Source organism: Pseudomonas sp. N-1-13, from assembly GCF_057787095.1.
In genome coordinates this window covers 5,679,328-5,794,670 of record NZ_JBYNRI010000001.1, presented here as the reverse complement: position 1 = coordinate 5,794,670, position 115,343 = coordinate 5,679,328, and the positions used below count along the sequence as shown (strand labels likewise).

Sequence of the window (115,343 nt, the reverse complement as noted above, 5' to 3'; positions counted from 1 at the left end):
CTCAACGATGACCCAGGGTGAGGGCAGCGGGCCCGAGAAAATGTATCGGCTGTAATTGCTGCGCACCTCATCGGGCAGCCAGGCCAGGACCGATTGGCGCAATTCAGGGATTTGCCTGATCGCATACAACAGGTTGCTGGAGGAGGGGTACTGGCACAACTGCGGCTCAAGCAGCGGTCGATAAAGCAGGCAGGGACCGGCGTCTGGATTCTTCGGACCGATCACGAACATATTGGTCACGATGTCTTCCGAGGGGATCAGTTTCTGTTGGGATATGAAGGCCAGCCTGCGCAAGACGATGGGTTGTCCGTCGACCTTGCGATCGGCTTCCTCCGGCTCCATCAGTGCGGCGACATAACGGTAACCTCGTTCGTCGATGTTCCCACGCCCTCGGATCTTTCCCTCCAGCGCCAGCATGGGCAGTTGAATGCGCAACTGGGAGGTGTACAACTCTTCGCGGCGGGCCGATTCGGTCGGATCGTCGAGCAGTTTGCTCTTCACCAGATCGGGATAGACGCGACCGATATCGATTTTGGTGATCAGGGTTTCGATGTAGTCGGTCGTCATCCAGGTGGGCAACACCTTGCCGGTGAGGGACCTGACGGTTTTGTTGCCCAGGGGCAGTGCAATCAGGTTTTGCAAGGCCAGCTCAACGAGATTGAACCGGGTGGTCTCGAATTTGCCCGGAACGATAAAAGACCCCCAGGCCACGAGGCTGCGAATCTGGATCTCGATTTTTTCCGGATCGAGTGTCGCAGCGTCGGCATGGTCCGCTTGCATCTGCTTCTTGAGGGCGTTCAAGGCAAACTCCTTGATAGGAGCAATATCGTCCAGGTAGGTCTTGCCGGCATGGGAACTGCTCAACGCCGAAAGGTTTTTCATGTGCTGGGCGAACAGAATCTGATCGGATATCGACGCTGCCAGCAGCCAGTCGGGGATCTTTTTATCGAACCACGTCGCGCCAAGACCTTTTTCTGCGTCCAGCCCGCTGGTCACTGGCTGTTCGTCTTCGATGGATGCAATTTTTTTCAGAAAGCTGGGGGAACCGAGGATCTTGACCTGCATGGCGATCAGGCCGCAGGCCTTTTGATCGAAGATGTTGCCGGTGGGCTCATACAGCCGCCACTGGATTTTCTTGCGGAACGTGGTGTCCAGTTGCGTCGGGAGAAATTGCCCCAGCGCTTGCTGTGAATCGAATTTTTTATAGCTGTCGCGCAGCGAGTACGTAAGGATGACCTCTTTGCTGGCGATGGTTCCGATCAGTACCACCAACGAGTTTTCATTCAGGCGGCTCACTTTGGTCCCGTCAACTTCATCGATGTCGATCAGGTACGCGTGAGTGTCGTAGCGATCATGTTGCTTGCGGTCCTCCGGGTTGGGGTAAAGGAACAATTGCCTGGCCATGTCGCACTCAGTCGCGGTCCAGCCATTGACCTCTTTGACGTCCCAGATCTTGCGCAGCGTTCTGGAGAGCTCATGCCAGCGTGGTCCGGATGTGCCCACTGGCGCGTTCCAGTACGCCAGTTGTTGTTCCTGGCAGGCGGACAACATGACGGGCTCCAGTTCGTTGATCAGGGCTCCGATCTGTTCGATACGTACCGGCAGATGCACCTCCGGGGTGCTGATCGGTAGCTGAGTCAAAAAGTGCACGCCTTCGATCAGCATGGTCGAATCGCTCGCGCCTACTCGTTCGGCCACCATATCGCTGAGGGTTTCGTAACGGGTGGGCAGTTCCAGGATTTCGCCGTCGACAATGTCCCAGCGAGGCTCGCCAACGACTGTGTTGAGCGGATCGAGGTCCAGTGTCGGATACATTTTCTTGAGGGCCCTGCGCAGAAGCACGGCGGCAACTTCCGGGGAGGTAGGCCCTGCGAGTAGCTGGTTGAGCACAGCATTCTTGAGGCTGGCTTCAGGTGTAGTGTTCGTGGTTGTAGAGGTTCTGGTCATCTGACGCTCCCTGTCTTGCGATAGGTGGAATCCCCGCCGCTGAATGCTTCGGGGATTCCATGCTAGGGAGGTACAAGACAGGGAAGGTGGTAACTATGTATAGGCCGCCTGACAATGCCCGGTTGGGAATAAACCCCTTGCCGCAGAGCCTTTACTGGCCGGATTTAATCCGGGTCCAGGCCCGCGTCCGCGCGCGCTCGGCGTCCCTGGGCAACGGTTGCAAGGTGTAGAGCGTAGCCATCGCCGCCTCGGTCGGATACAGGTTGGGGTTGCTGCGGATCGCCGGGTCGACCATTTCGGTGGCGTCCTTGTTGGGGTTCGGATAGCCAACGAAATCGCTGACCGGTGCGATTACCTCCGGTTGCAGCAAATAATTGATGAAGGTGTAGGCGTCGTCCGGATTTTTCGCCCCTTTAGGGATGGCGAGCATGTCGAACCAGATCGGCGCGCCTTCCTTGGGCAGGCGCATGTCCACGGTCACGCCGTTCTTGGCATCCTTGGCGCGGTTGGCCGCCTGGGAGAAGCTACCGGAGTAACCGACCGCCACGCAGATATCGCCGTTGGCGATGTCGGCCATGTACTTGGACGAGTGGAAATAGGTGATGTGCGGGCGGATCTTCATCAGCAGCGCTTCGGCCTTGGCATAGTCCGCCGGTTGCTTGCTGTTGGGGTCCAGGCCCAGGTGCTGCAAGGCCAGGGGCAGGATCTCCGACGGTGAGTCGAGCAGCGCCACGCCGCACTGCTTGAGCTTGCTGATGTTCTCTTCCTTGAAGATCAGGTCCCAGCTGTCCACCGGCGCGTTGTCACCCAGGGCAGCTTTGATTTTGTCCGGATTGAAACCGATCAGGATGGTGCCGTACATGTAGGGCACGGCGAATTTGTTGCCGGGGTCGTTGGCTTCGATCAGCTTCATCAGCTTGGGATCGAGGTGGTTCCAGTTTGGCAGTTTGCTGCGGTCCAGGGGCTGGAACACCCCGGCCTCGATCTGCTTGGCCAGGAACACGTTGGACGGCACCACCACGTCGTAGCCGGAATTGCCGGTCAGCAGCTTGGCCTCCAGCGCTTCGTTGGTGTCGAAGATGTCGTAGACCAGTTTGACCTGGCTGTTCTGCGCCTTGAAATCGTCCAGGGCCTTGGGCGTGATGTAGTCGAACCAGTTGTAGACACGCAGGGTGCGCTCTTCGGCCTGGACAGCGCCGCAAAGCAGCGCGGCGCACACGGTCGGAGCCATTAAACGCTTGAGTCTGTTCATGCTTGTATTCCTCATTCGGCGCTTTGGAAACCTTCGAGAACGTTGACGGCATTGATGCCGATTTCTGCCACCGCGTAACCGCCTTCCATCACGAACAGGGTCGGTTTGCCCAATGCAGCGATGCGCTTGCCCATCGCCAGGTAATCCGGGCTGTCGAGCTTGAACTGCGAGATCGGGTCGTCCTTGAAGGTGTCCACGCCCAGGGACACCACGATCACATCGGCGTCGTAGCCTTGGATCTGCCCGCATGCCTGTTCCAGCGCCGCGCTCCATGTATCCCAGCCTGAACCGGCCGGCAGAGGATAGTTGAAGTTGAAGCCCTCACCGGCGCCTTCACCGTACTCGTCGGCGTAACCGAGGAAGAACGGAAACTCGGCTTCCGGGTGGCCGTGGATCGAAGCGAACAGCACGTCGCTGCGCTCGTAGAAAATCGACTGGGTGCCGTTGCCGTGGTGGTAATCGACATCGAGGATCGCGACCTTCTTATGGCCCTGGTCGAGAAACGCCTGGGCGGCGATGGCGGCGTTGTTGAGGTAGCAATAGCCGCCCATCAAGTCGCCGGCGGCGTGGTGCCCCGGCGGGCGACACAGCGCAAAGGCACTGCGGGCGCCGCGCTGGATCTCGGCCTGGGCGGTGAGGGCGACTTGCGCGGCGCTGTAGGCTGCCTGCCAAGTGCCGGCGGTGATCGGCGCGCCGGCGTCGAAACTGTAATAACCCAACTGGCCGTGCAGGCTCGTGGGTATGACCGTGCGAAAGGTCCGCGCCGGCCAGGTGAAGGGCAACAAATCGCCCTCGCGGTTGTACTTGGCCCAGCGGTCCCAAGCACCTTTGAAAAATTCCAGATACGCCGCGCTGTGGATGCGCTGGATCGGCTCCAGGCCAAAATCTTCGGGCGCCTCGACCGGGCCCAATGCGCGAGCCTTGACCCGCTCCAGCACATGATCGGCCCGGGACGGCATCTCGAAGCAGGGCATCAATTGCCCGTCCATCAACTCGCAACGCCCGTGGTGCAGGTGGTGATCGTCTGAATAGATCGTCAGCATTTTTTTGTTCTCCGCAAGGCTGGTCGGTTTGAACAGTCTTGCGGCGTGCGGCGTTTCAGAGAACGGCAGGAGAGGCCAAAAGGGGATCGAAATGGCCAAAAGGTTTGACCGTAAATCGCCCCTTGTTGGCGCGGGGGTGCGCGTGGGTGGGGCATGGAAGCCCCTGTGGGAGCGAGCCTGCTCGCGAAGGCGGCGGCACATTGCAGCCTGGTCTAACGGATGTAAGAGGTCCGTGGCGAGGGAGCTTGCTCCCGCTCGGCGGCGCAGCCGTCGTAGACCGGCTGATGCGGTTTGTCTGGAGAATGCGTCAGCCTGTTTTGGGGCGGCTTCGCCACCCAGCGGGAGCAAGCTCCCTCGCCACGGGGTTGATGGTGTAACGGCTAGCGTGGCTCGACGTTATCCAGCGCTCGGTTCGCCAGCAATGAACTCAGCTCAATCAGTTGCTGGATGCCGAGGAGGAAGTGGCGGTGCGAGCCTTCCAGATCGAAAGCCAACTCGTTGACCATCGCGTCGGCAGAAGCCAGAGTTTCGCTGAGGTTGGCCAGCAGGCATTCGTTGTCGAGGCCTTTTACGACGGAGAATAGCTGGCCGGGTTGGATGGTTTCCGCGGGTTTTGCTGGTTTGGGCGCCAGGTAATAGTCCAATGCGCGTTTGGAGGCTTCGTCGAGCTTTTTTGCGTTGAGATCGTCCAAGTAGGGGGAGTTGGGATCTGCTTCTGCTGGGTTTGGTTTAATCTTGAACATAGTGAAGCTCCTTTCACGTGAGGAACTTTCGTCAATCGGGCCGCCAAACCCGTTCGCTGGATGTCAGCGACAGGGAGACGATAGGTGGTGAGGGCAAGGCGCACAAGCAGGCGGATTCTGGCGTAGTTGTAGGCAACTGCGCAGGGTTGCGTGGGGTGGTGGAAGTGTGACGGCGGGTGGGTAAACAGAGCTTCGTGTCGCTCTGCGATTCGTGGCGAGGGAGCTTGCTCCCGCTCGGCGGCGCAGCCGTCGTAGACCGGTTGTTGCGGTCTACCTGGCGTCAGTTTTTAGGGCGCTGGATGTGTCTGAGCGACGCCATTGCGGGCAAGCCTTGCTCCCACAGGGGTTAGGTGTTGTGCGTGAAAGCGGCGATTCCCGAAGGTTCAGGACCTGAACTGACTCGGCGCCACCCCACTCCAGCGCACAAAGGCATGTCGAAAACTGGCGGTTTCGCTGAAACCGAGCATTTCGGCAATCTGATAGATCGGCAATTTATCCTCGCACAGCATCTGCTTGGCCCGTTCGAAGCGCAGTTCGTCGAGCAGTTCCTGATAGCTGCAGCCCATATTTTTGAGGTGACGACGCAAGGTGCGCGACGAGCAGTTCATCTGTTCTGCCAAGCCTTCCAGGCCGGGAGCGGCGTTCAATTGTGCACTGAGCAGTTGGCGAATCCGCCCCAGCCAGGCCTGGCGACCGGTGAACTCGGTGTTCTGCCGACGGCAGCGTTCGGCCATGGCGTGGTGGGTGATGGGGTCGGCCAGGGGCAGCGGTTGTTCCAGCCAGTGACGGTCGAAGGCGAACGCGTTGTCGATGCTGTCGAAACGCACTGGGCAGTCGAAAAGCGCTGCGTAGCGCGCCTGGTAATCGGGCGCCGAATGTTCGAAGCGCGCCGCGCGCAGGGGCAGCGTCTGGCCGAGGAGGTCGTTGCAGATGACTTTGAGCGAAACCATGCAGAACTCTGCGTTGAACACCGCCAGGGCCGGGTTCTCCCGATAATCGCTGGCGCTGAGCCAGACCGTTTCATGGCCTTCTTCCAGGTGCAGGTCGAAGAGTGTTCCCAATAGCGCCGGATAGCGCAGCGCCAAACGCAAAGCGTCACCCAAAGTGGCACTGCTGAGCAGGGCATACCCCAGCATCCCGTAGGACGACACGTGCATGCGCAAGCCCAGTTCCAGGCCGATGTCGCGCTTGAGGGCCACGGCATTGGCGCAGACCTGCATCTCCTGATTGGTGGTGATGCGCGTGTCGACCCGGCTCAGATCCGCCGCGCTGATGCCGCTGCCGGTCAGCAATGCATCACTGGGCAGGCCTTCGTGCTTGAAGGTATTGAGTACCAGGGAGACGGCGTTGAGTGTGGTGAGGTGGGAGTGCAGCATGTTCGTTTCCGGCCGGGGGAGGCTGGAAATGGAGCAAGTTGTGTGCCGGCCGGTTTTTCAGCATGAACCACAGCGGCAAAGGAATTTATCTGTGGCGAGGGGATTTATCCCCGTTGGGCCGCGCAGCGGCCCCCCTGAGTTCTATCTGATAAAGCGCGGCGTTGAGGCAGTGGGGGCGCTCCGCACCCCAGCGGGGATAAATCCCCTCGCCACAAGTTGATGCCCGGCTTGAATTAGGTGAGTTCGCCACACAGATCCAGCTCAACCAGCCGGCGAACCTCATCTACCGGCAGCCCGGCGCCGATCAACGCCTGCAACTTGCCGAGCGCGGCTTCGCGGGTCATGCCGCCGCCGGACAGCACGCCAGCGCCCCGCAAACGGCTGCCGGCCTCGTATATATCCAGCTCGACGCCACCTTCATGGCATTGAGTCACGGCCACGACCACCACGCCGCTGTCCCGCGCCCGCTCGAGGCTGGCGAGGAAGGCCGGGTTGTCGCTCGGGCCGGTGCCGCTGCCGTAGCATTCCAGCACCAGGCCCTGGATGCCGCTGCCCAGCAGGCCATCGAGAATTTCGGCGCTGATGCCGGGAAACAGCGGCAGCGCCGCAACGTTCGCCAGTTGCTTGGGCTGGTCGTAATTGAGCTGTGCCGGTAGCGAGGTTGCCTTGATGCCACCGCCCTGACGCTCCAGGCGTTTGAACGGATGGCGACCGAAGCTGCGCACCTTGGCGCAACGGGTCGGGGCCAATAGCTCGCCGTGGAAATACAGATGCACACCCGGCGCCAGCCCCTGGCCGAGGGCGACCAGCGCGCCACTGAGGTTTTCCCAGGCATCGCTGTCGGTCACGCCGGCGGGCAACATGGAGCCGGTGAAACACACCCGCGCATGCAGGCCGAGTAACTGGAAGCTCATGGCGGCCGCGCTGTAGGCCAGCGTATCGGTGCCGTGCAGGATCAATACGCTGTCGCAGCCCTGCACATCCACGGCGTCGACCACTGCTTCGCGCAGTTGCTGCCAGTAGGCCGGGGTCATGTTGGCGCTGTCGATCAGCGGCGACATTTCCCGGAAACGCCATTGCGGGATGACGAGTTCGGGTTGGCTGTGCAGGTAATCGCGCATCCGTGCTTCGAAACCGGATGCCGGGGCCAGACCATGGGCGCTGGCCTGCATGCCGATGGTGCCACCGGTGTAGAGCACCATGACGTGCTGGGCGGCAGGGTAGGTCGAGAAATTCATGGGTGTTCTCCGAGGACGAAAGCGACAGCTCATCGGGCTGTCACAACATAAGGTCGAGCATGACGCCGACCTTACGCTGTGTCACGCCGGGCGCAGAGGGTGCGCCCGGTTTTTCCAACAGCCTACCGATCAGCGTTGCGCGGCGGCCACGCCTGCCGAAGCCTTTCCAGGCGCGGCTACCGGTGCCGAAGGGTTGGCTGGCCAGGCCTTGCGGTCCAGATCCAGGTCCGGGAATTTGCTGGAATCGAAAACCGGAACCTTGATGCCGGCCGAACGCTGGTCATCGTAGTCACGCAGGATGCGCATGCCGACCTTGAACAGCAGGAACAGCGCGATCAGGTTCACGAACGCCAGCAGGGTCATGGTGATGTCGGCGAAGGCGAACACGGTGCCGAGGTTCTCGATGGCACCCCAGAAGATCAACACCAGTACCAGGGTGCGGTAGCCGATCAGCACCTTGCGGTTTTCGCCGACCATGAAGCGCAGGTTGTTCTCGCCCAGGTAGTAGTTGTAGAGGATCGAGGTAAACACGAACAGCGACAGGGCCACGGAGATGAATACCCGCCCCCAGTCACCCACCACGGCGGCGAGGGAGTTCTGGGTCAGGGCAATACCGTCACCTTCGAAGCCCGGGGTGTAGAAGCCCGACAGCAGGATCAGCAGCGCGGTGCAGGTGCAGATCAGAAAGGTGTCGAGGAACACGCTGAACGCCTGAATCACACCCTGAGCCACCGGGTGCTCGACCGAGGCCACGGCGGCGACGTTTGGCGCACTGCCCAGGCCCGCTTCGTTGGCGAACACGCCACGCTTGACGCCCATGACAATGGCGCTGCCGATCAGGCCGCCAAAGGCCTGGTCAAGGCCGAAGGCGCTTTTGACGATGGTGGTCAGCATGGCCGGCACCTGATCGAACTGCAGCACGATCACGTAGAGGGTGACGCCGATATACGCCAGGGTTTTGACCGGCACCAGCAGATCAGCAACCTTGGCGATGCGCTTGATCCCACCGATGAACACCAGGCCCAACAGCACCGCCAGGCCAATGCCTGTGTAGGTGGTGTCGAAACCGAAAGCGTTGTTCAGCGAGTGAGTCACGGCATGGGCCTGCAGGCCGTTGAAGGCGAAGCCGAAGGTGATCAGCAGCAGGAACGCCATGATCATGCCCAGCCAGCGCTTCTGCAGGCCGTGCTGGATGTAATAGGACGGGCCACCACGGAATTGGCCTTCGGCGTCGCAGCGCTTGTAGAGCTGGCCGAGGGAACATTCGAAGAAGCTGCTGGACATGCCGACCAGCGCGGTCACCCACATCCAGAACACCGCGCCGGGCCCTCCGAGGGTGACGGCGATGCCGACACCGGCGATGTTGCCCGCGCCGACACGACCGGCCAGGCTGAGCATCAGGGCCTGAAAGGAACTGAGCTGACCGGCGCTGCTTTTGAGGCTGTCACGGAACACCGCGAACATGTGAAAGAAATGACGGAACTGGACGAAACGCGAGCGGATCGTGAAGTAGCTACCGAGCCCGACAATGAGCACGATCAGCACTTTCCCTGAGAGGAAGTCGTTGATGACTTCGAGCATGAGTATTCCTCGCTGTTTTTTGTTTAAGCAAATGCTGGCCATTTGGAAACATCGTGTTACATCGGTCGGTGCGCGGCACGACAGGTGAGGCGATGTTCCGTCCCGGTCCAGATTGCGGGTTTGTTATTAGTTCGGTTTTCGCATGTGTTGGGGGTCTCGTTTCTGACGACCGCTCACGCGAAGAGGGGCGGCACTATACCTACCAGTGCGGCGCCCGTCTGCACGATTGTGGTGCGTGCGACGAAACGGACCTTTGAATCACCTGGCCTCGCGGTCAGGTTCTTGCGGGGGCGAGCCTGCTCGCGATGGCTGGCGACGCGGTTTTTCAAACGGCAGCGCGTCATCGTTTATCGCGAGCAGGCTCGCTCCTACAGGTTCTCTAATCGTTTGTAGCTATCAGTTAAAAAAAAGGGCTTGGGGAATAAATCCCCAAGCCCTCAAAAGGTGAGAGGTGTCTAGTCCCTCGACCTGGTGAGCAGTCATTGCGTCGATCACGCCTTCAGCGGGACGAGACGCGGAGCAATCATGTTTTCGGGGCGCAGGATGTCGTCGAGCATGGCATCGTCGAGCAAGCCTTCTTCGCGCACCAGTTCCAGTACGCCGCGGCCGCTTTCCAGCGCAACACGGGCGATACGGGTGGCATTTTCATAGCCGATGTACGGGTTCAGGGCGGTGACCAGGCCGATCGAGTGCTCGACCAGTTCGCGGCAGCGCGCTTCGTTGGCGGTGATGCCGACGATGCAGTGTTCGCGCAGCATGTCCATGGCCCGTTGCAGCAGGCGGATCGAGTCGAAGATCTTGAAGGCGATCAACGGCTCCATCACGTTCAATTGCAGTTGCCCGCCTTCGGCCGCGATGGTCAGGGCCAGGTCGTTGCCGATGATCTGGAACGCTACCTGGTTGACCGCTTCGGGGATCACCGGGTTGACCTTGCCCGGCATGATCGAGCTGCCTGGCTGGCGAGCCGGCAGGTTGATCTCGTTGATGCCGGTGCGAGGACCGCTGGACAGCAGGCGCAGGTCGTTGCAAATCTTCGACAGCTTGACCGCGGTGCGCTTGAGCATGCCGGAGAACAGTACGAAGGCACCCATGTCGGACGTGGCTTCGATCAGGTCGGCGGCCGGTACCAGCGGCTGGCCGCTGATGGTTGCCAGACGCTGCACGGCCAGGGCCTGATAGCGCGGATCGGCGTTGATGCCGGTGCCGATGGCGGTGCCGCCCAGGTTTACTTCGGTGAGCAGTTCAGGCGCCAGGGTTTTGAGGCGTGCCAGGTCTTCGCTCAGGGTGGTGGCGAAGGCGCGGAATTCCTGGCCGAGGGTCATCGGCACAGCGTCCTGCAGTTGGGTGCGGCCCATTTTCAGGACGTGGCTGAACTCTTCACCCTTGGCGGCAAAGGCTTGGATCAGGCTGTCGAGGCTGGCCAGCAACGCGTCGTGACCCAACAGCAGACCCAGGCGAATCGCGGTCGGGTAGGCGTCGTTGGTGGACTGCGCCATGTTCACGTCGTTGTTGGGGTGCAGGTACTGGTATTCGCCTTTGTTGTGGCCCATGGCCTCCAACGCAATGTTGGCGATGACTTCGTTGGCATTCATGTTGGTTGAAGTGCCAGCGCCGCCCTGGATCATGTCCACCACGAACTCTTCGTGGAAATCGCCGCGGATCAGTCGTGCACAGGCTTCGCTGATAGCGGCGTGCTTGGCTTCGCTGAGTTGGCCCAGCTCGCGGTTGGCATCAGCGGCGGCCTGTTTGACCATTGCCAGACCGACCACCAGCTTGGGGTAATGCGAGATCGGGACGCCGGAGAGACGGAAGTTGTTCACCGCTCGCAGGGTCTGGATGCCGTAATACGCTTGCGCCGGTACTTCAAGTACGCCAAGCAGGTCTTTTTCTGTGCGGAATGATGCAGCGGAAGACATGATAGAAATCATCTCGATAAGGACCCGGTCTGAGCCGGAACGCTGTGAATCCTAGGCTTTCAGAAAAATTAGGGCCAATGCTGTTAAACACTGGCCTATGCACATTCGGCATAATGCGGGTGTGACGCCGACGGTACGGCGAGCGTGTGACCTGTTTTGGTGCGTGCCTTGGGAGGACGTGATGAATCTAGAAAGCAAATGGCTCGAGGACTTCAGTGCCCTGGCCGCGACTCGCAGTTTTTCCCAGGCGGCCGAACGGCGCTTCGTGACGCAACCGGCCTTCAGCCGACGCATCCGCAGCCTCGAAGCGGCGCTGGGGCTGACCCTGGTCAACCGCTCTCGCACACCGATCGAACTGACAGCAGCGGGGCAGTTGTTCCTGGTGACGGCGCGCACCGTGGTCGAGCAACTGGGTGAAGTGCTGCGTCATCTGCACCATCTGGAAGGCGGGCAGGGCGAAGTGATGCAAGTGGCGGCCGCGCACTCCCTGGCGCTGGGCTTCTTCCCGCGCTGGATTGCACAACTGCGCAACGAAGGCTTGAACATCGCCACGCGGCTGGTGGCGACCAACGTCGGCGACGCCGTGCATGCGTTGCGTGAAGGGGGTTGCGATCTGATGCTGGCCTTCTATGACCCGGATTCGGCCATGCAAATGGACCCGGAGATTTTCCCCTCGCTGCACTTGGGCCAGACCGAAATGCTGCCGGTGTGTGCCGCCGATGCTGAGGGCAAACCGCTGTTCGACCTTGAAGGCGAGGCCAGCGTGCCCTTGCTGGCCTACAGCGCCGGTGCATTTCTCGGACGCTCGGTGAACCAGTTGCTGCGCCAGCGGGCCCTGCGTTTCACCACGGTTTACGAAACGGCCATGGCCGACAGCCTCAAAAGCATGGCGCTGGAGGGCCTGGGTATCGCCTGGGTGCCACAACTGAGCGTGCGCGCCGAACTGGCCCGGGGCGAACTGGTGGTCTGCGGCGGCGCGCAATGGCACGTGCCCCTGGAAATCCGCCTGTACCGCTGCGCGCTGGTGCGCAAGGCCAACGTGCGCTTGTTGTGGCGCAAGCTCGAGGGCGGCGCGGCGCAAGGCGTGACTGGCACCTGATACCACGAAGATCTTCTGTCGGAGCGAGCTTGCTCGCGATAGCGGTGTGTCAGGCAACGATGATGTTAAATGTCAGTCCGCTATCGCGAGCAGGCTCGTTCCCACAGGGGCATTGTGGTGCTTTTTCGCTGACCTGAGAGTCAATAAAACCGCCGTTTAACCACAAATGACAGATGGTCGCGACAGGGGCTGTTTATCTATTTCATTGAGGTATACTGCGCGGCCTTCGGCCGGTCCAGATCGGCCATAATTCGTACAACAAGCCACGCCGGTTTCCTGCGTGGCTTGTTGTTTTTTGACGCGCCTGCGGGCGCCCAGAGAGAAGAGGCACGACGATGAGTGCACTGGTTGGCGTGATCATGGGCTCCAAGTCCGATTGGTCCACCCTTAGCCACACCGCCGATATGCTGGAAAAGCTCGGCATCCCTTACGAGGTGAAAGTGGTCTCCGCCCACCGCACCCCGGACCTGCTGTTCCAGTACGCCGAAGAGGCTGAGGCGCGTGGCATCGAGGTGATCATCGCCGGTGCCGGTGGCGCGGCCCACCTGCCAGGCATGTGTGCGGCCAAGACTCACCTGCCGGTGCTGGGCGTGCCGGTGCAGTCGTCGATGCTCTCGGGCGTCGATTCGCTGCTGTCGATCGTGCAGATGCCGGCCGGCATTCCGGTCGCGACCCTGGCCATCGGCAAGGCCGGTGCGATCAACGCGGCCCTGCTGTCGGCGAGCATCCTGGGCGCCAAGCACCCACAATTTCATACCGTGCTGAAAAAATTCCGTGCTGAGCAGACAGACAGCGTCCTGGACAATCCAGACCCACGCATTGCCTGAGGTGGTTGACGAATGAAGATCGGTGTAATCGGTGGCGGCCAGTTGGGTCGCATGTTGGCCCTGGCGGGAACGCCGCTGGGAATGAACTTCGCTTTCCTCGATCCGGCGCCGGACGCCTGCGCCAGCGCGCTGGGTGAACACCTGCGGGCCGACTACGGTGATCAGGACCATTTGCGCCAACTGGCCGATGAAGTCGATCTGGTGACCTTCGAGTTCGAGAGCGTCCCGGCCGAAACCGTTGCCTTCCTGTCCCAGTTCGTCCCGGTCTACCCGAGTGCCGAAGCCTTGCGCATCGCCCGCGACCGCTGGTTCGAAAAGAACATGTTCAAGGACCTGGGCATCCCTACACCCGCGTTCGCCGACATCCAGTCCCAGGCCGACCTGGAAGCCGCCGTTGCTTCCATCGGCCTGCCGGCCGTCCTCAAGACTCGCACCCTGGGCTACGACGGCAAGGGCCAGAAAGTCCTGCGCAATCCTGAGGATGTGGCCGGCACGTTCGCCGAGCTGGGCAGCGTGGCCTGCCTGCTGGAAGGTTTTGTACCGTTCACCGGGGAAGTCTCGTTGATCGCCGTGCGGGCTCGCGACGGGGAAATCCGTTTCTATCCGCTGGTGCACAACACCCACAAGGACGGCATTCTCAAGCTGTCCGTTGCCAGCACCGATCATCCGCTGCAGGCCCTGGCCGAGGACTACTCCAGCCGTGTGCTCAAGCAACTGGACTATGTCGGCGTGATGGCGTTCGAGTTCTTTGAAGTGGACGGCGGCCTCAAGGCCAATGAAATCGCCCCGCGCGTGCACAACTCCGGGCACTGGACCACCGAAGGCGCCGAGTGCAGCCAGTTTGAAAACCACCTGCGGGCGGTGGCCGGGCTGCCGCTGGGCTCGACCGCCAAAGTCGGCGAAAGCGCGATGCTCAATTTCATCGGCAAGGTGCCGGACAGCGAGAAAGTCCTGGCGATTGCCGATTGCCACCTGCATCACTATGGCAAGGCGTTCAAGGCCGGGCGCAAGGTCGGTCACGCCAACCTGCGCTGCGCTGACCGGGCCACGCTGGCCCAGCAGATCATCAAGGTCGAGACACTGATCGCCGAACAATAGTCTTCAGTGTCGGTGGAACCATTGGTCGGCTAACTTCTCTGATGGCTAGGTGCCAAAGCCCGAACGGGCTTTGGTCTAGCGACTTACCTCAGAGGGAAATGCCATGGGAATCATTGGAACCATCTTTATCGGCTTGATCGTGGGCCTGCTGGCGCGCTTCCTGAAGCCGGGCGATGACAGCATGGGCTGGATCATGACCATCCTGCTCGGTATCGGCGGTTCGTTGGCAGCCACTTACGGCGGCCAGGCCCTGGGCATCTACCAGGCTGGCGAAGGCGCCGGTTTCATCGGTGCCCTGGTGGGCGCGGTGGTGTTGCTGGTGATCTACGGTCTGATCAAAAGAAACTGATTCTGTGACAAAGCCCCCTCTGCGTTGGCGCGCAGGGAGGGCTAGAATGCCCGGCGTCGTACTTCCTACTTATTGCCGAGCTCATTCATGCGCCGTTTAGTCTTGACCCTCCTTCTGCTGGGCAGCGGCCTGGCCCACGCCGCCGAACTGCCGGAAACCGACTGGCTCGAACTGATGCCCAAGTCGGATCAGAAAGCCCTCGAGGCCATGCCCGAGATTGACCACAACACCCCCGAAGCCAGCGGCACCTTCACCGAAAAAGGTGGCTTGAAACAAAGCAAGGGCTTACCGGCGGTCATGTATTCGAGCAAGACCGTGGCGTCGATGAACGACCGGCATATCCGCCTGGGCGGCTACCCGGTGCCGCTGGAGTCCGACGCCAAGGGCCGCAGCACGCTGTTCTTCCTGGTGCCTTACCCTGGCGCCTGCATCCACGTCCCGCCACCTCCGCCCAATCAACTGGTGCTGGTGCGCTATCCCAAGGGTTTGAAGCTGGACGACATCTACACACCGCTCTGGGTGACCGGCACGCTGAAGATCGAAAAGGTCGACAACGACCTGGCCAGCGCGGCGTACGCGCTGGAAGCGGAAAAGGTGAGGGTGGTGCAGGAGGCGGATCTGTAACGGCCGGCTGGCCTGATACAAATCCCAATGTGGGAGCGAGCCTGCTCGCGAAGCGGTGGGTCAGCCATCAACGATATTGACGGTCAGTCCGCTATCGCGAGCAGGCTCGCTCCCACAAAGTTTTGTGGTGTGGCTTAGAGCGGCTTGCTACCGATGCTCACCCCGAGGGTATGACTGGCCTGCGGCAACAGCGTTACCACATCGTCCATCACATTCGCCGTCTCGATACACAGCATGCGCTGCCAGCCATCGTCGGCCATGTCGCTGAAGGCCTTGGCGCGTTCGGTCCAGGGGTTCCAGATCACCGCCGAGCGTGAACCGCTGCTGGTCAGTTCGATGCGTCGTTCCCAGTGCGGGTCAACGATGCTCAGCTTCGCTGGGGTATCGAGATAGATGCGATCAGTCTCGCCGGCAAAGTGCAGGTCGCCGGCCTGGGTCACGGTATTCCAGTCGTCCAGTGTTTCGATATAACGCAAGCCATCCACGCCTTCGACATGCACGTTGCGCACGTCACTGACAGCGAAGTAACTGTGCAGCGCCTGGCTCAGGCTGACGGTTTCGCTGCCGCGGTTATGGCTGGTGAGGTGGATGTGCAACTGCTCGTCCATCACGATAGTCAGCGTCAGGTCCACCTGATGGGGCCAGCCCGAGAGGCCGTTTTCGGGGTAGGGCAGCACGAATTCCACTTTCAGGCTCTCGCCCTGGGCTTCGATGCCCTTGAGCTCCCAATCCATGGCCCGCACCAGGCCGTGAGCGGTGGCCGGATCGTTGCTCACGCGCATGGCCTGCACGCTGTCGGGGTTGCGCGTCAGGTTGCCGAACCACGGCCAGCACACCGGCACCCCGGCACGGATGCTCTTGCCCGCCTTGAACGTTGCCTGGTCGTTGAGCCAGATCAGCGGCGGCTGGCCGTCGACCTGATAGCTTAGGATGTGCGCGCCTTGCTGGGCCACCAGCAACTCGGCCTGACCGTGGCGGATGCGCCAGCCGTTCAGTTCATCCAGTTTGACGGCTTCGACATGGGGCGTAGGCATACTGCAAGTCTCGCTCAGGAACATGAACTGCAATGGACCGCAAAACGGCCCCCGTGTTTAACGGGCGCGCGGCGGAACCGAGCGGGTACGGCCACTGCCATCGATGGCGACGAACACAAACACCGCCTCGGTGACCTTGCGCCATTCGCTGGACAGCGGATCGTCACTCCAGACCTCGACCATCATCTGGATCGAACTGCGGCCGATCTCCAGCGCTTGGGTATAAAAAGACAGCTGGGCACCCACGGCCACCGGCACCAGAAATGCCATGCGGTCGATCGCCACGGTGGCCACGCGTCCACCGGCCACTTTGCTGGCCATGGCCGTGCCGGCCAAGTCCATCTGGGAAACCAGCCAGCCGCCGAAAATATCGCCAAAGCCGTTGGTTTCGCGGGGAAGCGCGGTGATTTGCAGGGCCAGGTCGCCTTGCGGGATTGGATCTTCCTGTTCGAGCTCTATCATGCCGGGGGTGCCTCTGACCCGTAACTCTGTCTTATGTATCAGGTGAATAGCCGTCTTTGAAAAAAACGATTCAGCCCGAACATGCGTTCGTCACGTTTTTCGTAAAGGCGTGCCAAAGGGAAACTCTGCGAAACCGGCTGGCAGGTTACTACGCCACCAACGACGTTTTCGCACAGCAACCCCTTACAGAGTGTTGCAAGGTTGCGAGTATATCGAGCGATAGACGTCGAGACGACCACCCGGTTCCGATTTTGACTGTCAATTACGCACCTCTATGTGCTTTTTTGAACAATTTGCTATCGTGCCGAGCCTGCCCACCGTTGTCCGGGGTTGCAGAACTGACTATAAGAGAAGCCCTTGCCATGACCACTGCGCCTTCGAGCACGGCGACACCCGTTCAATCGGCTCGTCCGTTGACCCGTAACGATTACAAGACCCTGTCGCTTTCTGCCTTGGGCGGTGCGCTGGAGTTCTACGATTTCATCATTTTCGTGTTCTTCGCCACCGTGGTTGGCAAATTGTTCTTCCCCGCCGAAATGCCTGAGTGGCTGCGCTTGATGCAGACGTTCGGCATTTTTGCCGCCGGTTATCTGGCCCGGCCGCTGGGCGGGATCATCATGGCTCACTTCGGTGACCTGCTGGGACGCAAGAAAATGTTCACCTTGAGCATTTTCATGATGGCCGTGCCGACCCTCATCATGGGGTTGCTGCCGACCTATGCCCAGATAGGCATGTGGGCGCCGATTCTGCTGTTGCTGATGCGCGTGATCCAGGGCGCGGCCATTGGTGGTGAGGTGCCGGGAGCCTGGGTGTTCGTTTCCGAGCACGTTCCGGCGCGCCACATCGGCTACGCCTGCGGCACGCTGACGTGTGGCCTGACCGTGGGGATTTTGCTGGGTTCGCTGGTGGCCACGGCCATCAACAGCATCTATACGCCGGTGGAGGTCGCGGATTACGCCTGGCGGATTCCGTTCCTAATGGGGGGTGTGTTCGGCCTGTTCTCGGTGTACCTGCGCCGTTGGCTGCACGAAACCCCGATATTCGCCGAGCTGCAACTGCGCAAGGCCCTGGCTGCGGAAGTACCGCTGCGAGCGGTGCTGCGTGATCATCGTGGCGCCATTGCCCTTTCGATGTTGCTGACCTGGCTGCTGTCGGCCGGCATCATCGTGATCATCCTGATGACCCCGACCGTGCTGCAAACGGTGTATCACTTCAGCCCGACCACCGCGTTGCAGGCCAACAGCCTGGCGATCGTATTCCTGAGCTTTGGCTGCATCGGCTCGGGCGTGCTGGCCGACCGCTTCGGTGCCGGACGAGTGTTCGTGTTCGGCAGCGCGTTGCTGTTGATCACCTCCTGGACCTTCTATCACAGCCTGTTCAACCACCCCGACTGGCTCTTTCCGCTCTATGCCCTGAGCGGGCTGCTGGTGGGCACCATCGGCGCGGTGCCCTATGTCATGGTCAAGGCGTTCCCGGCCGTGGTGCGCTTCAGCGGCCTGTCGTTCTCCTACAACCTGGCCTATGCAATCTTCGGCGGCCTGACCCCGATGATCGTCACCCTGCTGCTCAAGGAAAGCCCGATGGGGCCGGCCTATTACGTGGCGGTTATCTGCGGTATCGGGATTGCGGTGGGGGCGTATCTCTGGAAGGAAGGTCGTTAAGCCTTCATCGACTGTATTGGCCTCATCGCGAGCAGGCTCGCTCCCACACCGGATCTGTGTTCACCGCACATCCCCTGTGGAAGCGAGCCTGCTCGCGATTGGGCCTGCGCGATCGTATTTAAATCTCGATAATGGCCTTTCATCCAATTGTCATATTTCAGCCATAGAGTGTTCACACGGCTTACCGATACTTGGCCGACTTAACACACCTATCTGCTAGGAGTAAGGCATGAAACTGAAGCGTTTGATGACGGCAATGACCTTTGTCGCCGCTGGCGTTGCGACCGCCCACGCGGTTGCCGCTGTCGACCCAGCCATCCCGAGCTACACCAAGACCACCGGTGTGTCGGGCAACCTGTCCAGCGTCGGCTCCGATACTCTGGCCAACCTGATGACCCTGTGGGCCGAGAACTACAAGAAAGAATACCCGAACGTAAATATCCAGATTCAGGCCGCCGGTTCTTCCACTGCGCCACCTGCTCTGACTGAAGGCACCTCCAACCTGGGCCCGATGAGCCGCAAGATGAAGGACAACGAGCTGCAGGCCTTCGAAACCAAATACGGTTACAAGCCTACTGCTGTTCCAGTGGCCGTGGACGCCCTGGCGGTGTTCGTACACAAGGACAACCCGATCAAAGGCCTGACCATGGCTCAGGTCGATGCAATTTTCTCGTCGACTCGCCTGTGCGGCGCCAAGGCTGACGTCAAGACCTGGGGTGACCTGGGCGTGACCGGTGACCTGGCCAACAAGCCAATCCAGCTGTTCGGTCGTAACTCGGTATCCGGCACCTACGGCTACTTCAAAGAAGAAGCCCTGTGCAAAGGCGACTACAAGTCCAACGTCAATGAACAGCCTGGTTCGGCGTCGGTTGTACAGTCCATCAGCAGCTCGCTCAACGGCGTTGGCTACTCGGGCATCGGCTACAAAACCGCCAGCGTGAAAACCGTTGCTCTTGCCAAGAAAGAAGGCGGCGAGTTCATCGAAGACACCGAAGAAAACACCCTGAACGGCAAGTACCCGCTGTCGCGTTTCCTCTACGTTTACATCAACAAGGCTCCGAACAAGCCTCTGGCCCCGCTGGAAGCTGAGTTCCTGAAGCTGGTTCTGTCCAAGCAAGGTCAGGAAGTTGTGGTCAAGGACGGCTACATCCCGCTGCCAGCCAAGGTTGCCGCCAAGGCCCTGGCTGACCTGGGTCTGTCCGAAGGCGGCAACGTCGCCAAGAAGTAACACCTGAGCCCGGGCCACACCCGGGCTTTTGTGGGGGCGAGCTAGCTCGCGATAGCGGTAGGTCAGTCAACATTGAGGTTTGAATGTGATGACCCCATCCCGAGCAAGCCCCCCACACCCCAATTTCTGTCCGCTGCCGGTATTCACGGGCGGCGGATTTGTTGCGTCACTGCATTGTCATCTTTCTGTCATACAGGATCGCTAGGGTGTGCGCATGAATGATCTGGCCAATTCCACAATGACTACGACTTCCCCTCCCAAGCGCATTGACTTCAATACGCCTGAACTGCAACGCAAGCGCCGTATCCGCGCGCTCAAGGATCGCCTGACCCGCTGGTACGTTCTGGTCGGCGGGCTCGCCGTGCTGGCGGCCATTACCTTGATTTTCTTCTTCCTGGCGTATGTGGTCCTCCCGCTGTTCCAGGGCGCGGACCTGACCTCCAAGGACTCGATTACTCCTGCCTGGATGCAGGACGCCGGCAAACCGCTGATGATCGCCATCGAAGAGCAGAACCAGGTGGCGATGCGGATCTCCGACAAGGGTCAGGCGCTGTTCTTCGACATCGATACCGGAGCAGAGCTGCGTCGTGTCGACCTGCCGGTGCCGGCGGGTGCCAGCGTGACCTCCATCGGCGAAGACCAACCCGGCAGCCCGTTGGTGGTGATCGGTCTGTCCAACGGCCAGGCACTGGTGGTGCGTCATACCTATAAAGTCAGCTATCCGGACGGCAAGAAAACCATTTCGCCGGCCATCGAGTACCCGTACGGCGAAACGCCGATTGTGCTCAACGAGCAGGGCGCGCCGCTGGAGCACGTATCGCTCAACGCCACTGATTCGACCCTGTTGCTCGCCGGTTCCACGGGCGCGCAACTGCAGGTGCTGTCGATCACCAGCGAAGAAAACATGATGACCGGTGAAGTCACCAGCGAGCAGACGCGTATCGATCTGCCGCAGATGACCGAGCCGGTCAAAAACATCTTCGTCGACCCGCGTCAGCAATGGCTGTATGTGGTCAACGGGCGTGCCCAGGCCGATGTGTTCAGCCTGCGGGAAAAGAGCCTCAACGGTCGCTACAAGCTGCTTGAGAACGGCGACGCCCAGGTCACCGCCAGCACCCAGTTGGTAGGCGGGATTTCCCTGATCATTGGTGACTCCACAGGTGGCCTGGCTCAGTGGTTCATGGCCCGCGATGCGGACGGTGAGCAACGCCTGAAACAGATTCGTACGTTCCAGATGGGCACTGCGCCGATCGTTGAGATCACCGCCGAGGAACGGCGTAAAGGTTTCGTGGCCTTGGACGCTTCCGGCAAACTCGGCGTGTTCCACAGTACCGCTCACCGCACCTTGCTGGTGGACCAGGTGGTCGACGGCCAGGGCCTGTTCGGCATGTCACCTCGGGCCAACCGTCTGATCGTGGAGCAAGGCGGCAAGTTGCAACCGTTGCTGCTGGATAACCCGCACCCGGAAGTCTCGTGGAGCGCGTTGTGGGGCAAGGTCTGGTACGAAAACTACGACGAGCCTAAATACGTCTGGCAATCGACTGCGGCCAACACCGATTTCGAACCCAAGATGAGCCTTTCGCCGCTGACCTTCGGCACCCTGAAAGCGGCGTTCTACGCGATGCTGCTGGCTGCGCCGCTGGCGATTGCTGCCGCGATCTACACCGCGTACTTCATGGCCCCGGGCATGCGCCGCAAGGTCAAGCCGGTGATCGAACTGATGGAAGCGATGCCGACGGTGATCCTCGGTTTCTTCGCCGGCCTGTTCCTGGCGCCCTACGTCGAAGGGCACCTGCCAGGTATCTTCAGCCTGCTGATGTTGTTGCCCGTTGGCATCCTGGTGGCCGGTTTCGTCTTCAGCCGCTTGCCTGAGTCCGTGCGCCTGAAGGTGCCAGAGGGCTGGGAAAGCGCGATGCTGATCCCGGTGATCCTGTTCGTGGGCTGGCTCTCGCTGTACATGAGCCCGTACATGGAAGCCTGGTTCTTCGGTGGCGACATGCGCATGTGGATCTCCCATGATCTGGGCATCACCTACGACCAGCGCAACGCCCTGGTAGTCGGCCTGGCGATGGGTTTTGCGGTCATCCCGAACATCTACTCCATCGCTGAAGACGCCGTGTTCAGTGTGCCGCGTGGCCTGACCCTGGGCTCGCTGGCCCTCGGTGCCACGCCGTGGCAGACCATGACCCGCGTGGTGATTCTCACCGCCAGCCCCGGCATCTTCTCGGCGCTGATGATCGGCATGGGCCGTGCGGTCGGTGAAACCATGATCGTGCTGATGGCCACCGGTAACACGCCGGTCATGGAAATGAACCTGTTCGAAGGTCTGCGCACCCTGGCGGCCAACGTGGCGGTGGAAATGCCTGAGTCGGAAGTCGGCGGCAGCCATTACCGCGTGCTGTTCCTGTCGGCACTGGTGCTGCTGCTGTTCACCTTCATCATGAACACCCTCGCCGAGCTGATCCGTCAGCGTCTGCGCAAGAAATATTCGTCGCTTTAAGAAAGGTAGAAGTCTGTGAAACAGAACTCCCTGAAAGGATGGTTCAAGAGCGGCGCCCCCGGCGTCTGGATCAGCGGTGGTGCGGTGTCCATCGCGGTCATCATGACCATTGGCCTGCTGGCAGTGATTGCCGTGCGCGGTCTGGGCCATTTCTGGCCGGCGGACCTGATCCACGCCAGCTACAACGTGCCGGGCATGCCCGCGCATCTGGTTGTAGGCGAAGTGGTGCAGAAGGAATCAGTGCCCCGCGAGCGTCTGAAAAGCGCTGGCCTGCCGGTGCCGGACGAAGGCCCCGAGTTCATGACCCGCGAGTTGATCAAGGTCGGCAACCGGGACCTCAACGGCACGGATTTCACCTGGATCGTCGGTGACTGGCTGACCAACCAGACCACGCCGCCGGAGCTGATGGCCATCGAGCGTCGTGAGTGGGGTAATTTCTACGGCTACCTGGTCAACGTCAAAGAGAACGGCAAGGTCATCGCCGAAGGCGAAGCGGCCTGGCCGGAACTGCAAGCTCGCGTGGCCCGGGTCAACAAACTCGCGGCTGAGCTCAAGACCCTGGAAAAATCCGACATCGGCGCAATCAACGCAGGGCTTGAGCGCATTCGTCTCAAAGGCCGCAAGCTGGAGCTGGAAGGCAAGCTGGACGCTGCTGCACAAGCGGACCTGGACGCTGACCGCGCCGAGCTCGATGCCCGCTACAAAGACATCGAAGCGCGTCTGGGCGACCTGCATTCGCAGTTCAACCGCGACAGCCTGACCGCCCGCGATGCCAATGGCAAAGAACTGGAAATCGAGATCGGCAAAGTGGTGCATGCCTACCAGCCGAACGGCATGGGGACGTTCACCAAGATCGGTTTCTATTTCAGCAAGGTCTGGGAATTCCTCAGCGACGATCCTCGTGAAGCCAACACCGAAGGCGGGATCTTCCCGGCTATTTTCGGCACCGTCATGATGACCCTGATCATGGCGATGGTGGTGACGCCATTCGGTGTGCTGGCAGCGGTGTACCTGCGCGAATACGCTCGCCAGGGACCGATGACCCGCCTGATCCGCATCGCGGTGAACAACCTGGCGGGCGTACCGGCCATCGTCTACGGTGTGTTCGGCCTGGGCTTCTTCGTTTATGTGTTAGGTGGTTCGGTTGACCGGTTGTTCTTCCCCGAAGCCCTGCCGGCACCGACATTCGGTACCCCGGGCCTGCTCTGGGCGTCCCTGACCCTGGCGCTGCTGGCGGTGCCGGTGGTGATCGTCGCCACTGAAGAAGGCCTGGCGCGTATCCCGCGTACCGTGCGCGAAGGCTCCCTGGCCCTGGGCGCGACCAAGGCTGAGACATTGTGGAAAATCGTGCTGCCCATGGCGAGCCCGGCGATGATGACCGGGATGATCCTCGCGGTGGCTCGCGCCGCGGGTGAAGTGGCGCCATTGATGCTGGTAGGTGTGGTGAAACTGGCCCCGTCGCTGCCGCTGGACGGCAACTACCCGTACCTGCACCTGGACCAGAAGATCATGCACTTGGGCTTTCACATCTATGACGTAGGCTTCCAGAGCCCGAACGTCGAAGCGGCGCGACCGCTGGTATACGCCACGGCGCTGTTGCTGGTGCTGGTGATTGCCACGCTCAACCTGTCGGCGGTGTGGATCCGTAACCACCTGCGCGAGAAGTACAAAGCACTCGATAGCTGATTTCACACTGATCTTTTGTGGGAGCGAGCCTGCTCGCGATGGCATCACCTCGGTTTTAAAGCCAAACCGAGTTGCCTGAATCGCGAGCAGGCTCGCTCCCAGACAACCGAACCGAATTTGTTAGCACAGGGAGCCTCCCATGCAACACGAGACACAAGCACGCGGCATCAACATGTCGGCCCTGGGCCGCGACAAGCAGAGCCTGGACCTGGCTCAGGAAACCGTCGCCATCGAAGTGCCCGGCCTGAACCTGTTCTACGGTCAGAAGCAGGCGCTGTACGACGTCAGCCTGAACATCCCGAAGCAGCGCGTCACCGCGTTCATCGGTCCGTCGGGCTGCGGCAAGTCAACCTTGCTGCGCACCTTCAACCGCATGAACGACCTGGTGGACGGCTGCCGCGTCGAGGGCGAAATCAACCTCTACGGCAACGACATCTACCGCAAGGGCGAAGATGTGGCCGAGCTGCGTCGTCGTGTGGGCATGGTGTTCCAGAAGCCTAACCCGTTCCCCAAAACCATCTACGAGAACGTGGTCTACGGCCTGCGCATCCAGGGTATCAACAAAAAGCGCATTCTTGACGAAGCCGTGGAATGGGCGCTCAAGGGCGCGGCGCTGTGGGACGAGGTCAAGGATCGTCTGCACGAATCGGCACTGGGCCTGTCCGGTGGTCAACAGCAACGTCTGGTGATTGCCCGTACCATCGCCGTTGAGCCGGAAGTCTTGTTGCTCGACGAACCTTGCTCGGCCCTGGACCCGATCTCGACCCTGAAAGTCGAAGAGCTGATCTACGAGCTCAAATCCAAATTCACCATCGTCATCGTGACCCACAACATGCAACAGGCGGCGCGGGTTTCCGACTACACCGCCTTCATGTACATGGGCAAACTGGTGGAATTCGGCGACACCGACACCCTGTTTACCAACCCGGCCAAGAAGCAGACCGAAGACTACATCACCGGTCGTTATGGCTAGTCGAGGCCGCTGCAAGCCGCACGTTTGACGCGGCGATACAGAAGCGGTGCGGTATCAGGATCAACATTCAACTGCTTGAAGCTTGCAGCTTGAAGCTTGCAACTTTCGCGGAGCGCACAAGATGATTTCGAAGGAAGGCCTTACTCACCACATTTCCGCACAGTTCAATGCCGAGCTCGAGGAGGTGCGCAGTCACCTGCTGGCCATGGGCGGGCTGGTGGAAAAGCAGGTCAACGACGCGGTGACCGCGCTGATCGAGGCCGACTCCGGCCTGGCCCAGCAAGTGCGCGAGATCGACGACCAGATCAACCAGATGGAGCGCAACATCGACGAAGAGTGCCTGCGCATCCTGGCCCGTCGTCAACCGGCCGCTTCCGACCTTCGCCTGATCATCAGCATCTCCAAGTCGGTGATCGATCTGGAACGAATCGGCGACGAAAGCACCAAGATCGCCCGTCGCGCCATTCAGCTGTGCGAAGAAGGCGAGGCGCCGCGCGGTTACGTCGAAGTTCGTCACATTGGCGACCAGGTGCGCAACATGGTGCGCGACGCACTGGATGCCTTCGCCCGTTTCGACGCCGACCTGGCACTGTCGGTGGCCCAGTACGACAAGATCATCGACCGCGAATACAAGACCGCGCTGCGTGAGCTGGCGACCTACATGATGGAAGACCCGCGCTCCATCTCCCGGGTGCTGAGCATCATCTGGGTGCTGCGTTCTTTGGAGCGTATCGGCGATCATGCGCGCAACATCTCGGAACTTGTGATCTACCTGGTGCGCGGCACCGACGTGCGGCACTTGGGGCTCAAGCGCATGAAGGCCGAAGTGGAGGGCACCTCGTCCGAAACCGCTAATGTTCCGGGCGAAACTGACGATAAGTAAGATTGCCCAAGAAAAGCGCCCGGCCTTCTGGTCGGGCTTTTTTTTGCGGCTTTTTTAATCGAAAGCAGCACCCCGCGAACGAAGAGTCCCGGCGTGACTGAAGGTTTTTTGGCAATATGCCATCAGTAAAAGCGGTATGCTTGCCGGGATTTTTTAGAGGTGTATCTGGATGAGTAAGGTCAGTGTGTTGGTCGTGGACGACGCTTCGTTCATTCGTGACCTGGTGAAGAAGTGCCTGCGCAACTACTTCCCGGGCATCCGCATCGAAGATGCGGTGAACGGTAAGAAAGCCCAATCCCTGCTGGCCCGTGAGGCGTTCGACCTGGTGCTGTGCGATTGGGAAATGCCGGAAATGTCGGGCCTGGAACTGCTGACCTGGTGCCGCCAGCAGGACAATCTCAAGGGCATGCCGTTTGTGATGGTCACCAGCCGCGGCGACAAGGAAAACGTGGTCCAGGCGATCCAGGCCGGCGTTTCCGGCTACGTCAGCAAGCCGTTCACCAACGAGCAACTGCTGACCAAGGTCAAGCAGGCCCTGCACAAGGTTGGCAAGCTCGATACCCTGATGAACAGCGCTCCGACCAAGATGAACTCGGCGTTCGGCAATGATTCGCTCAGCGCGCTTACCGGCGGCAAGGCGGCTCCGGTTGCGGCGGCGGCTCCGGCGGTCAATCCATTTGCCAAGCCTGCTGTCGTTGCAGCTGCCGCGCCCGCCGCTGTTGCTGCTCCAGCCCGCGGCATGCTCAACAGCCCGCCGGTCAAAGCGCCTTCAGCCTCCACCGCCCCGGCTGGCGCCAACCGTGGTCAGGGCCAGTTGCGCCTCTCCAGCGGCACCCAGCAATGCGTGATCAAGGCCCTGAGCCTCAAGGAAGCGCTGCTGCTGGTCAAACGCACCGACACCCTGCCACAGGTGCTGGAAAGCGCCGTGCTGGACATGGAGCAGGGTGACAACGCCGAAACCGCTCGCCTCAACGGTTACTTGCACGCCATCGTTGCTCACGAGCAGACCCCCGACAGCGAATGGCTGCAACTGACCTTCCGTTTTGTCGATAAAGACCCACAGAAGCTCGACTACATCTCCCGCCTGATTGCCCGCGGTACAGCGCAGAAGCATTTCGTACCTGGCGCCTGATTCGGCGGCGTCCTTCAGTCAGTCATCGCGAGCAGGCTCGCTCCCACAGTGATCTCTGTTGTTCACAAAATTTGTGTCCACAGCAGATCCAGTGTGGGAGCGAGCCTGCTCGCGATGGGGTCACCAGCGGCAATAGCGCCCTATAGGCCAACCCATTTTGAAACATCCGTCGACTACGCTGGTCCATCCAGCTGCTAGGCTGCTGTACAGGCCTTCATTTCGACAGAATTTTTGCCCATGTTTTTGCCCCTGCTGTTTGCCTGTGGTCTTGTCCTGGCCTCCACCTCGGCCGTGGCCATGACGATCTACAAATCCACCGATGCCAATGGCGTGGTGTCCTACAGCGATCGCCCCAGCAAGGGCGCGCAGGTGTTCGTGTTCCGTGATCGCATGGTCGAACGTCTCGAGCGCCAGGTGTTTCTCGATATCAAGAAACAGAAGGGCGCGGACGCGGTGTTCGTGCGCAACGACTTGTACGCGCCGGTGGAGATCGAATTGAGTTTTGCCGGGCTACGCAACGTCAGCGGGGCACCGAGCCGGCCGATCCGGCGGGTGCTGCCGGCGCGCAGTAACCTGCGTCTGGCGCTGCTCACGGCCACGCGCCCCGGAAAGCCTTTGGTGTATACCCCGCGGTTCGAATACTCCCTGGGCGACCCTGCAGGCACGGCGCAGGCTTATCGCTACCCGCTGCCGTGGCGTGGTGGTCCGTTTCGGCTGAGCCAGGGGGCCAACGGTCAATACAGCCACTATGGCCCCAAAAACCGTTATGCCATGGACATCGCCATGCCCGAGGGCACGCCGATCATCGCGGCGCGCGGCGGCGTGGTGGTCAAGACGGAAAATCACCAGACCGGCCGTGGCACCGACCCGTCGGGCAACTTCGTGCGGGTGCTGCACGATGACGGGACCATGGGCGTGTACCTGCACCTGCAAAAAGGCTCGGTGAGCGTGCGGGAAGGGCAACGGGTGATGGTGGGAACGCCGCTGGCGCTGTCGGGCAATACCGGCAACAGTTCAGGTCCGCACCTGCATTTCGTGGTGCAGCGCAATACCGGGTTGGGGCTGGTGTCGATTCCCTACCAGTTCAATCAACCGGTGGGCGACTTGCCCAACTTTGCGTTGGGCAAGCAGTAAGTCCTGAATAGGCAGGGGGCTCTTGTGGCGAGGGGATTTATCCCCGCTGGGGCGCGAAGCGAGCCTCAGCACTGCTAACTCAATTGACCCGTCACCCTGGAATGTCAGCTTTTGGGGCTGCTTCGCAGCCCAGCGGGGATAAATCCCCTCGCCACTGGGGTGTTCAATATCAGGTTGACGCTCAACCGAGCATCAACACCTTCGCCAGAATAATCTTCGGTCCTTTCATCTTCTTGATGATGATCCGCAGGCCTTCGACTTCCAGCACTTCTTCCTCTTCCGGCACGCGCTTGAGGGTTTCATAGACCAGCCCGGCGAGGGTCTCGGCCTCGATGTGGTCCAGGTCGATGCCCAGCAGGCGCTCGACCTTGAACAACGGCGTGTCACCGCGCACCAGCAGCTTGCCCGGCTGATAGGCCAGGATGCCGCGCTCGGCCTTGCGGTGTTCGTCCTGGATGTCGCCCACCAGCACTTCGAGCACGTCTTCCATGGTCAGGTAACCGATGATGTTGCCGTCGGCTTCTTCAACCAGGGCGAAGTGCGAGCCGCCCTTGCGGAACTGCTCCAGCAGCTGCGAGAGCGGCATGTGTCGCGACACGCGCTCCAGTGGGCGGGTGAGTTCGGCCAGGTTGAACGACTCGGGAATGTGATCCAGGGCCGCCAGTTCCAGCAGCAGGTCCTTGATGTGCAGCAGGCCGACGAACTCCTGGCGATCGCTGTCGTACACCGGATAGCGGCTGAACTTGTGGCGACGGAACATCGCCAGGATCTCCTTGAGCGGCGCATTGAACTCCAGCGTCACCAGGTCTTCCCGGGAGTTGGCCCAGTCCACCACTTCCAGCTCGCCCATTTCCACAGCCGAGGCCAGCACACGCATGCCCTGGTCGCTTGGGTCCTGGCCACGGCTGGAGTGCAGGATCAGTTTCAGTTCTTCACGGCTGTAATGGTGCTCGTGATGCGGGCCGGGTTCGCCTTGGCCGGCGATACGCAGGATGGCGTTGGCGCTGGCATTGAGCAGGTAGATCGCCGGGTACATGGCCCAGTAGAACAGGTACAGCGGCACGGCGGTCCACAGAGACAGCAGCTCGGGCTTGCGGATCGCCCAGGATTTGGGTGCCAGCTCACCGACCACGATGTGCAGGTACGAAATGATGAAGAACGCGGTGAAGAACGACACGCCCTTGATCACTTCCGGCGACTCAACGCCGACCGCGCCCAGCAGCGGCTCCAGAACGTGGGCGAACGCCGGCTCACCGACCCAGCCCAGGCCCAGGGAGGCCAGGGTGATACCCAGTTGACAGGCCGACAGGTAAGCATCGAGCTGGCTGTGAACGGTACGCAGGATATGCCCGCGCCAGCCGTTTTTCTCAGCGATGGCCTCGACCCGGGTCGAGCGCAGTTTGACCATGGCAAATTCGGCCGCAACGAAAAAGCCGTTGAGCAGAACCAGGATCAGAGCAAAAAGAATCATGCCGAATTCGGCGAAGAGTGTTGCCAGGGACAAGCCAGGGGAAGGGTCCATGATGGAGTTTTGCGGGTTCCGTATATTCGAAAGGATTGGAAATGAGTGCCTGAAAAGGCAGGCACAAGTCAGCCAATGTAGCGGCTGACTGGGCCGTTGCCTAGTGGCGAGTGCTGGCCGGTCTCAATCGGCGGCGCGGGTGAGGCGCGCGCGAACCGTCTGTGCCGGGGCAAAATGGCAGGTAAACGTACTGCCGTGGCCGGGCACGCTGCTGATTTCCATGCGCCCGCGATGCCGCAGTAACACGTGCTTGACGATCGCCAGGCCCAGCCCGGTGCCGCCGGTATTGGAGTTGCGGCTGGAATCGACGCGGTAGAAGCGTTCGGTCAGGCGCGGCAGGTGTTTGCTGTCGATGCCGATGCCCGAATCCTGCACGCTCAGGTGTGCGCCTTGGCCGTCGCCCCACCAGCGAACGTGAATCCGGCCTTGTTCCGGCGTGTACTTGACGGCATTGAACACCAGATTGGAGAAGGCACTGCGCAATTCGGCCTCGCTGCCCTTGAGCTGCACGTTCGGGTCGGCTTCAAGGGTGATGGTCTGCTGCTTGGGCCCGGAGAGTTCCTGGGCATCCTCAACAATGATTTGCAGCAGGTCGTCGACAGGCACCGGCTGGTTGTCCGAGGGGTAATCGGTGGCTTCAAGTTTGGCCAGCAGCAGCAGGTCATTGAGCAGGGTCTGCATACGCCCGCTTTGCTGGTGCATCTGCTGCAAGGCCCGGCTCCAGCGTGGGTTCACTTCCTCGACATTGTCCAGCAGGGTTTCCAGATACCCGCAGATCACGGTCAACGGCGTGCGCAACTCATGGGAGACATTGGCGACGAAGTCTTTGCGCATCTGTTCCAACTGATGGATGCGCGTCACGTCACGCACCAGCATCAAGTGCTCGTTGTTGCCGTAGCGCGTGAGGTACAGCTGAATGCGCACCCGGTCATTGGTGGGTGAAGGAATCTCCAGCGGCTCGGCGTAGTTTTCCTGTTCGAAGTATTCCTTGAAGCGAGGGTGGCGCACCAGGTTGGTCACCGGCTGGCCGCTGTCCTGGGGGGTCTTGAGGCCCAGCAGGGTTTCGGCGGCGCGGTTCCACCATTCCAGGTTGCCATCGCTGTCGAGCATGATCACCGCGTCCTTGAGCGCCGCAGTGGACTCCTGGACCCGGTCGATCACCGCTTGCAGGCGGCCACGCACGCGCTGGTCGCGCCGTTGCAGGTGATAGATGCTGTCGAATACCTCACCCCACAGGCCATAGCCGTCAGGCGGGGCCTCGTCGGGTTTATGCAGGCGCAACCACTCATGCATGCGCAGCAATTGCTTGAGCGTCCAGGCCAGGTACAGCGCCAGGCCCGCCGCCAGACTCCAGCCGTAGAAGCCGGTGATCAGGCCCACGACCAGACAGCCGGTCACTAGCAACAACATGTGGCGAATCAGGGTGCCATGCCAGTTTTGATTCAATTGAACGCGCGTCCTTGTCAGCTTGTCGGGCGGTAAGGGCTCGGGTCAGGCCTTGGTCGAAAAACGGTAACCGGTGCCGCGCACAGTTTGTACCAGATTCTCATAGGCATCGCCGAGGGCTTTGCGCAGGCGACGAATGTGCACGTCCACGGTGCGCTCCTCGACATAAACATTACCGCCCCAGACCTGGTCCAGCAGTTGCCCACGGGTATAGGCGCGCTCCTGGTGAGTCATGAAAAATTGCAGCAGACGGTATTCGGTCGGGCCCATCTCGGCGGGTTTGCCGTCGATGGTCACGCGGTGGCTGATGGGGTCCAGCAGCAGGCCGCCGACTTCAATCGGTGCCTCGCCGTCGGTCGGGCCGGCGCGCCGCAACACGGCCTTCAGGCGTGCCACCAGCTCCCGAGGGGAAAACGGCTTGGTGATGTAGTCGTCGGCGCCGACTTCCAGGCCCTGGATCTTGTTGTCTTCTTCGCCCTTGGCGGTGAGCATGATGATCGGGATATCACCGGTCAGCTCATCGCGCTTGAGGCGTCGCGCCAGTTCAATGCCAGACGTACCGGGAAGCATCCAGTCCAGCAGAATCAAGTCGGGCTTGCGGTCGACGATGATGGCGTGGGCCTGTTGGGAGTTTTCTGCTTCCATGCAGTCATAGCCGGCCATCTCCAACGCAACGGCGATCATCTCGCGGATGGGCGCTTCGTCGTCGACGATCAGAATGCTCCTGCCAACCATGGGGTAATCCTCTTGTCATTTAACTGTCTTGCGCCGCATTAGATAACGGAATTATTGCAGTCGTGTGACACTTGTTTCGGCACCCGGCAGTGTAGAGGATCCTGGACTAAGCTTTTGAGTCCGATTCCTGACAACTGCAAAAGAAGGTTTCCATGACTTACCTTACCCAATCCATCAAGGCTCTGGGCCTGGCGGTTGCCTTGGTGCTGCCGGCGCTGGCGTACGCGGCTGACGAACCGGCGATGATCAAAGATGGCATGCTGACCGACCACAAGGGCATGACGTTGTATACCTTTGAAAAAGACCAAGGCGGCAAGTCAGCGTGCGTTGCCAAATGTGCCGAGAACTGGCCACCGCTCAAGGCTGAAAGCGCTGCCATGCCCATGGGTAAATGGACCGTGATTACGCGCGACGACGGGTCGTCGCAGTGGGCCTACGACGGCAAGCCGCTGTACACCTTCGTGAAGGACAAGAAAGCCGGAGACAAGACCGGTGACGGCGTGATGGGCGGTGCCTGGAAGGTTGCCAAGCCCAAATAGCTGATCGGTGCTAAAACGCTTTTGTGGCCGGGGAGCAAGCTCCCCCGCCACAAAGATTTCATGACCGTGGGTTCAGCGTTGGGTCAGCGGTCTCACCGCAACGCGTAATCCAGCACAATCCCCACGAAAATCGCCAACCCGGCCCAGTGGTTGTGCAAAAACGCCTTGAAGCAGCGCATCCGGTCCCTGCTGCGGGTGTACCAGAATTCCCAGGCAAAACACCCGGCAGCGGCCACAAGCCCCAAGTGGAACCAGCCGCCCAACTGGAATTTCGACCCGGCCAGCAGCAGGCAACCCAAGGCCAGGCCCTGCAGCGTCAGGATGATCACCCGGTCGGCATCGCCAAACAGAATGGCCGTGGACTTGACGCCGATCCGCAAGTCATCGTCCCGGTCAGTCATCGCGTAATAGGTGTCGTAACCCACCGTCCACAGCAGGTTGGCGATGTACAGCAGCCAGGCCGCCGCCGGCAAATTCCCGGTTTCGGCAGTGAACGCCATCGGCATGCCCCAGGAGAACGCCGCCCCCAGCACTACTTGCGGATAGTAGGTGTAGCGCTTCATGAACGGGTAACTGAACGCCAGCGCCAGCCCGCCGAGGGACAGCAAGATGGTCGGTGCATTGGTACACAGCACCAGCAGGAAGCTCACGCCCATCAGCACCGCGAAGAACACCAGCGCCTCTTTCGAACTGATCTTGCCGCTTACCAGCGGGCGCTGTTCGGTGCGTTTGACGTGGCCGTCCACCTTGCGGTCGGCCCAGTCGTTGATCACACAACCACCGGCGCGAGTCAGGACCACGCCAAGCACGAAAATCACGATGTTGGCCAGGGACGGCGAACCTTCCCCGGCAATCCACAAGGCCCACAACGTCGGCCATAACAGCAGATAGATGCCGATGGGCTTGTCCAGGCGCGTCAGTTGCACGAAGTCCCACGCCCGCGGGTTCAGGCGGTTCAAGGATTTGAGCAGTTGCACGTACATCAGCAGTTCTCCGAATAGGCGCGGGCGACGGTCCACAGGCGCGGCAGGAAAATTTCCGCCACCAGCACACTCAACGTTCCGCGATCAAAACGCGAACGGCGGCCCCACAGTTCACGGGCGCGCACCTCAGCCGGCAACCATTGTTCGGGGTAATGGCAAACCTCGATGGCCCGACGCTGGAACGCCTGGTCGCAAAACAGCAACTCGCCCAGAGAACGACTGCCCAGCTCGTCCATCTGCAAACCGTCGCCCTGCAACGCGCTACGCGCCGCCACACTGCGGGCAAACACCCAGGCCTCGCCATGGCCGCGCAGATACACCTCGCGTACCCAGCCTTCGCTGCCCTCGGCCAGATCCAGCGCGGCACATTCATCGGCACGCAAGGGTTGCCAACCTTCGAACAGCGGCGTCACGCTGAAACGCTCATCCGACAGCCGCGTCAGGCGCCGGGTCAGGGACCCTTCGTCGAATAGCCAGTCGAGCACACAGGCGTCAGGGCGAGGCGACAGCAGGGGCTGGGGCAACCATTGGAGTGTAGGAAATATCGAATTTGTATGCGGCACAGAGGTCTTGAATGGCAGCAAATGAGGCCGCGAGCTTACCATGTCGGTTGGCGAATTTGATTCAGCGGGGCGGTCTTAGCGTCGATCATGCTTGCATCTCTCGCGACCGATCAGTACAAAACGCCCTGAGCCGGAAGGGGCAGCTTTACATCGACCCAACCATACCGGCAAATGCCGACACCTGAGGAAGTACCTGAATGAAAAAGTGGCAATGTATTGTCTGCGGCCTGATCTACGATGAAGCCCTTGGCTGGCCGGATGACGGCATCGCGCCCGGCACTGCCTGGCAAGACGTACCCGAAGACTGGCTCTGCCCGGACTGCGGCGTGGGTAAATCGGATTTCGAAATGATCGCTATCTGATCGTTTCCTGCATGGAGAGCTACATGGAGAGCAACATGAGTGCACCTGTCGTCATCGTCGGTACGGGCCTTGCCGGTTACAACCTGGCCCGGGAGTTTCGCAAACTCGACAGCGAAACTCCGCTGCTGCTGATCAGCGCCGATGACGGTCGCTCCTACTCCAAGCCCATGCTCTCCACAGGCTTTGGCAAAAACAAAGACGCCGACGGCCTGAGCATGGCCGAGCCGGGCGCCATGGCCGAGCAACTGAACGCCGAAGTGCGCACCCACACCCGCATCAGCGGCATCGATCCGGGCCACAAACGCTTGTGGATCGGCGAAGAAACGGTGAACTACCGCGACCTGATCCTGGCCTGGGGCGCAGAAACCGTGCGCGTGCCGGTACAGGGTGATGCCTCGGACCTGATCTTCCCCATCAACGATCTGGAAGATTACGCACGCTTTCGCGCAGCGGCCGCCGGCAAGCGCCGGGTGCTCTTGCTCGGTGCCGGGCTGATTGGCTGCGAATTCGCCAACGACCTGATCCTGGGCGGTTACGAAGTGCAACTGGTCGCGCCGTGCGAGCAAGTCATGCCGACCCTGCTGCACCCTGCGGCCGCCGCTGCGGTACAGGCCGGGCTGGAAAGCCTCGGTGCGCGTTTCCACCTGGGGCCGGTGCTCAATCGCCTGCAACGAGTGGCCGACGGGCTGGAGGCGCACCTGTCCGACGGCCAGGTGATCGCCTGCGACCTGGTGGTCTCGGCCATCGGCCTGCGCCCCCGCATCGACCTGGCCGCCGCTGCCGGCCTGGTGGTCAATCGCGGCGTGGTGGTCGACCGCCACCTGAAAACCTCCCACGCCAACATCTACGCCCTGGGCGACTGCGCCGAGGTCGACGGCCTGAACCTGCTGTACGTCATGCCGCTGATGAGCTGCGCCCGCGCCCTGGCCCAAACCCTGGCCGGCAACCCGACCGCCGTGCGCTACGGTGCCATGCCAATTACCGTGAAAACCCCGGTGTGCCCACTCGTGGTTTCGCCACCACCACGGGGCAGCGAAGGCGTGTGGAGCGTTGAAGGGCAGGGCAGCGACATCAAGGCCCTGTGCCGCGACGCCAACGGCAACCTGCTGGGCTACGCCCTGACCGGCGCGGCGGTGATGGAAAAACTGGCACTGAACAAAGAGCTTCCAGCGCTGCTGGCGTAAATGCCAGTCCTTCTGTCGTAAATACCCTGCTTTCGGCGCGACAAAGGCCACCCTGACACTGGCGCCGCCTGCGGCCCCGTGCCATCCTCACTCCCGTCTGCCGCAGAGTAGAGCCTGCGGCGCCTTAGGGGCTGTTTCCATGAGTACAGCCCAGACATAACAACAAAAAAACCGTCAAAAGGGGCTTCATTCATGCGTAAACCAGAACTCGCCGCCGCCATCGCGGAAAAGGCTGACCTCACTAAAGAGCAAGCCAACCGCGTCCTCAACGCCGTTCTCGAAGAAATCACCGGCGCCCTGCACCGCAAGGACAGCGTCACCCTGGTAGGCTTCGGCACCTTCCTGCAGCGCCACCGCGGCGCGCGTACCGGCAAAAACCCACAGACCGGTGAGCCGGTGAAGATCAAGGCCAGCAACACCGTCGCCTTCAAGCCGGGCAAAATGTTGAAGGACAGCGTCAATCCATAATCGCCGCGGGTTCCCCGGTTAGGGGGCAAACGGTAGAAAAAAAGGGCATGCCGATTGAGTCGGATGCCCTTTTTTTATGGCTTTGTCCCGAACGTCGAAGGCCCCAAACCGCCAATGTGGGAGCGAGCCTGCTCGCGATGGCCGCCTGTTGGTTGGGCGAGGGGATTTATCCCCGCTCGACGGCGCAGCCCAGATTAACGCCCGTACACCTTCTGCAACTGCGCCTCTGTCAGCGCATCCTCGAACGGCACCGGCACTGATTTCACCGCGCCATAGAGGTTGCGATACCGCCAGTAACTGCCGTTGTGGGCCAATTGATAACCGCGTTCGACCACGCGCTGACCATCGAGCACATAACGCAAGGTTTCCTGGGCGGCTGGCGGTGGGGTCGGCAGCATCAGGTCGGTGGTCAGCACGCGCATCGATTCGTCGATGCACTCGTCCAGCACCGCCGTGACTTGCGTCAGATCCAGGCTGCCATCATCAATGCAGCGGCTGCCGCAACGCCGAATCGGCTGGCTGGTGACTTCGATGCGCATGCGGTACAGCGCCGAACCGGCAATATCCTGGACCTGCACCTGATTGATCAGCACGAAACTGCCGCGATCGGGGGTGAGCATCAGTTTAGGTTCTACCAGTAGGCGCGCGGTCACGGGCCCTGCTCCCTGCTTGAGGCCGGCTGCCAGCGAAGCCTGCTGGAAACGCTGTTGCAGACGTTCCTGCAACGGCACGCCCGCCAACAGGTCGGCCAGCGGGCGCGACTCCTTGGCGGCAGCGTTTTCCGCATCCCGCTGCAAGCTGCCGCTGCCCATCTGGGTATTGATCAGGCTGGCGACCAGCAAACCGGCAAGACCGGCGGTGTTGCCGGAACTGGCGATCAGATTATGGCTCGACGACGCGGCCTGCTGCGCGGCCTTGGCGTCGACCACAGTGCTGGCCCCCACGAACGCCGGCGGCAGTTGTACATCCACCTTGACCCCATGGGCCTGGACGTAAGTCACCGCCTCTTGCGACTTGAAACCGGCCGGCGGCGCAGGCTTCTGCGCGCAACCGGCCAGCACCAGCAGGGCCAGCGTGCCGGCCGCGAACAGCGCCCGTTTCATTGTTGCTCGAACGGGGTGATCATTTGCTGGCGACTGGTATCCATCGCCTGGTAGAAGGCGTTGGTCAGATTGGCGTAGTTGGGCTCGTCCCACTCACCCTGAGCGGCCTGCACGACGGCAAAAGGTTTGAACCAGAGCAGCTTGTTGTCGGCCAGATCAACCACCATGCCTTGCCCGCCCACCTGCGCCATCGGCACGCTGGTCGGCACGACGCTGTAATAGCTGCGAGTGGCGCCGGTAGCCAGAATGTTGACCAACAACAGGCGATCCACCCCGTAAGTCGCCTTGAGCGGCGTCAGGTCGCGGACCGTGTAGCCTTCGCGGAAACTGACTTCCTTATAGACCTTCAGATCCACCGGCTCGTCGATTCGTTTGGCCTTGTAACCCTTGGCCTGCAACTTGGCGACAATGGCGTCCGGCAGCGTGTTGAGGTCCTTGACTTGCCATTTCTCGACATTGTCGCTGAGCGTGCTGTTAACGCCCTTGTTGATAGCTAAATCCAGAAGGCCCTGGTTACCGGTCAGCGCGAGCACAGGCTCCGGCACCACAGTAATCGCCACGCCGATAGTCGGCTCCTTGGCGTCCCAGAATTGATGATCCAGCGGTACTGGTGGTTGAACGTGGGCGCAGCCGGTGAGCGTGAGGCAGGCGAGTAACGTCAGTGCAGCGAGGGTGCGGAAGGTGTGAAAAGACATGCATCAAGTCCTTATGATTTAAAAACGATGCTGCCTGTGTCGGCAGCATCGGGGAAAACAATAGTGGCAGATTGATATTTTTCTGCGGAGGTACAGAACGCTCGGGAGGGTACTGGAAAATTTTGAAGCCGCGTGGAGGTTATCCGCGAGGATCTATGGGGCACATACGGGCTTGTGCGGTTCATTCCGACGGGCAGCTACCAGCCCAGGCTGTGTAAACGCAGGCGCCGTTTTGAAGTCTGCGTTGCTACGTAAAACTTGCCTGCACTTGGTTAGTCAGCTGACCTAAAATTTGCATAGGATCGCAATTTTCGTTCTGGTTTTGACCGTTGAATCTGCCATAAAACATTTTCACACAGCCTCGGCCGAAAGCGGCCATACATAGACTGCTCGTAAAGGAAATAAACCATTAATTGAGGCTCATCTTTGGTGAGTAGGTCGGTTTCCAATGTGATTAGAGACTGTAAGAAAAGAGTTTTCCTCCCCATTGAGTAAGTTTATAAAATCAAAATAATTGACATTTATACTTGAAAGCAGCCATTGCGCCTTTAGGTAGTCTCTAAAGGCAACAGTTTTCGTATATCTATCATTTATGGCAAAGGAAGAAGCAAGGCTACAAACTATTTCTCTTGCGGCCTCATCGAAAATTGGTGTGTCAGTTGACATTGCATCTAAAAATGCAAATGAGCCTGCCCAATGACGGACATGATAAATTCCAACTGATGTCGCTCGATAATGCAGCTGATCACTGCGTTCATGCTCTGCAACCTGTATTTCGCGATAATGGGCGTATGGCGTTTCAATCAGCCGTTTCATAGCCAAAAATTTTAACGACCTATTAATTTGATCATCTACGTAACCATGACCAGTGAGTTCTGCAATTATGTTTCTACCAGCTAAAAAGCCATCATTGTCGACCACCCCTGTATTGGAACTGAGATAGGCAACAATTAGAGAAGACAGGAAATGCTCTCGCGGATCGGCCGCGCCAACAACATCAAATATATTGCACGCGACTAAGGATGATTGAGAGTTAAAGTAGGCATATTCGCCTAGCAAGCTATGCTTCGTAAATTCGTGCAATGGTATTCTGTATCCACCCCTTTCCTCTTCAATTTTAACTATCTTCTTAGAGTCAACATTAGGGCTTCCAAAAAAACCAGTGATCAACTCGATGACCGAGCGGGTATTACCTCCAGTCACATTGCTCAGAAACTGCTTAATAGCGTCGCTTGTTCTTATCGAGCGCAAAGTCGCGTTCAAGAAAAGCACTACATTTTTCAAGTTTAGTCTAATGTCTTGCAATGCGGCAGGAGCCACCTTGCCTTCTGCCACTCTGACAGCAAAAACTAGCCGTTTCTGGATAACCTCATCCGCGGGCGGAGGAGATATAGTAAGAACTTTGTTTTGGTATGCAGAAAGTGCGCCAGTAGTTTTTGAGAGGTAGAAAGTACTTGGTCTCAATGCTACGAAAACTGATAAGTTTCGAGATGCTGCAAACTCTTGCGCAATAAGAAATGTTTCTTGCTGCACTTCAAATGAACGCTGATCTGCATTATCCAGCACCATGATGATTTGTTTGTTTCGGCCGCGACTAAGGTGACCCAGTGCTGCCTGTAAATGCATATCCTTTTGATCAATTTTAGTTGTTAGAAATCTCGCTCGTTCCAGACTGTACTGCTCGGGATTTGAATTTTTTAGATTTCCATTGACCGTTGTGTCGAAATCCACTAGATCCTTGTGATAGATCGCGTTAGCAAAAACAGCGGTGTTTATATCAATGCTATATTTGCTTTTTAGTATTCTTGGAATCTCTTCCAATATATAGGTTTTGATATCACGACTTAAAGTTGCTTTTATGCCGAGATTAATATTTAAAAAATAAGTGTTGGCCTGGTCTGTGCTAGTGAGGCTTTCAAATAAGTTCTCAAAAAAAGACGTCTTCCCAACACCCACGTCTCCAATTACCACTATGGGGCGAGAGCCCATTTTTCCAAGCAGAGAGGGGTCGCTAATTTGTAAGTTTCCATTATGATCTACCCCCGTGATTTCATCTAAAGCCGAGGGCGCAACACCGAGTTCTCCTGCTCGCCGGTAGCGAGCTGTAATTATACTTTTGCTTAAAAGAAGATGCCTATTATTAGCTTCGATCCCAATGTAGCATTCTTTGTAGAAGTCCGATTTTAGTTCGGGGTTGTCTTCGATTTCCTCAAGAAGCAGGGATGATAGTGACCTTAGATTTTCTTGGAACTCATTCCTGTACCGATATTTGAAAGGTTCAGCGATAACGGTAGAACCTTTGGGGGGAATTCTGGGGTTACGATGAAGAGCCAAGTCTCGGTTCGCATGGTTTTCCTCTATCCCCTCTGGCGACAACAATTTCCATAGGAGCGGAAAGTGGTCAATATACGATTGAAACCCATTAAAAAAATAACACTCGCCCTCTAGCGGAGGAAATCCCGGTGTGATTGCTTGAAAAATTGCAATCTGTGGGCCATTACAGATAATCGCGATTTGTGCACCTTTTATTGCGCAATAAGGAATAACTTGAACGATGGCCTCTTTGAAGTTTTTAGATGCGACAATTAAAGGTTGAAGCTTACGAAGCACAATAGTTGAATTAGAAGGAGGTATATCAAAAAGAATTGCCTCTTTTTTTGCTTCTAGAATCGCCTTAACTGGCAGGCCTAATGCGTAGTCCGCCCTCCCATTCATTTCATCTGTTAGTTCAACAGTGATATTTGGCTTTTCCCATCCCAAACACTCAATCAGCAACCTGTCAACAAACTGGAATCGGTTTTGTGCCTCGTTCCAATGTTCACTCCCAACGGGGTGGCTTTCTAATATTTTGCGCAGGCGCACCATCCCCTCAGTCATCTCAAATGGTGCTTGCATACCGTTCTCCCCAATGAGCTGATAATCCTAATCACCATAGATCAAGGTACGTAAAAGAAAAGCCTGTACCTATCAGGTTTATGACGGTGGTGCTTGAAAATCACTACCCCGTGTGCTTTGCGAGCTCAACCTCGCCGATATCCGACGGCTGTATCTGGCCGTTAATAAATGTCCGCTTCTGGCCGATTGCTAATGGTAGCTCATGGCCGATAGCAGGTGTGGATCGACAGCCGTTAGTACTTGGGCCGTTTGCTACGTGTCTGTAAGTGAGGCCGCGAAACGAAAGCGCAGGCCAGTGATGAGATGAAACAGGCTCGCTAGGAAAGCTGTGGTCAGATGCAAATACATCAAACCCGACGTAAGACGTCGGGTTTGATATCGGATGGATTGTTATCGCGGATCGACGTTATCCAGCACCCGATTCGCCAGCAATGAACTCAGTTCGATCAGTTGCTGGACGCCGAGGGCGATGTGGCGGCGGGGGCCTTCGAGGTCGAAAGCCAGATTGCTGATCATCGCGTCGGCGGATGCCAGGTTTTCGTTGAGGTTGGCGAGCAGGCATTCGTTGTCGGCGTGTTTTGCCACTGTGAAGAGCTGGCCCGGTTTGGATGCATCTTCAGACTTTTCCGGTTTCGGCAGCAGATAGTGATCCAAGGCGCGTTTGGCGGCTTCGTCGTGCTTTTTATTTTTGCTACTGGAATGAGTAGAGGTTGCGTCTGTTTCTGGAGGGTTCGGAGTTATCTTGAACATATGCATTTTTCCTTCTAGTAGGCCGCAACCATCTCGCTACTAAACGAAGGGGGTGGCAGCTGTGCGCAAGTTAGTAGACCGGTGGAAAATACATAAAAGCCCGGCGCGCCCGAAGGCGCCATGCGCACAGCCACCATCAAATGCAGGCTACGCCTGACTGATGAGACTCATGCACCATTATGTATTTCCAACCAGGGCTACTAAACCCGACCACTGATGGGCAGTGGCAGGGAAACGATAGAACCCATGGGCAAGGCGCACAAGCGGGCGGATTCTGGCGTAGTTGTAGGCAAAGGCGCAAGGATGCGTAGCTTGGTGGAAAAGGGGTGCTAAATAGGTGGGGCGGGTAGCCATGTCACGAATTCCGCCTTCGCCAATGCGTCTCCTTCGATGGTATCGGGCGAGCGTCGTATCAGCGACTATCGCAAGTACTCGCAGGTCGCTATCGCCTAGAACGCCTGCTCGGAGCAGGCGGCATGGGGATCGTGTACCGCGTACGGGACCTGCTACACGAACAATACGGTGATCCCGATCCATACGTTGCGTTGAAAATGCTCAGTGAGCAATTCGATGGCTCGCCTGACGCGAGCGCGCTGCTCTACAGCGAGTTCGCCCTGGGCAGACGATTGCATCACCCGAACGTGTTGCGTCCATACACCTTCGAAGTGGACGCTGACCATCGACGGGCTTTTATCACCATGGGACTGATGCGCGGCTTGACCTTGGACAAACTGCTTTGCGAGCGGCCGCTGGGTTTGCCCTGGCATGAACTGCACGCCATCGCCGCGCCTCTGCTAGACGCCTTGGCGTATGCCCACAGCCGGGGCGTGTTGCACGGGGACATGAAGCCAAGCAACGTCATGCTCAGCGAGGAGGGGGTGCGTTTGTTCGATTTCGGCTTGGGCCTGGCGCAAGAGGGCCCGTTGAAGGGCCTGCCAAACCTGAGTCGAGATCGCCTCAACGCCTGGACCCCGAGCTACGCCGCCCCTGAGTTGCTTGACGGCGCACCGTTGTCAGAGGGGGCCGATGCCTATGGGGTGGCTTGCTTACTGTATGAACTGGCGAGCGGCAAACACCCGTTCCGCCGTTTACCTTCAACCCAAGCTCGAGATGCCCGCATGGAGCGCGAACTCAAGGCACCGCGCAATTTGCCCAGGCGTTGCTGGGCGGCGTTGCGCTTGGCGCTGACGTTTGATCCGGGACAGCGCCGCATTACTGCGGCGCAGTTACGTGACGCCTTGGGTGCTGAGTCGTCCTGGTGGTGAATTGGTTGCGAGCATGACGCGATCGGGCAATTTCAGAACATGAGAAGCATGGTGGGCGCTCTGACCAACAGAGGTAACTCGGATGTCGAAGGCTTTTACACCGGCCAACTGAGCGCTTTATCGCCGACGACCTGCGGGCCATTCCGTCCCGCTAGGCATGCTCGCGTATTAAAAGAATATCGTGGTCGTTAACCCGAACCACGAGTGCCTCGCGTCTGACCCTGTGAACGGATCATTCATTTATGGCTGTCCCGGCAGCTATGCCAATGTGCGACGTCTGCTCAATCACAAGGCCCCCAAAAAAAGGCGCTTCCCCACTCAAGGAGAAGCGCCATCTTTTTAAGTGAACAGCATTCCGCCGGCTGGCGGGGTTGCTTATCAGGCCGTTGCAGGCCGCAGCGAGTAGGTCTTGAGCTGGTCAGCGAAGTCGCGCAGGGACTGGATGCCGCTGGCCTCGGCTTCGTGGATCCATTCCTTGATGGCCGCGAGCATGTCGTGGCCGTTGCTGCTGGTCTTGGCCCAGATCTGCTGCAAGGCCAGGCGTTTTTCGTAGATCACCTTCAACGCCTGACTGTGTTCCAACATGCTCTGGATGCGCGCGTGGTGACGCTCATCCAGCAGGCTGGTTTCCCGCGATAACAGGCGTTTGGCCCGGTGGAATTGGTGGCGGACCGAGTGATCGACCTTTTCCAGTTCCTGCTTGACCAGCGGCGCGATGACCAGCCTGCGGTACTGGGCCATGATCTGGAAACGGTTGTTGAGGATCGCCATGGCGGTGTCCATGTCCAGATGCCCCTTGCCCTCGACACGGTGGGCGATCGGCGCGACGCGCTGGACCTTGGCCAGGCGCAGGAAACTGAATACCTGGATCCAGGCCCAGCCCAGGTCGAACTCCCATTTGCGTACCGACAGCTTGGCCGAATTGGGGTAGGTATGGTGATTGTTGTGCAGTTCTTCGCCACCGATCAGGATGCCCCAGGGCACCAGGTTGGTCGCCGCGTCGCGGCATTCGAAGTTGCGGTAGCCCACGGCATGACCCAGGCCATTGACCACGCCGGCAGCCCAGACCGGAATCCACATCATCTGGATGGCCCAGATGGTGATGCCGATGGTGCCGAACAGCAGCAGGTCGATGACGCCCATGATCGCCACACCCATGAGTGGGAAGCGGCTGTAGAGGTTGCGCTCGATCCAGTCATCAGGGCAGTTCTTGCCGTAGATGCGCAGGGTTTCGGGGTTTTCCGCTTCGGCGCGATAGAGTTCGGCGCCTTTGCGCAGCACGGTGGACAGGCCTTTGATCACCGGGCTGTGGGGATCATCGACGGTTTCGCATTTGGCGTGGTGCTTGCGGTGGATAGCGGTCCACTCGCGGGTGTTCTGCGCCGTGGTCAACCACAGCCAGAAGCGGAAGAAATGTTTGAGGCCGGCGTTGAGCTCCAGGGAGCGATGAGCCGAATAACGGTGCAGGTAGACCGTGACGCCAATGATCGTGACATGGGTCATCAGCAGGGTGACTGCCACCAGTGACCAGGGCGACAAGCCAAGAAAACCTTCGTACCACATAGGCTATAGGGCCCTCGATAAAGATAGAAACAGCCGTTGCATTATCACCTGCCGCACAGATAAAACCAGTCGGCCTTTCAGATAACAGTGGCAGGATGTTTCTTACTCTATAATTCCCACCTCTTTGTGGGGACATGGATCGCCGAATGACCGTCTATCACCGCAGCGCCATGCGTGGAGCGCTGCTTTATCTCGTGCTGTCGGTCGTCTGGCTGCAGCTGGTTGGTTATTTATTGAGCAGCTTTTTCGATCAATCTGCCGATCAGCTTCGCTGGCAGTTGATCAACGGATATGCCTGGGTCCTGGTCAGCGCCGGATTGGTTTTCCTGGCGGGTGTGCGGATATCCCGGCTTTTCGGAAAAGGTGAACACCGTGCCGACGGCGAACGTTTGCGCCAGGCCGCCGCCGTCTTCGATTGCACGCGCGAAGGGGTGTTGGTGACGGACCCGAACGGCCTGATCGTGCACGTCAATCGCGCCTTCATGACGATTACAGGGTATGCCCGGGATGAGGTGTTGGGCCGGCGGCCCAACCTGTTCAAGTCTGGCCGTCATGGGGCGGATTTCTACCAGGAGATGTTTGCGTCCCTGGGCAGCCGTGGCGAGTGGAGCGGCGAGATCTGGAACCGACGTAAAAGCGGTGAGATCTACCCGCAATGGCAGACGATCCGCGTCGTTCGCGACGATAACGGTCAGGTCAGCCATTACGTCGCGGTGTTTTCGGACATCAGCGCGATCAAGGATTCGGAGCACGAACTGGCGTACCTGGCCCACCACGATCCGCTGACCGGTCTGCCCAATCGCCTGCTGTTTTCCGATCGCGCCGAGCAGGCGCTGGCGTCGTCGCAGTTGCACAAACGCGGCTGCGCCTTGTTGCTGGTGGACCTGGACCATTTCAAGAACATCAACGACAGCCTGGGGCATCACGTTGGCGATCAATTGCTCAAGAGCGTGGCGGAGCGATTCCGGGGGTTGTTTGCGCCAGGCGTGACCTTGGCCCGGCTGGGGGGCGACGAGTTTGCGGTGCTGGTGGAAAATTGCTCGCAGCCGGCGCAGGCGGCGGTGCTGGCCCAGCGCATTATCGATGCCCTGAAAGAACCGTTGCGCCTCGAAAACCAGCTCTTGTTCATCAATGCCAGCGTGGGCATCAGCCTGTTTCCCGGGGATGCCCTCAGCGCGGGGCAACTGCTGCGCAATGCCGACTCCGCGTTGTTCAAGGCTAAGAGTGCCGGGCGCGATGGCTACGCCCTGTATACCGAAGAACTCACCGCTCATGCCCAGCAACGAGTCGAGATCGCCTTCGAACTGCGACGCGCGCTCCAGCAGCAGGAGCTGCGGGTTCATTACCAGCCGGTACACGATCTGGCGACCAGCCGCCTGATCGGTGTCGAGGCTTTGGTACGCTGGGAGCATCCCGAGCGCGGGCTGGTTTCGCCGGCCGAGTTCATTCCCATCGCCGAGCGCACCGGGCTGATCGCCCAAATCGATGCCTGGGTCATGGAGCAGGCCTGTCGACAGATGCGTCAATGGCAGGAGGCTGGGGTGGCGTTATCGTTTGTCGCGGTCAACGTTTCCAGTCGGCTGTTCGCCCGTCGCGAGTTGTACGAACAGGTCGCGCGGGTGCTGCACGTTTCAGGCCTGGACCCGGCCTGTCTGGAGTTGGAAGTGACCGAAAGCGCGGTGATGGACGATCCGGAAGTGGCCCTGGAGCAAATGCACCGTCTGCGGGAATTGGGGGTGCGACTGGCTATCGATGATTTTGGTACCGGTTATTCGTCGTTGCTGCGACTCAAACGCCTGCCTGTCCAGAAGCTCAAGATTGATCAGGGCTTTGTGGCCGGGTTGCCGTGGGATGAGGACGACGCAGCGATTGTCCAGGTAATCATCGCCCTGGCCCGCAGCATGGGTATGCAAGTGCAAGCCGAAGGCATCGAGCAGCGCGAGCAGGCAGCGTTTCTGCTGGAACATGCCTGTGGGATGGGGCAGGGCTACTGGTTCGGGCGACCCGTTGCCGCGCACCAGCTGGATTGGGATCGCGCGCCCGCAATCAATTAATTGCCTTTGCACATCGGCTGTTTGTGTTTTTGGTTATATAAAAATTCTTAAATAGTCTTTTTAAGAATATCTAAGCCTATCTAGTATTGCTCCTACGCCACAAACGGTGCCGCCCACTTCCAGGCATTCAAGGAGCAATAGCATGAGCGCATCTCTACGCAGCGTTGACGGTCAGGACGAAGCAACTCTGTTGCGCGAGATCCTCAATGCCTTGCGGGACCTTCGTTTTGGCGCGGTGGAAATCACCGTGCACAACGCGCAAGTCGTCCAGATCGAGCGCAAGGAAAAATTCCGGTTGCAGCAGCCGAGCCACAAACCGGGTTGAAGACCAACACTTCACAAACATAAAAAACCGGAATTCCAGGAGTTTTCACCATGCCGTCAATTCGCCGTTATGCCTTGGCCGTCTTGGCCAGCGCTGTTTTTGCAGGTTCCGCCGTCGCCAAGGATTACGAGTTGCTTAACGTGTCCTACGACCCGACTCGCGAGCTGTACCAGGATTACAACGCCGAATTCGCCAGTTTCTGGAAGAAAGCGCACCCGGACGATAGCGTGAAGATCCAGCAATCTCACGGTGGCTCGGGCAAGCAGGGTCGGGCGGTGATCGATGGCCTGCGGGCTGACGTGGTGACCCTGGCTCTGGCTGGCGACATCGACGAAATCGCCAAGCTGGGCAAGTCCCTGCCGGCGGATTGGCAAACACGCCTGCCGGAAGCCAGCACACCGTACACCTCAACCATCGTGTTCCTGGTGCGCAAGGGCAACCCCAAGGGCATCAAGGACTGGGGCGATCTGATCAAGGATGACGTGTCGGTCATCACCCCGAACCCGAAGACCTCCGGCGGTGCTCGCTGGAACTTCCTCGCCGCCTGGGCCTATGGCCTCAAGGCCAACGGTGGTGACGAAGCCAAGGCCAAGCAATACGTACAAGCACTGTTCAAGCATGTGCCGATCCTCGATACCGGCGCCCGTGGCTCGACCATTACCTTCGTCAACAACGGTCAGGGCGACGTGTTGCTGGCCTGGGAAAACGAAGCTTTCCTGGCGCTGAAAGAAGACGGCGGCGCGGACAAGTTCGACATCGTCGTGCCGTCGTTGTCGATCCTCGCCGAGCCGCCGGTGGCGGTGGTGGACAAGAATGCCGAGAAAAAAGGCAACCTGGAGATCGCCGAAGCCTACCTCAAGCACCTGTACAGCCCGGCCGGCCAGGAAATCGCCGCGAAAAACTTCTATCGTCCACGTGACAAGGACGTGGCCGCCAAGTACTCCCGGCAGTTCCCGAAATTGGACCTGGTGACCATCGACAAGGACTTCGGTGGCTGGAAAACCGCCCAGCCGAAATTCTTCAACGATGGCGGCATTTTCGACCAGATCTATCAGGCGCAGTAAGCTGGGCAGGCCTGAATGAGCTGATTACAAGCTAAGGCCGGACACTGAATCTGTGGCGAGGGGATTTATCCCCGTTGGGGCGCGAAGCGGCCCTGAATCTGGCATGTCTTTATGCTCAGGTGAATTGAGTCGGCTGCTTTGGGGCTGCTTCGCAGCCCAACGGGGATAAATCCCCTCGCCACAGTTTTTGCGCGTTCTCAACCAAGGACCTTTATGTCGCGTCGCATATCCCCCGTCATACCCGGCTTCGGGCTGACGCTGGGCTACACCCTGGTGTACCTCAGTCTGATTGTGCTCATACCCCTGGCGGCAATGTTCGTACATGCCGCCCAACTTACCTGGGAACAGTTCTGGGCGATCATCTCCGCGCCACGGGTGCTGGCGGCCTTGAAGCTCAGCTTCGGCACTGCTCTGTGCGCGGCGATCATCAACGGTGTGATCGGTACGCTGTTGGCCTGGGTGCTGGTGCGCTACACCTTCCCCGGTCGCAAGATCATCGATGCAATGATCGATCTGCCGTTCGCCCTGCCCACCGCCGTGGCCGGTATCGCGCTAACGGCGTTGTATGCGCCGACCGGCCTGGTCGGCCAGTTCGCCACCGACCTGGGTTTCAAAATCGCCTACACCCCGCTGGGCATCACCCTGGCGCTGACCTTCGTGACGCTGCCGTTCGTGGTGCGCACGGTGCAGCCGGTGCTGGCCGATATCCCCCGTGAAGTCGAAGAGGCCGCCGCCTGTCTCGGTGCCAAGCCGTGGCAGGTGTTCCGCCACGTCCTTGTGCCGGCGTTGTTGCCGGCCTGGTTGACCGGCTTCGCCCTGGCTTTTGCCCGTGGCGTGGGTGAGTACGGGTCAGTGATTTTCATCGCCGGCAACATGCCGATGAAAACCGAGATCCTGCCGCTGCTGATCATGGTCAAGCTCGACCAATACGACTACACCGGCGCCACCTCCATCGGCGTGCTGATGCTGGTGGTTTCCTTCGTCCTGTTGCTGCTGATCAACCTGCTGCAGCGGCGCATCGAAACCCCATAAGGAGGCGCGAACATGTCCCAATCGTCTATTTACGCGGCCTCCACCAACGCCGCCCGCCGCGGCAGTGCAACATCGCGGCGAGTCCTGATCGGTCTTGGCTGGTTGATCTTTGCGCTGTTCCTGCTGCTGCCGCTGTTCATCGTAGTCTCCCAGGGGCTGAAGCTGGGCCTGGGGGCGTTCTTTGCCGCAATCTTCGAACCCGATGCCCTGTCGGCGCTCAAGCTCACGGTGATCGCGGTGCTGATCTCGGTGCCGCTGAACCTGGTGTTCGGGGTCAGCGCCGCGTGGTGCGTGAGCAAATATTCATTCCGTGGCAAGAGCATGCTGGTGACCCTGATCGACCTGCCGTTCTCGGTGTCGCCGGTGATCGCCGGCCTGGTCTATGTGCTGATGTTCGGTGCCCAGGGCCTGTTCGGGCCGTGGCTGTCGGATCACGACATCCAGATTGTGTTTGCGCTGCCGGGCATCGTGCTGGCGACGATCTTCGTCACCGTGCCGTTCGTGGCCCGTGAGCTGATCCCGCTGATGCAGGAGCAGGGCACCCAGGAAGAAGAAGCCGCGCGGCTGTTGGGTGCCAATGGCTGGCAGATGTTCTGGCATGTCACCGTGCCGAACATCAAGTGGGGGCTGATCTATGGCGTGGTGCTGTGTACCGCCCGGGCCATGGGCGAATTCGGCGCGGTATCGGTGGTGTCCGGGCACATTCGCGGGGTCACCAACACCCTGCCTTTGCACGTCGAGATCCTCTACAACGAATACAACCACGTGGCCGCGTTCGCTGTGGCGAGCCTGTTGCTGATCCTGGCGCTCTTCATCCTGCTGCTCAAGCAGTGGAGCGAAAACCGAATCAACCGCCTGCGCGCCAGCGCCGCGGAGGAATAAGTCATGTCGATCGAAGTTCGTAACGTCAGCAAGAATTTCCACGCCTTCAAGGCCCTGGACGATATCAGCCTGGACATCCAGAGCGGCGAGTTGGTGGCCCTGCTGGGGCCGTCGGGTTGCGGCAAGACCACTTTGCTGCGGATCATCGCCGGCCTCGAAACCCCGGACCAGGGCAACATCGTGTTCCACGGCGAGGACGTTTCCGGCCACGACGTGCGTGATCGCAACGTCGGTTTCGTATTCCAGCACTATGCCCTGTTCCGCCACATGACGGTGTTCGACAACGTTGCCTTCGGCTTGCGCATGAAGCCCAAAAACCAACGCCCGAACGAAAGCCAGATCGCGACCAAGGTCCACGAGTTGTTGAACATGGTGCAACTGGACTGGCTCGCCGACCGTTACCCCGAACAGCTTTCCGGCGGCCAGCGCCAGCGTATCGCCCTGGCCCGTGCCCTGGCGGTGGAGCCTAAAGTGCTGCTGCTGGATGAACCCTTCGGCGCCCTCGACGCCAAGGTTCGCAAGGAACTGCGGCGCTGGCTGGCGCGGTTGCACGAGGACATCAACCTGACCTCGGTGTTCGTGACCCACGACCAGGAAGAAGCCATGGAAGTCGCCGACCGGATCGTGGTGATGAACAAGGGCGTGATCGAGCAGATCGGCTCGCCGGGCGATGTCTACGAAAACCCGGCCAGTGATTTTGTGTACCACTTCCTCGGCGACTCGAACCGCCTGCACTTGGGTGAAGACCGGCATGTGCTGTTCCGCCCTCACGAAGTCTCGCTGTCGCGTTCGGAACTGGAGGATCACCACGCCGCCGAAGTGCGCGACATTCGCCCGCTGGGTGCCACCACCCGGGTGACCCTGAAGGTGGAAGGCCAGAGCGAGCTGATCGAAGCTGAAGTGGTGAAGGACCACGACAGTCTGGTGGGCCTGGCGAAGGGCGAGACGCTGTTCTTCAAGCCGAAGGTCTGGCAGAAAGTCGCTAACCTCTAGGATCAAAAGCATCGCGAGCAAGCTCGCTCCCACAGTAGAACTTCAGTGAACACAATATTTGTGTACCTATGAAAATCCACTGTGGGAGCGAGCTTGCTCGCGATGGCGCCCTCACTGACACCCCGAGCCGAATCCGAATAACCCCGCTTGGCCTTGCTTCGATCGGTTCTACTTCTGCACCTGGCCTTGAACCAAACCCTACCTAGACTCTGACTTGCCAGGAGGCAGTAAGAGTCCAATGACGGACCGGTGTTATCTCCTGGCGCCCTGATGCCAAGGAGATAAAGCATGAGAATGGAAGTCAGTCGGCATGGCCCGTTTGGCTGTGCCTTGCTAAGCGTTTTATTGAGCCCATCCGTCAGCGCCACCCCCTCGTTGTCACCGCAGATACCCTTCGATGTCACGGTTGCCGAGGAACATCCCACGCTGGCCAGCCTTCAGCGCGATTTCGATGACCTGTCATGGCAGACCTTCATTGCCCTGAACTGGCCGGCGCTGGACAACGGCAATCCCAATACCGGCACCTCCATCGGCAAACAGGATGGGGCAACGGTGTGGGAAAGCTGGAAAGAGAGCTACCAGATCTTCCGGGCCAAGGGTCAGGCGCCGTTGGCCTGGGACGCGCCGGCGACGCTTCCCGAAGCGTGCAAGTCGCTCAAGTCCGGGCGCCTGTTGCAGCAGATGGGCAAGGTGCCCGATGTGCTGGATGAGTTTATCCAGCCTTTCGAGAGCGGCCCGCTGGTGGATCAGAACGGTACCTATACGCGCAACGAAATCGTGGTCAACCGATCGATGTTCAATTCCATTGTCGACAATGGTCTGTACAGCATCGAAGGCCAGCAGAAGTTTTTTGCCGCAAACCCGACCAACGCCGTGGCTTTCAGTTGCGGCTCGGCCAAGACACAGGACGTCGGCGCGCTGATGGTGAAAGCATCGTGGAAAGTGCTGGGCGCCAATGATCGTCCGCAGGATTTTCACACCGTCGATGCGCTGGTCTATACACCGGGAAACAGCGACCCGAGCAAAGGACCCATTGTCGGGGAGTCGTGCAAGTCCGAACCGGTGGGGTTGGTGGGACTGCACATCGTTCACAAGACCGACAGCGCCGCGCAGTGGGTCTGGTCGACCTTTGAACATGTAAAAAACGTACCCGAACAGACCACCCCCCCGGCCCAACGGGTGGGACCTTATCTGTTCTACAACGCTGCCAGCCAAAGCGATATCAACCAGCCGCCGCCCCGGCCATGGAACCCGGCGGTCAAGGCAACCCCCTCGCAGATCGTGCGTGAGATACCGCTGACCGAAGCCACCAAAACCCTGAACGCCACCTATCAAGCGCTGTTGCGTACGGTCAACCCACAGAGCGTCTGGGCGAACTATCAATTGATCAGTACCCAGTGGCCGTCGGCACCACAGCCCAACTGTCAGATATCAGCCGCCAACCCGCTGGGCAATCCTGCCCCGTTGTTCCTGGCCAACGCCACGCTGGAAACCTACATCCAGGGCACCGTGCCCCAAGCGTCTTCCAGTTGCATGGCGTGTCATGGCAATGCGGCTACCCATGTCACCGAATCGCCGCGCACCAGCTTCGCGGATTTCACCTATTTGCTCGAACGCGCGCAGTCCACGACTGGACAAGGAGTCAAGCATGAGCAGTGATCTGGAAAATTTCGTAGGCCTTTCATCGGTCCTGACTGGCATTTCCACTGAGCGATTGGCACCGGCGATCGACCAGGTGGGTTTGCCTCCGCTGTTTCTTGAATTCATCACGCCAAGAATCACGCCTGATGTGCTCAGTACATTGCTGACTCAATACGCCAACCTGGCGGGGGACAATCAATCCCCGGATCAGATCGCCCAAGCGGTGTTGATGGACGGAGCGCTACCGGCCGACACGCAGACCGCCAAAGCCGCGCGTTCGATCATGAAGCTGTGGTTGCTGGGCGTCTGGTACCAACCCTATGACGCGGCGAGTTTCAAAAAGGATGAGCAGACGGTGGTGTCCGACCAGGCTTATATCAATGGATGGGCCTGGAAAGCCGCCCAGGCTCATCCCATGGGCTACAGCGAGATGTTCTTCGGCTACTGGAACACGACGCCGCCCAGCCTTGAGGATTACACCGGAGTAGCCGCCAACGCGCAGCAAGGAGCTTCGTCATGAGTACCGAACAAGCAGAGGTGGTCATCGTTGGTGCGGGGCTGGCCGGCAGCATCATCGCTTATCAGTTGGGCATGGCTGGCGTGGATGTGCTGGTGCTCGAATCGGGCCCGGAGATCCCGGCCAATCGTACGCAGTATCTGGAGCGCTTCTACACGGCGACCCTGAAAACCCCGGAGTCTCCCTATCCTCCGGTATCGACCCTGGACACACCGCGGGATCCGACCAAGGAAAATGCCCCGCGGGCAACCATCGCCGATCTGATCCTGGGGTGGGACAAACCGGAAATCAGTTACCTGGTGCAGAAAGGCCCGTTGCCCTTCAACAGCACCTACGAACGGGTGGGCGGCGGGACGACCTGGCATTGGGTCGGGACGTGCCTGCGCATGGTGCCGAACGATTTTCGCCTGAAGAGCAAATACGGCGTCGGGGTGGACTGGCCGATCGGCTACGACGATCTGCAAAGTGCCTATTGCCGGGCCGAGGCGGAAATCGGTGTATCGGCCAATGTCGCCGACCAGGCTTATCTGGGCATGACCTTTCCCGAGGGCTATTCATTCCCGATGCACAGCATTCCGCTGTCACTGGTTGACGGCAGTTTTGTCAGCGCCGTGACCGGGCAGACGTTCGACGGCTTGCCGCTGGTGGTCAGTCCGACCCCGGCGGGGCGCAATTCCCAGCCCTACGCCGGGCGCCGGGTGTGTGCCGGCAATACCAACTGCACGCCGATCTGCCCGATCCAGGCCAAGTACGACGCCACGGTGACCATGAACAAGGCCCGGGCCACCGGCAAGGTCCGGGTCATGTACCGGACCGTGGCCAGCAAAGTGACCGTGGGCCCGGACAAGAACATCAATGGCATCGAATTCATTCAATATCAGCTTGGCGAGGGACCGAAGACGGGAAACGGTGTGGCCATCGGGCAGCGTTACGTGATCGCGGCCCATGCCATCGAAACCCCTAAATTGTTGCTCAACTCCAAAACCCCGGACTGGCCTAAAGGTGTGGCCAACAGCAGCGGGCAGGTGGGACGCAGCCTGTCCGATCATCCGATTTACCTGGCGTGGGGGCTGATGCCGGAAGGCAAGACGGTTTTCCCATATCGTGGCCCGGTGTCCACGGCGGGCATCGAGAGCCTGCGTGACGGTGCCTTCCGCAGCCAGCGAGCGGCATGGCGCATCGAAATTGGCAATGAAGGCTGGAACTGGCCGGTTGGCGATCCTTACGTCACCGTGGCCGATTTTATCGACGGGAAGAACATAAGTCGCACCAATCCATTGCCGGCGAAAGAGACACCGCCGCCGCCCACTGAAGCGCTGTACGGCACGGCACTGATCAAAAAACTCAACGAACTGTTCATCCGCCAGTTTCGGATCGGCTTCCTGGTGGAACAGGTGGAAGACCATCCCGACCAGTCCAATAGCTACATCGTGCCCTCGACGGATAACTACAAGGACGGGCTCGGCATTCTTCGGCCGGAAATCCACTACGACCTGTCCGATTACACCAAGGAAGGTTTCAGGCAGGCGAAGATACTGGCGAGCCACATCATCAAGGACCTGCTTGGCGCCGTGGAACTGACAGCACCCATTGGCAAAGGGACCTTCAACTACAAAGGCGAAGATTACAGCTTCCAGGGCGCCGGACACCTGATGGGGACCTATCGCATGGGCGATGATCCAGCCAAGTCGGTGGTGGACAAATACCAGCGCAGTTGGGACCACAAGAACCTGTTTCTGGTGGGCGATGGCGTGTTCCCCAGCACGGGCACCTCGAACCCGAGCCTGACGATTGCGGCGCTGTCGTTCCAAGCCGGGGACACCGTGGCCAACGACCTGAAGGCGGTGACCATGCAGGTCCAATCCAACATCGCCTGGCAGGGCACTGGAGTGCAGATCAACGGGTTGATACCGCGCGTGGTTCGCTACGTCAGGGGGTTATGGTGCGCGAGTCCGCAGGGCGGCAATGTCGATGGAAACGGTGGTTCGCGGCACATCGACTACAGCAGCTATGCCTTGCCCGGTGCCGCCGAAGGCGCCTTGATCGGTCGTGTGGGCAACGATGGAACGCCGTTCCTGGTGGGTGATCTGGCGCAGGTTCCGAGCGACCAGCAAGGGGAACTGCAACTGTGCATCAACGATGACCTGACCGGGCAACATGGGTCTGGCTTGAAAGATAACACCGGCGCGCTGACGATACGGGTCGAGTTTGGTGCGCTGTAACCTGAGCGGTAAGGCCTGACTCTTGTGGGAGCGAGCTTGTGGGAGTAAGGCTTGCCCGCGATGCAAACACCTCGGTGTAGCTTGATAGACCGAGGCGATGCCTTCGCGGGCAAGCCTTGCTCCCACAGATTCAGACGGCCGAGCGTTGGTGACGCAAGGCCACGGGCCCGGCGCGTTCTTCAATGGCCCGCTTCAGTTCGCTACGAAGCCCCAGCAGGAAACCCGCCTCCACCACCACGAACAGAGGCCCGACAATCAACCCGGTGAGGTCATCGACGAACGCCGGTTTACGGCCTTCGTAATAGTGACCGACGAACTGGATCACCCAGCCCACCACGAACATCCCCAGGCCACTGCCCAGCCACACCAAGGTGCTTTGCGCGGCGAGCACCTGGCCCAGCCATAGCGCCAGGGCCAGCAGTACCGTCATCAGCACCCCCAGGCGCAACTCAAGGCGTAGATAGAACCAGGCACTGGCTACCGCTATCAGCAGCGCCGGCGACACCAGGACCGCGCCCACCGGCCAACCCGGCCGTGACAGCAGTACGGCGACGGCGACGAAAATCAGCGGAATACCGATGAAGTGCGTGGCGATGTTGCGTGGGTCGCGGTGGTAGGCAGCGTATTGACTGAGATGATCAACGAGGCTTTTCATTGTTGTTCCTCCTGAGGTGATGCCTGCATGATGCCCGGGTTCCACGAGGCGTTCTGTCAGTTAGCCGACACTTGTCCCGGAGTTTCCATGAATACCCATCCCTGGCACTCGCACCTGTTGGCCGGTCACTGGTACAGCCACTTGCCCGCTGAGTTACAGAATAGTCTGTTGGGCATGTCGCGGGTGCGCCGCCTGGTGCCGGGGCATCGGCTGTTTCAGCGCGGTGACCCACCCTGCGGGATGTACGCCGTATTGGAGGGCGCGGTACGGATCGGCGCAGTGAACGAACAGGGCAAGGAAGCGCTGCTCAGTGTGGTGGAAGCCCCCCACTGGTTTGGTGAAATCTGCCTGTTCGATGGCCAGCCGCGCACCCATGACGCGGTGAGCGTGGGCCAGTGCACCTTGCTGCACTTGCCTCAGGCGCCGTTGATGGCGTTTCTGCAAGAACATCCGGTCTATTGGCGAGATATTGCGCGGCTGATGAGCCACAAACTGCGCCTGACCTTCATCAATCTCGAACACCTGAGCCTGATGCCCGCCCCGGTACGTGTTGCCAATCGCCTGCTGATGATCGCCGAAGGCTACGGCGAAATCGAACCGGCGCGACGGGTCTTGCAACTGCCCCAGGAGCAACTGGCGCTCATGCTCTCACTGTCGCGCCAGACCACCAACCAGATCCTCAAGGACCTTCAGGCCCAGGGCATTGTGCAGTTGGCTTATGGTGAGATTGAAATCCTGGATATCGAGCGGTTGCGGGCATTGACCACGATCTGAAGGCCTGTATCGACTGATCCACCGCTATCGCGAGCAGGCTCGCTCCCACAGCGTTGGTGGCGGGCCTGAATGTTGAGTTCACCTCAAGACAATGTGGGAGCGAGCCTGCTCGCGATAGGGCCGGCCCAGCCAACGCAAACCCCTAGCGCAACCCATCCCGAAACTGCCCCGGCGTCATTCCGGTCCAGCGCTTGAACGCCCGGCTGAAGCTGCTGGCATCGGCAAAGCCCAGAAGATAACCGACTTCACTCAGTGAGCACTGCGGGTCGCGCAGGTGCAGCAGTGCCAGGTTTTCCCGACATTCGTTAAGCAGCGTGTCGAAGCGGCAGCCTTCATCGGCCAAATGCCGTTGCAGGCTGCGCAGGCTCAGGTGCATGGCCTGGGCGATGCGCTCGGCGCTGGGTTCGCCTTCGGGCAGTTGGGCCTCGATAGCGGCTCGCACCTTGCGCTCCCAGGTCAGCGGCTGGAGCTGGGCGAGGGTGCGCTTGAGTACCGTCTCGTTGTGTTCAGCCAGCTCCGGATTGGCGTCGTCCAGGTGGCTGTCGAAATCGACGAGGCTGAATTCCAGGCAATCTTGCTCGGCGCCGAAATACACAGGTGAACGGAACACTTTATGCCAGGGGCCGGGGTCCGTCGGTTCCGGGCGCCGCAAGTACACCGCCAGCGGCGCGTAATCGCGGCCCAGTCGGTTGCGACACGTGCGCACGTAAATCGCGGCGAACGCATCGATGGCTTCAAAGGCCGGCGTCGCCCGGCCTTGGGGCACGTCGAGCGTGAAGCGGTATCGGTCTTCGCAGCGGCTCAGTTGCAGCATCAACGCATCGCTGACCACCGGGTGATAACGCACGATTCGCTCAAACACTTCTCGCAAACTGCCGCTGGCCACCAGGGCATAACCCAGAGCGTGGAACGTGGTGGGACTGACGAAGCGCGAAACCCGCAGGCCGATCGCCGGATCACCGCTGGCCTGCACGGCCAGTTCCCACAGGCGCGTGGTGGCCGAGAGCGGATAACGGGCATTCGGGTCGTCCATCAACTGCGGATCGAGCCCGGCCTCCAGGCACAGGGCATGGCTGTCCAGGCCCAACGCATCAAGCTGTTTGCGCAGGGCGCGGGTCCAACTGGCGAGGGAGGTGGGTTCAGTCATGGCGATTGGCGCTTGCGGTCAACAGGTTGGCGTTTACGGCTACCACCCTAGGGGGCATCGCCCGGCAGGATGAGCACATCGATAGAAGAGGATGTAAGCCATGCACGGCACTTGCGCAAGCCCCGAGCGATTGAATGCACAACAGCGATCGGCCCATATTCGCCAGGTAGTCTTGGCCCGAGGCGAAGAACTGCGCCAGCGCTACCCGATCCTGCGTCATCAGGATGCGTTGGGCGCGGGCATCCTGGCGTTCGCCCTGGCCGGGATGGTCGGTTCGGCGCTGCTCTACATCAACGGTCACCTGGCCGGTTGGGCATGCCTGCTGCTCAACGCTTTTTTCGCTTCACTGACCCACGAGCTGGAACACGACCTGATCCACAGCATGTATTTTCGCAAGCAACGCGTACCCCACAACCTGATGATGGGCCTGGTCTGGCTGGCGCGGCCCAGCACCATCAACCCGTGGATCCGCCGCCATTTGCACCTCAATCATCACAAAGTGTCCGGCAGCGAGGCCGACCTGGAAGAGCGGGCCATTACCAATGGCGAGCCCTGGGGGCTGGCGCGCTTGCTGATGGTGGGCGACAACGTGATGTCGGCCTTCATTCGCCTGCTGCGGGCCAAGACCTGGGCGCACAAGCGCAGCATCCTCAAGCGCACGCTGAAGGTGTATTTCCCGCTGGCGCTGTTGCACTGGGGCGCGTGGTACGTGTTTCTCGGTTTCCATGGGGCCAACGCTGTCGCCTATTTGCTTGGCACGTCGATTGATTGGTCGCCGACCACGCTGGCAGTGATGCACGTGATCGATATCGCAGCGGTGGTGATCATCGGCCCGAACGTGCTGCGCACCTTTTGCCTGCATTTCATCAGCTCGAACATGCATTACTACGGCGACATCGAGCCGGGCAATGTCATCCAGCAAACCCAGGTGCTCAACCCCTGGTGGCTGTGGCCATTGCAGGCGTTCTGCTTCAACTTCGGCAGTAGCCACGGGGTCCATCATTTCGTGGTCAAAGAGCCGTTCTACATCCGCCAGATGACGGTGCCGGTGGCCCACAAAGTGATGCGTGAGATGGGCGTGCGGTTCAATGATTTCGGCACGTTTGGGCGGGCGAACCGGTTTGTGCGGGAAGAGGGTGTGGTGCGGGAGGAAGGGGATGCGGTGCGGGTTTGACGCAAACAGGTTCGAGAAGTAAAAACCGAACCTTGTGGCGAGGGAGCTTGCTCCCGCTGGGTGGCGCAGCAGCCCCCAAAAAAACAGGGCCGCTTCGCGTCCAGCGGGAGCAAGCTCCCTCGCCACAGAGAATGAGTTACCAAAGAGAACGGGTCAGAACTGGTAACTCACCGTCGCCGCCACGTTGCGTTCTTCGCCCAGGTAGCAGTAGCTCAGGCTGGCGCAGGAGGCGACGTAGGTCTCGTTGGTCAGGTTGTTTGCGTTCAGGCGCACGTCCACACCTTTCAAGCCGACCTTGCCCAGGTCATACCCCACCGACGCATCGAACAACGTATAGGACGGCACCTTCATGGTGTTTTCCGCATCGGCCCAGCTGTAGCCGACATAACGTACGCCACCGCCCAGTCTCAGGCCATCGAGCGCGCCGCTGTCGAACTTGTAGTCCGCCCACACCGAAGCCATGTGGCGTGGGGCCTGGGTCGGTGAGTTGCCCTTGTTTTCGATGATGTCGGTGGCAGTGCTCAATGTGCTGATCATCGATTTCGAATACTCGATATCGGTGAAGGTGTAGCTGCCCAGCACTTTGAACTGCTCGGTCAGTTGCAGGTGCGCTTCCAGTTCCAGGCCCTGGGAGCGAACGGCACCGACGGCGCGGTAGAAGTTTTCCTGGGGCAGTTTGGTCGCCAGGTTCTCCTGGTCGATGCGGAACAGCGAGGCGGTGTACAGGTCATCCGTACCCGGTGGCTGATACTTCAGGCCCAGTTCCCATTGCTTGCCATCGGTCGGCGACAGCGGGTTGCCGGCGCTGTCGGCGTAGGAGTTGGGGTTGAACGACTCGGAGTAGCTGACGTACGGCGCCAGGCCGTTGTCGAACAGGTACAGCGCCCCGGCGCGGCCTGTGAGCTTGCTGCGTTTGTCGTTGATCTCGGTGCCTTCCGGGCGGCCGAACTCAGCGATGCGGTTTTCATCCGAGGTTTTCACCCAGTCCTGACGCAGGCCCAGGGAGAAACGCCATTTATCCATCTCGATCAGGTCTTGCAGGTAGACACCGGTCTGTTCCAGGCGTCGCAGGTAGCTGGTGGGGCTGAAGTAGGTGATAGCCGAGTTGCCATAGACCGGGTCGAAGGCGTTGATCGGGGCCAGGCTGCCGCTGGTCCAATCCACCACGGTCTTGCGCCGCTGATAGTCAGCGCCCATCAGCACGGTGTGCTTGGTCGCCCCGCTGAAAAATTCAGCCTGCAGCATGTTGTCGACGATGAACGAATGCAGTTTTTCTTCGGCACCGGTGTAGTAGCGGTTCAGCTCGTTGCTGGTCGGCGTGGTCCAGCCGTAGGCGTAGACCTGATCATTGGTGACTTGGGAGTCCAGGTAACGGAAGTTCTGCCGGGCGGTGAAGACATCGTTGAAACGGTGTTCGAACTGGTAGCCGAACGACTGCTGATCACGTTCATAGCCATCGACGCCCGGCTCGCCTTCGAAGAAATTTTCCGAGATACGCTTGCCGTTGCGCTGATGCAAGGTGCCGTCGGCTGGCATGCCGCCGTGATAACCCCCGTCGGGGTCGTGCTGCAGGTAGGCCTGAAGTGTCAGCGACGTGTCTTCGGTAAAGTCGATGCTCACCGTGGGGGCGAGGGCAAAGCGCTTTTCCTTGGTGTGGTCGAACTGCGTGTCGGACGTATCCGCCAGGCCCACCAGGCGATAGGCGATGCGTTTGTCATCATCCACCGGCCCGGTAAAGTCGAAGCCCATGCCGCGTTGGCCCTGGGTGCCGACCGTGGCCTGGATTTGGTGATAGGCCTCGTACAGCGGTTTCTTGCTGGTGAGTGCCACCAGGCCGCCGGGCGAGCTACGCCCGTAGAGCACCGAGGACGGGCCTTTGAGAATGTCGACCCGCTCAAGGAAGTACGGGTCGACTTGCATGGAACTGTAGGTGCCGCTGTCGCCCATGGACTTGAGGCCGTCGAGGTAGATGTTGTCCACCGAGCCATCGTTGAAGCCGCGCATCGCCACGTAGTCGTAGCGATGGGTCGCGCCGTAGGGGTTGGTCAATACCCCTGGGGTGTAGCGCATGGCCTGGGAGACGGTTTGCGCGCCTTGGTCGTCCATTTGCTCGCGGGTGACCACGGAGACGCTTTGCGAGGTTTCCCGCAGGGCGGTACTGGTCTTGGTGGCGACCTGGCTGTGGGTGGCGTTGTAGCCCGCCATGCTGCCCAAGGCGTTACCCAGGGCAAACCCCTTGATGTCGGTGGTCGGCAGCGCCAACGTGCCGCCCGAGGCCTCGGTTTGCAGCACATAGCTGCTGCCATCCGGGCTGACGGCGGTCAGGCCTGAAGCGCTGAGAAGATGGCTCAGGGCCTGGTCCGTCGAATACTCGCCGTGCAGTCCCGGGGACTGGATACCGCTCGTCTGCTGCGGAGTGCTTGCCAGGGTGATGCCGGCCTGACGAGCGAACTGGTTCAGCACATCGCTCAGGGGGCCGGCGGCAATGTTGTAGCTCTGGCGCGCGGTGGTGACACCGTCTTGCGCCGCGACGGCGAACATCGGCACGGCGCCCGCACTCAACACCGTGCAGAACAGTGCAGCACGGATGGCATGGCGCAACAGGCCTGTTTGCGAGGAGCAGCCAAAGGGGATGTTGAGGTTTACGCGCTCAGTCATTGTGGGTTTCCGTTGGAGTCGCTAAGGGCAGATAAGCGTTGCTTACTGTCCTAGCCGGACTTGCGCGCAAAACCCGCCAAAAAAAATCAGACCGATTCCTGCACCGTGACCCACCAACGGGTTCGATAGCGTAATTGAACGGGGAGCGTGCGCGGCAGGACGGCCAGCAACCTGTCGGTGTCTTCCAGGCGGAAAACGCCTGACAAGCGCAGGTCCGCAATCGACGCGGCGCATTTCAGATAGCCCTGGCGGTAACGTCCTACCTCGTTGAGGAAGTCCTCCAGACGCATGTTGCGCGTCACGAGCAAACCCTCCGCCCAGGCACCGATGTCCATATCCAGCGGCGGCGCCATGGTCGCTGTCGATGAGCTGAGCAGATAGCTCTGCCCGGCGCTCACCTGTAGCGGGGCACCATCGGCGCCACGGTGTGAAAGGATCGCGACCCTGCCACGGGTGACGCTCAGGCGTGTGCAGGCATTGTCCTGCCGTACCACGAAGCGCCCGTCCAGCCCTTCGAACAGGCCATGTCGGCTGCGCACCAGCAGCGGCCGCGCGGGATCGCGTCCGCAGGTGAGCATGATTTCACCTCGCGTCAGGCTGATCAGGCGATGCTCGGTCGTGTAGTCCAGGTCGGCGGCGCTGTCAGTGTTCAGTTCAAGCCGCGTACCGTCGGGCAACTGGAAACCTCGATGTTCGCCGGTGGCAGTGGCGAAATCCGCGTTCCACGGCTGCCAGCCCAGGTCCTTGCCCAGACAGGCGGCGGAGCCTATCAGCGCCACCCCCGACAACAGTTTCAAGGCCTGGCGCCGACCGAGTCGCTGGGCGCTGTTTTCCAGGGTGTCGAGAGCGACGTGGGCGCCGGGGACCGCCCGCAGGTTCGAGGTCAACTCACTGTGCAGCGCTTGCACCCGCTGCCAGGCCAATTCGTGTTCGTGATGGGCGGCGCGCCAGACCTCGCATTGTTGGCGCAAGGCCGGATTGGCAGCATGGTTGCGCAGGCGCAGCAGCCAGTTGATCGCTTGCCTGACTACCTGTTGGGATGGGCCGCTGCGTCGATTCAACACGTTATCCACAGGCTCAGCTTTCATAGCGCAACACATAGCAGTGATACAGCGCATCGGCGACGTATCGTTCCACCGAGCGCAAGGAAATGCCCATCTGCTCGGCAATCTGCTTGTACGTCAGGCCTTCGCACTGGGCCAGCAGAAATGCCCTGCGCACTTTCGGCTTCAGGCCCTCGAGCATTCTGGCGATGGCTTCCAGCAGCTCCAGGATCAAGGCCTGGGCTTCGGTGTCGGGGGCTTGGGCGGGTGGCAGGTGGGCGATGGATTCCAGGTAAGCGCGTTCGATTTCTTCCCGGCGCCAATGATCGATCACCAGGCCTTGGGCGATGGTGCGTAGAAAGGCGCGGGGCGACTTGAGCTCCAGGCGTTCGGTGCGTTGCAGCAGGCGCACGAAGGTGTCCTGGGCCAGGTCCGCTGCGTCGGCAGCATTGCCCAAGCGGCTGCGCAGCCATGTGTGAAGCCAGCCGTGATGGTTGCTGTAGAGCGTCTGTACTGCAAACTCGGGAGATGACATGAACGCGAAGGCCTGGATGTCGCAAATGATAATAGGTCGCATTGTCATCAGGGGTCAGTGAATTTGCAACCACCGTTCGACGCACCGTGTCCTTCCGTCGCCCATTTGTTTAAAGGGCTCATATTTTTTTAACTTTTGCCGACAGCGTTATATGCGTGCACCAAAGTGGAGCAGATCACAAGTCCGCCCGCGCTGTGACATGAATGCTGCAACCGGAATGCACCCCCACTCCCTGCATAAGAAGCCTGTCGATGAATCTGAAGTTCAGCCATAAAATCCTTCTGGCCGCCTCTGGTGTGGTCGTTCTGGCTTTTGCCCTGTTCACGCTCTACAACGACTACCTGCAACGAAAAACCATTGGCAGCAGTCTCGAATCCTCCATCCAGCAGTCCGGCGACCTGACGGCCAGCAGCGTCCAGAACTGGATGAGCGGCCGGGTGCTGGTGCTGGAAAACCTGGCGCAGAATATTGCGCACCAGGGCGCGGGTGCCGATCTGCCGGGGCTGGTGGATCAGCCGGCGCTGACGTCGAATTTCCAGTTCACTTACGTGGGTCAGGCCAACGGCGTCTTCACCCAGCGCCCTGACGCAAAAATGCCCGACGGCTACGACCCGCGCCAGCGCCCCTGGTACAAACAGGCAGTCACCATCGATCAAACCATGCTGACCCCGCCCTACCTGGCTGCGGTCGGCGGCCTGGTGGTGACCATCGCCCTGCCGGTGAAGCACAACGGTGAGCTGCTCGGTGTGGTGGGGGGCGACCTGAGCCTGGAAACCCTGGTGAAAATCATCAACTCCGTGGATTTCGGCGGCATCGGCCATGGGTTTCTGGTCAGCGGCGACGGTCAGGTCATCGTCAGCCCGGACAAGGACCAGGTGATGAAGAACCTCAAGGACATCTACCCCGGTACGCCAGTGCGCATCGAGAAAGGTATCCAGGAGGTTGAGCTCAATGGGCAGGACCGCATTCTTTCGTTTACCCCCGTCGCGGGCCTGCCGAATACCCAGTGGTACATCGGTCTGTCGATCGACAAAGACAAGGCCTACGCACCGCTGAGCCATTTCCGTACCTCGGCGCTGATTGCGATGTTTGTGGCGGTGGCGGCCATTGCGTTGTTGCTGAGCCTGTTGATCCAGGTGTTGATGCGTCCATTGACCACCATGGGGCGCGCCATGCAGGACATCGCCCAAGGTGAAGGCGACCTGACCCGGCGTCTGGTGGTCCAGGGCAAGGATGAGTTCGGTGAGCTGGGCAGCTCGTTCAACCAATTCGTGGAGCGGATTCACGCGTCGATCTCGGAGGTGTCTTCCGCCACTCGACAAGTGCATGACCTGTCGCAGCGGGTGATGACTTCGTCCAATGCCTCGCTCGTTGGCTCCGACGAACAGAGCGCCCGCACCAACAGCGTGGCAGCGGCCATCAATCAGTTGGGCGCCGCGACCCAGGAAATCGCCCGCAATGCCGCCGACGCCTCGCAACAGGCCAGCGGTGCCAGCGAACAAGCCGATGACGGACGCCAGGTGGTGGAAAAAACCATCCAGGCCATGACCGAGCTGTCACAGAAGATCAGCCTCTCGTGCACCCAGATCGAAACCCTGAACGCCAGCACCGACAACATCGGGCACATCCTGGACGTGATCAAGGGCATCTCTCAGCAAACCAACCTGCTGGCGCTGAACGCTGCCATTGAAGCGGCCCGTGCCGGTGAAGCCGGGCGCGGGTTTGCGGTGGTGGCCGATGAAGTGCGCAACCTGGCGCACCGCACCCAGGAGTCGGCGGAAGAAATCCACAAGATGATCACCTCGCTCCAGGTCGGTTCCCGTGAAGCGGTGACGACGATGAACGCCAGCCAGCTTTCCAGCGAAGAAAGTGTGGAAGTGGCCAACCAGGCGGGTCTGCGGCTGGTCAGCGTGACGCAGCGCATCGGTGAAATCGACGGCATGAACCAGTCGGTGGCCGCGGCCACCGAAGAACAGACCGCCGTGGTGGAAACCCTCAACATGGATGTCAGCCACATCAACCTGCTGAACCAGCAAAGCGTCGCCAACCTCAATGAAACCCTGAAGGATTGCGATGCCCTGTCGCAACAGGCCAATCGGCTGAAGCAGTTGGTGGACAGCTTCAAGATCTGATCTCAGCCGACCTCACCGCCAACCGTGCCGCCGCCATCGCGAGCAGGCTCGCTCCCACAGGGGATTGGCGGTGTGACTGGATCTTGCGCCCACCCCGGAACCAAAACTGTGGGAGCGAGCTTGCTCGCGATGGCGACAGCACAGCCAACATCATCGCCAGCTGACCCACCGCTTTCGCGAGCAAGCCCGCTCCCACAGGGAATCGGCGGTGGGACTGGATCTTGCTGCCAATCGAAATCAGTGTGGGAGCGAGCCTGCTCGCGATGGCGACAGCACAGCCAACATCATCGCCAGCTGACCCGCCGCTTTCGCGAGCAAGCTCGCTCCCACAGGGGATTGGCGGTGTGACTGGATCTTGCGGCCAATCGAAATCAGTGTGGGAGCGAGCCTGCTCGCGATGGCGACAGCACAGCCAACATCATCGCCAGCTGACCCACCGCTTTCGCGAGCAGGCTCGCTCCCACAGGGGATTGGCGGTGGAGCTGGATCTTGCGCCCAACCGAAATCAGTGTGGGAGCGAGCCTGCTCGCGAAGACGGCGGCATAGCCAACATCATCAGCCAGCTGACCCACCCCTTTCGCGAGCAAGCTCGCTCCCACAGGGGATTGGCGGTGTGACTGGATCTTGCGCCCAACCGAAATCAGTGTGGGAGCGAGCCTGCTCGCGATGGCGACAGCACAGCCAACATCATCGCCAGCTGACCCGCCGCTTTCGCGAGCAGGCTCGCTCCCACAAGGTTTACTTGAACATCACTTGCACATTCCCCATCGCCTCATCGGCAAACCCTTGCAGGAAATCTCGGAAGCCGGACGGGGTATGGGCATCGGTGTGGTCGGCGATGATGGTCCAGGTGGCGCGGCAGCGGTTGTCCGCCAGGGGCTCGACGCGCATTGCCGCCCACAGGTTATCGATGCCCAGGGTGTTGTAGATCAGCGTCCAGGTCATGTGCATGGCCTGATTATCATGGCTGTTGAGCTGTTCCACCACCAGGTTCTGCCCGTCGCGGAAAAACTTCTTGCGCAGGGACCTCACGCCCTCGCCGGTCATTTCGATGTGCTCAAGTGCCGGGATGAATCGATCGAACCTTGCAAAATTGCCCACCACTGCCCAGACGCTCGCCGCGTTGGCGGGTACTTCCACTGACGTTTCGACCTCGCAGGCGTGGGGGTTCTTGATCAAGGTGTCGGGTTGAAGTGCATTCATGGTCTTGCTCCTTTTTTTACAGTTGAGGGGTGCTTCAGATGAAATCGATGGCCTTGAGGTAATCAGCGCCGCGGCGCAGCAAGGCCGGGGATTTTTCCGGGTAGCGGGCACCCATCTGCCGTACACCGGCCCGGGCGTTGGCGTGGTTGATCAACGAGATGTCGCCGATGTCTTCCTCGAAACCGTTGAGGTAGAAACCCAGTACGCCGAACAGCGCATTGTCAGCATCGACTCGGCCCAGTTGCCGTTGCCAGTCGGCGACGCTGACCAGGGAAAATTCCCGGCCGCTGTCACGAAACGACGCCACATAAGCGTCCCAGCTCAAGGGCTCGGGGTTGTGCAGGTTGAACACCGCCTGCGTCGGCTGATAACGACTGGCGTGGAAGGCGATGAAGCGCGCCAGGAAGTCCACCGGCATCAGGTCGAAGTTGAGGGACAGATCCGGCACCTGACCGAGCTGGATCGAGCCCTTGAGCATCAGCATCAACCGGTTCTTGTGGGGCTGGCAGACCCCGGTCAGGCTGTTGAAACTGATGTTGCCGGGGCGAAACAGATTGACCCACACCCCGCGATCCCGAGCGCGCTGCAGGATCCGTTCGCCGACCCATTTGGACAGGTTGTAGCCGTTCTTGATGTAGATCGGCGGCGTCTCTGCGGCGGGCTGCTCCAGGACCTGGCCGTCGGCATCCAGCGCACTGGACGCCGACAGCGTAGAGACGAAGTTGAAGATCTTCTTGCTGCGCCCTTCACACAGGCGCAGGCATTCGAAGATCGGCTCCACGTTGTCCCGCGCCAAAGACTCGTAGTCGAGCACATGATTGACGTGGGCGGCGTTGTGCACCAACGCGCCGAAGGTGCGGTCGATGCGGGCATAGACGTCGTCTGGCAAACCCAATTGCGGTTGGGTGATGTCGGCGGCGTAGACACTGACGCGGCTCAGGTCCAGGTGGTTCAGCCGATTGTCCCGCAGGGCCTGGGCAAAGCGTTCGGCCGCGCTTTGTCCGCCGGATTCGCGCACCAGGCACGCGACTTCGGTGGCGCCCCAGGCCAGCAAGGCCTCGACGATGTGTACCCCAAGAAAACTGTTGGCGCCGGTCACCACCACCTTGTGCACATCACCACACCGGCTGACAGGCAGGGGATCGAGGTTGAGTTCCGCTTGCGCATCGATCAAGGCCTGGGGGCTGAGGGTCGATGTGCTGTTTTGCGCAGGATCGTCCAGTAACTTCGCCAGCGTGATCAGCGTAGGTGCTTCGATGAAGCGATTGATCGACAGGCTGCGCCCGAAGGCTTCGCGGACCCCCAGCAACAGTTGTGACAGCAGGATCGAATGGCCACCGAGATTGAAGAAGCTTTCATCGGTGGCGATGTCGTCGACCGGCAGCTCCAGCAACTCGGCCCACAGTTGCCGCAGCTGCGTTTCCAGAACGTTCTGCGGCTGGCGCCGATGGCTGCCGACCTGCACTTGCACCGCCGTGGCGAGCAAGGCCCGGCGATCGACTTTGCCATTACTGGTGTAGGGCAGGCTGGGCAATTGCACGTAGGCCGCCGGGTGCATGTAGCTGGGCAGCGCGTTTTGTACATGCTCGCGCAAAGCCTGAAGGGCAGCGCCGGCCCGCTCTTCCCGAGGGTGAACCAGAAACGCCAGGATCCGCCGTCGGTCATCGACCCCCACCGCTACTTGGCGAAACAACTGGCTGTCGCGCAGGCAATGCTCGATTTCCTCGGGTTCGACCCGAAAGCCACGGATCTTCACCTGGTTATCGCGCCGACCACACAGTTCGATGCCGTGGTCGGTCCATTGGGCGATATCGCCCGTGCGATAAACCCGCAGCGTTGCCCCGCCAGGCAGCGTCAGGTTGAGGTAGCGGCTCGCGGTCAACGTCGGGTCGTTCAGATAGCCGAGGCCGACCCCAGGCCCGGCGATGTACAGCTCGCCCGGTGTGCCTTGGGGCACCGGTTGCAGCTGCTCATCCAGAATCAGCACCCGGCCATTGGCGATGGGCACACCGAGGTTGCGGTTGTTGTCACCGACACCGAATTGCCGGGTGGTGACCAGCACCGTGGTTTCGGTGGGGCCGTAGATGTTGTGGAAACTGCACTGCGGTGCGAGCTGCTCGATCACGAACGGCTCACAGACATCGCCGCCGGTAATCAGGTGTTCCAGCCCCAACGGTGCATCCAGCGGCATCACGCTCAGCAGCGCGGGCGGCAGGAAAGCATGAGTGACATGCTGTTGCTGAATCAGCGCCACCAGTTGCTGCGGGTCGCGACGCTGGTCTTCGCTGGGCACCACCAGCGTCGCACCCTGGATGAAGGTCGGCAGGATATCCAGCAGCGATGCGTCAAAGTTGATGGTGGAGAACTGCAATGCCCGGCTGTCACGCTGTAAGCGGACATAGTCGCTATACCAGGCGCAGAAATGGCTGAGGTTGCGATGACTGAGCAGCACGCCTTTGGGTTGGCCGGTGGTGCCGGACGTGTAGATCGCCACGGCCGGTTCGTCGCTGTCCACCACGCGGCGGATCAGCGAGGCCGGGATGCCGGGTTTGGGTGAAGGCAGCTTGCGTACATCTAGCGTCGGCAGCGACAGCTCGCCCAGGTCGCTGTCACCGTCGTGCAGCAGTAAGTCGGCGTTGGCGTTCTCCAGGATAAAGCGCCGTCGTTGCGCGGGGTGCTGCGGGTCCAGCGGCAGGTACACCGCCCCGCAACCCAGCACCGCCAGGATAGCTGCGTACAACTGTGCGGACTTGGGCAGGCAGACACCAATCACTCCAGGTTTTGCCCCGGCCAGTTGCTTGAGCATCGGCTCCTGCAAGCGCAACGCCAGACTGCGCAAGGACTTGTAGTCGACAAGCTGACCGTCGACCCACAGGGCCGCTTGCGTACCGTCATTGAGCATGCGCTGCTCGATGTCATGCATGACCGGCACTTCGGCTGCAGCCAGCAGCCAAGGCACCGCGGGCCGATTGAGGTGGTGTTCGAAGGCCAGCGGCTCCAACACATCCAGTCCCTGCAACGATTCATCGCAGGCGTCGGTCTGCACCGTCGGCCAGTGATCGAAGCAGGCTTCGTCCCGGGAAAGCTGGCTGACCAGTCGCGCACCGTGCTCGACCACCGCCGCCAAGGCGCGTAGTCGCAGAGACTGGCCGTTGCCGCAGCCTTGCGGGGCGATCACTTCCTGGGACAACGGCCGATGCGCGCTGTCGCGGAAAACCACCACCGGCTGTGGCAATGCCTGGCCGGGAAAAGCCTGGAGCGCCACACGCACCTGAAGGTTTGAGCGGGCGTCTAGGGTGCAGGGCAGCGTCCCGTCATCAATCAACAGGTCTACCGCTGTGTGGTGGTGCGCTGATTCAAGATGCACAACACCGTGGCCGTGCAGTTCGAGCTCCTGGGCCAGGTCGGTCATGGCCTGGCTTGTGCCAGACACGGCAATTTCGAGGCGTCTCATGGGCGGATCCTCATGGGGTCAGGTAGTCGGCCAGGGCGTCACGCACGCAGGGGGACGCCAGCATCGAGCTGCTGCGAAAAAAGCGCGTGATATTGCCCACCAACGGGTGAAAACGATTGATGGGATACGCCAGCGCACTGGCCTCTTCGCGCAGTGACTGGCGCACCGATTCGTCGACGGGCAGGTGTGCGATCAGCTGGAAATCGAACGCCTGTTGCAGATCGCTCGCCAGGTACTGGCTGATGAAGCCGGGCATCAGTCGCGCAATCGCATCGCGGTCAGCTTCGGGCGCGCTGCGCCAGTAGATTTGCACCAGGCGCGTCCAGAATCCGGAGTGCCGTCCCTCATCCAGCAAGTGGTCGGCCATCAGGCCCTTGATCGACGCCTTGACCGAATCATCCCGGGCGAAGGCTGCCACCTCGTTGGTCACGGTGTTCTCGGCGATGGCGATGCAGATCAACTCCACGGCGCTGCGCAGATGCTCCGGTGCCTGGGCCAGCGTCGCCGGGATGGCGCGGCTGAGCTCGATCTGATCGGGCAACGGGATCGGCGCAATGCCAGTCATGTCGATGGTCTGCTGCATGAAGTCCATCGCCACCAGTGCGTGATAATCCTCGTCCACAACCACCGTCATCGCGTCGTAGCGGCAGGCGAACGGGAACTCGATGCCGAAGCTGTTCTTGGCAATGCGCCGGGCAGTGTGGTCCACCAGTTCGGTCTCGAAGATCACCACATCGTTGATGAACTTGTAGAGGCTCTGGACCAGCACAAAATCGCGCAGTTGCGGGCAGTGGCTGAGGAAGGTCTGGCTGTGCACCAGGGGCTGACGGCTCATGGGGAAGATCAACTTGTCGTCGTCTTCGACCCGGCGCCGTGGCCGGGTGCGGATGGTCGCGCGGCTTTCCCAGGCGTCGGCGAAGGATTGATATTCGACGGCGTTCATGGCGCCACCTGCGCAAGCGGTTGGGCCATGCTCTGGCGTAACCCGTCCCACAGCGCGGTGCGGCTTTGGACGGCGGCGAGTGCAGCGGCCAGCACCTCGGTTTCGCGCTGCGGGTCGCCATCGATCAGCCGGGCCAAGAGTTTTTCCGCTGCCGGGCCGTGGTCCTCGGAATCCACTTCGATGTGCCGCTGCAGGTAATAACGAAACGTCGGCGCCTGATCCAGGCCGATGCCCCAAGCGTCCAGCATGCGCTGGAACATCTGCGGGATGACGCTCTCGCGGCCATGCACGAAGGCGGCGGCCACGCTGTGGGCCGGTGCGTGCAGCGCCGTTTGCAGTGTCTGGCGGACGAACCGGGCCGCCGCCGGCTCCACTTCGACGCTCTCCAAGGCTGTTTCGGGACTGACGCCTTCCTGTTGCAAGGTGATGAACTGCTCAATGGCGCGAGTATCGGCGCCAACCTCGCGCATGGCGTCCAGGTACAGTTCGAAATGGCTGCAATAGCCGGCTCCGGGGCGGTCATCCGACTCCTCGCCCAGGACGATTTCGTTGATCAAACGTGCAGCGTGTGGGTCGGCCGGCGGTAACCAGGGCAAGTGGACACAGGTCAGCTCCCGTTGTAGCCGTTTGGTCAGTGACATGAAATCCCACACGGCAAAAACATGGCTTTGCATAAAGCGGCGCAGCAGATCGATTGATGTTATTTCAGAAAAAACCGGGTGTTGGCCAAGGGCGTGTTTTTTCAGAGATAGTTGTTCTTTGGTTGGCTGCATCGGAACGTCCTCATCAATGATGTTTGTTCGGAAAAGTCACCCGGGCTTTAATAAAAACGAGCGGGTTCCTGAACCGGAGTCCATAAGTTTCGAAAGTATTGAAGTGCTCGTCTTAACTGCGCATTCATGGCGTGCGGGCAAGGTTTTTCAGGCCCAAGCCATAAATGTAAGCGGTCGATAACAACTCGACGGATAAAAAGCTAATACGCCGAACAAGTAAGCGGCAAGTGTTTTTTTAATTATTTAAATGGGGTTATTTATTGGGCGCGAAGAGGGGTATTAAAACTTTTAATATAAGTTTTATTCAGGCGAAGCCGCTCCTTCCGATAGAGAAGTATCAGAATCGAAGAAGTTGAGTGAATGCCTCACTCGGAGCACTTCAGGGGACAGGGAAATAAGAAGTTGTTGTTTTATGGGGGGGACATCGGACGGACTTCCGATCATCCCGCCGGTTGGGCGGTGCTCCTTGCGTGTTGGCTTCGATTCGCCTGGCTGCGGCCAGGCGCTGACTTCTTCAGGTCTGTTTTTTAATCGACAAACGCAAGAGTGGGCCCAAATCGATGGCAGTGCCATTGAACTGATGGGGGCGACAGGGCGCGGCTACGCTGCGGCCTCGTCGGGCGGGCGAGAAACCGTGTAGGAGGGATGTGTAAGAAAGTGATGCGCCCCTCGGGGCGCGGAGGGCAGGTCAACGGCTTGGTTGTTGTTCCAGATAGCGACGGATGGTGACGCAGGCTTTTTCCAGATGCAGCTCCAGCAGGGCAACCGCTCTGTCGATGTCCTGCGCCGTAGCGGCCTCCAGCAGCGCGCGATGATCGTCCTGGGTCAGTTTGCCCAAGCCCATGGACGACAGATGGAAGCGCAAGAAGCGTTCTTCCTCATTGAGCTCGCGCTCGATCAGGTCCAGCAGTTTGCTGTTGGGTGCCTTGTGATAAAGCGACATGTGAAACAGCCGGTTGAGCCTGCCGATTTCAGCGTGGTCGGTCTGGGCTTCCAGTTGCTCGATGTAATGGGCGGCCATGGCCAGGTCCTCGGCATCGAGGAGGGGAATGGACAGGCGCAATGCGAAAGATTCAAGGACCGAACGCAGGGCGTACGTTTCGATCGCATTGTTGGTGATCAACGGGGCTACCACGGCGCCTTTGTGCTGAACCACATTGAGCAGTGATTGCGCCTCGAGCTGGCGCAAGGCCTCGCGTACCGGCATGCGGCTGACGCCGAACAGGTCGGCCAGTTCCTGCTGGCGCAGGGCGGTGCCGCAGGGCAGGCGCCCGTCGAGTATGGCCTCGCGCAGGGATTCTTCGATGATTGAGCGGGCCTGGGCAGCGGGAATGGGCCCGTTGACCTGGATAGTGCTTAGCGGTTTGGGCTTCTGTGTCACGACAACGCACCCTGACTGGTAGTAACAAAAATTGGATCCAAGCCAACAGTAGTTACAGATTGCCAAGCCGTCAAAACCTCGCGGCCCCGGTTCCTGAACTAAAGTTTAGTCTGCTCGTGGTGATCGCACCTTGCCATTGTCTTTTGCCGGGCCAGGCTTCACCATCCAACGCATTTCCCACGGCCCTTTTTGGACGTATTTCCCTTGGCTGCACCTTTCCCTGTTCCCAGGTCCTTGCGCTGGCTGTGTTCGGCATTGTTGCTGGCCGGCCTCATGCTGGGCGGCCTGCAGGCTGACTGGGACTTTGCGCAGATCAGCCGGCGGGCGCAAGCGTTATATGGGCCGTTGGGCGAAGGGCAGCAACGGATCGATGCCTGGCAGCAATTGTTGGCGACCCAGAAGCAGACGCCGGAGCTTGAGCAGCTCAAGGTGGTGAACCTGTTTTTCAACAAACGGGTGCGCTACGTCGAAGACATCGACTTGTGGCGTCAGGTCGATTACTGGGAGACCCCGATCCAGGCCTTGTGGAAAGGGGCCGGGGATTGCGAGGACTACGCCATTGCCAAGTACTTCAGCCTGCGTCGTCTGGGGGTGTCCAGTGACAAGCTGCGCATCACTTACGTCAAGGCGTTGCGGCAGAACCGTGCGCACATGGTGCTCACTTACTACGCAACCCCCGATGCCATGCCGCTGGTACTCGACAGCCTGATCGACGGCATCCTGCCGGCCAGCCAGCGGACCGATCTGTTGCCGGTCTACTCTTTCAATGCCGAGGGATTGTGGCTGCCAGGCGCCAAGGGCAACAAGAAAGTGGGTGACACCAAGCGCCTGTCCCGGTGGCAGGATGTGTTGAAAAAAATGCAGGCCGAAGGTTTTCCGGTCGAGACGACTAACTAGGAGCGCGCGCTCAGATGTCCTTGTTCAAACAGCTGTTGATCGCTATCTGTCTGTTCCTGGTGGTTGCCTTCAGCGGCAGCTTCATGGTCAGTCTGGAAAGCTCGCGGGCCCAGTACGTCAACCAGTTGCGCTCCCACGCCCAGGACGCGGCCACGGCGCTGGCGCTGTCCCTGACGCCGAACATCGACGACCCGGCGATGGTGGAGCTGATGGTCAGTTCGATTTTCGACAGCGGCTATTACGCAACCATCCGTGTGGTCGATGTCGCCACCGACCAAACCCTCGTCGAGCGTACCGGCACGCCCGACGCCGGCAACGTGCCGCAATGGTTCATCAAGCTCATCGGCCTGGAGCCGGCCGGTGGCGATGCGATTGTTAGCCGTGGCTGGGAACAGGCGGCGCGGGTCGAAGTGGTCAGCCACCCGATGTTCGCCCTCGCCAAGCTGTGGCAGAGCGCATTGGGCAGCCTGGGCTGGCTGCTGCTGTGCGGCGCGGTGAGCGCGGTGCTGGGGGCCTTGCTGCTGCGTCGTCAGCTCAAGCCGCTGGATTACATGGTGCACCAGTCCCATGCCATCGCCCGTCGCGAGTTCCTGAGCCTGCCGGAGCTGCCGCGCACGCCCGAACTGCGCCGGGTGGTGCAGGCGATGAACCAGATGGTCGAGAAGCTCAAGGCGCTGTTTCAGGAGCAGGCCGAGCGTAGCGAAAAACTGCGGGTCGAGTCTTACCAGGACAATCTCACGGGACTGGCCAACCGGCGGTATTTCGAAATGCAGCTCCACGCCCGGGTGAGCAACCCCGAGCAGGCCAGTTCCGGTTATCTGCTGTTGCTGCGGGTCAAGGACCTGGCCGGGTTGAACCAGCGGCTGGGCGGGCAGCGCACCGACCAGTTGCTCAAGGCCGTGGGCGAACAATTACAGCGTGAATGCGCCCGCTACCCTGAAACCCACAACATGGTGACGCGCATCCGCGGTGGGGAGTTCGCCGTGCTGGCGCCGGGGCTGGTGCGCGAGGAAGCGCTGCAACTGGCGCAGAACCTCGAAAGCGCCTTGGCCAGCCTGCATGCCACCGGTGCGACCGATGTGGCTTCGGTGGCCTCCATCGGACTGGCTCCATTCGTCCATGGCGACTCGCCGCAAGCCGTGCTCCAGCTCGGCGACCAGGCCCTTGCCCAGGCCGAAAGCCAGGGCGAACCGGGTTGGGCCTGCCTGGACCACAGCGCCTCGGCCAGCGTCGGTGACGATCATCATGCCTGGCACAATCTGCTCGACCAGGCCTTGAGCAATCAGCGCTTCGAGCTGTACTTCCAGCCGGTGGTGGCCGCCCAGGACACCCAGGTGGTGCTGCATTACAAAGTGCTGTCACGGCTGCTGGACGAGCAGGGCCAGACCATCCCCGCCGGGCGTTTTTTGCCATGGCTGGAGCGCTTCGGTTGGACCGCGCGTCTGGATCGTTTGATGCTCGAACAGGTGCTCAAGCAAATGGCCGGGCATGACCAGTCCCTGGCGTTGAACCTGTCTTCGGCGACGTTGGCCGATCCGCAGGCGCTGAACAAGGTCTTTGAGATCCTGCGGGCGCATTCCAACCTTGGGCCGCGCTTGACCCTGGAGATTGGTGAAGAGCAACTGCCGGAGCAAGCGGTGCTGGAGGAGTTGACTCGGCACCTGCGTGAGCTTGGTTTCTCCCTGAGTCTGCAGCGTTTTGGTGGGCGGTTCAGCATGATTGGCAACTTGTCGCGGTTGGGGTTGGCTTATCTGAAGATCGATGGCAGCTATATCCGTGCCATTGATCAGGAGAGTGACAAGCGCCTGTTTATTGAAGCGATCCAGCGCGCTGCTCACAGTATTGACTTGCCGTTGATTGCCGAGCGGGTTGAGACGGAGGGGGAGTTGGCGGTGATTCGGGAGATGGGGTTGTTTGGGGTGCAGGGGCAGTTGGTTGGGGAGCCTCGGCGTTGGGGGTGAGACGGCCTTGTATTCTTCTGACTGAGTACATATCCATTGCTGCGGTAACGGCGGCTTATGGTTCCGCCCTTACGGCGGGTCACTTTTGGCAAACGCCCCAAAAGTAACCAAAAGGTCTTGCCCCACCACTCGGTGCCTCGCCTAGGCTCGGCATGCCCGAACGCAGGCATTGCTCCGTGGGCCCGCCGCGAAGGGCCATCCATGGCCCAGCGCGGCTATCCCGGCATCCATGCCGGGATGCCCACTCCACAATACCTGCGTTCAGCCAGCGTGGTTAACGGGGCCCCCAGATCAAAATCAAAAGCGAGGCGGCCTGACAGCCGGCCTGGCTTTGGCGGGTGTACACCAATCAGACTTGTTTGAGCAGGACCTGTGGGAGCAAAGCTTGCTCGCGAGGCGGCCTTATAGCCGACCTGCTCTTGCGGGTGTGCACCATCAGACCAGTTTGAGCAGGATTTGTGGGAGCAAAACTTGTTCGCGATGAGGCCGACACATCCAACATCTTCATCAACTGAACCACCGCCATCGCGAGCAAGCTTTGCTCCCACAGGATGAACGCGGTCATCAGAAAACAGGTCGGCTGTCAGGCCGCCTCGCCAAGCTTTTGATCTGGGACGCCCCGTTAACCACGCTGGCCGAACGCAGGCATTGCGTAGGGGGCACCTCGGCATGGATGCCGAGGTAGCCGCGCTGGGCCATGGATGGCCCTTCGCGGCGGCCCCCGGAGCAATGCCTTCGTTCGGGCACACCGAGCCTAAGCGAGGTGCCGAGTGGTGGGGCAAAGCGTTTTTGGTTACTTTTGGCGCTCTTCCAAAAGTGACCCGCTGTAAGAGCGGAACCGCCAGTAGCCGTTACCGCAGAAACGGATATACACCCCCTCTAAAAGTCAGGTCCTAGGAGATTTCCTTCGAGTTGTGGCGAACTTGGTGAACTTGTCCGGCGTCTGCCCCGTGGCTAGTCTGGGTTTGTCACTGAAAAAACGGTGACACCGGCGTGCAAGCCGGTTAGAAAGACGCCCAACAATATCACCAGCCACTTATCGTGCATTCGTGCTCATGTTTTATGGCAGCTGTGTGCGGGAGACCTTCGGGTCTGCCGAGGTTTTTGGGCGTTGTCTTACTCGGTCTTGCACACTCGCACATAGCTGCCACCCTTCATCGCGTGCAAGCGAGCCAGGGCGGCTCTGAATTGAATAGGAAGCCCAAACCATGTTCAAAGCTACGCCTAACCCTCCACAGCCCTCATCCAAATCCCGAGTCGAAACCCTGCAAGCAAAAAAACTCGACGAAGCCGCCGAGCGCGCTCTCGACTACTATCTCAAACCCAAACCCGTCGACGAGGCCCAAGCAGGCCAGCTCTTCATCGTATCCCCGAACATCGACACCGAAACCTTACTGGCCAATGCCTCCGAAGACCTGCTGTCCATCAGCGCCATCGCCGCCGACCTGGCTGATGACGTCGACGGCTCGCGCCGCAGCGTGATCCTGGCGATCAGCCGAATGGCCGACGGGGTGCATTTGTTGGTGGAGCGGGCGATGGATCGGCTTGAGGTTCAAACGTCGAACTGACAGGCCTGTGGCGGATTGAAGATGGCCATCGCGAGCAGGCTCGCTCCCACAAGAGGCCTGTTGGCGAATGGAAAATTGCGCCCTGACACAAATCCAATTGTGGGAGCGGGCTTGCTCGCGAAGGCGTCGGCACATCCAACATCATCGCAAACTGACCCACCGCTTTCGCGAGCAAGCCCGCTCCCACATAAGAACTGCGTGACGGCAATATCTGCGACTTGCCCCATCCCCCTGTGGGAGCGAGCCTGCTCGCGATGAGGGCAGCCCCGACACCGATGAACCAGGCTTAGATCAACCCTTTCTCATCATCATCGATCAACCGGCTCAACCCGCCCAAGGCTTCCCGGGCCTGGTTGCGGTCCATCAGCTTGGCCTGGGCCGCGGGGGGCAGGTCGGTGACGCGGATGACGCCTTTGCTGGTCAGCACCTGAATCAAGTCGTCGAGTACCCGGATCATTTCCAAGTCGCTCTGCTTGAGCTGCTTGAGGCTGTTTTCTACCGCCTGGTTGGCGAACCAGTCCTGGATTTCGTGGCTGTCGGCCGGCAGGGTTTCGGTGGCCTCCGCATAAGCGGTGGCTTCCACGCGCATCAGCAGGCCTTGTGCATCGCGTTGCACATAAAACATCGGGCATCCCTCATGTATGAAGCGGCGTCATGCTGGGCAGCATAGGCCAACTGTGCGCGAGTATGGAGGGTGGCGACAAAATCGTCATCCTGGGTGCAGCCCGGTACGACCGCCCCTAAGGGCGGCCGTTAAGCCACGGTCAGCTGTTGTTGTGATCGACCTTGATGGTCGGATCACTGCCGGCGATCAACGAGTTCAGGTTGATGTTCGACCAGTTGTTACCTTCCAGCTTGATCGTCACATCAGGGGTGGCCGCTGCGGCGTCGCCCGCGTTGAACTTGCCGGAGGTGCTGACCTGCAGCGACGACACGCCATCGACCGTGCTGATCTTCAGGAAGTTGTCGATGGTGCTGCCGGTTTCGCCCTGCAACAGATCCCGCAGGTCGATCCGGTCACCTTCGCTGGCCTTGAAGTCCTTGATCACGTCGGTGCCGGTGTCGCCGGACTTCCAGACAAAGGTGTCGCCACCCAGGCCACCGATCAGGGTGTCATTGCCCTGGCCGCCGATCAGCGTGTCGTTGCCTTTGCCGCCGAGCAGGATGTCATTGCCCTTGCCGCCGTTGAGCAGGTCGTTGCCGCCCTGGCCGAAGATGATGTCATTACCGGCACCGCCCAGCAGTGTGTCATTGCCATCGTTGGCACCGGACACATCGAAAGCGTTGTAGTGCTCGGTGATGTACTGGTGCACGTTGCTGGTGGTGACTTTGCTGACTTCCACACCGCTCTGCTGGGCCACGAAGGCCTGAATGGACTGATAACCTTCGCCGGCGATGCCATTGAAGCTCACCAGGTCGCCGAACAGGATGTCGTTGCCGTCTGCCCCGTTGACTGTGTCAGCGCCCGGCAGGGTCGCCTCGGTGTGTCCGATGATGGAGTCGGCCAGGTTCTTGGGATCGATGTTGGTCTGCGGAGTCTTGTCCGAGTCGTAGTCCTTCAGGTCATCCAGCGTCACACCTTTGTTCAGGCCGATGGCTTCCACGCCAGATACCGAACTCAACAGCGCGAAAGCGCTCAGGGAGTTGCTGGTGGTGGTCGAGCCGGTACTGCTGCCGGTGCCGTCGCGGTACGACAACTCATAGGTGCCGTCGCCCTGGGCGCGCAATGTGCCCAATTCCTCACTGCTCCAGTAACCGCCCCAGGATTTTTTCCAGGTGAGCAGGGTGAGATTGCCGGATGCGTCGACCTGAACGCGATGCGTGCTGTCGAGCTCGGCGCTGAACGTCTGGCCCAGCTTGTAGTTGGTCGTGGTAATCAGGCTGTCGAGCTTCACGTCGCCATACAAGGTCGGGTTCGTCTGCTCGCCGGACTGATAATAGGTCGGCTGGCCGTCGGTGATGAAGTACGTCAGGTTGGTCGCGCCGGTGTTGCTCAGGGCTTCGCTGCTCTTGAACCAGTTGGCCGTGGTCTTGAACACGTCCTCGTAGTTGGTACCGCCGCCGGACACCATTGAATCCAGCACACTTTTGAGCAGCGCGAGTGCGTTCGGATCCTTGAGGTTGACCGATACGGTTTTATTCACCTGGCTGTCGAAGTCTGCCAGGAAAATGTTCACCGTCCCGGAGTTGCCGCCCATGCTCTGCTTGAGGGTGTTGAACACCGACGTCAACGAGTCCTTGGCGGCTGTGACGGACGCTGCGCTCATGCTGCCGGAGCTGTCGACCATGAAGGCGATGTTGTAGTTGACGCCTGGCACGACGGTCAGCCCGCCGATGTCGGCGACCACAATGTCGTTGCCGTCGGTGCCGGTGACGTTGTCACTGCCAGAGGTGGCCGTGGCGGAGTTGTAGACCGCCGGATGAACCGTGACCGGTATCTGCGCCGTGGTGGTTGCCGAGCCGCCGAGGGCTTCGGTGGAAGTCGAGGTTACGGTCAGGTTGAACTGGCCGTTGTAGTAGGTCGGTGGCGTCAGGGTCAGGCTGCCCAGATTCCAGCCGGTGACCGAGGCCTCGCCATTGCTGCCCACGGTCGCCGTGTGGCCGGCACCGTCGCTCAGCACGCTGCCTTCCGGGATCCCGCCGATTTTCACGCTCAGGCTTTCGGAGCCGTCGGTATCGGTCAGCGCCGTGGTGATCTTCGACAGGTTCACACTGCCGCCTTCGGCGCCTTCGTTGAGCTTGAAGCCGTCGTAGTAGCCTTCACCATTGGTGCCGTGCAGGTCCGAAACAGTCACGCCCGCATTCACCAGATCAGCCACGCCGGTGTACAGCGGCACGCCGGCACTGCTCAGGTCGGTCGGGGTGCTGCCGTTGACCGACAGGTTCACGTCATAGCTGCCCGGGCCGGTCTGGTTGTGGTGGTAGATGTCCAGGGTGTAGTAGCCGCTGGTGGTCGGGGTGAACGAGCCATTGAGCTTGCCGCCCGCTCCCCAGGTGATGCCCGCGACATCCTTGCCACCGATGGTCACCAACAGGCTGTCATCGCCGGTACCGCTGAAGGTGTAGGTCTTGCCAGCTTCGAGGAAAATCAGGCCCGAGGTTTTCGATGCGGTGCCCGGATTCACGTTGCTGTCGGACTGCACGTTGTTCACGGTGGTGCTGCTGTTGGGGGTTCCGGCGGCATCGATCACCGACTTCAGCGTACCGGACGGCGCGCCGCTGCCATCGGTGCCCAGGCCCGACAGACCGGTCCAGACTTCCTTGACCAGGCCAGTGGAGGTCACGGCGTTCCCGGCTACGTTGAGGGTCGGTGCGTCAGCGACCGGCGTGATGTCGATCTTCACGGTGCCGGTAGTGCCCAGCGCCTGACCGTCGGTTGGCTGGAACTTGATCTGCGCGTAATCGGATTTCTGATCGCCCACGCCGTTCGCGTTGCCGTTGGCGCCGGACTCATGGGTATCCGGTGTGAAGCGCAGTTTGCCGGCGTCGATGTCGGCCTTGGTGAAGGTCTGGTTGTTGGCCACGTCCTTCCACGTTGCACCGTCCAGGTACTGCAACATGCCGTCAGCGGGCAGTCCGGTGATTTTTACCCCAAGGCTGGATGCCGAACTGTCCACATCGCTGACACCAAAGGTCGACCAGCCAAGAATCAACGAGGTGTCTTCGGTACCGGTCACCGCGCCGCCGGTTGCGACCGGCGCATCGTTGACCCCGACCACGTTCACGGTGGTGGTGGCCGTGTTGGAGTAGTTTGTGCCGTCGGTCACCGTCACGGTGATGATGCGCGGCACGGTGCTCGGGTCGTCGCTGCTGTTGGTAAAGCTGATGTTCTTGATTTGCTGCATGTAGTCGGCCAGCGTCGCATTGCCCGACAGGGTCAGGGTGACCGTGCCGTTGGTGCTGTTGGCGTTGATGCTGATGCCGTTGACGCTGTTACCCAGGTTCAGCGCATCGCCGGGCTGACGGTTGGTCAGCACGATGGTGGCGCCGGTCAGCATCGTGCTGTCCGGGTCGGTGATTTTCAGGTCGGTGTCGCCGATGGACACGCCCGGACCGGTGGTGCCTTCGGTGAAGGTCACCTGGTAATCGGCGCCGGTCTTGCCGCTGGAGTTGTTGGCATCCAGGTCCAGTACCGGCGGTGCATCGTTGTCGATGATCGAGGTACTGACGCTGCCGTTGGTGCCGCTGACGGCCAGGTTTTCGAAGTTGCCGCCGGTGGCCGAGTCGATCTTGACCACGAAGTTTTCGGTACCTTCGGTGATCTTGTCGTCCAGCGTCGCCACGTTGAAAGTGGCGCTGGTGGCATTGGCCGGAATCTTCACGGTGTAGACGCCGGTGAAGTCCGTACCGTCGGCGGCGGTACCGCTGTAGACGATCTTGAGCGTCACTTCGGTTTGCGCCGGGTTCGTCAGGCTCACGGTGTACGTCGCGGCCTGGCCTTCGGTGACCGAGGTGCTGCCGGTGATGCTGACGATGGTGTTGTCGACGGTGTCGGTCACGTCGGTGACGGCTGGCGTGGTGCTCGGTACCAGGTTTTCGAAGTTACCGCCGGTGGCGTTGTCGATGCTGACTTCGACCTTGCCGGCGTCTTTGTAGACGTCGTCTTTTGGCGCATCGACAGTGACCGTGCCGGTGGTGGCGCCGGCAGCGATGTTGATTACAGCGCCGTTGCTCAGTGTCACGGTGACCGGAGTACCAGCAGCGTTGGTCAGGGTTGCGGTGTAGGTGATCTGACCGCCTTCAGCAACCGAATCGGTGGCGCTCAGGCTCAGGCCGGTCGAGTCCTGCACATCGGTAACGGTGGTGTCCGCTGGAGTGGCGTCGATGTCCAGTTTTTCGTAGTTACCGCCCTGGGCATCGTCGATCTTCACGCTCAGGTTGTCGCCGCCAGCAAGGGCGTCGTTCTGGGTCACGAAGTTGACCGAACCGCTGCTGGAGCCAACTGGGATGGTGATGCTTTGACCGTTCGACAGGGTGACGACCAAAGGAGCGCCCGTTACCGGGGCGTTGACCGAAGCGGTGTAAACCACGGTGCCGCCTTCAGCCACGGAGGAAGTCGCGGTCAGGCTGACAGTCGACGTGTCGATGGTATCGGTGACATCAGTCACTGCCGGAGTCGTGCTCGGAACGAGGTTCTCGAAGCTACCTCCCGTGGCGTTATCGATGCTGACTTCGACTTTGCCGGCGTCTTTGTAGACGTCGTCTTTTGGCGCATCGACAGTTACTGTGCCAGTGGTAGCGCCGGCAGCGATGTTGATTACCGCGCCGTTGCTCAGTGTCACGGTGACCGGAGTACCAGCGGGGTTGGTCAGGGTTGCCGTGTAAACAATCGAACCACCTTCGGTAACCGAGTCGGTAGCGCTCAGGCTCAGGCCGGTGGTGTCCTGCACGTCCGTAACGGTGGTGTCCGCTGGAGTGGCGTCGATGTCCAGTTTTTCGTAGTTACCGCCCTGGGCATCGTCGATCTTCACGCTCAGGTTGTCGCCGCCAGCAAGGGCGTCGTTCTGGGTCACGAAGTTGACCGAACCGCTGCTGGAGCCAACCGGGATGGTGATGCTTTGACCATTCGACAGGGTGATCACCAGCGGAGCGCCGGTCACCGGGGCGTTAACCGAAGCGGTGTAAACCACGGTGCCGCCTTCAGCTACGGAGGAAGTCGCGGTCAGGCTGACGGTCGAAGTATCAATGGTGTCGGTGACATCAGTCACTGCCGGAGTCGTGCTCGGAACGAGGTTCTCGAAGCTACCGCCGGTGGCGTTGTCGATGCTGACTTCAACCTTGCCGGCGTCTTTGTAGACGTCGTCTTTTGGCGCATCGACGGTCACGGTGCCGGTGGTGGCGCCGGCAGCGATGTTGATTACAGCGCCGTTGCTCAAGGTCACCGTCACTGGCGAGCCAGCGGCATTGGTCAATGTCGCGGTGTAAACGATCGAACCACCTTCGGCAACCGAATCGGTAGCGCTCAGGCTCAGGCCAGTGGTGTCCTGCACATCGGTAACGGTGGTGTCAGCCGGAGTGGCGTCGATGTCCAATTTTTCGTAGTTGCCGCCCTGGGCATCATCAATCTTGACGCTCAGGTTGTCGCCGCCAGCAAGGGCATCGTTCTGGGTCACGAAGTTGACCGAACCGCTGCTGGAACCGACTGGAATGGTGATGCTCTGGCCGTTCGACAGGTTGATCACCAGCGGAGCGCCGGTGACCGGTGCGTTGACCGAGGCGGTGTAAACCACGGTGCCGCCTTCGGCCACAGTCGAGGTCGCGGTCAGCGAAACGGTGCTGGTGTCGATGGTATCAGTGACATCAGTCACTGCCGGAGTCGTGCTCGGTACCAGGTTTTCGAAGTTGCCGCCCGTGGCGTTATCGATGTTGACTTCGACCTTGCCGGCGTCTTTGTAGACGTCGTCTTTTGGTGCATCGACGGTCACAGTGCCGGTGGTGGCGCCAGCGGCGATGTTGATCACGGCGCCGTTGCTCAGGGTCACGGTGACTGGCGAACCAGCGGCGTTGGTCAGGGTCGCGGTGTAAACAATCGAACCACCTTCGGCAACAGTGTCAGTGGCCGAGAGCGTCAGGCCAGTCGTGTCCTGTACGTCGGTAACGGTGGTGTCCGCTGGAGTGGCATCGATGTCCAGTTTTTCGTAGTTGCCGCCCTGGGCGTCATCAATCTTGACGCTCAGGTTGTCGCCGCCAGCAAGGGCATCGTTCTGGGTCACGAAGTTGACCGAACCACTGCTGGAGCCAACCGGGATGGTGATGCTTTGGCCGTTGCTCAACGTTACGACCAACGGAGCGCCGGTGACCGGGGCGTTGACCGAAGCGGTGTAAACCACGGTGCCGCCTTCAGCTACGGAGGAAGTCGCGGTCAGGCTGACGGTCGAAGTATCAATGGTGTCGGTGACATCAGTCACTGCCGGAGTCGTGCTCGGAACGAGGTTCTCGAAGCTACCGCCGGTGGCGTTGTCGATGCTGACTTCAACCTTGCCGGCGTCTTTGTAGACGTCGTCTTTTGGCGCATCGACGGTCACGGTGCCGGTGGTGGCGCCGGCAGCGATGTTGATTACAGCGCCGTTGCTCAAGGTCACCGTCACTGGCGAGCCAGCGGCATTGGTCAATGTCGCGGTGTAAACGATCGAACCACCTTCGGCAACCGAATCGGTAGCGCTCAGGCTCAGGCCAGTGGTGTCCTGCACATCGGTAACGGTGGTGTCAGCCGGAGTGGCGTCGATGTCCAGTTTTTCGTAGTTGCCGCCCTGGGCATCATCAATCTTGACGCTCAGGTTGTCGCCGCCAGCAAGGGCATCGTTCTGGGTCACGAAGTTGACCGAACCGCTGCTGGAACCGACTGGAATGGTGATGCTCTGGCCGTTCGACAGGTTGATCACCAGCGGAGCGCCGGTGACCGGTGCGTTGACCGAGGCGGTGTAAACCACGGTGCCGCCTTCGGCCACAGTCGAGGTCGCGGTCAGCGAAACGGTGCTGGTGTCGATGGTATCAGTGACATCAGTCACTGCCGGAGTCGTGCTCGGTACCAGGTTTTCGAAGTTGCCGCCCGTGGCGTTATCGATGTTGACTTCGACCTTGCCGGCGTCTTTGTAGACGTCGTCTTTTGGTGCATCGACGGTCACAGTGCCGGTGGTGGCGCCAGCGGCGATGTTGATCACGGCGCCGTTGCTCAGGGTCACGGTGACTGGCGAACCAGCGGCGTTGGTCAGGGTCGCGGTGTAAACAATCGAACCACCTTCGGCAACAGTGTCAGTGGCCGAGAGCGTCAGGCCAGTCGTGTCCTGTACGTCGGTAACGGTGGTGTCCGCTGGAGTGGCATCGATGTCCAGTTTTTCGTAGTTGCCGCCCTGGGCGTCATCAATCTTGACGCTCAGGTTGTCGCCGCCAGCAAGGGCATCGTTCTGGGTCACGAAGTTGACCGAACCACTGCTGGAGCCAACCGGGATGGTGATGCTTTGGCCGTTGCTCAACGTTACGACCAACGGAGCGCCGGTGACCGGGGCGTTGACCGAAGCGGTGTAAACCACGGTGCCGCCTTCAGCTACGGAGGAAGTCGCGGTCAGGCTGACGGTCGAAGTATCAATGGTGTCGGTGACATCAGTCACTGCCGGAGTCGTGCTCGGAACGAGGTTCTCGAAGCTACCGCCGGTGGCGTTGTCGATGCTGACTTCGACCTTGCCGGCGTCTTTGTAGACGTCGTCTTTTGGCGCATCGACAGTGACGGTGCCGGTGGTGGCGCCGGCAGCGATGTTGATTACGGCGCCATTGCTCAGGGTTACGGTGACTGGCGAGCCAGCGGCGTTGGTCAATGTGGCGGTGTAAACGATCGAACCACCTTCGGCAACCGAATCGGTAGCGCTCAGGCTCAGACCGGTGGTGTCCTGTACGTCGGTAACGGTGGTGTCCGCTGGAGTGGCATCGATGTCCAGTTTTTCGTAGTTACCGCCCTGGGCATCGTCGATCTTCACGCTCAGGTTATCGCCGCCAGCAAGGGCGTCGTTCTGGGTCACGAAGTTGACCGAACCGCTGCTGGAACCGACTGGAATGGTGATGCTCTGGCCGTTCGACAGGGTGATCACCAGCGGAGCGCCGGTGACCGGTGCGTTGACCGAGGCGGTGTAAACCACGGTTCCGCCTTCGGCCACATTTGCGGTCGCGGTGAGCGAAACCGTGCTGGTATCAATGGTGTCGGTCACGTCGGTGACGGCTGGCGTGGTGCTTGGCACCAAATTCTCGAAGTTGCCACCGGTGGCGTTATCGATGCTGACTTCGACCTTGCCGGCGTCTTTGTAGACGTCGTCTTTTGGAGCATCGACGGTGACGGTACCAGTTGTGGCGCCGGCAGCGATGTTGATTACCGCGCCGTTGCTCAGTGTCACGGTGACCGGAGTACCAGCGGGGTTGGTCAGGGTTGCCGTGTAAACAATCGAACCACCTTCGGCAACCGAGTCGGTAGCGCTCAGGCTCAGGCCGGTGGTGTCCTGCACGTCAGTGACAGTCGTGTCCGCTGGAGTGGCGTCGATGTCCAGTTTTTCGTAGTTGCCGCCCTGAGCATCATCAATCTTGACGCTCAGGTTGTCGCCGCCAGCAAGGGCGTCGTTTGGTGTAACGAAGTTGACCGAACCGCTGCTGGAGCCAACCGGGATGGTGATGCTCTGGCCGTTCGACAGGGTGATGACCAACGGAGCGCCGGTCACCGGTGCGTTGACCGAAGCGGTGTAAACCACGGTGCCGCCTTCAGCCACGGAGGAAGTCGCGGTCAGGCTGACAGTCGACGTGTCGATGGTATCGGTGACATCTGTCACTGCCGGAGTCGTGCTCGGAACGAGGTTCTCGAAGCTACCGCCAGTGGCGTTATCGATGCTGACTTCGACCTTGCCGGCGTCTTTGTAGACGTCGTCTTTTGGTGCATCGACAGTGACCGTGCCAGTGGTGGCGCCAGCAGCGATGTTGATTACCGCGCCGTTGCTCAAGGTCACGGTGACCGGAGTGCCAGCGGGGTTGGTCAGGGTTGCGGTGTAAACAATCGAACCGCCTTCAGCAACAGTGTCAGTGGCCGAGAGCGTCAGGCCGGTCGTGTCCTGCACGTCCGTAACGGTGGTGTCCGCTGGAGTGGCGTCGATGTCCAGTTTTTCGTAGTTACCGCCCTGGGCATCGTCGATCTTGACGCTCAGCGAATCACCACCTGACAAAGCATCGTTCTGGGTAACGAAGTTGACCGAGCCGGAGCTGGAGCCGACTGGAATGGTAATGCTCTGACCGTTCGACAGGGTGATCACCAGCGGAGCGCCAGTGACCGGGGCGTTGACCGAAGCTGTGTAAACGACAGTACCGCCTTCAGCCACATTCGCGGTCGCAGTGAGCGAAACGGTGCTGGTGTCGATGGTATCGGTGACATCAGTCACGGCCGGAGTCGTGCTCGGAACGAGGTTCTCGAAGTTACCGCCCGTTGCGTTATCGATGCTGACTTCGACTTTGCCGGCGTCTTTGTAGACGTCGTCTTTTGGCGCATCGACGGTCACGGTGCCGGTGGTGGCGCCGGCAGCGATGTTGATTACAGCGCCGTTGCTCAAGGTCACCGTCACTGGCGAGCCAGCGGCATTGGTCAATGTCGCGGTGTAAACGATCGAACCACCTTCGGCAACCGAATCGGTAGCGCTCAGGCTCAGGCCAGTGGTGTCCTGCACATCGGTAACGGTGGTGTCAGCCGGAGTGGCGTCGATGTCCAGTTTTTCGTAGTTGCCGCCCTGGGCATCATCAATCTTGACGCTCAGGTTGTCGCCGCCAGCAAGGGCATCGTTCTGGGTCACGAAGTTGACCGAACCGCTGCTGGAACCGACTGGAATGGTGATGCTCTGGCCGTTCGACAGGTTGATCACCAGCGGAGCGCCGGTGACCGGTGCGTTGACCGAGGCGGTGTAAACCACGGTGCCGCCTTCGGCCACAGTCGAGGTCGCGGTCAGCGAAACGGTGCTGGTGTCGATGGTATCAGTGACATCAGTCACTGCCGGAGTCGTGCTCGGTACCAGGTTTTCGAAGTTGCCGCCCGTGGCGTTATCGATGTTGACTTCGACCTTGCCGGCGTCTTTGTAGACGTCGTCTTTTGGTGCATCGACGGTCACAGTGCCGGTGGTGGCGCCAGCGGCGATGTTGATCACGGCGCCGTTGCTCAGGGTCACGGTGACTGGCGAACCAGCGGCGTTGGTCAGGGTCGCGGTGTAAACAATCGAACCGCCTTCGGCAATGGTGTCAGTGGCCGAGAGTGTCAGGCCAGTCGTGTCCTGCACATCGGTAACGGTGGTATCAGCGGGAGTCGCGTCGATGTCCAGTTTTTCGTAGTTGCCGCCCTGAGCATCATCAATCTTGACGCTCAGGTTGTCGCCGCCGGCAAGGGCATCGTTCTGGGTCACGAAGTTGACCGAACCGCTGCTGGAACCGACTGGAATGGTGATGCTCTGGCCGCTGCTCAACGTTACGACCAACGGAGCGCCGGTGACCGGGGCGTTGACCGAAGCGGTGTAAACCACGGTGCCGCCTTCAGCCACGGAGGAAGTCGCGGTCAGGCTGACAGTCGACGTATCGATGGTGTCGGTGACATCAGTTACGGCCGGAGTCGTGCTCGGAACGAGGTTCTCGAAGTTGCCGCCGGTGGCGTTATCGATGCTGACTTCAACCTTGCCTGCGTCTTTGTAGACATCGTCAGTCGGCGCATCGACGGTCACAGTGCCAGTGGTGGCACCAGCAGCGATGTTGATTACAGCGCCGTTGCTCAGTGTCACGGTGACCGGAGTGCCAGCGGGGTTGGTCAGGGTCGCGGTGTAGACAATCGAACCGCCTTCGGCCACTTCAGTGGAAGCTGACAAACTCAGGCCGGTGGCGTCCACCGAGTCGGTAATCGTCGTCACGGCAGGTGTAGTGCTTGGCACCAGGTTTTCAAAGTTGCCGCCCGTGGCGCCGGTAATGGTGGTGCTGACGGTGCTGCCATTGTTGTAGACGTCGTTGGCCGGGGTATCGACGTTGACGGAGCCGGTGGTTTGCCCGGCGGCGATGGTGATGACCGAGCCATTGCTCAAGGTCACGGTCACCGGCGTCTGGGCCGGGTTGGTCAGGGTCGCGGTGTAGGTGATCTGGCCGCCTTCAGTGATGGTATCGCTGGCGGTCAAAGTCAGGCCGGTGGCGTCCACGGAATCGGTGATCGTCGTCACGGCAGGCGTGGTGCTCGGCACCAGGTTTTCAAAGTTGCCGCCAGTCGCACCGCTAATAGTGGTGCTGACGGTGCTGCCGTTGTTGTAGACGTCGTTGGCCGGGGTATCGACATTGACGGTGCCGGTGGTTTGTCCGGCGGCGATGGTAATGACCGAGCCATTGCTCAAGGTCACGGTCACCGGCGTCTGGGCCGGGTTGGTCAGCGTTGCGGTGTAGGTGATCTGGCCGCCTTCGGTAACGGTGTTGCTGGCGGTCAAGGTCAGGCCGGTAGCGTCCACCGAATCGGTGATCGTCGTCACGGCAGGCGTGGTGCTCGGCACCAGGTTTTCAAAGTTGCCGCCCGTGGCACCGGTAATAGTGGTGCTGACGGTGCTGCCGTTGTTGTAGACGTCATTGGCCGGGGTGTCGACGTTGACGGTGCCGGTGGTTTGTCCGGCGGCGATGGTGATGACCGAGCCATTGCTCAAGGTCACGGTCACCGGCGTCTGGGCCGAGTTGGTCAGGGTGGCGGTGTAGGTGATCTGGCCGCCTTCGGTAACGGTGTTGCTGGCGGTCAAGGTCAGGCCGGTAGCGTCCACCGAATCGGTGATCGTCGTCACGGCAGGCGTGGTGCTCGGCACCAGGTTTTCAAAGTTGCCGCCCGTGGCACCGGTAATAGTGGTGCTGACGGTGCTGCCGTTGTTGTAGACGTCATTGGCCGGGGTGTCGACGTTGACGGTGCCGGTGGTCTGGCCCGCAGCGATGGTGATGACCGAGCCATTGCTCAAGGTTACGGTCACTGGCGTCTGGGCCGGGTTGGTCAGGGTGGCGGTGTAGGTGATCTGGCCGCCTTCGGTGACGGTGTTGCCGGCCGTCAAAGTGACGGTGGTGGTGTCCACGGTGTCGGTGATCTGGGTCACTGCCGGTGTGGTGGGCAAGGTCACGGCAATGCCGGTGCCGCCAGTAGTGCCGGTGACCGTGACGCTGATCTGGCTAGGGTCGTTATAGACAGTGTCGTTCGGCGCCAGGGGGACGTTGACGCTGCCGGTCAGTTGCCCGGCGGGAATCACGATCACTGCGCCGTTGGACAAGGTCACGATCAGGTTGGTCTGAGGCGCCTGGGTGACGGTCGCGGTGTAGACCAGCACGCCGCCGGCCTCGGTCAGGGTCGGGGTGGCGCTCAGGGTCAACGTCGAATCAAGCACCGCGTTGGCAGTGGTATCGGCGTCGGTGTCGCCGCCGGTGATGTCATCGTCAGCGGCCGCGGCTGCGCTCAAACCCTCAGTCGGGAACCCGATGGTCGGGTCGACGCTGCCAGCGGTGGCATCCAGCATCACAACGCTGTGGCCGCCACCGGCGGCCCCACCCGTACCTGCAGCAGTGGCGCCAGCGGCGGTGGCTTCAAGGGCGGTCGTCGGGTCGACGCCGGCGGCAATGGCCTGCTGCAATTCTTCTACCGACGGCGCAGCCTGGGCTGTGGCCTGGGCGAGATCGGTGGAGGAGTCCGGGGCACTGGCGCTCCACTGGGTGTCGCGACCCAGGTCCAGCGTGCGCCCATCGGCCAGTTCCAATGTAACGGCGCCAGCAGCGCCGGTGTCCAATTGATCGCCTGTGGACAGGCGGTCACCTTCAATGAGCACACGCCGGATGCCTTCGGGGGATACGACGAAAACCTGACCAACAATGCTTTTGACGACGGCAATAACACTGCTCATTGAAGACTCTCCGGGTGCCACGTTCAGTAGACTTCCATGTACCGAACAGCCTCTGGCTGCGCCGGTCTGGACGCTCTTGCTTCGCTAAATAAGGTTGTTTTGACGCTTCATGACGTCAATATTTTGGCTTGGTTTTTTTGATTTTTTTGTTTATGCCAAACTATTGACCTTCTGCTGGCCATCCTAAACAATCGCTTCAGTAATGTCACATTGATATTTAAGCGGCGACCTGTTCTTTCGGTGCATGATTCACTGCCTGTTTCGAACTTTCCGACATACGGTCATCCCGGTTGCCATCATCCGATGCAGCGCCACCTTTCGCTGTGATTCAAGACAAGAGTTTCGGGAATAATCCAACCATGCGTTTGCACCTGTTCAAGGCTTTACCTTTCGCCCTCGCCGCCAGTTTCGTACAAGCACAAACCTTGCCGCAGGCTATGCAACAGGCGCTGGATGTCCATCCTGAGATTCAGGCCGGTGTGAACAGCCGACTGGCGGCGGACTACCAACTCAAGGCCGCTAAAGGCGGCTACCTGCCTAGAGTGGACCTTGCGGCGGGGTACGGTCGCGAAGGTACTGACAGTGTGACGACCCGCTCGGGCAGCAATAATCATTGGGAAACCTTGAACCGTAGCGAGTCCAGCCTGCGCCTGACGCAAATGGTTTTTGACGGTTTTGCGACGTCCAGCGAAGTGGGGCGTCAACAAGCCACCGTGAATGCCCGTGCCTATTCCTTGCTGGACGCGTCCGAGCGCACCGGATTGACCGTTGCCCAGGTTTATCTGGACGTGCTGACCCGACGCGAGTTCGTACGTCTGGCCGAGGAAAACCTCAAGAGTCACGAGCGCATCTTCGATCAAATCAAGCTGCGCACCGACCGTGGCGTGGGCAGCGGCGCCGATCTGGATCAGGCTGAGGCGCGCATGGCCCAGGCCCGCAACAACCTGATCACCGAGCAGACCAATCTGGCCGACGCCGAGACCAACTACCTCAGCGCCGTGGGCCAGATGCCCGACCAGCTGGAACGTCCCGCCGATTTTCTGGCGCTGTTGCCGGCCAACCTGAACGAAGCCCGTGCCCAGATGCTGGAGAACAGCCCGGTGTTGCGTTCCGCCGAAGCCGACATCGCGGCCGCCGAGCAACAGTACGAAGCCGCCAAGTCGAGCTTCTACCCCCGCTTCGACGCCGAGTTGGGCCGTACCGCCGACAACGATCTGGATGGTCAGAACGGTCACAACAACGAATGGCAAGCCATGCTGCGCATGCGTTTCAATCTGTACGCCGGTGGTAGCAACAAGGCGGATCTGGAGTCCAAGTCGTATCTGTCGAACCAGGCCCTGGACATCCGCAACAACGCCCTGCGTCAACTGACTGAAGAGTTGGGCCTGGCCTGGAACGCCCTCAACAACGCCAACGCCCAGGTACCGATTGCCCAGCAGTACGTCGATCACAGCGCCAACGTACGCACCGCCTACCAGCGGCAGTTCGGTCTCGGCGAGCGGACCCTGCTCGACTTGCTCGACAGCGAAAACGAGCTGTTCAGCGCCTCCCGCCGTCTGGCGGAGATCAAGAACGTGCAGTTGTTCAGCCAATACCGGATCAAGGCAACCATGGGGCAGTTGCTCAAAAGTCAGGGGGTTGTCGCGCCGTTGGCATCCGTTGTGCAGAATGACGTCAAGCCCAGGGTCCAGTTGCCTGGGATGAATTGAGTCATCCATCCCGTTTTGATCAGCAAAGAGTGCCCAGCGTGGAATCAGAAGTCAGTCGAGCCGAACTCATCCATGATCCACGCACGCTGCACGACGACCCATTGCTGGACGGCTTGCTGGCGCTTTGCATGCTCCATCAGAAGCCGGCCAGCGCGGCGATGCTCACCACCGGCCTGCCGTTACCCAAGCAACGGCTGAGCGTCGAATTATTGTCGCGAGCGGCAGCACGTGCCGGTCTGCAAGGCCGGGTGCTGCAACGCAAGCTCGAGCAGATACCGACCATCGCCATGCCGGCCCTGCTGTTGCTCAAGGATGGTCGTAGCGCGGTGTTGCTCGGCTGGGTCGGCGATGACCAGGCGCGTCTGCTGCTCAGCGAAAGTGATGGCGGCGAAGTGACGGTCAGCCGTGAACTGCTGGCCGACGACTACAGCGGCAAAGTGTTCTTCGCTCAACCGCAACACAAATTCGACGTGAACCACGGCACGCTCATTCCTCGGGCGCGTTCGTGGTTTCGCGACACGCTCAAGCGGTCGCGCTGGCTGTACGCCGACGCCATCGCTGCCAGCTTGCTGATCAATATTATCGCCATGGCGGCGCCGCTGTTCGTGATGAACGTTTACGATCGCGTGGTACCGAACCAGGCCGAGTCCACCCTGTGGGTGCTGGCGATCGGTATTACCGGCGCCTATGTGTTCGACCTGATCCTCAAGATGTTGCGCAGCCTGTGCCTGGACCTGGCCGGCAAGAAAACCGACCTGATCATTTCGGCGACGTTGTTCGAGCGCATCGTTGGCATGGCCATGAAGTATCGCCCGGCACGGGTGGGCAGCTTTGCCCAGAACATCCATGAATTCCAAAGCCTGCGGGACTTTCTCGCCTCGCTGACCCTTACCAGCCTGATTGACCTGCCGTTCACCTTGCTGATTTTCATGGTCATCGCGATCCTCGGCGGGCATCTGGTATGGATTCCGGTGCTGGCCTTTCCGATTGCCCTGCTGATCGGCTACGCCTTGCAAAAGCCCCTGGTGGCGACCATGGAGCGAACCATGGCCCTGGGCGCCGAGCGTCAATCCAGCCTGATCGAAACCCTGGCCGGTCTGGATGCGGTGAAGGTCAACAACGCCGAGAGCGAGCGCCAGTATCAGTGGGAACAAACCATCGGCACCCTCAGCCGCCTCGAGCTGCGGGTCAAGATGCTGTCCGGCCTGGCGATGAACATCACCTTGTTGATCCAGCAGTTGGCCGGGGTGATCATGATTGTCTTCGGCGTCTATCAGATCATTGCCGGCAACCTGAGCATGGGTGGGTTGATCGCCTGCTACATGCTCAGTGGCCGCGCCCTCAGCCCGTTGGCGTCGCTGTCGGGTCTGTTGACTCGCTATCAGCAGGCGCGGGTGACCATGGTTTCGGTCGATCAGATGATGGAGCTGCCCCAGGAGCGCAACTTCGAAGAGCGCCCGTTGAGCCGTAAGGTCTTGCAGGGTGCCATCGAATGCCGTCAGTTGAATTTCACCTACCCGAACCAGCAGAACGCTGCGCTGAAGAACATCAACCTGGTGATCAAGCCCGGGGAAAAAATCGGCATCATCGGTCGTAGCGGTTCGGGCAAGAGCTCCCTGGCCAAGTTGCTGGTGGGTCTGTATCAACCGGACGACGGGGCGCTGTTGGTGGATGGCGTGGACATTCGTCAGATCGACGTCAGCGAGCTGCGCTACAACATCGGTTATGTGCCGCAGGATATCCAGCTGCTGGCCGGTACCCTGCGGGACAACCTGACCTCCGGCGCCCGTTACGTCGAGGACGAACTGGTGCTCCAGGCCGCCGAACTTGCCGGTGTGCATGAGTTCGCGCGCTTGCACCCGCAAGGCTATGAACTGCAAGTTGGCGAGCGCGGGCAGAACCTGTCCGGCGGCCAGCGACAGAACGTCGCCCTGGCCCGCGCGCTGCTGCTCAACCCGCCCATCCTGCTGTTGGATGAACCCACCAGCGCCATGGACAACACCGGTGAGGAACGCTTGAAACAGCGCCTGGCCGCCGTGGTGGAAAACAAGACCGTGCTGCTGGTGACGCATCGGGCATCCTTGCTGTCGCTGGTGGACCGCCTGTTGGTGATCGACCGTGGGCAGATCCTCGCCGACGGCCCGAAAGCCGCGGTGATGGAAGCGTTGAAGAAGGGGCAGATCAGTGTTGCTTAAGTCGGGTTTGAAAAATGCCGTGGGCCGCTATTTCAAGGGTTCGGACTCGCTGCATGGCCAGCCTCTGCCTGAGGTCAACAAAGCCCTGATCGAAGACGCTCCGCGAGTGGTGCGGCTGACGATCTGGGGGATCATCGGCTTCTTTGTCTTCCTGTTGCTGTGGGCCAACTTCGCGCAGGTCGACGAAGTGACCAAGGGCGACGGCAAGGCGATTCCGTCGTCCAAGATCCAGAAGATCCAGAACTTGGAAGGCGGGATCGTTGCCGAGCTGTTTGTCAGCGAAGGGCAGATCGTCGAGGCCGGCGCGCCGTTGATTCGCCTGGATGACACTCGGTTTGTCTCTAATGTGGGGGAGACCGAGGCTGATCGCTTGTCCATGTTGTTGCGGGTCGAGCGGCTGAGTGCCGAAGTCGATGACCGGCCGCTGAACTTCCCGGAGGACGTGCTCAAGGCGGTTCCGCGCCAGGCCGCCAGCGAAGAGTCGCTGTACATCAGCCGCCGCCAACAACTGCACGATGAAATCGGCGGGTTGCAGGAGCAGTTGATCCAGCGTCAGCAGGAGTTGCGCGAGTTTGTTTCCAAGCAGTCGCAGTACCGCTCCGCCCTGTCGTTGCAACGCCAGGAGATCAACATGTCCGAGCCGCTGGTAGCCCAGGGCGCGGTGTCACCGGTGGAAGTGCTGCGGCTCAAGCGGGCTGAAGTCGAAACCCGTGGGCAACTCGACGCCACGACACTGGCGATTCCCCGCGCTGAATCGGCGATCAAGGAAGTGCAGCGCAAGATCGATGAGACGCGCGGCAAGTTCCGCAGCGAAGCCCTGACCCAACTCAATGAGGCGCGTACCGACCTGAACAAGGCCCAGGCCACCGGCAAGGCTTTGGAGGATCGGGTAAGCCGTACACTGGTCACCTCGCCGGTGCGGGGTATCGTCAACAAGTTGCTGGTGAACACCATCGGCGGGGTCATCCAGCCCGGCAGTGACCTGGTGGAAATCGTGCCCCTGGACGACACCCTTCTGGTGGAAGCGAAAATCCGTCCCCAGGACATCGCCTTCCTTCACCCCGGCCAGGACGCCACGGTGAAATTCACCGCGTACGACTACACCATTTACGGTGGGCTGAAAGCCAAGCTGGAGCAGATCGGCGCCGACACCATCACCGACGAAGACAAGAAAACCACTTACTACATCATCAAGCTGCGCACCGAGCGCAGTCATCTGGGCACCCCTGAAAAACCCCTGTTGATCATCCCGGGCATGGTGGCCTCGGTGGACATCATCACCGGCAAGAAAACCGTACTCAGTTACCTGCTCAAACCCATCATCAAGGCCCGGGCCGAGGCGTTGCACGAGCGGTAGTGTTTGAACTGCCCCCCTTACCACAAGTGCCGAGTTGTCTGGGCTGACGTCATCGCGAACGGGCTCGCTCCCACAGGGTGACTGGCTGTGTCGCGATAGTGAGTTGCCACGGTTGGACTAGGGGTATCGGAACTGGGCGTTTGTATATCCGGCTGCGGGGTTACCAGTACTCCGGTTTGATAGCGGGGGCTTTGTGGGTGGGTACTCGGGTGGGGAACTGGTGGGATTGGAGTTCCTCGCAGGTGACAACGCGGCGTGTCCAGTGGGCGTGCTGCTTTAGCGAACCTGGAGACGGGCGATTCAGCTCGGCTCTGTGGGGAAGAATGACGCCGACGGTTATTTCAGGAAAGTCTTCTCGTACGGCTCTCAAGGCCGGCGTCATGTCGGTGTCGCTGGATACAAGCACCAACTGCTCCAACCGTTCATGATGCTTCAGTTTCGTTTGCTTGGCAGCGGTTCGATACATGCTGATTGCCATGTGAACATCCGTTTCTTTCTCCTCCAGCTTCCAGATGTCGACTTTGTCGTTGCGAGACGCTTTCGTCTTTCTATCAATAAAGCGAGGGGCCTTGGCAGGTTCAAGTTGATGGTGACCGTAATGGACACAGATATGTGTGCTCTTCAGGGCGCGAATATAAGTGTCTTGCGCTTCTTTTGATGCTTGACCCCGGGTGGCCAATGACGGTTTGACCGAGGAGGTGAAGTAATCAACCGAGGAAGTGGTGCTCTGCGGATTTTCGATATGCGCGATATGCGACAACAGACTTCGCAGATCCAGCCACTTGTAAGGTGTGTCCGCGAGCAGCCCATAGAACAGGTTGTAGCCATCTACAAAAAATGCGGTTCGCACAAGCTCAATCCCCAGAAACGAAAAAACCGGCCTAAGCCGGTTTTTTCACCCCAACAGCCAGAAAATTGAATCTCTGCGTACGGGGTTGAGTAAAGCCATCCTAAGTTGAGCGTGACATGGCGTCAACTGCTGTTTGGTTTAGCTTTTTTCACCGGCAGATCAGTGTTGAGCGTATGCGCGGTGGGAGGTCAAACTCATTCTTTGTTTGATCTGTCAGCGTTTGTTACGAAATTGAGGGCTCCTGCGGGAAATACGAGAAATCCATCACCGAAAGCCGTTTTGTATGAGTGGAAGCTCTCACGATTCTGTGGGATTTGATACCGATTCATCTCAGCAAAAACCGAGCGCTTCTTGATCTCCTCTTTGGTCTTTTTGAAACAAGAGATTGCTTCCTCCTCCCTGCTACTCCCTTGACGCCCCCCACCGCTGTCGTAGACTCCGCCCATCCGTCAGGGAGTAACGGTTATGCGGCGTTCAGGTAGTTGGGTTTGGGGGTTGGTCTTTGTAACGTGCTGGGTGCAGGCGCAGACGCCTGTTTCCGATGATCCGCTGCTCGAGAGCGGCGTCAGGGCCAGTGCACCGAGCGGCAATGAGGCGCGTGGGGTGCTTCGGGCACGGGATCAGGCGGTGCTTGCCAGTGAGTTGGCTGGACGAATTGTCGAGTTGCCGTTCAGTGAGGGGGAGTCGTTCAAGCAGGGCGATACCCTGGCGCGTTTCGATTGTTCAGCGTATCAGGCTCAGCTCAATGCAGCTCGGGCCGCGAGCCGTGGTGCCAGTGAAGAACTGGCCCATAACAAGCAATTGGCAGCGTTGAAATCGGTCGGGCGTTTCGAAGTGGCGCGCGCCGAGGCCAGGCTCAGCGAAGCGCAGGCGCAGTCCCAGGTTTATCAGGTCCAGGTCAAGCGCTGCAGCGTGATCGCGCCGTTCGATGGGCAGGTGGTGGCGCGCGAGGTGCAGCGCTATGAAAGCGTGGCCGCCGGCGCGCCGTTGCTGGACGTGGTCGACAACCGCACCCTGGAAATCCATCTGCTGGTGCCTTCGCGTTGGATGGGCAGGCTCAAGCCGGGCCAGTCCTTCACCTTTGTCCCCGATGAAACCGGCCAGCCGCTGCAAGCGACGGTCAAACGCCTTGGCGCGCGCATCGATGAGGGCAGCCAGACTTTGTTGCTGGTGGCGACGCTGCCTGACGCCAAGGGGCTGTTGTCCGGCATGAGCGGTACGGCGCGTTTCGCGGAGTTCAAGTGAACGCGCCGATCACGGGCAGCGCCGAGCAGGTATTTGCCCGTTTCCTCGACCTGGAGCGCCAGACGCGGGCTGCGCGTACCCCGGCGCAACTGAGTTACAGCCTGGTCAACGATGGTCAGGCCCTGTTCGGGTTCCGCCATGCCGCGCTGTTGATCGCCGGCAAGGTCCAGGCGGTGACCGGCGTCAGTGCCGTGGATCCGAACGCACCGTTCGTGGCGTTTGTCGAGCAGGCGGTGGCGCAGCTGTTCAAAAAAGGCTTGCTGAACCAGGCCCGGGTAATTGCCGCCGATGGGGTGAGCGACTCCATTCAGGCGGACTGGCGAAGCCTGTCGGCGGGGCAGGTATTCTGGCTGCCGTTGATCGATCATCAGGGGCAGGTGTTCGGCGGTTTGTGGCTGGCCCGTGACCTGCCATGGCCCCCCTCTGAACAAGTGCTGCTGTCGCAACTGGGCGACACCTATAGCCACGCCTGGCTGGCGCTGCAACCGCGCAAACCGTGGCGCTTGCGCTGGACCCGCAAACGTCAGGTCGCCTTGGTGGCGGTGCTGCTGTTGGGCTTGCTGGTTCCTGTCCGTCAGTCGGTATTGGCCCCGGCTGAAGTGGTGCCGCTGGGCGGGCAGGTGGTGGCGGCGCCTTTGGACGGGGTGATCGCCCAATTCCTGGTCAAACCCAACCAGAGCGTCAAGAGCGGCGACTTGCTGTTGCGCTTCGAAAGCACCAGTCTCAAGGCCCAGGCCGATGTGGCCGAGCGCGTGTTGGGCGTGGCCGAGGCGGAACTCAAGGCCAATTCCCAGCGCTCGTTTGCCGACGCTGAATCCAGTTCGAAGATTGATCTGTTGGCCGCTCGCGTCGAGCAGAAACGCGCCGAACGCGACTATGCAATCGAGTTGCTCAAGCGCAGTGAAGTGCGCGCCGAACGGGACGGTATTGCGGTATTTGCCGATGCAGAGCGTTGGCTCGGCAAGCCGGTGCAGACGGGGGAGCGGTTGATGGAAATCGCCGACCCGAACCAGGCCGAATTGCGTATTGAGCTGGCGGTGGGCGACGCGATTGACCTGGCCCCCGGTGCCCAGGTGGCGTTGTTCCTCGACAGCGACCCGTTGCAGCGACACCTGGCCAGGCTCGAACGTTCGGCCTACGAGGCGCAACCCACAGCTGCCGGGCAACTGGCGTATCGCCTGGACGCGCGTTTCGATGACGCGGCGCCGCGCATCGGCCTGCGGGGCACGGCGAAAATTTTCGGCGATCGCGCCCCGCTGGCGCTGTACCTGTTGCGTCGACCACTGGCCGGCTTGCGCCAGAGCGTGGGTCTGTAGCATGGGACTGCCGAGCCTGCGGCCAGACCTGCAATTGTCCCCGGCGGCCCCGGACCCGGACGGCTCCCCTCAATGGACCCTGGCCGATCCGGTACGCGGGCGCTATTTCAAGCTTGGCGCGGCGGCGATGCGCATGCTGCGGCACTGGTCCCTTGGTGAGCCGGAACAGGTGCTGCAAGCCGCGAACCGTGAGCCGGGCCTTCCGCTCAATAATGAGTCGCTGGAGCAATTGCTGGGCTTTTTGCGAGGTCACGATCTGATCAGCGCCATGGACCCGCAACAGCGCGACAGCTATCAGTTCAAGACGGCCGCCCAGCGCCAGAGCCTGTGGCAGATCCTGCTGCACCAGTATCTGTTTTTTCGCATTCCGTTGTGGCGCCCGGATGCTTTTCTCAATCGCGCCTGGCCGTTTCTCGCACGGTACGGGCCCGCCATCCTGCGGTATGGCATGCCGCTGACCCTGGGCGTGGGTATTTTTCTGGTGTCGCGGGACTGGCAGCGCTTCGTGGCGACGTTTCCGCACCTGTTCAGCCTGGGTGGCGCGCTGGCGTTCGCGGTGGCGTTGTTCTTCGCCAAGTTGTGCCACGAGTTCGGTCATGCCTTCATGGCCAAGCGCGCCGGTTGCCGTGTGCAGAGCATGGGCGTCGCGTTCATGGTGCTGTTGCCGATGTTCTACACCGACGTCAGCGACGCCTGGCGGGTCAATGATCGTCGTGCCCGGCTGCTGATCGGCGCCGGCGGTGTACTGGCCGAATTGCTGCTGGCGTGCATCGCGTTGCTGGCCTGGTCGCTGTTGCCCGACGGACCGGCCCGCACCGCAGCGTTCATGTTGGCCAGCGCCACCTGGATCACCACGTTGATCATCAACCTTAACCCCTTCATGCGCTTCGACGGTTATTTTCTGCTCAGTGATTTCTGGGCAGTGGATAACCTCCAGGGGCGAGCGTTTGCGTTGTGCCGCTGGCGTTTGCGTGAAGCCTTGTTCGGTTATGGCGCGCCGGCTCCGGAACCCTGGACGCCGACAATGCGTCGTCGCTTGCTGGTGTGGGGATACGGCGCCTGGTTATGGCGCGCGGCGTTGTTTTTGGGCATTGCCCTGGCGGTCTATCACCTGTTCTTCAAGGTGCTGGGCATTTTCCTGATGTTGGTGGAATTGGTGTGGTTCATTTTTATGCCCATCGTGAACGAATGGCGGCAGTGGTGGAGCCGGCGCGAGCAGGCCCATGGTCCGCGAGTGCTGCTCAGTGGCCTGGTGTTACTGGCGTTGGCGTTGGTGCTGCTGTTGCCCTGGCGTAGCGCCGTGGAGGTGCCGGTCATGCTCGAGGCCGGTCGCGCCAGTGCCTTGCATGCGCCGGTGGCGGCGCGGATCAAACAGGTGAATGTGCATGACGGCCAGACCGTGGCCCAGGGCGATGTGTTGATCGAGCTGGAGTCGCCTGACATGGCCTCGCGCCTGGCGATTGTGCGTCGGGAAATCGAGATCCAGCAGTTGCAGATGCGTCGCCAGGCCGGCCGCAGCGAAACCGCCGCCGATGCCGGTATCGTCGAACAACAACTGGCCGAAGCGGTGGCCGAATACCGGGGCCTGGTCGCCCAGCGTGAGCGCCTGCTGTTACGCGCGCCCCATGCCGGACAGGTGCGTGATCTGTTACCACAGTTGTCGGTGGGGCGCTGGTTGTCGCCCACACAGCCGCTGGCGCGGGTGGTACAGGCCGACTCCCGCTTACGCGGCTACCTGACCGAAGCCGAGCTTTGGCGGGTCGCACCCGGGGCCACGGGGCGTTTCATTGCTGACGATCCGATGCACCCCTCGATTGCCGTGCAATTGAACGAGATCGACACCAATGGCGTGGCCTGGGTCGAGCAACAGGCGTTGACGTCGGATCACCACGGGCCGATCGCGGTACGGCGTGACTCGCAGCAACGGGCGGAGCCGGTGCAGGCGCAATATGGCGTGCGTTTGAGTGCTGTTGATAACACGCCTGCGCCGGCGCAACCGCTGCGTGGCGTAGTGGTGTTGCAGGGGCACGGTGAGTCGGTGTTGGGAGCGACCTGGCGTCGGCTGGCGGCGCTGGGTGTCAGGGAAAGCGGGTTTTAAGGAGCGAGCATGAATTCAGTGGCGGCGGAGGGGTTGGTGGTACGGCCATCGCAGGTCAGCGATGGGCCGTTTTTGCAGAGTCTTTACCAGACGGCGCGAGCGGATCTGCAATGGATCGACGGCGAGCACGAGCAAGTACAGCAGGTGGTTGCTCAGCAATTTCAGGTGCAGGAGCAAGGGCTTGGGGATAACTTCCCCAACGCCATGCATTACGTCGTGGAAAAGCTCGGTACCGCCATTGGCGCCTTGAGTACTGATTTTGGCCCCAATGAAATCCGTGTGTTGTACCTGGCGTTCATTCCCCAGGCGCGCGGGCAAGGTTACGGTCGGGCCGTGTTGCAAGGGGTACAAAAAGCCGCACAACAGATCCGCTGCCCGGTGGCGACCGTGGTCTGGAGCAGTAACCCGCACGCACGCCAGCATTACCTGGCATTGGGCTTTGAAGTGCAGGAGCGCAACCCGGCGGCGGAGCGGCTGGTTTGGTATCCGAAGGGGAACTGAGCTGCATCTGGCTCGTGTGGGAGCGAGCCTGCTTGCGATAGCGGTGGGTCAGTTTGAAGTGATGTTGGCTATGCCACCGTCATCGCGAGCAGGCTCGCTCCCACAAGGGATCATCAGTCTTCAGTTAAACGCAATGTAGAAATACCCCAGCGCCGGATCCCGTCCCATGGGCGGTATCCGCGACACGAACACCTCCTCAATCCGCCCCAGATCGGGCACTTCCAGCGCGCACAGCCCATCCACGAAGTCGGTGCTTTCCAGGCTGTTGAATTCAACGCTGAACGGCATGCGCTCAGCGTTCGGCATCTTCGCCCGTGGTGTTTCCTCAAGGAACTCGAACCGCACGGGCAGGCAGCTGCCGTCTGGCAGGATCAGGCTGCTGGTCTGGCCCAGCAGCGGTTGAAAATGGCGGCTATGAACCTGTTGCAGCATGTCGACACTCCAAAAGCCGGAGGGCCGCAGCCCTCCGACTGTTCATCAGTTACGGGACGGGAAGAGACCGTTCAAGGCGACACTGAAGTTGATCGCCAGGAACGGGTTCATGATCGCCATCGGCATGCCGCTGCCCGTCGGGGAAATCGTGCCGTCGATGGTGGTGCTCACGCCCTTGACCGGGATCGGCGAGGCACCTATCTGGTCGGAATAGATATTCGCCGCGCCCGGGCCAGTGCCCGAGGTGCCGATGAACGAATTGGTGGCCGTTGGTGTATTCACCGGGTTGCTGGCCGGGTTCGCCAGTTGCAGGGTGGTGGAGGCGGTGAGTCCCGCCATAGTGTGAGAATGGGTGGGCAGGTTGTTGATCGTTGGGGTGACGTTTTCGGTGCCGGCGACTTCGCCGATGACCCGCTGCGTCAGGCCCTGGCCGCTGCCTTGTCCCAAGAGTGTGCGGCCTTGCAGATTGGGGAGCATGAAGTTGGTGGTGCCGTTGCCTCCGTAGTACGTGCCGAGCAGGGAGAACAGCGCCTGGTATTGGGAAATGCCGAGTGTCTGCCCGTTGCACAGCGCCCACCCATTGGGGGCGAAGTTAAAGGCGAACGGCTGGATGGTGCCCATAAAGACTTCCATAGATTCCTCATCCCTTCAGATTGTTGGTTTGGCAATGCCGACAGGGACCAAGGGAGAGGATTGGGATCAGCCCGACTTCGTCACTCCCTGGCCTGGTCACGCACGGCTGAGCGTAGACCGAGATATTTCCTTCTGCTGGGCTGGAAGGGAGGAAAAATGTTGCCCAGGGGCTTAATCGATTCAGGTTCGCATGGCGCCTATACCGTCCATCTTTTTTACAGATCTGGCTGGGTTTGATATCAAAGTAGTACTAGTCGCGGATTATTTCCTCAGCTACGCTTTGCGCTACAAATGGAATACAAACAAGGTGAAGGGATTGCCGCAGTTTCACTTTATTTCCGGTTTACCGCGCTCGGGCTCGACCCTGCTTTCTGCCATTTTGCTGCAGAACCCGCGCTTTCATGCCGGCATGACCAGCCCCGTCGGTTCGCTGTTCAGCAGCGTCCTGCAGCAATGCAGCGCCGGCAGTGAGTTTGGCTCGGTGATCGATACCGACCTGCGCCGTCGCCTGTTGCGCGGGCTGTTCGACTCCTACTACGCCGACAAGGCCGACAAACCCGTCATCTTCGATACAAATCGCCAGTGGTGCGCCCGCTTGCCTGCGTTGCAGGACCTGTTTCCCCAGGCCAAGACCATCGCCTGTGTGCGCAACGTCGCCTGGGTGCTGGACAGCCTGGAGCGGCTTTACCGCGCCAATCCGTTCGAGAACACCAAGCTGTTCAATGACGATGATGAGCGCAACACCGTCTACAGCCGCTGCGAAACCCTGGCCCAGCGCAACCGCCTGGTTGGCTTTGCCTGGACAGCGCTCAAAGAGGCGTATTACGGCGAAAACGCCGAGTCCATGTTGATCGTCGACTATGACCTGTTGAGCCAAGCCCCGGAGCGGGTGATGCGCCTGGTGTACGAGTTCATCGGTGAGCCCTGGTTCGAACACGACTTCAATCACTTGACCTACGACGCACCGGCCTTCGACCAGGCCTTGGGCGTTGCCGGCCTGCACAAGGTCAAGCCCAAGGTCGCGCCGCAAGCCCGGCGGACCTTGTTGCCGCCGGATCTGTTTGAAAAGTATGCCGAGTTGTCGTTCTGGCGCGATGGGTCCGCCAGCGCCGCCAATGTCATTCGTATGAAAACCGACGCCGCGGTCAGTTGACTCGCGGTTTTTTTCATTTGCGTGTTTAAAAAGTTCGAGTCCAGGTGAACGTCATGTGGTGGAGCAAAGGCAAATCGCGGGTAACCGAGGGCGCACAGGCCCTGGCATCGCCAATGATCATGTCCCTGGAGCCGCGAATGCTGTTCGACGGCGCGGTGGCGGCGACCGTGGCCGATGCCGCACAGGCGGACGCCCAGCCCACTGCAGACGCGGCCAAGACGCCTGCGGCTGACCAGGCTTCAGACAGCCACGCGCCTCAAGGGCAGACCGATGCCACCCAGGCCGCTGTGCCCGGCAAGGCCGTGGTGTTTGTCGATTCCCGGGTCAAGGACTCGGCCAGCCTCCTTGAAGGCGTTGCGCCCGGTACCCAGGTGGTGCAACTGGATGCCACCAAGGACGGCCTGCAACAGATCGCCGATTACCTGGACACCCACCAAGGCATCAGCTCGGTGCAGATCATCGCCCACGGCAACGCCGGCGATCTCTGGTTGGGCAACAGCTACCTGTCGGCGGACAACGTTGAGGCCCGCAGCGAGGTGCTGGCGCAGATCGGCCAGGACATGAACGCCGGTGGCGATATTCTGATCTATGGCTGCTACACCGCTGAAGGTGACCGTGGCCTGAGCCTGGTCAATTCACTGGCGCAGTTGACCGGCCGCGACGTGGCGGCGTCCATCGATCGCACGGGCCTTGGCGGCGACTGGGACCTGGAAATCGCCACCGGCAACATCGAAAGCGCCAACGTGCTCTCTGCCAATGCCATGAGCGAGTACCAATGGGGCCTGGCCACCTGGACCGCTACCAACAACCTCAATTCCGGTATTGGTTCTCTGCGCGCCGCTTTGGATTCTGCGCAGAATGGTGACATTGTCACGTTCAATGCCGGCATGACTGTCGCGCTGACCCAGGTGCTGGTGGTCGACAAGAACGTCACCATCGATGGCGATCTCAACAACGACAACGTGGCCGACGTCACCCTCGATGGGCAATACCGCACCCAGATCATCAACGTGACGGCCGGCACCACGGCGACCCTCGATGGCCTGGTGATTACTCGCGGTATGGTGGCGGGTAACGGCGGTAATGGCGGCGACGATGCGCTGGTGTCAAAGGGCGGCGGGATCTATAACGCCGGCACCCTGACCCTGAGGAACGTCACCGTCACCGCGAACGCCGCTTCGGGTGGCGGCGGCGGTGGTGGTGTCACGCCGCAATACGCCGGCGGCGGTGGTGGCGGCGGTGGCGCGATCACTGGCGGTACGGGCGGCAAGGGCGGCGATACCCTCAACGCCACGGGCTCCAACGGCTCGGCCGGCCAGGGCGGCGCCGGGGGGGGCTTCTTCAACATGGGCGGGCGTGGTGGTTCCTCCACCGGCGGGGCTGGCGGTTCCGCGTATCCGGGCTACAGCACGGGCTCCGCAGGCGGTACAGCCGTCAGCGGTGGGCTATCCATCGGTGGCGGTGGCGGTGGCGACGGCTATAACGATATTGGCGGCGCCGGTGGCGGAGCGGTCGGTGGTATCTACAACGACACCGGCGCGACCCTGCGAATCATCGGCAACTCGGTTATTTCCAACAACGTCGGTGCAGGTGGCGGCGGTGGTGGCGGTGGCGCTGGTGGTGGTTACAACCACACGGGCGGTGCCGGCGGCGTCGGTGTCGGGGCCATCTGGAACAAAGGCTCGATCCTGATTACCGCCGCCAACTTCGCCGCCCTGGCCGGCAACGTCGGTGGCAGCGGCGTGGGTGGGACCAGTGCCGGCACCGCGGGTGTTTCGCCGGCGTCGGTGGCCAACGTCTACGGCGACGGCGGCACCATCAACACCAACTATGTGCCGGACGAGACGCCGCCCACCGCGACCGTCGTGGTGGCCAATACCAACCTGAACTCCGGTGGCACGTCGCTGGTGACCATCACCTTCTCCGAAGCTGTCACCGGCCTCACTGCGGCCGACCTGACGGTGCAGAACGGCACCATCGGCACCTTGACCAGCGGCGACGGTGGCATCACCTGGACCGGCACTCTGACCGCGGCCAGCAACATCGCCGACACCACCAACATCATCACCCTGAACAACACCGGGGTTGCCGACCTGGCCGGCAATGCCGGCGTGGGCACCACCGACTCGAACAACTACGTGGTCAACGACACCGTGGCGCCCACGGCGTCCATCGTGGTCAGCGATACTGCCCTTCGGGTCGGTGAAACCTCGTTGGTGACCATCACTTTCTCCGAAGCGGTCAGTGGTTTTACCGCAGCGGACCTGACGGTGGCCAACGGCTCGATCAGCGGCCTGAGCTCCAGCGACGGTGGCATCACCTGGACGGCCACCTTCACACCGGACGCTGCGATCACCGACACTTCCAATCTCATTGTCCTGAATAACACCGGCGTGGCGGACCTCAATGGCAACGCCGGCGTGGGGACGACCAACTCCAACAACTACGCTATCGACACCCTGCGTCCGACAGCGACCATCGTGGTCAGCGACACTGCCCTCAGGGTCGGTGAAACCTCGGTGGTGACCATCACCTTCAACGAGGCGGTGAGCGGTTTTACCACCGCTGACCTGACGGTTGCCAACGGTTCGGTTACCGGGTTGAGCAGCAGCGACGGCGGTATCACCTGGACCGGGACACTGACCCCGAGCGCCAGCATCAGCGACACCACCAACCTGATCACACTGAACAACACCGGCATTGCCGATCTGTCCGGGAACGTTGGCACCGGCACCACCGATTCGAACAACTATGCAATCGACACGCTGCGTCCCACCGCCACCATCGTGGTGGCCGATACTGCGCTGAATATCGGCAAAACATCGCTGGTGACGATCACTTTCAGCGAAGCTGTCACGGGCTTTACCCTGGCAGACCTGACTGTGGCCAATGGCTCCTTGAGCGGGCTGAGCAGCAGCGACGGCGGCATCACCTGGACCGCGACGCTCACCCCGAGCGCCAGCATCAGCGACGCCACCAATCTGATCATCCTGGCCAATACCGGTGTGGCGGACGCGGCCGGTAACACCGGCAGCGGCACCACCAGCTCCAACAACTATGCAGTCGACACCCAGCGACCCACCGCTAGCATCGTTGTGGCCGACACCGCGCTGAGCGTTGGCGAAACATCCCTGGTGACCATCACCTTCAACGAAGCGGTAACAGGCTTTACCGCCGCCGACCTGACGGTCGCCAACGGTACGATCACCGGCCTGAGCAGTGGCGACGGCGGCATCACCTGGACCGGCACGTTGACACCAAGCGCTAGCGTCAGCGACACCAGCAACCTCATCACCCTGGATAACACTGGTGTGGCGGATGCGGCGGGCAACGTCGGTACGGGCACCACTGATTCGAACAACTACGCCATCGACACCGCGCGTCCGACCGCGACCATCGTGGTCGCCGACTCGACCCTTGGCGTCGGCGAAACCTCGCTGGTGACAATTACCTTCAGCGAGGCGGTGACCGGTTTCACCCTGGCCGACCTTACCGTTGCCAACGGCAGCCTGAGCGGGCTGAGCACCAGCGATAACATCACCTACACCGCGACTTTCACGCCGAGCGCGGGCGTCAGCGATAGCACCAACCTGGTCACGCTCAATAACACGGGCGTGGTGGACGGCGCGGGCAACACCGGCAGCGGCACCACCGATTCGAACAACTACGCCGTCGACACCCTGCGTCCGACCGCCACCATCGTGGTCGCCGATACGGCGCTGAGCGTCGGCGAAACCTCGCTGGTGACCATTACCTTCAGCGAGGCGGTCAGCGGGTTCGACAATTCGGACCTGAGCGTCGCCAACGGTACGCTGAGTGCGGTCAGCAGCAGTGATGGCGGCCTTACCTGGACCGCCACCTTCACTCCGGCCCTCGGCGTCACCGACACCTCCAACGTCATCACCCTGAACAACACCGGGGTCAGTGACGCGGCGGGTAACTCCGGCACCGGCACTACCAACTCCAACAATTACCAGGTCGACACCAACGTACCGACGGCGACCATCGTGATTGCCGATACCACCCTGAGCATCGGCGAGACGTCATTGGTCACCGTGACCTTCAACTCGGCGGTCAGCGGGTTCGACAATTCGGACCTGACCGTCAGCAACGGCACGCTCAGCACCATGAGCAGCACCGACGGCGGCGTCACCTGGACGGCCACCTTCACGCCGAGCGCCAGTATTTCCGACACCAGCAACGTGATCACGTTGGACAATACCGGCCTGATCAATGGCGCGGGCAACGCCGGTGTCGGTACTACCGACTCCAACAACTACACCGTCGACACGGTGCGCCCAACGGCGACTATCGTCGTGGCCGACACCGCCATTGCCGCCGGCGAGACCTCGCTGGTAACCATCACCTTCAGCGAGGCGGTGACCGCGTTCACCAGTGCCGACCTGACGGTTGCCAACGGCGTGATTTCCGGCCTGAGCAGCAGCGACGGCGGCATCACCTGGACCGCGACCTTCACGCCGACCGCTGGCGTCACCGACACCAGCAACGTCATTTCGCTCAATAGCGGCGGTATCGTCGACCTGGCGGGCAACGTCAACGTCGGCACGACCGACTCCAATAACTACAGCATCGACAGCCAGCGTCCGACCGCGACCATTGTGCTGAGCGACTCTGCGCTGAGACCGGGCGAAACCGCTCAAGTGACCATTACCTTCAGCGAGGCGGTGACCGGCTTCACCAACGCCGACCTGAGCGTGGCAAATGGCACATTGAGCGCGGTGAGCAGCAGCGACGGCGGCTTGACCTGGACCGCTACTTTCACGCCGGACCTGGGCGTGACCGACGCCACCAACCTGATCGTGCTGGACAATACCGGTGTGAGCGATGCGGCGGGCAATACCGGAACAGGCACCACCAACTCGGCCAATTATGCCGTGGAGACGCGGGTGCCAACGGCCACCGTCGTGGTGGCTGATAACGCCCTCAGCGTGGGGGAAACCTCGTTGGTGACCATCACCTTCTCGGAGGCCGTCAGCGGTTTTGACAATGCCGACCTGAGCGTGAGCAACGGCACACTGAGCAACGTCTCGTCCACCGACGGCGGCGTGACCTGGACAGCCACGTTCACCCCGACGAGCAATATCACCGATACCAGCAACCTGATCAGCCTGGACACCAGCGGTGTGGTCAACGTGTCGGGCAACAACGGTGTCGGCGTGGTGAACTCCAACAACTACGCCATCGACACGGTTCGCCCCGGCGCCACCATCACAGTGGGCGACACCAGCCTGGGCATCGGCCAGAGCACTACTGTGACCATCAGCTTCACCGAGGCAGTGTCCGGTTTTGACTTGTCGGATCTCAGCGTCGCCAATGGTGTGTTGTCCAACCTCACCAGCAGTGACGGCGGCCTGACCTGGACGGCGACCCTGACGCCTACCGCGGGCGTCAACGATGCCACCAACCTGATCCTGCTCGACGCCAGCAATGTGCAGGACCTGGCCGGCAACGCCGGCGTGGGCATCGCGATTTCCAGCAACTACGCACTCGACGCCACCCGGCCGACGGCCACCATCGTGGTCGCCGACCCGAACCTGACGGCGGGCGAGACGACTCTGGTGACGTTCACCTTCAGCGAACCGGTGACTGATTTCGATCTGTCAGACCTCAGCGTCACCAACGGTGAACTGACCAACCTGACCACCAGCGACGGCGGTAGGACCTGGACGGCAACGTTCACGCCCACGGTGAACCTCACGGACCCGAGCAACTTCATCGCTCTGGACACCAGTAACGTCAGCGACCTGACAGGCAACGCCGGAGCAAGCGTGGCGGTGTCCAACAATTACGCCATCGACACCGTGGTGGCCAACGATGTGAAGCCACCGCCGGAGTTCCTGACGTCCGACCCTGTCACGGTCGTGCCGCCCTCCGAGGTGCCGTTGCAGCCGATTGTCTTTACGCCGCCAACCGGTGACCTCGGCTCGCCGCTGGGCTTTCCACCGCTGTTTGAACAACGCGACGTGGGCGGCGGCATTCGGCCGATCGGCGACATTTTCATCAACCGTGGTGCACTGGCGCCGAGCTATATCGCCCAGGTATTCAGCTCCGACGCTGCGGGCGATGGCTCCGGCCAGGGCTTCCTGGGCTTCGGGGGTGGCGATGGCGGGGTGTTCGGCAGCAGCACGATCGCCGGTCTGTTCAGCCAGGATGCCGGTTCCGATGGTGAATCGCTGGACGCCTTCGACAGCCAGTCGATGCAGGGCGGTGACGGGTCTCAAGGGGTATTCGGCGCACCAACCCTGGGCCAGCAACTTCAACAACTCAAAGACACCGAGCAGCGTCAGGTCGACAGCCTGGCAATGGCATTGCAACAGGTCGGCATGAGCCAGGCGCAGGCCTGAACAACTAAAAAAATTGGGGCAGCCAGGGGCAATCCAGGGAATGAATAGAAGTCAGAAGTTATTCGCAATGAGTGTGCTGGCGTTGACGGTCAGCGGATGTGCGGTCACCAGCGAGCCGATCGAGCGTAGCGTCAGCGAACAGCGCGCCCGGACCGATCTGCAGAATATGTACAAGGATCAGGAGCCCCTCAGCGGCCCGCTGACCCTGCACCAGGCCATGGCCCGTGCGGTGAAGTACAACCTTGAAGGCCGCTTGAAGATCATGGAAGAAGCCCTGGCCAAGCGTCAGCTGGACCTGGCCAGTTTCGACATGCTGCCGCGCATGGCCCTGGACGCCGGCTACGTGGGCCGCAACAACGTCAGCGCTTCCAGCAGCCAGAGCGTGGAAACCGGTACCCAGTCTCTGGAACCGTCGACCTCCCAGGACCGCGATCGCGAAGTAGCCGACCTGACCATGGTCTGGAACGTGCTCGATTTCGGCGTGAGTTACATCAGCGCCAAGCAGGCCGGGGACCAGCGGCTGATCGTGCAGGAGCGTCGGCGCAAAGTCATCAACACCATCGTCCAGGATGTGCGTTCGGCTTACTGGCGAGCCATGGCCGCCGAGCGCCTGCTCAAGCAGATCGACAGCTTGATGGTCCGAGTCGATACGGCCCGCGGCAACAGTCAGAGCATGAGCGAGCAACGCATTGGCGACCCAGTGCAGGCACTGGGTTACCAGCGTTCGCTGATCCAGGCCACCCGCCAGCTCGAAGAGCAGCGCCGGGCGTTGTCCCTGGCCAAGACGGAACTGGCGACGCTGATCAACCTGCCCCTGGGCACCGAGCTGACCTTGGCCACCCAGGATGAGTACGTCATCCCGGAACTCAAGGTCGACCTCGCGCGCCTGGAACAGGAAGCCCTGACCAGTCGCCCGGAACTGCGCGAGCAGGACTACCAGACGCGCATTACCGCCGCTGAAACCCGCAAGGCCATGCTGCGCCTGTTACCTGGGCTGGAGTTCTCCGCTGGGGGGCATTACGACAGCAACTCGTTCCTGGTGGAGCAGGGCTGGGCTGACTATGGCGTGAAGGTCACCTGGAATCTGTTCAACGTGATCTCCGCCCCGGCGGCCATTAACGTGGCCAAGGCCGGTGAAGAGGTCGCGGCGGCGCGGCGCCAGGCGATGTCGATCGCCGTGCTGGCGCAGCTGTACGTGGCCAATGCCAATTACCGCGAGGCGCTGCGCCAGTTCAAGACCAGCCAGCAGCTGTCGGAGATCGATGGGCAGATCGTGGGTCAACTGCGCAACCGCCATCAGGCCGCCGGCTTGGGTGAGCTGGACCTGATCCAGGGCGAACTCAATACGCTGCAGGCTGACTTGCGGCGGGATCTGGCCTATGCCGACCTGCGCAACGCCTATGGCCAGATCTTTGCCAGCGCTGGCCTCGACCCGTTGCCCGATGAAGTGCAATCGACCCAAGTGCAGTCCATTGCCACGGCGTTGGCCAACCGCGAAGCGGCGTGGGCCCAGGGCGATATCGCGGTGCCGACCGCGGCGGTGACCCAGTAACAGGCCGTACGCATGGTGCGCCCGGCGTTTTCCCGGCTGCCGGTAACGGTGAACCTGCCTTTGCTGTTGCAGGCACTGGCAGCCGTTGAGGACGATCATTGGCAAGGCCACTTCAACAGCGCGTACTACAGTGGTGACTGGAGTGGAGTGTCGCTGATTTCGGCGGTCGATGCCTTGACCCCGTTGTCTCCCGGGCGCGGTCAGCCCGTGCAGCGCGCGCTCTGGTCAGAGGATGACCGGTGGCACGAGGCGTTGCGCGACTGGCCGTTGGAAATCGTCTCGGCCCGGCTGCTGCGACTCGGTCCCGGCGGGTGTATCCACGAGCATCGCGATTATGACCTGGGTGGCGCGAACGCCGATCTGCGCCTGCATGTGCCGCTGCTCAGCCCGCTTGGCGTGGATTTCTGGCTGGATGGGCAACGCATTCCGATGACGGCGGGCGAATGCTGGTTTCTTGATCTGTCGCTGCCTCATCGCGTCGATAACCACAGCAGTCAGCCGCGGATTCATCTGGTGCTCGATTGCCGCCCCAGCCCATGGCTGCAACGGCAGGTCGCCGCCGGGCTGCTCAGCACACCGGCAATCGTGGCTGAGCGAAGTGATCTGGTGTGCTTTGAGCAGCTCGTTGAAACCGACCCTCAACTTGCCCGGACTTTGCAGAGCCTGCATGACGTAGACGCTTTCATTGAGTGCGCAATCGCGATGGCTGCCGCACGCGATTTACACGTTACCCGGGAGCAATTGCAGGCGACCATGCGCAACGGTCGCCGGCAGTGGAGTGATCAGTGGAAGGCCTGAACCTGGACGGCTGGCTGCCGATCCGCGTGTGGCAAGCGGCGGGGCAGTGGCGGGTTGACTGGTGCTGGTTCGGGGAGGAGCGATTGTCGCAACCGTTCTTCGGCGACGCGGTGGAACACGCCCTGCGGTTGCCCTTCAATCAGGCGTTCCGCCGCCAGACAGCCTTGAGCGCCCTGGACCAGTGGAGACAACAAAGCCCAGGCCTGCCCCCGAGTGCATTCATCTTCCATGCCTCCCGCTGTGGCTCGACATTGATCAGCCAGATGCTGGCGCAACTGGACGACCACATCGTCATTTCAGAACCGCCGCCTCTGGATACTCTGCTGCGCGGTGATATGGCGCACGCTGACCGCTGCGTGGCACTCAGGGGGCTGATGTCGGCCTATGGGCAGCGCCGCCGAGGCATGGAACAGCGGCTGGTGATCAAGCTTGACGCCTGGAACATCGGTGAACTGGCGCTGCTGCGCGAATGTTTTCCCGACACGCCTTGGTTGTTCGTGTACCGCGACCCTTTGGAAATCGCCGTTTCCCATTGGCGTCGTCCCGGCATGCACATGGTGCCGGGGATGATCGGGACAAGCGTGTTGGACGACGGATTGCCCTTCGGCGGCCAGGAAGATTTCATCGCGCGCCGGCTGGGGCGGTTGTTGCAGGCGGGGTTGGAGCACTGCCATGAGTTTGCCGGGCTGGCGGTTAATTACGCTGAGTTGCCTGATGCGATGGCAGGGCGGCTGGCGGTGTTTTTCGGGCTGAATGATGCCCAGCGCCGGCAAGTGTTTGCCATGACGGGGCAGCATGCCAAGCAGCCGGGGCAGGCGTTTGCCGGTGATAGCGAGGACAAGCGTCGGGAGGCTTCGTCACGGCTGCGCAATCAGGTGATGCATTGGGCGCAGGGGGCCTATGAGGCGCTCGAAACCTGGCGCGTTGGCCGGCATCAATGTTGACTGACCCTGCGCAATCGCGAGCAGGCTCGCTCCCACATTTGTTTTGTGTTGGTTTGAATATCCGCGACTGCTCACAATCCCCTGTGGGAGCAAAGCTTGCTCGCGATGGCGGCCTGATAGCCGGCCTGGCTCTCCCGGTTGTACGTCGATCAAACTGTGGGAGCGAGCCTGCTCGCGATGGCGGCCCGATAGCCGGCCAGGATTTGGTTGACTGGGTACATATCCGTTGCTGCGGTAGCGGCTGCTGGCGGTTCCGCCCTTACGGCGGGTCACTTTTGGCAAACGCCCCAAAAGTAACCAAAAGGTCTTGCCCCACCACTCGGTGCCTCGCCTAGGCTCGGCATGCCCGAACGCAGGCATTGCTCCGTGGGCCCGCCGCGAAGGGCCATCCATGGCCCAGCGCGGCTATCCCGGCATCCATGCCGGGATGCCCACTACGCAATACCTGCGTTCGGCCAGCGTGGTTAACGGGGCCCCTAGATCAAAAGCCGAAACGAGGCGGCCTGACAGCCGGCCTGGCTCTTGCGGGTGTACACCCATCAGACTTGTTTGAGCAGGACCTGTGAGAGCAAAGCTTGCTCGCGAGGCGGCCTGACAGCCGGCCTGGTTCTCCCGGTCGTACTCCAATCCAATTGTGGGAGCGAGCCTGCTCGCGATGGCGTCGGCACAGTTTGCATCAAAGCAAAGCTCTACCCCTTGGTCCCAGGCGCCGCCATCTCCTTCGTTTCCAGATGATCCAGTGCCCGCTCAACCAACAACTGAACCCCATCAGCCATGCGGCTGATCGCCAGGGCTACGCAGCGGCGTGAGTCATCGACATCGTCTGCCAGGTCGGCGGCGATGGTGCTGATGGACAGCAGGTCTTCGGAGGCATTGGCGAGCAGGGTTTCGGTGTCAATGTGGGGGGCGACGATGAAAAGCTGGTTTTTATCGGGTTCGGACGGTGAGGAAGGCTGGGGTTTGAGGTAGTAATCGAGGGCGCGGGTGGCGGCGTTTTCGAGCTTTTTTTCTTCGAGGGCTTCGACGCGGGATTTATGGCCGCTTTGCGGCGGATTCGGTGTTGCTTTGAACATAATGATTTCCCTGGAGGTGGAGCCGACACCCATCGATTGCACTTCGAAAAAGGTGGCAGCTGTACGTAGGTGTGCAAGACCGGTCCAGGAACCCGGCAGACCCGAAAGTCTCCCACGCGCAGCCGCCATAACAGTCGGCGAGCATAGAAAAATGCTCGGCGAATAGCCATAACGAATGCGTTCCTAGATCGGACTTGCACGTCCGTGTCACCGTTTTTTGCGATGACGGACAAAGGTTAGCGGCGCTCGAAATCGCTGCCTAGTTCATGAACAACGCTGCGTATTGAAGGAAATGTCCGAGGGTTTGGCGGGGGAAAAGATCAAAGGATCGCAGTCTTCGGTAGCTCCTACAGAAGTGGGTGTAGGAGCTACCCAAGGCTGCGATCCTTTGATCTTTCGCTTGGAATTCCATGCCCTGCGCAATTGATCAAGACTTGTTGGGCGACAACTCCGCCATCCCCTTGAGCAACTCGATCGGCAGCGGAAAAACGATGGTGGAGGTCTTGTCCCCGGCAATGGAGCCCAGTGTCTGCATGTAGCGCAGTTGCATGGCACCAGGCTGGCGACCGAGCATTTCGGCGGCTTGCATGAGTTTTTCCGAGGCTTGCAACTCGCCTTCGGCGTGGATCACCTTGGCCCGTCGTTCCCGCTCGGCTTCGGCTTGCCGGGCGATGGCGCGGATCATCGATTCATTGAGATCCACGTGCTTGATTTCCACGTTGGCCACTTTGATACCCCAGGCGTCGGTCTGGGCGTCCAGCACTTGCTGGATGTCGCTGTTCAGTTGCTCGCGCTCGGCCAGCAATTGGTCCAGGTCATGTTTGCCGAGAAC

81 protein-coding genes and 2 pseudogenes (2 of these 83 only partly in view) are annotated in these 115,343 nt (G+C 60.6%); 46 read left to right on the top strand and 37 right to left on the bottom strand.

Annotation, left to right across the window (positions count from 1 at the left end):
• From AC3I65_RS25880 to aspA, 8 genes are all read right to left on the bottom strand, one after another.
• Positions 1-1,269, bottom strand: partial view of a dermonecrotic toxin domain-containing protein gene (locus tag AC3I65_RS25880; RefSeq protein ID WP_488524337.1) — the beginning only. Its footprint begins 2,655 nt before the window's first position; only the first 1,269 of its 3,924 coding nucleotides appear in the window; its start codon is at positions 1,267-1,269; its stop codon lies off the left edge, out of view.
• 829 nt (positions 1,270-2,098) lie between these two features.
• Entirely contained in the window at positions 2,099-3,199 is a 1,101-nt protein-coding gene (locus tag AC3I65_RS25875; RefSeq protein ID WP_274090655.1) for a polyamine ABC transporter substrate-binding protein, read from the bottom strand.
• Between the two features lie 11 nt (positions 3,200-3,210).
• Positions 3,211-4,242: a histone deacetylase family protein gene (locus AC3I65_RS25870; RefSeq protein WP_322834565.1), complete on the bottom strand. Its 1,032-nt coding sequence runs from the start codon at positions 4,240-4,242 to the stop codon at positions 3,211-3,213.
• 380 nt (positions 4,243-4,622) lie between these two features.
• Positions 4,623-4,985: a DUF6124 family protein gene (locus AC3I65_RS25865; protein WP_288913350.1), complete on the bottom strand. Its 363-nt coding sequence runs from the start codon at positions 4,983-4,985 to the stop codon at positions 4,623-4,625.
• A 383-nt stretch (positions 4,986-5,368) separates the two neighbouring features.
• Positions 5,369-6,361 (bottom strand): AraC family transcriptional regulator, encoded by a 993-nt coding sequence (locus AC3I65_RS25860; RefSeq protein WP_488524276.1) that lies wholly within the window; start codon positions 6,359-6,361, stop codon positions 5,369-5,371.
• Between the two features lie 233 nt (positions 6,362-6,594).
• Complete coding sequence (locus AC3I65_RS25855) at positions 6,595-7,599, bottom strand: asparaginase (RefSeq protein ID WP_047226714.1); 1,005 nt, start codon at positions 7,597-7,599, stop codon at positions 6,595-6,597.
• Positions 7,600-7,728: 129 nt separating this feature from the next.
• A complete protein-coding gene (locus AC3I65_RS25850) occupies positions 7,729-9,180 on the bottom strand; it encodes an alanine/glycine:cation symporter family protein (protein ID WP_047226715.1) in 1,452 nt (483 codons plus the stop codon).
• Between the two features lie 491 nt (positions 9,181-9,671).
• Positions 9,672-11,096 carry an aspartate ammonia-lyase gene (aspA, locus tag AC3I65_RS25845; RefSeq protein WP_025216214.1) on the bottom strand — a complete coding sequence of 475 codons (1,425 nt, stop codon included), beginning with the start codon at positions 11,094-11,096 and terminating at the stop codon, positions 9,672-9,674.
• Between the two features lie 181 nt (positions 11,097-11,277).
• Between aspA and AC3I65_RS25840 the strand changes: the two genes are divergently transcribed.
• The 5 genes from AC3I65_RS25840 (at position 11,278) to AC3I65_RS25820 (ending at position 15,093) form a co-directional block, all read left to right on the top strand.
• Positions 11,278-12,195, top strand: a complete 918-nt coding sequence (locus AC3I65_RS25840) for a LysR substrate-binding domain-containing protein (protein WP_047226716.1) — start codon at positions 11,278-11,280, stop codon at positions 12,193-12,195.
• A 335-nt stretch (positions 12,196-12,530) separates the two neighbouring features.
• Entirely contained in the window at positions 12,531-13,022 is a 492-nt protein-coding gene (purE, locus tag AC3I65_RS25835) for a 5-(carboxyamino)imidazole ribonucleotide mutase (protein ID WP_003196369.1), read from the top strand.
• A 12-nt stretch (positions 13,023-13,034) separates the two neighbouring features.
• The gene (locus AC3I65_RS25830; RefSeq protein WP_047226717.1) at positions 13,035-14,120 is read left to right on the top strand and encodes a 5-(carboxyamino)imidazole ribonucleotide synthase; all 1,086 of its coding nucleotides are present in this window, start codon (positions 13,035-13,037) and stop codon (positions 14,118-14,120) included.
• A 103-nt stretch (positions 14,121-14,223) separates the two neighbouring features.
• The gene (locus AC3I65_RS25825; protein ID WP_039593587.1) at positions 14,224-14,469 is read left to right on the top strand and encodes a GlsB/YeaQ/YmgE family stress response membrane protein; all 246 of its coding nucleotides are present in this window, start codon (positions 14,224-14,226) and stop codon (positions 14,467-14,469) included.
• Positions 14,470-14,556: 87 nt separating this feature from the next.
• Positions 14,557-15,093 (top strand): DUF3299 domain-containing protein, encoded by a 537-nt coding sequence (locus AC3I65_RS25820; RefSeq protein WP_076383207.1) that lies wholly within the window; start codon positions 14,557-14,559, stop codon positions 15,091-15,093.
• A 134-nt stretch (positions 15,094-15,227) separates the two neighbouring features.
• Here AC3I65_RS25820 and AC3I65_RS25815 read toward each other — a convergent pair whose 3' ends face one another.
• Both AC3I65_RS25815 and AC3I65_RS25810 read right to left on the bottom strand, forming a co-directional pair.
• Positions 15,228-16,127 (bottom strand): D-hexose-6-phosphate mutarotase, encoded by a 900-nt coding sequence (locus tag AC3I65_RS25815; protein ID WP_047226719.1) that lies wholly within the window; start codon positions 16,125-16,127, stop codon positions 15,228-15,230.
• 57 nt (positions 16,128-16,184) lie between these two features.
• Positions 16,185-16,589: an acyl-CoA thioesterase gene (locus tag AC3I65_RS25810; protein WP_003177184.1), complete on the bottom strand. Its 405-nt coding sequence runs from the start codon at positions 16,587-16,589 to the stop codon at positions 16,185-16,187.
• A 362-nt stretch (positions 16,590-16,951) separates the two neighbouring features.
• On the opposite strand from AC3I65_RS25810, the gene AC3I65_RS25805 reads away from it, so the two are divergent.
• From AC3I65_RS25805 to AC3I65_RS25770, 8 genes are all read left to right on the top strand, one after another.
• Positions 16,952-18,250 carry an MFS transporter gene (locus AC3I65_RS25805; RefSeq protein ID WP_047226720.1) on the top strand — a complete coding sequence of 433 codons (1,299 nt, stop codon included), beginning with the start codon at positions 16,952-16,954 and terminating at the stop codon, positions 18,248-18,250.
• Between the two features lie 229 nt (positions 18,251-18,479).
• Positions 18,480-19,478, top strand: a complete 999-nt coding sequence (locus AC3I65_RS25800; RefSeq protein WP_076383209.1) for a phosphate ABC transporter substrate-binding protein PstS family protein — start codon at positions 18,480-18,482, stop codon at positions 19,476-19,478.
• A gap of 466 nt (positions 19,479-19,944) precedes the next feature.
• Positions 19,945-21,978, top strand: coding sequence for an ABC transporter permease subunit (locus AC3I65_RS25795; protein ID WP_172833810.1), 2,034 nt, complete (start codon positions 19,945-19,947; stop codon positions 21,976-21,978).
• Positions 21,979-21,993: 15 nt separating this feature from the next.
• Positions 21,994-23,664: a phosphate ABC transporter permease PstA gene (gene pstA, locus AC3I65_RS25790; RefSeq protein ID WP_047226723.1), complete on the top strand. Its 1,671-nt coding sequence runs from the start codon at positions 21,994-21,996 to the stop codon at positions 23,662-23,664.
• A 139-nt stretch (positions 23,665-23,803) separates the two neighbouring features.
• Entirely contained in the window at positions 23,804-24,637 is an 834-nt protein-coding gene (pstB, locus tag AC3I65_RS25785) for a phosphate ABC transporter ATP-binding protein PstB (protein WP_047226724.1), read from the top strand.
• 121 nt (positions 24,638-24,758) lie between these two features.
• Positions 24,759-25,520, top strand: a complete 762-nt coding sequence (phoU, locus tag AC3I65_RS25780) for a phosphate signaling complex protein PhoU (protein WP_047226725.1) — start codon at positions 24,759-24,761, stop codon at positions 25,518-25,520.
• A gap of 169 nt (positions 25,521-25,689) precedes the next feature.
• Positions 25,690-26,652, top strand: a complete 963-nt coding sequence (locus tag AC3I65_RS25775) for a response regulator (protein WP_047226726.1) — start codon at positions 25,690-25,692, stop codon at positions 26,650-26,652.
• Between the two features lie 237 nt (positions 26,653-26,889).
• On the top strand, positions 26,890-27,786 hold the full coding sequence (locus tag AC3I65_RS25770; protein WP_047226727.1) for a peptidoglycan DD-metalloendopeptidase family protein: 897 nt from the start codon (positions 26,890-26,892) through the stop codon (positions 27,784-27,786).
• Positions 27,787-27,967: 181 nt separating this feature from the next.
• On the opposite strand, the gene AC3I65_RS25765 is transcribed toward AC3I65_RS25770, so the two are convergent.
• From AC3I65_RS25765 to phoB, 3 genes are all read right to left on the bottom strand, one after another.
• Entirely contained in the window at positions 27,968-29,308 is a 1,341-nt protein-coding gene (locus AC3I65_RS25765) for a hemolysin family protein (RefSeq protein ID WP_047226728.1), read from the bottom strand.
• 123 nt (positions 29,309-29,431) lie between these two features.
• Positions 29,432-30,718, bottom strand: a complete 1,287-nt coding sequence (gene phoR, locus AC3I65_RS25760) for a phosphate regulon sensor histidine kinase PhoR (protein ID WP_230682609.1) — start codon at positions 30,716-30,718, stop codon at positions 29,432-29,434.
• Positions 30,719-30,799: 81 nt separating this feature from the next.
• On the bottom strand, positions 30,800-31,489 hold the full coding sequence (phoB, locus tag AC3I65_RS25755; protein WP_003177195.1) for a phosphate regulon transcriptional regulator PhoB: 690 nt from the start codon (positions 31,487-31,489) through the stop codon (positions 30,800-30,802).
• A gap of 152 nt (positions 31,490-31,641) precedes the next feature.
• On the opposite strand from phoB, the gene AC3I65_RS25750 reads away from it, so the two are divergent.
• Positions 31,642-32,028 (top strand): COG4315 family predicted lipoprotein, encoded by a 387-nt coding sequence (locus AC3I65_RS25750; RefSeq protein ID WP_173406392.1) that lies wholly within the window; start codon positions 31,642-31,644, stop codon positions 32,026-32,028.
• Positions 32,029-32,120: 92 nt separating this feature from the next.
• Here AC3I65_RS25750 and ubiA read toward each other — a convergent pair whose 3' ends face one another.
• Positions 32,121-33,011, bottom strand: coding sequence for a 4-hydroxybenzoate octaprenyltransferase (gene ubiA, locus AC3I65_RS25745; protein ID WP_160891400.1), 891 nt, complete (start codon positions 33,009-33,011; stop codon positions 32,121-32,123).
• Positions 33,011-33,574, bottom strand: coding sequence for a chorismate--pyruvate lyase family protein (locus AC3I65_RS25740; RefSeq protein ID WP_047226791.1), 564 nt, complete (start codon positions 33,572-33,574; stop codon positions 33,011-33,013). The genes ubiA and AC3I65_RS25740 overlap by 1 nt, the downstream gene beginning before the upstream one ends.
• A 197-nt stretch (positions 33,575-33,771) precedes the next feature.
• On the opposite strand from AC3I65_RS25740, the gene AC3I65_RS25735 reads away from it, so the two are divergent.
• The 3 genes from AC3I65_RS25735 (at position 33,772) to AC3I65_RS25725 (ending at position 35,588) form a co-directional block, all read left to right on the top strand.
• Positions 33,772-33,936 (top strand): rubredoxin, encoded by a 165-nt coding sequence (locus AC3I65_RS25735; RefSeq protein ID WP_047226732.1) that lies wholly within the window; start codon positions 33,772-33,774, stop codon positions 33,934-33,936.
• Positions 33,937-33,971: 35 nt separating this feature from the next.
• Positions 33,972-35,120, top strand: a complete 1,149-nt coding sequence (locus tag AC3I65_RS25730; protein WP_047226792.1) for an NAD(P)/FAD-dependent oxidoreductase — start codon at positions 33,972-33,974, stop codon at positions 35,118-35,120.
• A gap of 192 nt (positions 35,121-35,312) precedes the next feature.
• Positions 35,313-35,588, top strand: a complete 276-nt coding sequence (locus tag AC3I65_RS25725) for an HU family DNA-binding protein (protein WP_024777879.1) — start codon at positions 35,313-35,315, stop codon at positions 35,586-35,588.
• Positions 35,589-35,782: 194 nt separating this feature from the next.
• Here AC3I65_RS25725 and AC3I65_RS25720 read toward each other — a convergent pair whose 3' ends face one another.
• The 4 genes from AC3I65_RS25720 to AC3I65_RS25705 all read right to left on the bottom strand — a co-directional run bounded on the left by AC3I65_RS25720 (position 35,783) and on the right by AC3I65_RS25705 (position 41,031).
• Positions 35,783-36,691, bottom strand: coding sequence for a hypothetical protein (locus tag AC3I65_RS25720; RefSeq protein ID WP_488524275.1), 909 nt, complete (start codon positions 36,689-36,691; stop codon positions 35,783-35,785).
• Entirely contained in the window at positions 36,688-37,386 is a 699-nt protein-coding gene (locus tag AC3I65_RS25715; protein ID WP_047226735.1) for a hypothetical protein, read from the bottom strand. Before AC3I65_RS25715 ends, AC3I65_RS25720 begins: the two co-directional genes overlap by 4 nt.
• A gap of 420 nt (positions 37,387-37,806) precedes the next feature.
• Complete coding sequence (locus AC3I65_RS25710; RefSeq protein ID WP_488524274.1) at positions 37,807-40,281, bottom strand: hypothetical protein; 2,475 nt, start codon at positions 40,279-40,281, stop codon at positions 37,807-37,809.
• Positions 40,282-40,671: 390 nt separating this feature from the next.
• Complete coding sequence (locus AC3I65_RS25705) at positions 40,672-41,031, bottom strand: DUF6124 family protein (RefSeq protein ID WP_488524336.1); 360 nt, start codon at positions 41,029-41,031, stop codon at positions 40,672-40,674.
• A 419-nt stretch (positions 41,032-41,450) separates the two neighbouring features.
• On the opposite strand from AC3I65_RS25705, the pseudogene AC3I65_RS25700 reads away from it, so the two are divergent.
• Positions 41,451-42,296: pseudogene (locus tag AC3I65_RS25700) on the top strand (serine/threonine-protein kinase); the annotation flags it as partial.
• Between the two features lie 378 nt (positions 42,297-42,674).
• Here the strand turns inward: AC3I65_RS25700 and desA are convergent.
• Complete coding sequence (desA, locus tag AC3I65_RS25695) at positions 42,675-43,859, bottom strand: delta-9 fatty acid desaturase DesA (protein WP_076383221.1); 1,185 nt, start codon at positions 43,857-43,859, stop codon at positions 42,675-42,677.
• A gap of 146 nt (positions 43,860-44,005) precedes the next feature.
• Here desA and dibA point away from each other — a divergent pair, with 146 nt between their 5' ends.
• The 9 genes from dibA (at position 44,006) to AC3I65_RS25650 (ending at position 54,589) form a co-directional block, all read left to right on the top strand.
• The gene (gene dibA / locus AC3I65_RS25690; protein WP_107321445.1) at positions 44,006-45,913 is read left to right on the top strand and encodes a phosphodiesterase DibA; all 1,908 of its coding nucleotides are present in this window, start codon (positions 44,006-44,008) and stop codon (positions 45,911-45,913) included.
• A 142-nt stretch (positions 45,914-46,055) separates the two neighbouring features.
• Entirely contained in the window at positions 46,056-46,238 is a 183-nt protein-coding gene (gene oscA, locus AC3I65_RS25685; protein WP_047230313.1) for a sulfur starvation response protein OscA, read from the top strand.
• Positions 46,239-46,288: 50 nt separating this feature from the next.
• Positions 46,289-47,302: a sulfate ABC transporter substrate-binding protein gene (locus AC3I65_RS25680; RefSeq protein ID WP_107321446.1), complete on the top strand. Its 1,014-nt coding sequence runs from the start codon at positions 46,289-46,291 to the stop codon at positions 47,300-47,302.
• 213 nt (positions 47,303-47,515) lie between these two features.
• Positions 47,516-48,334, top strand: a complete 819-nt coding sequence (gene cysT / locus AC3I65_RS25675; protein WP_047230311.1) for a sulfate ABC transporter permease subunit CysT — start codon at positions 47,516-47,518, stop codon at positions 48,332-48,334.
• Between the two features lie 12 nt (positions 48,335-48,346).
• Positions 48,347-49,216: a sulfate ABC transporter permease subunit CysW gene (gene cysW / locus AC3I65_RS25670; protein WP_107321447.1), complete on the top strand. Its 870-nt coding sequence runs from the start codon at positions 48,347-48,349 to the stop codon at positions 49,214-49,216.
• 3 nt (positions 49,217-49,219) lie between these two features.
• Positions 49,220-50,209 (top strand): sulfate/molybdate ABC transporter ATP-binding protein, encoded by a 990-nt coding sequence (locus AC3I65_RS25665; protein ID WP_047230309.1) that lies wholly within the window; start codon positions 49,220-49,222, stop codon positions 50,207-50,209.
• Between the two features lie 288 nt (positions 50,210-50,497).
• Positions 50,498-51,868, top strand: coding sequence for a hypothetical protein (locus AC3I65_RS25660; RefSeq protein ID WP_047230308.1), 1,371 nt, complete (start codon positions 50,498-50,500; stop codon positions 51,866-51,868).
• On the top strand, positions 51,858-52,370 hold the full coding sequence (locus tag AC3I65_RS25655; protein WP_173406328.1) for a sorbitol dehydrogenase: 513 nt from the start codon (positions 51,858-51,860) through the stop codon (positions 52,368-52,370). The genes AC3I65_RS25660 and AC3I65_RS25655 overlap by 11 nt, the downstream gene beginning before the upstream one ends.
• Positions 52,367-54,589 carry a GMC oxidoreductase gene (locus tag AC3I65_RS25650; protein WP_274090591.1) on the top strand — a complete coding sequence of 741 codons (2,223 nt, stop codon included), beginning with the start codon at positions 52,367-52,369 and terminating at the stop codon, positions 54,587-54,589. Before AC3I65_RS25655 ends, AC3I65_RS25650 begins: the two co-directional genes overlap by 4 nt.
• Positions 54,590-54,719: 130 nt before the next feature.
• Here the strand turns inward: AC3I65_RS25650 and AC3I65_RS25645 are convergent, their stop codons facing one another.
• Positions 54,720-55,244, bottom strand: a complete 525-nt coding sequence (locus tag AC3I65_RS25645) for an Mpo1 family 2-hydroxy fatty acid dioxygenase (protein ID WP_076383226.1) — start codon at positions 55,242-55,244, stop codon at positions 54,720-54,722.
• A gap of 87 nt (positions 55,245-55,331) precedes the next feature.
• Between AC3I65_RS25645 and AC3I65_RS25640 the strand changes: the two genes are divergently transcribed.
• Positions 55,332-56,018, top strand: a complete 687-nt coding sequence (locus tag AC3I65_RS25640) for a Crp/Fnr family transcriptional regulator (RefSeq protein ID WP_047230304.1) — start codon at positions 55,332-55,334, stop codon at positions 56,016-56,018.
• A gap of 142 nt (positions 56,019-56,160) precedes the next feature.
• Here AC3I65_RS25640 and AC3I65_RS25635 read toward each other — a convergent pair whose 3' ends face one another.
• A complete protein-coding gene (locus AC3I65_RS25635) occupies positions 56,161-57,165 on the bottom strand; it encodes an AraC family transcriptional regulator (RefSeq protein ID WP_047230303.1) in 1,005 nt (334 codons plus the stop codon).
• Between the two features lie 100 nt (positions 57,166-57,265).
• Here AC3I65_RS25635 and AC3I65_RS25630 point away from each other — a divergent pair, with 100 nt between their 5' ends.
• Positions 57,266-58,339 carry a fatty acid desaturase gene (locus AC3I65_RS25630; RefSeq protein WP_076383228.1) on the top strand — a complete coding sequence of 358 codons (1,074 nt, stop codon included), beginning with the start codon at positions 57,266-57,268 and terminating at the stop codon, positions 58,337-58,339.
• A 153-nt stretch (positions 58,340-58,492) separates the two neighbouring features.
• Here the strand turns inward: AC3I65_RS25630 and AC3I65_RS25625 are convergent, their stop codons facing one another.
• From AC3I65_RS25625 to AC3I65_RS25615, 3 genes are all read right to left on the bottom strand, one after another.
• On the bottom strand, positions 58,493-60,997 hold the full coding sequence (locus tag AC3I65_RS25625; protein ID WP_488524273.1) for a TonB-dependent siderophore receptor: 2,505 nt from the start codon (positions 60,995-60,997) through the stop codon (positions 58,493-58,495).
• Positions 60,998-61,083: 86 nt separating this feature from the next.
• A complete protein-coding gene (locus AC3I65_RS25620; RefSeq protein ID WP_488524272.1) occupies positions 61,084-62,085 on the bottom strand; it encodes a FecR domain-containing protein in 1,002 nt (333 codons plus the stop codon).
• Positions 62,075-62,575: a sigma-70 family RNA polymerase sigma factor gene (locus AC3I65_RS25615; RefSeq protein ID WP_047230328.1), complete on the bottom strand. Its 501-nt coding sequence runs from the start codon at positions 62,573-62,575 to the stop codon at positions 62,075-62,077. Before AC3I65_RS25615 ends, AC3I65_RS25620 begins: the two co-directional genes overlap by 11 nt.
• 203 nt (positions 62,576-62,778) lie before the next feature.
• Between AC3I65_RS25615 and AC3I65_RS25610 the strand changes: the two are divergent.
• Together AC3I65_RS25610 and AC3I65_RS25605 are read left to right on the top strand one after the other, a co-directional pair.
• Positions 62,779-63,804, top strand: a pseudogene (locus AC3I65_RS25610) (cache domain-containing protein); the annotation flags it as partial.
• A 117-nt stretch (positions 63,805-63,921) separates the two neighbouring features.
• Positions 63,922-64,707 (top strand): methyl-accepting chemotaxis protein, encoded by a 786-nt coding sequence (locus AC3I65_RS25605; RefSeq protein WP_370695180.1) that lies wholly within the window; start codon positions 63,922-63,924, stop codon positions 64,705-64,707.
• A 738-nt stretch (positions 64,708-65,445) separates the two neighbouring features.
• Here the strand turns inward: AC3I65_RS25605 and AC3I65_RS25600 are convergent.
• From AC3I65_RS25600 to AC3I65_RS25580, 5 genes are all read right to left on the bottom strand, one after another.
• Positions 65,446-65,910 carry an SRPBCC family protein gene (locus tag AC3I65_RS25600; RefSeq protein ID WP_488524271.1) on the bottom strand — a complete coding sequence of 155 codons (465 nt, stop codon included), beginning with the start codon at positions 65,908-65,910 and terminating at the stop codon, positions 65,446-65,448.
• 34 nt (positions 65,911-65,944) lie between these two features.
• Positions 65,945-69,364: an amino acid adenylation domain-containing protein gene (locus AC3I65_RS25595; protein ID WP_488524270.1), complete on the bottom strand. Its 3,420-nt coding sequence runs from the start codon at positions 69,362-69,364 to the stop codon at positions 65,945-65,947.
• Positions 69,365-69,374: 10 nt separating this feature from the next.
• Entirely contained in the window at positions 69,375-70,307 is a 933-nt protein-coding gene (locus AC3I65_RS25590; protein WP_047230508.1) for a diiron oxygenase, read from the bottom strand.
• Positions 70,304-71,080 (bottom strand): DUF3050 domain-containing protein, encoded by a 777-nt coding sequence (locus AC3I65_RS25585; RefSeq protein WP_076383235.1) that lies wholly within the window; start codon positions 71,078-71,080, stop codon positions 70,304-70,306. The genes AC3I65_RS25590 and AC3I65_RS25585 overlap by 4 nt, the downstream gene beginning before the upstream one ends.
• A gap of 688 nt (positions 71,081-71,768) precedes the next feature.
• Positions 71,769-72,461, bottom strand: coding sequence for a GntR family transcriptional regulator (locus tag AC3I65_RS25580; RefSeq protein WP_107321456.1), 693 nt, complete (start codon positions 72,459-72,461; stop codon positions 71,769-71,771).
• 273 nt (positions 72,462-72,734) lie between these two features.
• Between AC3I65_RS25580 and lapG the strand changes: the two genes are divergently transcribed.
• The 3 genes from lapG (at position 72,735) to AC3I65_RS25565 (ending at position 76,887) form a co-directional block, all read left to right on the top strand.
• Positions 72,735-73,358 carry a cysteine protease LapG gene (lapG, locus tag AC3I65_RS25575; RefSeq protein ID WP_370695181.1) on the top strand — a complete coding sequence of 208 codons (624 nt, stop codon included), beginning with the start codon at positions 72,735-72,737 and terminating at the stop codon, positions 73,356-73,358.
• Between the two features lie 14 nt (positions 73,359-73,372).
• Positions 73,373-75,319: a cyclic di-GMP receptor LapD gene (gene lapD, locus AC3I65_RS25570; RefSeq protein ID WP_047230504.1), complete on the top strand. Its 1,947-nt coding sequence runs from the start codon at positions 73,373-73,375 to the stop codon at positions 75,317-75,319.
• A gap of 1,208 nt (positions 75,320-76,527) precedes the next feature.
• The gene (locus AC3I65_RS25565) at positions 76,528-76,887 is read left to right on the top strand and encodes a DUF6124 family protein (RefSeq protein ID WP_047230544.1); all 360 of its coding nucleotides are present in this window, start codon (positions 76,528-76,530) and stop codon (positions 76,885-76,887) included.
• Between the two features lie 286 nt (positions 76,888-77,173).
• Here the strand turns inward: AC3I65_RS25565 and AC3I65_RS25560 are convergent, their stop codons facing one another.
• Together AC3I65_RS25560 and AC3I65_RS25555 are read right to left on the bottom strand one after the other, a co-directional pair.
• The gene (locus tag AC3I65_RS25560; RefSeq protein WP_281459720.1) at positions 77,174-77,512 is read right to left on the bottom strand and encodes a tryptophan synthase subunit beta; all 339 of its coding nucleotides are present in this window, start codon (positions 77,510-77,512) and stop codon (positions 77,174-77,176) included.
• Between the two features lie 139 nt (positions 77,513-77,651).
• Positions 77,652-90,290 (bottom strand): retention module-containing protein, encoded by a 12,639-nt coding sequence (locus AC3I65_RS25555; protein ID WP_488524269.1) that lies wholly within the window; start codon positions 90,288-90,290, stop codon positions 77,652-77,654.
• A 359-nt stretch (positions 90,291-90,649) separates the two neighbouring features.
• Between AC3I65_RS25555 and AC3I65_RS25550 the strand changes: the two genes are divergently transcribed.
• The 3 genes from AC3I65_RS25550 to AC3I65_RS25540 are packed head-to-tail and all read left to right on the top strand — an operon-like array spanning position 90,650 to position 95,551.
• Complete coding sequence (locus AC3I65_RS25550; RefSeq protein WP_047230445.1) at positions 90,650-91,999, top strand: TolC family outer membrane protein; 1,350 nt, start codon at positions 90,650-90,652, stop codon at positions 91,997-91,999.
• Between the two features lie 38 nt (positions 92,000-92,037).
• A complete protein-coding gene (locus AC3I65_RS25545; RefSeq protein WP_047230444.1) occupies positions 92,038-94,194 on the top strand; it encodes a type I secretion system permease/ATPase in 2,157 nt (718 codons plus the stop codon).
• Entirely contained in the window at positions 94,184-95,551 is a 1,368-nt protein-coding gene (locus AC3I65_RS25540) for an HlyD family type I secretion periplasmic adaptor subunit (protein ID WP_047230443.1), read from the top strand. The genes AC3I65_RS25545 and AC3I65_RS25540 overlap by 11 nt, the downstream gene beginning before the upstream one ends.
• A gap of 160 nt (positions 95,552-95,711) precedes the next feature.
• Here the strand turns inward: AC3I65_RS25540 and AC3I65_RS25535 are convergent, their stop codons facing one another.
• The gene (locus AC3I65_RS25535) at positions 95,712-96,401 is read right to left on the bottom strand and encodes an NYN domain-containing protein (protein ID WP_047230442.1); all 690 of its coding nucleotides are present in this window, start codon (positions 96,399-96,401) and stop codon (positions 95,712-95,714) included.
• A 465-nt stretch (positions 96,402-96,866) separates the two neighbouring features.
• On the opposite strand from AC3I65_RS25535, the gene AC3I65_RS25530 reads away from it, so the two are divergent.
• The 4 genes from AC3I65_RS25530 to AC3I65_RS25515 are packed head-to-tail and all read left to right on the top strand — an operon-like array spanning position 96,867 to position 101,561.
• Positions 96,867-97,646, top strand: a complete 780-nt coding sequence (locus AC3I65_RS25530; RefSeq protein ID WP_047230440.1) for an efflux RND transporter periplasmic adaptor subunit — start codon at positions 96,867-96,869, stop codon at positions 97,644-97,646.
• Positions 97,643-98,962: an efflux RND transporter periplasmic adaptor subunit gene (locus AC3I65_RS25525; protein WP_047230439.1), complete on the top strand. Its 1,320-nt coding sequence runs from the start codon at positions 97,643-97,645 to the stop codon at positions 98,960-98,962. Before AC3I65_RS25530 ends, AC3I65_RS25525 begins: the two co-directional genes overlap by 4 nt.
• Position 98,963: 1 nt before the next feature.
• On the top strand, positions 98,964-101,060 hold the full coding sequence (locus AC3I65_RS25520) for a site-2 protease family protein (protein WP_488524268.1): 2,097 nt from the start codon (positions 98,964-98,966) through the stop codon (positions 101,058-101,060).
• 9 nt (positions 101,061-101,069) lie between these two features.
• Positions 101,070-101,561 (top strand): GNAT family N-acetyltransferase, encoded by a 492-nt coding sequence (locus AC3I65_RS25515; protein WP_139048781.1) that lies wholly within the window; start codon positions 101,070-101,072, stop codon positions 101,559-101,561.
• Between the two features lie 120 nt (positions 101,562-101,681).
• On the opposite strand, the gene AC3I65_RS25510 is transcribed toward AC3I65_RS25515, so the two are convergent.
• Complete coding sequence (locus tag AC3I65_RS25510) at positions 101,682-101,993, bottom strand: DUF6916 family protein (protein WP_274091385.1); 312 nt, start codon at positions 101,991-101,993, stop codon at positions 101,682-101,684.
• 45 nt (positions 101,994-102,038) lie between these two features.
• The gene (locus tag AC3I65_RS25505) at positions 102,039-102,626 is read right to left on the bottom strand and encodes a phage tail protein (RefSeq protein ID WP_274091386.1); all 588 of its coding nucleotides are present in this window, start codon (positions 102,624-102,626) and stop codon (positions 102,039-102,041) included.
• A 307-nt stretch (positions 102,627-102,933) separates the two neighbouring features.
• On the opposite strand from AC3I65_RS25505, the gene AC3I65_RS25500 reads away from it, so the two are divergent.
• The 5 genes from AC3I65_RS25500 to AC3I65_RS25480 are packed head-to-tail and all read left to right on the top strand — an operon-like array spanning position 102,934 to position 113,438.
• On the top strand, positions 102,934-103,779 hold the full coding sequence (locus tag AC3I65_RS25500) for a sulfotransferase family protein (RefSeq protein WP_047230434.1): 846 nt from the start codon (positions 102,934-102,936) through the stop codon (positions 103,777-103,779).
• Between the two features lie 53 nt (positions 103,780-103,832).
• Entirely contained in the window at positions 103,833-110,144 is a 6,312-nt protein-coding gene (locus AC3I65_RS25495; RefSeq protein WP_488524267.1) for an Ig-like domain-containing protein, read from the top strand.
• A 40-nt stretch (positions 110,145-110,184) separates the two neighbouring features.
• On the top strand, positions 110,185-111,696 hold the full coding sequence (locus AC3I65_RS25490; protein WP_076383244.1) for a TolC family protein: 1,512 nt from the start codon (positions 110,185-110,187) through the stop codon (positions 111,694-111,696).
• A gap of 12 nt (positions 111,697-111,708) precedes the next feature.
• Entirely contained in the window at positions 111,709-112,494 is a 786-nt protein-coding gene (locus tag AC3I65_RS25485; protein ID WP_076383245.1) for an aspartyl/asparaginyl beta-hydroxylase domain-containing protein, read from the top strand.
• Entirely contained in the window at positions 112,482-113,438 is a 957-nt protein-coding gene (locus AC3I65_RS25480; RefSeq protein ID WP_076383246.1) for a sulfotransferase family protein, read from the top strand. Before AC3I65_RS25485 ends, AC3I65_RS25480 begins: the two co-directional genes overlap by 13 nt.
• Before the next feature lie 689 nt (positions 113,439-114,127).
• On the opposite strand, the gene AC3I65_RS25475 is transcribed toward AC3I65_RS25480, so the two are convergent.
• On the bottom strand, positions 114,128-114,511 hold the full coding sequence (locus AC3I65_RS25475; RefSeq protein ID WP_339492280.1) for a DUF6124 family protein: 384 nt from the start codon (positions 114,509-114,511) through the stop codon (positions 114,128-114,130).
• A 427-nt stretch (positions 114,512-114,938) separates the two neighbouring features.
• Positions 114,939-115,343 carry the 3' portion of a slipin family protein gene (locus AC3I65_RS25470; protein WP_047226796.1) on the bottom strand. The gene runs 357 nt beyond the window's last position, so only the last 405 of its 762 coding nucleotides appear in the window; its start codon lies beyond the right edge, outside the window; its stop codon occupies positions 114,939-114,941.

What these genes read in the sequence shown, in the direction of transcription:
- AC3I65_RS25875 (WP_274090655.1), bottom strand. Translation starts at nt 3,199, where the DNA reads ATGAACAGACTCAAGCGTTTAATGGCTCCGACCGTGTGCGCCGCGCTG.
- AC3I65_RS25870 (WP_322834565.1), bottom strand. Translation starts at nt 4,242, where the DNA reads ATGCTGACGATCTATTCAGACGATCACCACCTGCACCACGGGCGTTGC.
- AC3I65_RS25865 (WP_288913350.1), bottom strand. Translation starts at nt 4,985, where the DNA reads ATGTTCAAGATTAAACCAAACCCAGCAGAAGCAGATCCCAACTCCCCC.
- AC3I65_RS25860 (WP_488524276.1), bottom strand. Translation starts at nt 6,361, where the DNA reads ATGCTGCACTCCCACCTCACCACACTCAACGCCGTCTCCCTGGTACTC.
- AC3I65_RS25855 (WP_047226714.1), bottom strand. Translation starts at nt 7,599, where the DNA reads ATGAATTTCTCGACCTACCCTGCCGCCCAGCACGTCATGGTGCTCTAC.
- AC3I65_RS25850 (WP_047226715.1), bottom strand. Translation starts at nt 9,180, where the DNA reads ATGCTCGAAGTCATCAACGACTTCCTCTCAGGGAAAGTGCTGATCGTG.
- aspA (WP_025216214.1), bottom strand. Translation starts at nt 11,096, where the DNA reads ATGTCTTCCGCTGCATCATTCCGCACAGAAAAAGACCTGCTTGGCGTA.
- AC3I65_RS25840 (WP_047226716.1), top strand. Translation starts at nt 11,278, where the DNA reads ATGAATCTAGAAAGCAAATGGCTCGAGGACTTCAGTGCCCTGGCCGCG.
- purE (WP_003196369.1), top strand. Translation starts at nt 12,531, where the DNA reads ATGAGTGCACTGGTTGGCGTGATCATGGGCTCCAAGTCCGATTGGTCC.
- AC3I65_RS25830 (WP_047226717.1), top strand. Translation starts at nt 13,035, where the DNA reads ATGAAGATCGGTGTAATCGGTGGCGGCCAGTTGGGTCGCATGTTGGCC.
- AC3I65_RS25825 (WP_039593587.1), top strand. Translation starts at nt 14,224, where the DNA reads ATGGGAATCATTGGAACCATCTTTATCGGCTTGATCGTGGGCCTGCTG.
- AC3I65_RS25820 (WP_076383207.1), top strand. Translation starts at nt 14,557, where the DNA reads ATGCGCCGTTTAGTCTTGACCCTCCTTCTGCTGGGCAGCGGCCTGGCC.
- AC3I65_RS25815 (WP_047226719.1), bottom strand. Translation starts at nt 16,127, where the DNA reads ATGCCTACGCCCCATGTCGAAGCCGTCAAACTGGATGAACTGAACGGC.
- AC3I65_RS25810 (WP_003177184.1), bottom strand. Translation starts at nt 16,589, where the DNA reads ATGATAGAGCTCGAACAGGAAGATCCAATCCCGCAAGGCGACCTGGCC.
- AC3I65_RS25805 (WP_047226720.1), top strand. Translation starts at nt 16,952, where the DNA reads ATGACCACTGCGCCTTCGAGCACGGCGACACCCGTTCAATCGGCTCGT.
- AC3I65_RS25800 (WP_076383209.1), top strand. Translation starts at nt 18,480, where the DNA reads ATGAAACTGAAGCGTTTGATGACGGCAATGACCTTTGTCGCCGCTGGC.
- AC3I65_RS25795 (WP_172833810.1), top strand. Translation starts at nt 19,945, where the DNA reads ATGCAGGACGCCGGCAAACCGCTGATGATCGCCATCGAAGAGCAGAAC.
- pstB (WP_047226724.1), top strand. Translation starts at nt 23,804, where the DNA reads ATGCAACACGAGACACAAGCACGCGGCATCAACATGTCGGCCCTGGGC.
- phoU (WP_047226725.1), top strand. Translation starts at nt 24,759, where the DNA reads ATGATTTCGAAGGAAGGCCTTACTCACCACATTTCCGCACAGTTCAAT.
- AC3I65_RS25775 (WP_047226726.1), top strand. Translation starts at nt 25,690, where the DNA reads ATGAGTAAGGTCAGTGTGTTGGTCGTGGACGACGCTTCGTTCATTCGT.
- AC3I65_RS25770 (WP_047226727.1), top strand. Translation starts at nt 26,890, where the DNA reads ATGTTTTTGCCCCTGCTGTTTGCCTGTGGTCTTGTCCTGGCCTCCACC.
- AC3I65_RS25765 (WP_047226728.1), bottom strand. Translation starts at nt 29,308, where the DNA reads ATGGACCCTTCCCCTGGCTTGTCCCTGGCAACACTCTTCGCCGAATTC.
- phoR (WP_230682609.1), bottom strand. Translation starts at nt 30,718, where the DNA reads ATGTTGTTGCTAGTGACCGGCTGTCTGGTCGTGGGCCTGATCACCGGC.
- phoB (WP_003177195.1), bottom strand. Translation starts at nt 31,489, where the DNA reads ATGGTTGGCAGGAGCATTCTGATCGTCGACGACGAAGCGCCCATCCGC.
- AC3I65_RS25750 (WP_173406392.1), top strand. Translation starts at nt 31,642, where the DNA reads ATGACTTACCTTACCCAATCCATCAAGGCTCTGGGCCTGGCGGTTGCC.
- ubiA (WP_160891400.1), bottom strand. Translation starts at nt 33,011, where the DNA reads ATGTACGTGCAACTGCTCAAATCCTTGAACCGCCTGAACCCGCGGGCG.
- AC3I65_RS25735 (WP_047226732.1), top strand. Translation starts at nt 33,772, where the DNA reads ATGAAAAAGTGGCAATGTATTGTCTGCGGCCTGATCTACGATGAAGCC.
- AC3I65_RS25730 (WP_047226792.1), top strand. Translation starts at nt 33,972, where the DNA reads ATGAGTGCACCTGTCGTCATCGTCGGTACGGGCCTTGCCGGTTACAAC.
- AC3I65_RS25725 (WP_024777879.1), top strand. Translation starts at nt 35,313, where the DNA reads ATGCGTAAACCAGAACTCGCCGCCGCCATCGCGGAAAAGGCTGACCTC.
- AC3I65_RS25720 (WP_488524275.1), bottom strand. Translation starts at nt 36,691, where the DNA reads ATGAAACGGGCGCTGTTCGCGGCCGGCACGCTGGCCCTGCTGGTGCTG.
- AC3I65_RS25715 (WP_047226735.1), bottom strand. Translation starts at nt 37,386, where the DNA reads ATGTCTTTTCACACCTTCCGCACCCTCGCTGCACTGACGTTACTCGCC.
- AC3I65_RS25710 (WP_488524274.1), bottom strand. Translation starts at nt 40,281, where the DNA reads ATGCAAGCACCATTTGAGATGACTGAGGGGATGGTGCGCCTGCGCAAA.
- AC3I65_RS25705 (WP_488524336.1), bottom strand. Translation starts at nt 41,031, where the DNA reads ATGTTCAAGATAACTCCGAACCCTCCAGAAACAGACGCAACCTCTACT.
- desA (WP_076383221.1), bottom strand. Translation starts at nt 43,859, where the DNA reads ATGTGGTACGAAGGTTTTCTTGGCTTGTCGCCCTGGTCACTGGTGGCA.
- dibA (WP_107321445.1), top strand. Translation starts at nt 44,006, where the DNA reads ATGACCGTCTATCACCGCAGCGCCATGCGTGGAGCGCTGCTTTATCTC.
- oscA (WP_047230313.1), top strand. Translation starts at nt 46,056, where the DNA reads ATGAGCGCATCTCTACGCAGCGTTGACGGTCAGGACGAAGCAACTCTG.
- AC3I65_RS25680 (WP_107321446.1), top strand. Translation starts at nt 46,289, where the DNA reads ATGCCGTCAATTCGCCGTTATGCCTTGGCCGTCTTGGCCAGCGCTGTT.
- cysT (WP_047230311.1), top strand. Translation starts at nt 47,516, where the DNA reads ATGTCGCGTCGCATATCCCCCGTCATACCCGGCTTCGGGCTGACGCTG.
- cysW (WP_107321447.1), top strand. Translation starts at nt 48,347, where the DNA reads ATGTCCCAATCGTCTATTTACGCGGCCTCCACCAACGCCGCCCGCCGC.
- AC3I65_RS25665 (WP_047230309.1), top strand. Translation starts at nt 49,220, where the DNA reads ATGTCGATCGAAGTTCGTAACGTCAGCAAGAATTTCCACGCCTTCAAG.
- AC3I65_RS25660 (WP_047230308.1), top strand. Translation starts at nt 50,498, where the DNA reads ATGAGAATGGAAGTCAGTCGGCATGGCCCGTTTGGCTGTGCCTTGCTA.
- AC3I65_RS25655 (WP_173406328.1), top strand. Translation starts at nt 51,858, where the DNA reads ATGAGCAGTGATCTGGAAAATTTCGTAGGCCTTTCATCGGTCCTGACT.
- AC3I65_RS25650 (WP_274090591.1), top strand. Translation starts at nt 52,367, where the DNA reads ATGAGTACCGAACAAGCAGAGGTGGTCATCGTTGGTGCGGGGCTGGCC.
- AC3I65_RS25645 (WP_076383226.1), bottom strand. Translation starts at nt 55,244, where the DNA reads ATGAAAAGCCTCGTTGATCATCTCAGTCAATACGCTGCCTACCACCGC.
- AC3I65_RS25640 (WP_047230304.1), top strand. Translation starts at nt 55,332, where the DNA reads ATGAATACCCATCCCTGGCACTCGCACCTGTTGGCCGGTCACTGGTAC.
- AC3I65_RS25635 (WP_047230303.1), bottom strand. Translation starts at nt 57,165, where the DNA reads ATGACTGAACCCACCTCCCTCGCCAGTTGGACCCGCGCCCTGCGCAAA.
- AC3I65_RS25630 (WP_076383228.1), top strand. Translation starts at nt 57,266, where the DNA reads ATGCACGGCACTTGCGCAAGCCCCGAGCGATTGAATGCACAACAGCGA.
- AC3I65_RS25625 (WP_488524273.1), bottom strand. Translation starts at nt 60,997, where the DNA reads ATGACTGAGCGCGTAAACCTCAACATCCCCTTTGGCTGCTCCTCGCAA.
- AC3I65_RS25620 (WP_488524272.1), bottom strand. Translation starts at nt 62,085, where the DNA reads ATGAAAGCTGAGCCTGTGGATAACGTGTTGAATCGACGCAGCGGCCCA.
- AC3I65_RS25615 (WP_047230328.1), bottom strand. Translation starts at nt 62,575, where the DNA reads ATGTCATCTCCCGAGTTTGCAGTACAGACGCTCTACAGCAACCATCAC.
- AC3I65_RS25605 (WP_370695180.1), top strand. Translation starts at nt 63,922, where the DNA reads ATGACTTCGTCCAATGCCTCGCTCGTTGGCTCCGACGAACAGAGCGCC.
- AC3I65_RS25600 (WP_488524271.1), bottom strand. Translation starts at nt 65,910, where the DNA reads ATGAATGCACTTCAACCCGACACCTTGATCAAGAACCCCCACGCCTGC.
- AC3I65_RS25595 (WP_488524270.1), bottom strand. Translation starts at nt 69,364, where the DNA reads ATGAGACGCCTCGAAATTGCCGTGTCTGGCACAAGCCAGGCCATGACC.
- AC3I65_RS25590 (WP_047230508.1), bottom strand. Translation starts at nt 70,307, where the DNA reads ATGAACGCCGTCGAATATCAATCCTTCGCCGACGCCTGGGAAAGCCGC.
- AC3I65_RS25585 (WP_076383235.1), bottom strand. Translation starts at nt 71,080, where the DNA reads ATGCAGCCAACCAAAGAACAACTATCTCTGAAAAAACACGCCCTTGGC.
- lapG (WP_370695181.1), top strand. Translation starts at nt 72,735, where the DNA reads ATGCTGGGCGGCCTGCAGGCTGACTGGGACTTTGCGCAGATCAGCCGG.
- lapD (WP_047230504.1), top strand. Translation starts at nt 73,373, where the DNA reads ATGTCCTTGTTCAAACAGCTGTTGATCGCTATCTGTCTGTTCCTGGTG.
- AC3I65_RS25565 (WP_047230544.1), top strand. Translation starts at nt 76,528, where the DNA reads ATGTTCAAAGCTACGCCTAACCCTCCACAGCCCTCATCCAAATCCCGA.
- AC3I65_RS25560 (WP_281459720.1), bottom strand. Translation starts at nt 77,512, where the DNA reads ATGTTTTATGTGCAACGCGATGCACAAGGCCTGCTGATGCGCGTGGAA.
- AC3I65_RS25555 (WP_488524269.1), bottom strand. Translation starts at nt 90,290, where the DNA reads ATGAGCAGTGTTATTGCCGTCGTCAAAAGCATTGTTGGTCAGGTTTTC.
- AC3I65_RS25550 (WP_047230445.1), top strand. Translation starts at nt 90,650, where the DNA reads ATGCGTTTGCACCTGTTCAAGGCTTTACCTTTCGCCCTCGCCGCCAGT.
- AC3I65_RS25530 (WP_047230440.1), top strand. Translation starts at nt 96,867, where the DNA reads ATGCGGCGTTCAGGTAGTTGGGTTTGGGGGTTGGTCTTTGTAACGTGC.
- AC3I65_RS25520 (WP_488524268.1), top strand. Translation starts at nt 98,964, where the DNA reads ATGGGACTGCCGAGCCTGCGGCCAGACCTGCAATTGTCCCCGGCGGCC.
- AC3I65_RS25515 (WP_139048781.1), top strand. Translation starts at nt 101,070, where the DNA reads ATGAATTCAGTGGCGGCGGAGGGGTTGGTGGTACGGCCATCGCAGGTC.
- AC3I65_RS25510 (WP_274091385.1), bottom strand. Translation starts at nt 101,993, where the DNA reads ATGCTGCAACAGGTTCATAGCCGCCATTTTCAACCGCTGCTGGGCCAG.
- AC3I65_RS25505 (WP_274091386.1), bottom strand. Translation starts at nt 102,626, where the DNA reads ATGGAAGTCTTTATGGGCACCATCCAGCCGTTCGCCTTTAACTTCGCC.
- AC3I65_RS25495 (WP_488524267.1), top strand. Translation starts at nt 103,833, where the DNA reads ATGTGGTGGAGCAAAGGCAAATCGCGGGTAACCGAGGGCGCACAGGCC.
- AC3I65_RS25490 (WP_076383244.1), top strand. Translation starts at nt 110,185, where the DNA reads ATGAATAGAAGTCAGAAGTTATTCGCAATGAGTGTGCTGGCGTTGACG.
- AC3I65_RS25485 (WP_076383245.1), top strand. Translation starts at nt 111,709, where the DNA reads ATGGTGCGCCCGGCGTTTTCCCGGCTGCCGGTAACGGTGAACCTGCCT.
- AC3I65_RS25475 (WP_339492280.1), bottom strand. Translation starts at nt 114,511, where the DNA reads ATGTTCAAAGCAACACCGAATCCGCCGCAAAGCGGCCATAAATCCCGC.